Source organism: Streptomyces sp. NPDC057950 (assembly GCF_042887295.1).
Classification (GTDB): domain Bacteria; phylum Actinomycetota; class Actinomycetes; order Streptomycetales; family Streptomycetaceae; genus Streptomyces; species Streptomyces kaempferi.
This window is the reverse complement of the sequence record NZ_JBHVPP010000022.1, coordinates 56,787-162,057: the sequence shown is the minus strand read 5'-3', so window position 1 is coordinate 162,057 and position 105,271 is coordinate 56,787. Positions and strand designations below refer to the sequence as shown.

Sequence of the window (105,271 nt, the reverse complement as noted above, 5' to 3'; positions counted from 1 at the left end):
CCCGCCCCGGCCGTCCGGCCCACCGAAGGTGCCACACCCGTACCGAACACCGCAGGTCCCGGACTCGGACCCGACATCCCACCCCAGCCGACACCTCAGCCGAGCAGCGCGGGTCCCCGGTTCGGGCCGGTCGTCAGACCCGCTCGTCGGCCAGGTCCCGCAGGGGCCAGGTGCCGTCGACCACCGCGTCCGCGTCGCCCTTGCGGCGCAGGAAGCTCTGGAAGTCCGCCGCCCACTCGGCGTACCACTCGATCTGACGGCGGTGCAGCTCGGCCGGGCCGAGTGCCGCGACCTTCGGGTGCCGGCCGGCTATCGCCCCGGCGAGCCGGGCCGCGGCGAGGGCGTCGGCCGAGGCGTCGTGGGCCGCGCGCAGCTCCACCCCGTACTCCGTGCAGACCGCTTCGAGGTTGCGCTTGCCGCGGCGGTAGCGGTCGACGGAGCGGTCGATCGTGTACGGGTCGATGACCGGGGCGGGGTCGCTCCCGCCGAGCCGCTCGCGCAGCGAGGGCAGCCCGTGCCTGCGCAGCTCGGCGGAGAGCAGGGTCAGGTCGAAGGCGGCGTTGTACGCGACCACCGGGACGCCCGTCTTCCAGTACCCGGCGAGGACCTCGGCGATCGCGTCGGCGACCTGGTCGGCGGGGCGGCCCTCCGCGGTCGCACGCTCGTTCGAGATCCCGTGCACCGCCACCGCGTCCGCCGGGATCGTCACGCCCGGATCGGCCAGCCACTCCCGGCGCCCCAGCGGTTCTCCGCCCTTGACCTCGATCACCGCGCCCGTGACGATGCGTGCCTCGCGCGGATCGGTCCCGGTCGTCTCCAGGTCGAAGCCGATCAGCAGCTCCTGGTGCCAGCCCATCGGCGGCCCCCCTTCTTCGTGGTGCTTTCCCCCAGTGGTCCCCACGATCGCACGAGCCACTGACAACCCGAGGACCGCGTTCCGCTTCCACCGGAGGGCGACACTTCAGGACACCGGTCGCGAATCAGCCCAAGCCACCTCGAACTCCTCGCGGTATGTCTGGAAGAGTCCCTCTTCGCCGATCTCATCCGGTTTGACCACGCGGCCACCGCCACGCAGCACCAGCACCGGCGCCTCCATGCCGCGCGCGCGACGCAGATACGACTGCACGACCGCGATGCCGTCGGAGCCGTCCCCGTCGACGAGATACGCGGTGAAGCGCGGTGTCTCGTCGTAGACCTGGATCTCGAACGCGCCCGGATCGCGCAGTCGGGCCCGGACCCTGCGCATGTGCAGGATGTTCATCTCGACGGCCCGGCTCAGCTCGCCCCGCTTGATGCCGAGTTCGCGCTCGCGGCGCTTGACCGCGCTGGAGGCCGGGTTGAGGAACAGCAGCCTGACCCGGCAGCCGGACTCGGCGAGCCGCACCAGCCGCCGCCCGGAGAAGTTCTGCACCAGCAGGTTCAGGCCGATACCGATGGCGTCGAGGCGACGGGCTCCGCCGAAGAGGTCCTCCGCGGGGAACTGCCGCAGCAGCCGCACCCGGTCGGAGTGGACCCCGACCACGTCCGCGTACCGGTCTCCGACCAGGTCCTCGACGGCGTCGACGGGCAGCCGCCGCGCGGAGGGGGTGTCGCTGCCCGCGCCGAGTATCGCCAGCAGCTTCGCGGCGGCCCGCTCGGCCTGGCTCAGCACCGCCTCGGACAGGGCCCGGTTGCGCGAGACCACGTTCCGGGTGACTTCCAGCTCGTCCAGCGCGAGTTCGACGTCCCGGCGCTCGTCGAAGTAGGGCTCGAAGCACGGCCAGTGCTGCACCATCAACTCGCGCAGCTGCGGCAGGGTGAGGAAGCTGAGCACGTTGTCGTCGGCGGGGTCGAGCAGATAGCCCTTGCGCCGGCTGACCTCGCGTACGGCGACCGCGCGCTGCACCCACTCCTGCCCGGCGGGACCGGCCGCCGCGACCACCCAGTCGTCACCGTGGACGGGTTCGTAGATGGGGCGCAGAACAGCGGCCACGACCGCGCGCAGCCGCTGTTCGACCAGGTTCAGCCAGATGTAGGCGCGCCCGGCCCGCTGGGCGCGCGTACGCACCTCGCGCCAGGCGTCGGCGCCCCAGTCCAGTTCCGGTCCGATGGATCCCATCTCCATCGGCCGTGCCAGGGACACCGCGCCGGGTGGGACATCTGTGGAGTTCCCCTCGTGACCCTCGTCACCAGGAGGCAACTCCAGCCCTCCCGAGCCCACCCGCGCACCGCCTTCCGCTCCCCCGAGCTCTCCCGTGGGGCCAGCCCCACTCAACGATCAAGGAAGGGTACTCCGGGAGCGGCGGGCGGTGCAGCCCGATGGACAGGCTGTTTCTCAACTACCGTTTTCGACATGCCCGTTCTGGTCGGCCAGTTCCGGCGGAGTGAGCGGATTCATAGCCGTGACGTCACGTGGGGCGATGGAGAATCCCTGCCAGTGGACCGGCATGGGCTGCTGGTCCTCGTCGCGCGCGATGTGGTGGAAGCCCACGTTGACCCAGACGATGGGGTGGGTGAGGGTCTGTCCGTTGACGTACTTGTCGACGGACTTGCCCGCTCCCGCTCCGCAGTTGAGCAGGTTGTTGCTGGCGAACTGCTCGCACTTCTTGTACTCGGTGAAGTACAGGTCGTGCTTGGTGAAGCCGCGGCCGAGGTACTTGGTGGTGGCACCGGGGACGATCTCGTAGGAGCGCGAGTGGTTGTCCTTGTTCTTGCCGGTGGCGCTGACCACGCGCCACCAGCGCATGTTCTTGGCGTCGCCCGCGAGCTCCTTGGTGATCTTGGTGCGGGTGGTCTTGTTGGTCGGGCCCTCGTTGCCGTTGCGGGGCGGGCTGACCACGGAGTCGTACTGCTCGATCTTGTTCTTGGAGGAGCCGTCCAGGCCGAAGTCGAGCCGCCAGAAGACGTTGTGGCTGTGGCTGGTGGCGTACGCCTTCGCACCCTTGCCGATGGGCCAGCCGCGGCCGTCGCCCGCGTCGTAGTCGCCGGGCGAGAGGCTGCCGGTGGCGCCGATGTTCATGCTGACGGCGCCGTCGTCCTGGAATCGCCATTCGGTGATGTACTCGTACCAGCCGACCTTGTTGACGGTGTAGATCAACAGGTCCTTGCCCTGGGTCTGGTAGACCTTGTTTCCCGAGTCGGCCTCCATGCGGTAGGCGTGACCACGCGAACGGGTCGTGGTGCACAGGCCGTTGACGTTCGGGTGTTGCGGGTCCCAGGCGTTGGGGATCTTCACGTTCTTGATGGTGCCGCCGGGGCACTCGCCCGGCGCCATCTTCATCAGGCCCTGGCCGAAGCCCGCGCCCGTGAGGTCGTCGTACTCGGCCTTGCCGTCGTCGTAGGGGACGTGGATCTGGCCGAGCTTGGCACTGGTGAGGACCTTGATCGGCTGGGCCTCGCCCTTGGGCTGGTACGAGATGTTCTCCAGGACGAGCCCGGCCTCGCTCTCGTAGTGCCAGCACATCCGCCAGGTGGTGCCGGTGGAGAGTTTCTGCTCGATCTTGTAGGCCGTGCTGCAACTGGCCGCCGCCGGGGCGGACTTCGGCTGAGCGACCGCCGGACCCGCGGCCGTCGTCGCGCCGACGGCCAGCGCGGCCACCGACAGGCCCACCGCCGTCCGGCTGCGGGCACGGCTGTTTCTGTTCACGCGCATGACGAAGGGACTCCTCGCGAAAGCATGCGGAAGAAGGGAGTTGGAGAGGGTGAAGGTGAGGTCGGCGCCGCTTCGAAGCGGCGGACGCGGACGTCAGCCGAGTGTGCCGACCTTGCGGGCGCTCAGGTCGATCACCAGGTCGCGGCTGTCGATCCAGGACCCGTTCCTGACCTTCGGGAAGAGCCTCACGCAGCGGTGCTCGCCGCACTTCGCGAGGAGACCGGGCTGGGCGCCCGGGGCCGCCCGGTAGACCATGCTGTTCAGCGTGAGCTGGTCGGGCGAGGTGAGTTCCTTGCCGGTGGCGTCCTTGTAGTCGGCCCGCAGTCCCGCGCCGAGCGGGTCGGCGATGAGCAGCCTGGCCGCCTCGGTCATCTCGTCACGGCCCAGCGGCGGCTGGGTCCCGTGCTGGGTGTCCGTCCTCTCCACCTTCCCGGTGTCGAGGTTGACGGTCCTGGTGACGAGCGTGTCGTTCCGGTAGTCGTAGAGCGTGACGTCCGCCCGGCGCGGCGCCGCCGGGTCGTCGAGCTCGTTCTCCTCCCGCTCGGCGAGGTCGACACCGATGCGCTGCGGGCCCCGGTCCCCTTCGACGTTCTCGCTGGAGGCGAACAACTGCCGGTTCACCGCGATCCGTTCGACGCGTGCCGTCTCGTCGTCGGTCAGCGGGTCACGGCCGGTGCCCTTGGCACCCTGCGCCGGAGCCTGTTCCACGACGCCGGGCCGTACGGCCGCCTGCCCCTGTTCCTGCCCCTGTCCCGATCCCGCCTGCCGCGGGCCGGCGCCGGCCGCGCCCCGGCCCGATTCGTCGGCCCCCGCCGAGCCCGGCAGGGTGATCCCGACCATCACGGCCGTCCCGGCCACCGCGATGGCCGCACCCGCCACCACTTTTCCCAGATGGCGGTGCACTATCTTGCGCACATTTCCCCCTACTCCCCCTGATTCCCTAGGAGCGACTTGAGTACCTCTGGTTCGGCATACGACGTATGCCTGGTCAGCGGGTAAGAGGGACGTAAGTCATAGGAGGTTCCATCACTTTCGGGGAGACTCGCTTCGGAGTCGCCCCCCGGGGCGCGGCACTACTGGGAGAGTCGTATCCATGCAGGTCTGGCCTGGTGAGGCATATCCACTCGGTGCCACGTACGACGGCGCCGGTACCAATTTCGCGGTCTTCTCGGAGGCCGCCGACCGGATCGAGCTGTGTCTGCTGCACGACGACGGCTCGGAGACGGCGGTGGAACTGCGCGAGAGCGACGCGTTCGTACGGCACGCGTACCTGCCCGGGATCATGCCCGGACAGCGGTACGGGTTCCGGGTGCACGGGCCGTACGCGCCCGAGCGCGGACAGCGCGTCAACTCCGCCAAGCTGCTGCTTGATCCGTACGCGCGTGCGATAAGTGGCTCGATCACCTGGGGCGAGGAGGTGTACGGCTATCCCTTCGGGTCTCCTGACAAGCGCAACGACCTGGACTCGGCGCCGCACACCATGACGTCCGTCGTGGTCAACCCGTACTTCGACTGGGGGGACGACCGGCGCCCGCGCACCGAGTACCACCACACCGTGATCTACGAGGCCCATGTGAAGGGCCTCACGATGCGGCATCCGGCGCTGCCCGACGAACTGCGCGGCACGTACGCGGCACTCGCACACCCCGCGATCATCGAACACCTGACGGAACTGGGGGTGACCGCACTGGAGCTGATGCCGGTGCACCAGTTCGTGAACGACCACCGTCTGGTGGAGATGGGGCTCAACAACTACTGGGGCTACAACACCATCGGCTTCTTCGCCCCGCACAACACGTACGCCTCCTGGGGCGACCGCGGCCAGCAGGTCCTGGAGTTCAAGTCGGCGGTCCGGGCGCTGCACGAGGCCGGGATCGAGGTCATCCTGGACGTGGTCTACAACCACACGGCCGAGGGCAACCACCTGGGCCCGACGCTGTCCTTCAGGGGTCTCGACAACGCCTCGTACTACCGTCTGGCGGACGATCCCCGCTACTACATGGACACCACGGGGACCGGCAACTCCCTCCTGATGCGCTCCCCGCACGTGCTCCAGCTGATCATGGACTCGTTGCGCTACTGGGTCACCGAGATGCATGTCGACGGTTTCCGCTTCGACCTCGCGGCCACCCTGGCCCGGCAGTTCCACGAGGTGGACCGGCTGTCGTCCTTCTTCGACCTGGTGCAGCAGGACCCGGTGGTCTCCCAGGTGAAGCTGATCGCCGAGCCCTGGGACGTCGGCGAGGGCGGCTATCAGGTGGGCAACTTCCCGCCGCTGTGGACGGAGTGGAACGGCAAGTACCGCGACACCGTGCGCGACCTGTGGCGCGGCGAGCCCCGCACGCTGGCCGAGTTCGCCTCCCGGCTGACGGGTTCGTCGGACCTCTACCAGGACGACGGGCGCCGCCCGCTCGCCTCCATCAACTTCGTCACCTGCCACGACGGGTTCACGCTCAACGACCTCGTCTCCTACAACAACAAGCGCAACCACGCCAACGGGGAGGACAACCGCGACGGCGAGAGCCACAACCGCTCCTGGAACTGCGGGGCCGAGGGCGAGACCGACGACGAGACCGTGCTCGCCCTGCGGGCCCGCCAGAAGCGCAACTTCATCGCGACGCTGATGCTCTCCCAGGGTGTTCCGATGCTCAGCCACGGCGACGAGTTCGCCCGCACCCAGGGCGGCAACAACAACGCGTACTGCCAGGACAGCGAGCTCGCCTGGGTGCCGTGGCCCGAGGACGGCGGCGAACTGCTCGACTTCACGCGCGCGATGGTGTGGCTGCGCCGCGACCACCCGGTCTTCCGGCGCCGCCGCTTCTTCCACGGCCGTCCCGTCCAGGGCACGCACGACGAACTGTCCGACATCGCGTGGTTCACCCCGTCGGGCGCCGAGATGACCCAGCAGGACTGGGGGGCGACCCAGACGCACGCCCTGTCCGTCTTCCTCAACGGTAACGCGATCTCCGAGCCGGGCCCGCGCGGGGAGCACATCGCCGACGATTCCTTCCTGCTCATGTTCAACGCCTCGCCGAGGACGCTGGAGTTCGTGGTGCCCGTCGACCACGGACGGCAGTGGCAGGTGGTGGTCGACACCGCCCTCCCGGAGGGGCCGGTGCCGGGCACCGGCGCCAAGGTCCAGGCCGGGGACCGGCTCACGCTGATCGACCGGAGCGTGACGGTGCTGCAGAGGCCCGCCCAGGACCTCTGACCGTCCGTTCGCGTCGCGCCGGCTGACGCCGGGGCGGGCCGGGGCGGCGCGGCGCGGCCGTCCCCGGGCCTCGGCGCGGCCCGCCCCGGCCCGGGGACCGTACCCGGCGACCGTCCCGCCGATCCCGACCGTCCGGCCGCGCCGGCCGGACGGTCCCCCGGCGGCTCCCCCGGGCACGCGGGACACGCGAGGCACGCGGGGCACGAGCCGGGGCCGCCCGGCTCCCGGACCCGGCACCACAGGGACCCGTATGCGGGCGTCGATGTCACGAAACCGGGCGAGAGGGGTACGTAGGTTCCCATGACACCTGAGCGTCCCGAACGGGAGATCCCGGACTCGATGGTTCCCGCCACGCCGACCGCCACGTACCGGCTCCAGCTGCAACCGGAGTTCCCCTTCGCGGCCGCCGAGGCCGCCGTGCCGTACCTGGCCTCGCTCGGGGTCTCCCATCTGCACCTGTCCCCCGTCCTGGAGGCCGTACCCGGCTCGGGGCACGGCTACGACGTGGTGGACCACTCGCGCGTACGCGAGGAACTGGGCGGCGAGGCCGGACTGCGCTCCCTGGCCCGCACGGCGCGCGCGCACGGGCTCGGTCTGGTCGTGGACATCGTGCCGAACCACATGGCCATGGCCCCACGTCACAACCGCCCGCTGTGGGAGGTGCTGCGCGAGGGGCCCGAGTCACCGTACGCGCGCTGGTTCGACATCGACTGGGACGCGCAGAACGGCCGGCTGCTGCTGCCGGTGCTCGGGGGCCGCCTCGGCACGGAGATCGACCGGTTCAAGGTGGACGGCGACGTACTGCGCTACTACGACCACGAGTTCCCGCTGCGCGAGGGTACGCGGGAGCTGCCGCTGCCCGAGCTCCTGGACGCGCAGTGGTACCGCCCGACCTGGTGGCGACTGGCCCGCACCGAGCTGAACTACCGTCGTTTCTTCAGCATTTCGGAACTCATCGGGGTGCGTGTCGAGGACCCGGAGGTGTTCGCGGCGACCCACGGCAAGATCCTGGAGCTGCTGGCCGACGGTGTGCTCGAGGGGCTGCGCGTCGACCATCCGGACGGCCTGGCCGACCCGGACGCGTATCTGCGCCGCCTGCACGAGGCGACCGGCGGACGCTGGACGGTCGTGGAGAAGATCCTCGCCGACGGTGAGCCGCTGCCCGCCGCCTGGCCCGTCGCCGGCACCACCGGCTACGACGCGCTGCGGCACGTCGACGGCCTCTTCACGGACCCGGCGGGAGCAGATGAACTGTTGCTCGGGTACCGGCGGTTCGCGGCCCCGCAGGACGACCTGGGCGGCTCCTGGGAGGCGACGGTGCGCCGGGCGGCGTACAAGGTGATCACCCACGAGCTGGCCACCGAGTTCGACCGCCTCACCCGTGTGGCGGAGCGCCTGTGCGACCGCTCCGCGGACCCCGGACTGCGCGACCACGCTCCCTGGGCCCTGGGCGCCGCGCTGCGCGAGCTTCTCGTCCGGGTCGACGTGTACCGGCCGTATCCCTCCACGGACGCCTCCGCGGTCGTCACCGCGGAGGCCGCCGCCGAGGCCCGTGCGGTCTTCACCGTTCCGGAGGAGGCGCACGCGGTCGACGTCGTACGGAACCTGGTGCTCGGGCGCGGCGCGGACGGCCCCGAACACGCGGAGTTCCGGGCGCGGTTCGCGCAGACCTCGTCCGCGCTACGGGCCAAGTCCGTGGAGGACACCGCGTTCTACCGCTACGTGCCCCTGCTGTCGGCCAACGAGGTGGGCTGCGATCCGGAGGCTCCGGCCGTGTCCCCGACGGACTTCCACGCCTACTGCGCGCGCGTGCAGCGCGACTGGCCCGGCACCGGTACGGCCCTGTCCACCCACGACACGAAACGCAGTGCCGACGTCCGCGCGGCCCTGTCCGTACTCACGCAGTGCCCGCGCCGGTGGGGCGACCTCCTGGCCGAGCTGACGCCGCAGGGGGCGGCGGGCGTACCCGACCCCCAGACGGCGTGGGCGGCGTGGCAGACGGTCTTCGGGCTGGGCCCCGCCGACGCCGACCGCGTCCAGGGCGCGCTGCTGAAGCACGTCCGCGAGGCCGGCCTGCACACCGCCTGGACCGAGCAGGACCCCGCGTACGAGGCGGCGGTCGCGGCGTTCGTCGCGGCGGGCCCCTGCGGGGTGCCCGGACGGCACGTCGCCGCCCTGCGGGCCGCGCTCGCGCCGCACGTCCGGGCGAACGTCCTGGGGGCCGCCCTGGTGCAGCTGACCATGCCCGGGGTGCCGGACGTGTACCAGGGCACCGAGGCCGAGTACCTGGCGCTGGTGGACCCGGACAACCGGAAGCCGTTCGCGCCGCCGCGGCCTTCGGCCCGGGACGCCGCGGCGGTCTCCGAGAGAGTCTGCGAAGAGGTGTCCGAGAAGGCCGCGCTCACCACGGCGGCGCTCCGGCTGCGCGGGCGGCGCCCCGACGTCTTCGGCGACAGGGCGACGTACGCGCCGCTGACGGCGGTGGGGCCGGGTGCCGCGCACTGTGTGGCGTTCGTACGCTCCGGGGAGGTGGTCTCGGCCGTCACCCGGCTGTCGCTGCGGCTGGCGGACGAGGGCGGCTGGCGCGACACGCGCCTCGCGCTGCCCGCGGGACGCTGGGCGGACCTGCTCGCTCCGGGACGGGAGTTCACGGGGCAGGCGCGCGTGGCGGAGCTCTTCGAGGGGTTGCCGGTGGCCCTGCTGGAACGCGTCGGGGAAGACGGACCCGCGGCCTCCGTGGACCCCGTGGACCCCGCGGCGAGCGGCTGATCAGGGCCGCCGCACAGGGCCGAGCGTCCAGGGCCGGGCACACAGGGCGACCCCCGTACGCTCATACGGGTGACGCCGGGGGCCCCGCCGGGCCCCGGTCCGCGCGCGAGGCCGACGAACGCCCCGTCGGACCTCCTGCTTTCGGTGGTGCGCGCGCCGGCCGCCGACGGTGGACGCCGCCTGGCGGGCCGGGCACCGCTCCGCATCCGCTTGACAGTTACCGCAGTCCGTGGAGTACTGCGGAAGGCGATGCAGGGCGGACAAGTCGGGGGGTGAGTCTCCTGCAGGAGCTGCGCTACCCCAGCGTGACCGAAATCGTCGCGTCCGCACGGGCGTTGGCGGGTCACCGGCCCGAGCTGTGCACGCTCAGACAGGTCGGTGCCTCCCGCGCGGGCAGGCCGCTCCACCTGCTGTCCGTCGGTCACGCGCGGCGCGCGGTCCTCGTCGTCGCGGGCGCCCACGCCAACGAGCCCGCCGGTGGTTCGACGCTGCTGTCCCTGGCCGAACGCGTGCTCCACGAGGTGGAGTTGCGGGCCGACACCTCCTGGCACTTCCTGCTCTGCGCGGACCCGGACGGGGCGAGCCTGCATGTGACACCGGCGCCGCGCACCCTGCTCGACTACCACCTCGGTTTCTTCCGTCCGGCCGGACCCGAGCAGCCGGAGTGGTCGCCGTCCGTACTGCCGCCCGACCGACTGCCACCGGAGACCCGCGCCCTGATCCGGGTCATCGACGAGCTGCGGCCCTACCTCCAGGCGACCCTGCACGGCACGGATCTCGGCGGCAGCTGGGTGCAGTTGACCAAGGACATCCCGGGTCTCGCCGAGCCGTTCGCCAAGTCCGCCGCGGAGCTGCACATCCCGGTGGAGACGGGCGCGTCGGACGCCGCGGGCTGGCCGGCCTCCGGACCCGGCGTGCATGTGATGCCGGCCCCCGGCTCGGACGCGGCCTATCCGAGCATGCCCGACGACGCGCGGCACAGCACCTGGTACCACGCGCACCGGTACGGGGGACTGACCGCGGTCGTAGAGGTCCCGATGTGGGCCAGCGATCTGGTGGCCGACCCCGCGCCGCACCCGGCACCGGCGGAGGCGATGCGGGGTCTGGCGGGCCGGCTGCGGCGGGACGCGCGTCGGGTGGAGACGGTGCTGACGGAGGCCGCGCCGCGGCTGCCCGGCCCCGACGGGCCGCTCCTGCGGGCCGCCAAATGGGCGCTGGAGCTGGTGCCGGGGCTGGCCGACGACTGGGTCCGGACGCCGCCGGCGGACACCACGAGGGCGTACGTCGGCAGCGTGGACGCGTTCGGGCGCCGGCTGCCGCTGCGGGCCGCGGCGATGCTGTTGCGCGTCCTCCAGGAGGCCGACGACCGCGCGGCGCCGCGCCTCGAACACCTCGTCTCCTCCTGGAGCGACGCCTTCGCCGAAGGCTTCGGCGCCCGCTGGGTGCCCCTGGAGCATCAGGTCGAGCACCAGTCCCGCACGGTGGTCGCGGCGGCCCTGCACGCACGCGACAACGCGGCCTGAGCTACTCCCCCAGGGCGAACACCGCGCCCGTGGCGGCGCCCATCACGCAGGAGTTCGCGAAGGTGTGCGTGTAGCTGACCGGGCGGCCGTTCCACTCGCCCCGCGCGGCTGCGGTGACCGGTGCGTAGATCATGGGACACAGCGCGCCGGGCGTGGCCGGGATCCGGCCGATGTCCCCCTCGGCCGCGGTGAGTTCCGCGCATGCCTGCGACGCGTGGGGGTGGCCCTGGGGCGGGTCGCAGAGCAGCACGGCGCCGCGGGTGTCGGTGGCGGGGGTGCCAGGGGTGACGGTGCCAGGGGTGACGGTGCCGGGGGTGCCAGGGGTGTCGGTGCCGGGGGTGCCAGGGGTGACGGTGCCAGGGGTGACGGTGCCGGGGGTGACCTCCGCTCGGAAGGCTCCTCGTCGGGGTGCCCGGGGAGAGGGCTCCGGAGGAGAGGGCTCCCGAGGCGCACGCGAGGACGCGCCCGGGGAGACTTCCCGGACGCCTCGGGCCGGGTCACGGAGGGGCCCACGGACGGGTGAGAGGGCTCGGGGCGAGGCCTCGCCCCGGGTGACCGTGAGATGGAGCCAGTTGCCGGGGGCGGCCCGCCGGGACATCGCCGGGGGCGGCGCCGGTACGGAGACCGGTACAGGGGCCGGTGCGAGGGCCGCGGTCAGGGCAGGGGCGGACGTCGTGGTCAGGGCAGGGGCGGACGTCGCGGCAGGGGCCGAGGCCGACACACGGACCGGTGCGGAGGCCGAGGTCTGGGCCGGTGCCGCGGCGGCTGTGAGCAGGGCCGCCGCGACCAGCACGGCGCCGCGCGACGCTTCGGAGGTTCTCGTCATTCCCGGTGCATCGGCAGCGCGGCCTGTGAACTCCACCCCGTCTCACCCGAAGGGGAGCCCACCGGCGCGTACCGCCCGGCGAGTTCGAACGCGGCGATCACCACCCGCGCCTGGTACTCGACCTGGCGTGCGACCGGGATCCAGCGCGCCCCGCAGCCGTCGCGGTAGTCGGCGCACCAGGCGTCGATCAGCCCGTCCAGTTCCGGCAGGGCCTCGCGCGGGTCGCGCCCGGAACGGGTGACGAGCTGGTGCAGCAGCCCGGCCGTGCGCAGGGCGACCCGGCGCCCGGCGAGGCGCAGGGACGTCAGCCGGGCGGTGCCGAGCGACGGTAGGGGCCGTGAACCGGAGTCCCGCAGATCGGGGTCCCAGGAGTCCGCGAGGCCGGGGCCGACCAGTAAATAGTCGTCGACGGGCGCGAGGAGGCGGGCCGTGTCCGGAGCGGTGCCGAGACCGGGGCGCACGCGCTCGAGGATGCCCTCGAGAACGCGTGTGTCGTCGCGCAGCGTGTGGCTGACGGACCGCAGCACCGCGTCGGCGTCGGCGGGCCGGGCGGCGTCCTCCACGGCCGCCACGCCCCACATGGGTGCCTCGACGACCGCCGTGACGGTTCCGTGGCGGTGCGGATGGAACCAGGTGGACTCCACCGCGGCCTCGGTGATCGCGGCAGCCAGGTCGCCGCGGTGCGGCGGTGGGATGCGGTAGACGGCGGGCCCGAGCGTCGGCCAGTAGAGCGTGTCGTACGGTCCGAGCTCGCGCGGGATGCCGAGCCGCGCGGCGGTGTGGGCGACGCGCTGGGCGAGGCCGGGCAGCTCGCGGGTCAGTTCGACGAAGGCGCCGCCGACGTCGACGCCGTGCAGCGAGCACTGGAAGAACGGCCGCAGTTCGTCCTGGAGGTCGAGGAGGGCGCGGGTCTCGGGCAGGGTCGCGCCGTCCGCGCCCTCGGGCAGCCACTCGGGCTGTTCGAGGAAGCCGGGGCGGAAGAAGTGCCGGAAGTAGCGGCCGAGGGTGTACGGGCCGGACAGCCATGCCTCGTTGCGGCGGGAGCCGTCGGGGTCGAGGCAGAGCAGCAGGTTCCAGGTGGCGTCCGCGCCGTCACGCAGCCGGGGATCGGCGAGCACCCGCTCCGCGAGGCGCAGGACCGTGGCGCCGCCCACCGGCTCGTTGGCGTGCGGTCCGGCGACGACGAGGGCCTGTCGGCGGCCGTGCCCGACGGACAGGAGCCAGAGGGGTGTGCCGGCGCGTGAGGTGCCGACGCGGCGCAGCCGGGCGTCCCTCGGACGGCGGGCGACGAGCGCGGCGGCACGGGCACCGAGTTCGTCGACGGTCGGGTAGCGGAGGAGTGGCGGCAGGGCGCACCTCCACACATATGGTGCCGTCGCTTCACCTGATGTACACGGTGTACGCACAGTCAGTCACGACTGTGAAGGTACGTCAACACCGCGGAACGTAAGGGACAGCGAGGAAATCGCTGAGTGAAACCCAGGCCAGAGCTCGGTCCGGGCGGGCCGGAGACACGGGTTTCCGGTCGGCAAGGGGCATCGGGCGGGCCGGACGGGCCGGACGGATCAGGAGGACGACAGCCGGAAGAACATCCGTCCGAAACCGATCTGGTCGCCGTCCTTGACGACGGCGGCGCCGATCACCCGCCGTCCGTTGACCGTCGTCCCGTTGGTCGACCCCAGGTCGCGCAGCACCCACAGGCCGCCCTGGCGGCTCAGTTCGGCGTGGATCCGCGACACCGTCTCGTGGTTGAGCCGCAGCCCGCTGGCGGGGTCGCGCCCGATCCGCAACGGGTAGCCGTTGCCCGGGTGGGGCAGCAGCAGCTTCGGGAGCCGCTCGGCCTGCCAGGCCCTGCGCACCCGTACGGTGAATCCGGAGACCGCCTCGACGGTGCCGAACACCAGCTTCGACCAGCGGCCCTCGGTGGTCAGGTCGGCGGTGAGCGCGGCGAGTTCGTCGGACCGGCGGGCGGAGAGCGCCAGCTCCATGCGGCGGATGAACGTGTCGTGCGAGAGACGTCCGAGAGCGACGCCGTCACGGAGGGCCTTCAGCGCCCGGTCGCGTTCCGCGTCGGACAACCGCGCGGGGTACGTGTGGAACTCGAAAGACGACGTCACGCAGGTGATTGTCGGTCAGGAGGAGCGGGGTGTCCAGAAGACCCGGAAACGGCCGCCGCCACCGGCATGTTCCCGCCGCGCGTCCATCACGTGGCGAACGCGCGGCAAATGGGTGGAGAGGAGCGCGAATCGATCTCGCGTGGCGCACCATGGACGGGCGACGTCACGCAGAGCGGACAAGGGGGAACCGTCAGTGCGGTTCGAGGTGTGGGCACCGCAGGCCGGCCGGGTGGCACTCCACTGCGAGGGCGCCACGAGCGCGCTGGCGCGTGATCCGGAGCGCGCCGGGTGGTGGACGGGAGACGCGGACGCACGGGACGGGACGCGCTACGGGTTCGCGGTGGACGACGGTCCCGTACTGCCCGATCCACGCTCGCGGCGGCAGCCGGACGGTCCCGACGGGCTGAGCGCCGTGGTCACCCAGGACCGGTACGCCTGGCGCGCCGAGTGGGCCGGGCGTCCGCTGCAGGGCGCGGTCCTGTACGAGCTGCACGTCGGCACGTACACCGCCGGGGGCACCCTGGACTCAGCCGCCGAGCGGCTCGGGCACCTCGCGGAACTGGGCGTCACACACGTCGAGTTGATGCCGCTGTGCCCGTTCCCCGGGCGGCACGGCTGGGGCTACGAGGGTGTCTCGCTGTGGGCGGTCCACGAGCCGTACGGCGGCCCCGAGGCGCTCAAGCGCTTCGTCGACCGGGCGCACGAGCTGGGCCTCGGCGTCGTCCTCGACGTGGTGCACAACCACCTCGGGCCGTCCGGGAACCACCTGCCCGCGTTCGGGCCGTACTTCACGGACACCCATCAGACACCCTGGGGCTCGGCCGTGAACCTGGACGCGCCCGGTTCGGACGAGGTCCGGGCGTATCTCGTCGGCAGCGCGCTGGCGTGGCTGCGGGACTACCGGCTGGACGGGCTGCGGCTGGACGCGGTGCACGCGCTGCGGGACACCCGCGCGCTGCACTTCCTGGAGGAGCTGTCCACGGCCGTGGACACGCTCGCCGCCGACCTGGGCCGGCCGCTCTTCCTGATCGCCGAGTCCGACCTGAACGACCCTCGGCTGATCTCCTCCCGCGAGGAGGGCGGTCTCGGGCTGCACGCCCAGTGGAACGACGACTTCCACCACGCGCTGCACACCACTCTGACCGGTGAGGCACAGGGCTACTACGCGGACTTCGCGCGGGCCCCGTTCGCGGCTCTCGCCAAGACGCTGACATCGGGCTTCTTCCACGACGGCACGTATTCGAGCTTCCGCGGGCGACGCCACGGCCGGCCGCTCGACCGTACCCGCGTCCCGGCGCACCGGCTGCTCGGCTACTCCCAGACCCACGACCAGATCGGCAACCGTGCCCAGGGCGACCGCCTTTCGGCGTCCCTCTCCCCCGGGCAACTGGCCTGCGCGGCCGCGCTGACGCTCACCGGGCCCTTCACGCCGATGCTGTTCATGGGCGAGGAGTGGGCCGCGGGCACGCCCTGGCAGTTCTTCACCGACCACACCGATCCCGGACTGGCGGAGGCCGTACGGCGGGGCAGACGCCGGGAGTTCGCCGCGCACGGCTGGGCAGAGGAGGACGTCCCCGACCCGCAGGACCCGGCGACGCGGGAGCGTTCCTGTCTGGACTGGTCGGAGCCCGACAAGGCGCTCCACGCGCGCGTGCTGGCCTGGTACCGCGACCTGATCACCCTGCGCCGGAATCACCCCGACCTCTCGGACCCCGACCTCGCCGCCGTCAGGATCGTCCACGACGAGGGGGCCCGCTGGCTGGCCCTGCGGCGCGGGGACGTCCGGGTGGCGGTGAACCTCGGCAAGGAGGCGGCCGAGATCCCCCTCGGCCTCAGCCGGGCGCGTGTGCTGGCCGCCTGGGAGCCGGTGCGGACACCGGACGCGGACGGGCTGCTGAGCGTGCCCGGCGAGTCGTGCGTGGTACTGACGCAGGAGTGAGGACACCGACCGCGGGGACCGCGGACCGCGGGGACGGCGCACCGCGGGGACCGCGGACCGCGCACGGAGGCGTGAGCGTGCCCTCACCGGTGTACGGGTGCCTCCGACGGCACGGGTCCGGCGTCTCGCTCGCGGGCTCGACGGTGCACGGGGCGGCGTACGGGGTGCCGGGGGGGGCTCAGTCGTCGCCCGGCAGTTCCGTGACCCGTTCCAGCAGGATCGACTCCCAGGCGTGGCGGAGTTGGGTCCGCAGCGGCGCCAGGGGGCCCTCGTCCCGGCCCGCGAGCCGGTCGGCGAGCCGGATCACCGTGTCGCAGCGGGACAGCCACAGGCCGCGCAGGCAGGGCCGGGCACCGTACCCGGCGAGGGTGGCGGCGCGTACCGCGGCGGGAGCGCCCACAGCCGTGGCGAGCCCGGCGATGTCCTCGGCGGGATCCCCGAGGACCGCGCCGGTCCAGTCGAGGACGCCCCGCACCCGCCCGTCCGCGCTCACCACCAGGTGTTCACCCCTCAGATCGTGGTGCACGAGGACGGCGGCCGCGGTCTGGGCGGCTAGCTGTCCGACGGCGGCCGCGGTGAGCTGCGCGAGGTTCCCGGGGTCGAACTCGTCCTCGGCGGCCAGCCGCTCGGCGGCCCGCTCGGCCGCCGCCCGCAGTTCCTCCAGGGAGCGCGGCTCGGCGCGGGGCACGCCGAGCGCCTCCGCCTGCCGTACGGGCACCTCGCGCAGCCCGGTGAGCAGACCGGCCAGGTCCGCCTCCCCGACGGCAGAGACGTCCCGCACGTCGCCGGAGCACCCGGGCAGTCTGGTGTCCAGGGTGCAGGCCAGTCCGACCGCCCAGTCCCCGTGCGCGACGCTCTTCGGCACGGCGACCCCGACCAGCGGACGGACCAGGTCGCGCACCCTCAGTTCCCGGCGTCCGCGCGTCGCGGCCTCGCGGTCCCGGGTGAGCCGCAGCACATGCCGGCGGCCGACCCACCAGGTGGAGTGCCCGCCGCCCTCGGTCACCGGCCGCACCTCGGGCCCCTCGTCGGCCGGCTCGCCGCCGGCGATCAGTGAACGGACGAGTCGGCGGACGGTGTCCGCGTCCGGTGCCGGTGCCTGGGTCATGGTCGCGCCATGGTGCTCCCGGTGGCCGCTCAGTCGACGATCGCCATCTCGCGGGACGTGGTGTTGAGGCGCCATCCGCCCTCCTCGGTCACCGTCACGATGTCCTCGATGCGCACCCCGAAGCGGCCGGGCAGATAGATGCCGGGCTCCACCGAGAAGCACATCCCCGGTACGAGGGGCTGCTCCTCGCCCTCGATCATGTAGGGCGGTTCGTGCGTGGTGACGCCGATGCCGTGCCCGGTGCGGTGGATGAAGCGGTCTCCGTATCCCGCCCCGGCGACGACCGCGCGGGCCGCCCGGTCGACGTCCTGGCAGGCGGCTCCCGGCCTGACCGCCGCGACGCCCGCCTCCTGGGCCGCGCGCACCACGTCGTGGACCTCGCGCTCCTCGGCGTCCGGTTCGCCGACGTGGACCGTGCGGGAGGTGTCGGAGCCGTAGCCGTGCTTGAGGCCGCCGAAGTCGAGGACGACCATGTCGCCGCGCTCGATGACACGGTCGCCCGCCTCGTGGTGCGGGTTGGCACCGTTGGGCCCCGAGGCGACGATCGTGAAGTCGACCTGGGAGTGCCCGAACTGCCGGAGCAGATCGGCGATGTCGGCGGCGACATCGGTCTCCCGGCGTCCGCCGAAGGGAACCTTCCGGATTTCCTCGTACGTCGCGTCGGCGGCCTCGCCCGCGGCCGCCAGCCGCTCCAGTTCCGCAGCGTCCTTGACGGCGCGGAGCATCGGGAGGGCGTCGGTGAGGGCGACGTAGCGGGAGTCCGGCAGCCGCTTCTGGAGACCGAGCAGGTGCAGTGCCCAGCCGTTGTCGCTGACGCCGAAGCGGCCGCCGGCGTCGACGAGCGACGCGGTGGCCTCGTACGGGTCCTTGCCGTCGGTCCAGTCACGAAGGGTCAGCGTGGGGGCCGCGGCCGCCGCGTCCGGGGCCTCCAGGGTGGGCACCACCAGCACGGGGTCCTGTCCGGCCCGCAGCACCAGCAGGGTGAGCCGCTCGGTCTCCACCGGCCGGTAGCCGCTCAGCCACACCAGGTCGGGCCCGGGGGCGACCAGGAGACCGTCGAGTCCGGCCGCCGCGGCGGCCTCGGCCGCGCGCCGCATACGGGCCTCGTAGTCACCGGCGGTGAAGGGCGTGGGCGTGCCGGTCATCCATGCCTCCGCATGTCCGAGTTCCTCCCTGGGGCTACGGGCAGCATCCTGCCCCTTCGCCCCGGCCCTCGCGAGCCGCTCGCGACGGCCACGGAGCCGATCCGGGGGTCTTATGGACGATGGTATGCCCCTGTGGCCCGAGATCCGCCGGTTCGCGACCGCGCCCGACGCCCTGTCCCCGGGCCGGGCCGCACACCGGGGACGAGCCAGGCGCCGCCGCCCGCTCAGGTCACGATGCCCGGGACGGCGGTCAGCCGCTGACGGCCGCCGCCGGCGTGGCGCACACCGAGCGTCACGGCGCTCCCCGGGTCCGCCGCGGCGACGGCCCGCGCCAGCTCGGCGGCCGAGCCGAGGCGGGTCCCGTCGAAGGCGTCGAGCACGTCTCCGCGGACCAGACCGGCCGTGTAGCCCGGACCGGGATCGTGGACACCCGTGATCAGCGCGCCGGCGCCCTTGGGAGCGTCGACGGCCTCGACCCCGAGCGTCGCGGTGACCGCCCCGACACCTCCACGCGTGGACCCGGACGGGGGCGCCACGCTCGCGCCGCCCGCCCCGGGCCCGGGGCTCCGCCCCTGCCCCTTCCCCGCCTCCTGCGCCCGCCCGTGCCCCTGTCGTCGTCCCTGCCCGGTGGTGGCGTCGCCGGCCTGCTTCTCCAGGTCCGCCAGCCTGCTCATGCCGATCACCGTGGCGCCCACGGTGCCGAGGCCGACGCCCGACAGGACCAGGACGGTCCCGACGAAGAGACCGAAGAGCAGGGACATCAGCCGCCTGCCACGGCGCCGCACGGCGTGCGGGCGCCGGACGGCGGGCGCCGGACGGCCGTCACCGCCCGGCTCCTGACCGGGCATCGGCTTGGGACGCAACGCGGTCTGTTCCATGGATCGCCTCCGGCAGCTGCTCTACGGACCGCCCCCGGTTGTTGCTCTACCCCGCGCCCCGGCGCACCACGATTCACGAACGAGTGAGACTGACACCCGCGTTCGAACCACTCGCGCGCCCCCGCCCGAACCGCACCACGGGCGAAGCCGGAAGTCCCGTTGTCGGTGGCGGCTGTTACGTTCGGTGACATGACGGATCACGCTCTGCGTCTGCTGCGGAAGAACCCCCGCCTGGCCGAACTGGCCGCGTTCCCCTTCTCCTTCGACCTCGACCGCGCGGAGCACGGCGAGGACGTACGGCTCGCCTCCGGCGGTCCACTGGAGCCGATAGCGGGTGACGACACGGGCGGAACGTACTTCGTGTGCGGGGACGGCTCCGTGCTGTACGCGGATTCCGAGGGTTCGGCCGGAATCATCGGCGACAGCGTGGACGAGGCGCTGGAGGTGCTGGTCGGCCTGCCCGGGTGGCACGACCACCTGGGGCTCGCGCCGGCCGACGGGGAGGAGAGGATCCTCGCGGCGGTCGCCGAGACGGAGGAGGAGATCCGGGAGTCCTACGGGATCGACGCCGAGCGGGAGGAGTTGCGGGCCGGGCTCGGCCTGCCCGAGCGCTCTCCCGTGGAGCTCGTCGGCCTGCTGCACACCGCCCTGTCACGGACCGAGCCCGACTTTCTGCTGCTCGGCGCCGAGGAGGGCGGTGCCCACGACCTCCTGGACCCGCACCCCCGTCCGCCGCTGTGGGAGACGGTCCTCGCGCGGGGCCGCGCCGACCTGGCGCTGCTGCGGGCGGGCGCCGCGTGGGACGAGGTGGCCGGGGACCGGGCGCGGCGCGCGCTCGCGCTGCGTGCGGCCCAGTTCGACCGGCGCGAGGGCGACCTGCCGCTGCTGAGGCACCTGCTGAGGCACGAGGCCGAGGCGTCCATGACCGATGAACTGCGCCTCGCCGCCGTCCTGGTGGGCCTGCGCGGCCTCCCGGAGGACCTGCCGCTGCTGCTGGAGGTGCGCGAGTCGGACTTCGACACCTGGTGCGGACTGGGCGGCATGCCCGAGCCGGGCGCGGAACCGGCCGAGCTGCTGAGGTGGGCACGCGATCTCGACGACTCGTCCTTCGGCGCCGATCCGGCGGACGAGCCGCTGTGCACCTGGACCGGCCTCGCCCGCGAGCAGGGCCTGGCGGAAGTCGCCCGCGTCGCACTGATCCGGGCGCTGGACGACTTCGACCTTCGCGTGTACGCGGCCGGGCGCGACGGCAGGACCCCGGACCGCCGGCCGGCGGACCCGCTGGGTTCCCTCGTCCACGAGTTCGAGCAGTTGGGTGACACCTTCCGCCCTGCGCGCCCAGCGCCTGCGCCTGCCGCTTCTCACCACGGCCCGCGACCGTGTCTCGGCCCTCCTCGGACTCGCCCGGCTGGAGCGGGAGGAGGGCCGCTTCGCGGAGGCCACCCGTACGTTGACGTCGCTGCGCGACACCCTGGCGAACCCCGGCGACGACACGACGGCGTGGTGGCGAGAGACCAACCTGGGCGCGTACGTCGTCCAGGAGCATCACGCGCTCGCCCGCGCCGCCGCCGTCGACACGACGTTCGCGAAGGAGGTCGGTGAGGTCACCGCGGCCGCCGCGGAGCTGCTCGCGGGCCTGTCCGGGGCGGCCAGGGCGTCCGCCGGGCGGAGCCGCGCCGAGGAGACCGCCGACGTCACCTCGGCCGCGGCACGGCCGGAGCGGTCGGTGCCCGCCGGTCCGTCGCCCGACCCGTCGAACCCCCCGCACTCGCCGACTCCGTCGAGCCCGTCGGGTCCTCGGGATCCCACGGCAGGGTGAACTCGGCGGCCGCTCCCGCGCCCCGGGGAAGCCTGAATGCCTTCGCGTCACCGACTCCCCCGGCCCCCACCCCGGCGGCCGGACGGAACGCGGGCGCGGCCTCGGCCGCCGGTGCCGGTGCCGAGGCCGCGGGAGCGGGAGCGGGAGCGGACCGATCGAGGGAGGCGAGGAAGTCGGAGGGAACGGCCGGAACCGGCGGGGGGCCGTTTCCCGGACCGCCGAAGGGAACCCCGGGCACGCGGTCCGGTACGAAGCCGTGGGCGCGGCGGGCGAGGTCCTCGGCGCCGTAACGGCGGCACTCCTGGTGCCACTTGAGGATTCCGGCCAGCCAGTTGCGCAGCTCCCCGACATAGCCGTCCATGATCTCGCGCACCTCCCTCGACAGCTTGAAGTCCTCGTACAGAAGGGGGAGTTCATGGGCGGCGACATGCTGGAACTGCTGCATGCGCTGGGTCATCAGGTCGTGGATGACGCCGAGTGCGGTCGGGTAGTCGCAGCCGAAGAAGTTCTGGACGACGAGGATGCCGTTGTGGATCTCGCCCTCGTACTCGATCTCCTTCTGGTACGAGAAGACGTCGTTCAGGAGCATCGCGTAGTCCATCGCCGCGTTCTCCAGCGACCGGACGGGACCGCTGCGGTAGACCTCCGGCGGGACCTTCCGGCCGTGGCCGAGCCGGCACAGGCTCATGGTGAGCTCCGAGCCGAAGGTGGCCCTGCGCATCTCCAGGTAGTCGACCGGATCGGGGATGCGGTGCTGGATCTGGTTGGACAGCTCCCACGCCCAGCTCTCCGTCATCACGTCGATCGTGGACCGGAACTGCCGCCGCTCGTCGGTGTTCATGTCCGCGGTGGTGCGCCGCCAGAGGTCGATGAGGCCGCGCTCCATGCCGTTGGCGGGGACGGGGACCTCCTCGCCGTCGACGGGCATGCAGGCCGACAGACGCGCGGTGACCAGTTTGGCCGCGGCCAGGTCGCGGCGGTTGCCGAAGACGAGCGGGTAGTAGTCGTCGCCGTACGTGCCCCAGGCCAGCCACCGCGAGCTGATGTCGAGGGCGTCCCGGGTGGCGTCCGGATGGATGCCGGCCGCGCACAGCGGGAGGTCGTACGCGTCCAGCTTGTCCTCGTCCCAGACGCCCTCCTGGAGCATGCCCATGGCGTGCATCCAGTCGGTGAGGCGGTGCCGGGCCCCGTCGAGATGGGGGCTGAGCGTCACCTCGAACGGCATCAGGAAGCCGGGCAGTCGCGACGGACCGACCTTCTGGAACGGGACATGGGTGTACGCGCGCTGCCGCTCGGCCCCGGCGGCGGAGAGCAGGGCGCCGACGTCCAGGGCGGAGGTGCCGAGCACACCGGCGCCGAACGGCCGGTTCTCCTCCAGGGCGCCTTGGTTCATGTACCGGCTGGACCGCATGTGCCACTCGTGGCCGCCCGACTGCCAGTCCTGGAGCCCCTGGGTGTACGCGGCGACCGCCGCGACCTGGTCCGGGGTGAGCCCGTTCTCCACGGCGAGCGCGGGGACCTCGGTCAGGGCCGTGTGCTCGAACTGGTGCAGGCGTGAGGTGAGGATGTCGTTGACGGTCTCGGCGGCCTGCTGGGTGGTGCAGCCGAAGAAGGTCTCCAGGACGAGGACGCCGTTGCTGAGTTCGCCCTCCTCCTCGACCTCCCGCTGGTAGGAGAACAGGTCGTTGCGCAGGTGCACGCTGTCCGAGAACGTCTCCATGAGCACCCGGAGCGGCCTCGACCCGGCCACCGGGGCGGGCACCTCGGCCGTCGCGTACTCGACGAGCCCGGCCGACCAGGGGGCTCCGCCCACCTTGCGGCGCATCTCGATGTACTCGACGGGGTTGGCGATCCGCCCCTCGTTGATGTTGGACAGCTCCCACATCGACTCGTTCAGCAGATGCTCGGTGGAGACCGCGAAGCGCTCGCGCCACCCGAGCGACATCGAGGGCACCGTACGCGCCCAGAGGTCGGCCAGCCCCGCCTCGACCGGGTTCCGCGGCTCCGGCACGGGGGTCGAGAGGTCCGGCGGCATGAAGAGGGGCAGCCGGTCCAGGTAGTCCTTGCCGCCCTGGCGGTCCTGGGTGCGCTTGAAGATCTCCAGGAAGTGGTCGTCGAAGAAGAAGACCCACACGTACCAGTCGGTGATGAGCGAGAGGGCCGGCCCGTCGCAGTCGGGGTGCGTGTACGCGCACAGCAGCCCGTAGTCGTGCGCGTCGAGGTCGGACTGCTCCCAGATGCCGGAGCCCTCCAGCATGCCCATCCCCCGGGCCCAATCGACCGTGTGGGCGCGGGCCTCGTCGAGATGGGGGTTCAGCCGCGCGGGATGCGGCATGTAGAAGTGCGGGAGTTCGAACGGCTGCGTCATGGCCGGGCCCTACCCAGGGCCCTCCGAGCACATCCACCCACCGGGACATGATCACACCATCGCGTGAATCCGTACGAAACAGCCTGTTCGGCCCGGCCTGTTCAGCTCGCTCGGGGCGGTCGCGCCGGTTCGGGCCGATCGGCGACGACACCCACCCCGCGGGAGCACGGTCGCAATCGGTCCCTTCGCGCGTCGGGGGCTCCCCGGCGGTCAGCCGGTCGTCCGCGGGCGCTCTTGCCGACGCGGGCGCCCGGCGTCACCGTGGGCGCATGACCTCCTTCGTGCTTCCTCATGAAGTGCACGGCGACGGCGCCCACAAGGTGATCGCCGTGCACGGCTGGTTCGCCGACCGGTCCGCGTACGCGGCCGTGCTTCCCGACCTCGACCGCGCCGCGTTCCAGTACGCGCTGGTCGACCTGCGCGGCTACGGGGAAGCGAGGGACGTCGCGGGCGCGTACACGACCTCCGAGGCGGCCGCCGATGTCGTCGAACTGGCCGACCGGCTGGGGTGGGCGCGGTTCTCGGTGATCGGCCACTCGATGGGGGGCGCCGTCGCGCAGCGCGTGCTGACGCTCGCCCCGGGCCGGCTGCGCCGGCTGGTCGGGGTCTCGCCGGTGCCCGCGTCGGGGCTGCCCCTGCCGGAGGACCAGTGGGAGCTGTTCGCGGACGCGGCGCACCGGCCGGAGAACCGGCGGACCATCATGGACGTCACGACCGGTGGCCGGCTGCCCGCGGCCTGGCTGGACCGGATGGTGACACGGTCGCTGGCGCTCAGCGACCCGAAGGCGTTCCGCGCCTACCTGGACTCGTGGGCCGGCGCGGACTTCCACGCCGAGGTCGAGGGCGCACGGGTGCCGGCACTGGCCGTGACGGGCGCGCTGGACCCCGCCCTGTCGGCGGCCCTGATGCGGGAGACCTGGATGCGCTGGTACCCGGACGCCGAACTCCATGAACTGGCCCGGACCGGGCACTACGCGATGGACGAGAGTCCGCTCGACCTGATCGGCGTGGTGGAGTCCTTCCTGCGCGCGGAGGAAGCCGACGCGGACAGGGCCGGGGGCGAGGCGTGAGCGTACGGGAGGCCGCGCCGCCCGTCCCCGACGTCTTCGACCCCCGGCGGTACGCCGACGGGGTCCCGCACTCCGCCTACCGCACGCTGCGCGACCATCATCCCGTGGCCTGGCAGGACGAACCCGAGGTGCTCGGCTGGCCCGCCGGAACCGGGTTCTGGGCGGTGACCCGGCACGCGGACGTGGTCCGGGTCCTCAAGGACGCGGCGACGTACTCCTCGCGTCTGGGAGCGACCCAGATCCGGGACCCCGATCCGGACGATCTGCCGTTCATCCGGCGGATGATGCTCAATCAGGACCCTCCGGACCACGGCCGGATGAGGCGTCTTGTCAGCCGCGCGTTCACACCCCGCCGGATCGAGCACTTCACCTCGGCCGTCCGCGGACGGGCCCGCGCCCTGCTCGAGGGCGCGGTCCGCGAGGCCCGCGCGGGTGACGGCCGCTGCGACCTCGTCGCCTCCGTCACCGACGACTACGCCCTGCTCAACCTCGCGGACCTGCTCGGCGTGCCGGAGAGCGACCGCGGCCTGCTGCTGCACTGGACGCGTCGGGTGATCGGCTACCAGGACCCCGACGAGGCGGGCGAGCCCGTCCATGACGCGCGGGGCAGGCCCGTCGATCCGCGCTCCCCGGCCCTGCTGCGGGACATGTTCGCCTACGCGCACCAACTGGCGCTCCACAAGAGGACCCATCCGGGCGACGACGTGCTGACCACTCTCGCCACCGACCCCGAACTCGCCCCGGCGGAACTGGAGATGTTCTTCTTCCTGCTCACGGTCGCGGGCAACGACACCGTGCGCGGCGCGGCTCCGGGCGGCCTTCTGACGCTCGCCCGGCATCCGGACGCGTATGCCGCCCTGCGCTCCGGGAAGGTCGGGCTCGGCACCGCGGTGGACGAGTTGCTGCGTCTGCACCCGCCCGTCCTCACCTTCCGCCGTACGGCGGTCGTCGACACCGAGCTGGCGGGGCGGCGCATCCGCGCGGGCGACAAGGTGGTCGTCTTCCACGCCTCGGCCAACCACGACGAGCGCGTCTTCACCGACCCGCACCGGGTCGACCTGGCCCGCTCCCCCAACCCCCATGTCTCCTTCGGCGACGGGCCGCACGTCTGCCTGGGCGCGCACTTCGCGCGGCTGCAACTGCGTGTGCTCTACGAGGAGTCGCTGCGCGCCCTGCCGTCACTGACCACGGCCGGAGCCCCGCGCCGTCTCGTCTCGAACTTCATCAACGGCCTCAAGTCACTTCCCGTGCACGTGGGATGAGCCCGCGGTCTCAGCACCGCACCTGGATCAGCGCGTGGGTGCCGCCGGTGCGCCAGCGCTGGTCCTCGGCCGCGACGAGCGCGGTCTCGGTGCGGGGGGCGAGACCGACGACCACGTCGGACTTGAGCGTGCGCAGGGCGGCCACCGGGCCCGGGAAGTAGGCGGTCACCGTGGCGAAGGGGGTGGTGGCCGGATAGCGCCGGTCGCCCACGAGACGGCGGTAGTTCAGGTCGCCCTTCATGAGGGTGACGTCGGCCTCCGCGAAGTCCCGGCGCAGGTCGTCGGGCATGTCGGCGTAGGGCAGCGGGGCGCAGGAGAAGGGGTGGGCCCGGACCGTGAGACGCCCGTCGGTCATCGCCGACCACAGGCGGTGCCCGGACGCTCCGGCCGCCCCGGGCGCGGCCGTGAGACGGCGCAGGGCGTCGATCACGTCGGCGGTGGTGGCGTCGGAGACGTAGTACGGGTACGGCTTCACGTGCAGGACGGCCCGCTCGACGCGACGACCACGCAGAAGGTGGTCGATGAGCAGCAGATCGGGGACGAGTTCCCGGCCGGAGTTGTCCGCGACCACGCAGAGGGTGCCGCCGGCGAACAGGCTTCGCAGCATCTCACCCTCGTTCGCAACCAGTTGGGAGTCGGCGGCTGTCTCGTCACCCGCGGCCGCGAGGCGGAACCCGAGGTCCGCGCGGTTGCCCCACAGCGACCCGAGCAGCAGCGCCTCCTCCTGTTCCGCCACCGGACGGCCGGCCAGCCCGTCGAGCGCGGCCAGCTCCTCGTCGGCCTCAGGGGTGTCGAGCTCGGCGAGCTTGAACGGCCGGAAGGGGTCGATGCCCTGCCACGGACCCGGGTCGAAGTAGCCGACCGCGTCCAGGAGTTGGCGGTAGAAGTAGCTCTCGGACCAGAGGAAGGGCACGTCGAACCAGGGCCGGCCGAAGTACTCCCGGCCGCCCCAGGTCTCCCACCGCTCGCGGTCCCGCGCCGGCTCGCCGAGCGGTTCGATGACACCCTCGGCGGAGTTCTTCAGCAGGGCGTCGAGCGCGCGCCGCTGTTCGGGGCCGTACGGGAAGGCGTCCCGCACCTTCCGGATGAGCGCCGGGTGCCGTTCGGCCAGCACGCTCCGGGGGAACGAGCCCGGTACGTTGCCGAGGATCACGGGCGCGCCGGCGGGAGCGGGGGGTTCGGCGGAAGCGACGGGCTCAGGCATGCGGCTCACCGTACCGGCCGCGGCCGCGGTACCGGCCGAGCCGGCGGCGGGCCGCGGCAGCGCGTCGGCACCCCGCCCGGCGGTGGCCCCCGGTCCGCTGGAGACCCTCCTTCACACACCCGGCGGCACGCCCCCGCACCCCGGACGCGGACGCGTGGCGAACCGCCCCGCGTCCCCGATCCGGACACACCGCCGCACGCCCCCCTGCACCGGCGCACTCCGGATCTGAACACACGGCCGCGCGCCCCCGTACTTCCCCTTGCAGTGCAGCCCTGCGGCCGTCACGCAGTGCGGCCCTGCGGCCGTCGCCGCGAGACGCGGTACGGCAGCGCCCGCATCCCCAGCCGTCGAGGAGACCCACCGGATGACCGCACACCGCACCGCCACCGCGGCCGCTGTCGCCGCGGCGGCACCGCTGCTCCTGCTGACGTGGGCCGCGGGACCGGCCCAGGCGCACGGGGCGCCCACGGATCCGGTCAGCCGGGTCGTGGCCTGCTCCCCCGAGGGCGGCAGCAACAACCGCACCGCGGCCTGCGGGGCGGCGATCGCGGCGAACGGCGCGCCCTTCACCGCGTGGGACAACCTCCGGGTCGCCGGCGTCAACGGCAGGGACCGGCAGGTGATCCCCGACGGGAAGCTGTGCAGCGGGAACCTGCCCGCGTACAAGGGCCTCGACCTCGCCCGCGCCGACTGGCCCTCGACCAGGATGACCCCGGGCGCGACCTTCACGCTCTCCTACAGTTCGACGATTCCGCACACCGGGACCTTCAAGCTGTATCTGAGCAAACCGGGTTACGACCCGTCCAAGCCTCTGACCTGGTCCGACCTGCCGACCAAGCCGTTCGCCACGGCCACCGACCCGGCGCTGGTGAACGGCGCTTACCGGATCAGGGCCACGCTCCCGTCCGACCGCACCGGCCGTCAGATGCTCTACACCATCTGGCAGAACACGAGCACGACGGACACCTACTACTCGTGCTCCGACGTGGTCTTCCCCGCCACCGCCCGTGGCGCGGGCAGCGGTGGCAAGGCGGCGTCGACGACGGCACCGGCGCGGCGGACGACCGCACCGACCCGCACGGCGGGCAAGACCGCGGAGCCGACGAAGTCCCCGGCCGAGGGGTCCCCGACGCCCTCGCGGTCGGCCGCGCCGTCCGCGGCGCAGGTGTCCGCGCCCGACCACCTCACTCCGGCCGCCGACACCTCGTCCGGCGGCAGCGGCTCGCTCCCCCTCGTCGCGGGGGCGGGGGGAGCGGCGGCCCTCCTGCTCACCGCGGGCGTCGCGCTCACGCTGCGACGCCGGCGGTGACCGTGGTCCGGTGGTCGGTCAGTTGACGGTCACCACCGGGCTGCCCGGCTGGGTGGTGTCGGTGACGGGTGCGTACTTGGCGGTGAAGTAGCCGTTGCTGAAGCACAGGGACGAGCCCGACGCCTTCGCGAACTGCTGGTTGGTGAAGGTGATGCTGTTGTCGGTGTTGCTCGCCGTGCCGGTCAGGCCGGGGGCCCGGTAGACGCAGGTGATGCTGCCGAGAAGGGTGCGCAGCACGACGGTGGTCTGGATGGTCGAGCCGGCCGCCGGGGTGACGGTGACCGTGCCGTCGGAGGCGACGGTGGTGGTGTACGGGAGGTTGTTGACCGTGACGCCGGTGACGCCGAGTACGCCGATGACGTTGCTGGTGCAACTGCCGAAGGTGTGGCCGGTGAGCGACTCGGTGGCGGCGCCGGGGGCCGTCGGGTTGTCGGTGGCCGTGGCGGTGAAGGCGGACGCGGCGCAGGAGACACCGCTCGTGCCGGTGCTGCTGGAGTAGAGGGTGGCCTTGGTGCCGCTCGCCAGCGAGGCGGTGAGCACATCGCCGGTGGCGACGGCGGCACCGCCCGCGGTGAGCACCGGGGTGTCGTCGGCGGAGGCGGGGGAGATCGCGGAGACCGAGAGAGCCGCGGCGACGCCGACGAGGGCGAACAGGGATCGCGTACGCATGGGGGAGCCTCTTTCTGATCTGACGGGGGTGCGGGGCCTGGTTCGGAGAGAGGTGCGGTCCCGGGTTCACCGGGGGGCATGGTCCTGGCCGTCCCGGTGGACACGGAGCTTGCGGCCGCTGCCGGCCCGTGACGTCTTCTCCGTACGCGACGGACCGGCAGCGGCGAGGGGCCACCGGGCGCGGCCCCGAGGAGGGAAGGCGGCCGTGCCGGTGCCGTGGGGGGTGAGAACGGTGACGAGGACGCGCACGGGACGTTCAGAGGTGTCACGCACGCCCCGCCGCAGGGGGCGGGGGCCGGGAGGGTGACATGCGCCGTGCTGACGGACCCGGCGCCACGGATCCATCGGAAACAAGGCTGAGTTGTAGACCTGATGGACAGTCAACGTCAAGGCACTGTAGGGAAGTTGGAGGTCAGAGGATCGTCGGCGGCGGGCCGTGCACACAGATGCCACACAATCGACATCCGCTTGCCACAAGTCCCTTGACCCGCGAATGTAACCCCCGGTAACTTCCAGGAAGGCTACTGCCGCGTAACGAGAAAGCCCTTGCGACCGCCGGGAGTCGCGAGGAGGCGTTCGCGGCAGCCCTGTCCGCGCCAGGACACGTGCCGCTCAAGCCGCACCTGCGTTGACTATGTCCAGGGAGCAGAACATGGCCTCGTCCTCGGACGCCACGGCGTCCACCGGTCCCACCCCCGTGAACCCCGAAAGCGGTTCCGACCGACGCGGGCGGGTCCGTCTGCGCCGCTCCGCGGTGATGGCGGTGCCCGCCACCGCGATCGCCGCGGGACTGATGATCCTCACCGCCCAGGGTGCCCTGGGCGTGCAGTTCGCCATCTCCGGCATGCCGTTCGTCGTGACGGCCACGGAGCTGAACGGCACCGGCTTCGAGCAGTTCGGGAACCTCGACAACATGGCCGAGGACAGCCCGAACGCCGGCGACACCGGCGGCCAGGTCCTCGTCGTCACCTCCGCCATCAAGAACGCGACGCTCACCAAGCTGTGCCAGAGCGTCGACCTGGGCGGCACCAACCTGGTCATCACCGCGGGCGGCGGCTCGGACAAGGTGCAGGCGACCGACCTGACCACCGACTCGACCGAGCTGTCGGGCGACGCGTCCTTCGGGAACATCGAGATCGGCAACGACGCGAGCACGCTCGACAAGGCCGGCGTCCAGGGGAACAAGGGCGTCTTCAGCCAGCAGGCCGACACCGTCCACATCGGCAACCTGCGGCAGACCAACTACGCCACCACTGCAGCCGTGTTCAAGCTTCCGGGCCTCAAGCTCCGCTTCAGCGGCACGGGTTGCTGATGTCCCGGCTCCGGGATCCGAGGTCGGACTTCCGGCGGTGGCGCGCGCGCCGCCCCTTCTGGGGCGGGCTGCTGCTCACCCTGGGCGGGGCGGAGATCCTCCTGACCGAGAAGGCGTCCCTCAAGGTCGTCATGCACATCGGCATGCAGGGTGTGGCGGGCTATCTGCTGCCGACGGTCATGCTCGTGTGCGGTCTGCTGATCCTCTTCAACCCCGCGCAGCGGCTGTTCTACTCGCTGCTCGGCATCCTTCTGTCGCTCGGCACCTGGCTCACCTCCAACCTCGGCGGCTTCTTCCTCGGCCTGCTCCTCGGCGCGGTCGGCAGTTGCATGGCCTTCGGCTGGCTTCCCGACCAGGAGCCGCGCAGGCGTCTGCTGCGCGGGCGCCGGCAGCGGCAGACCACGGCGACGAAGGCGTAACCCAAGAGGCTCGGAAGGGCCCGGCGAAAGAGCCCGCCCCGGCCGGGCACAGGACGGTGGACGGCCGGGGCGCGAGCCGCGGACGCCCGGGTCGCGACCGCCCCGGACCGACGTGCCGCACGGACAGCTCCCGCTGTCCATCGTGGTTCACCGTGCGCGAAGCACCCGGACGCGCCCCGCGTCCGCTCCGACCCCTGAGTTGATGCGACTGCCCGATCACCGCATGCTTGTACATATGGTGATATTGCCGGGCGACGTGGGGCGCGCGGCCGCGAGAGGCGACGCCATGGTGGTGGTCGACGCCCACGGTGTCGTCAGGGGGTGGAGCGAGGGCGCTCGCCTGCTGACCGGCTACGCGGCCGCGGAGATCGCCGGACGTCCGGTGTCGGCCCTGGTGGACGGGGACGCCGCCGCTGCCTGGCGGATCCTGCGTACGAGCCACGGCGCGATCGTCGCCGTACGGCACTGGGACGGTCGGCGCAGCGAACTGGCCCTGCGGGTCTGCCCCCTCCAGGGCGAGCACGGCGAACAACGGGGATACGTGATCACCGCGGCGCCGGACGAGCGCGGCCGGATGCTGGGCGAGCTGGCCTTCACCCAGTCGTCGACGCCGATGTCGGTCTTCGACACCGAACAGCGGTATCTGCGGGTCAACGACACGGCGTGCCGGATCCTGGGGGTCCAGGAGGCCGAGGTGCGCCACCGCTTCTTTCCCGACACCGTGGAGAACGCGGAACTCAGCCGCGGGTTCCTGCACCATCTGCGCAAGGTGGTCGAGACCGGACGGCCGGTCCGCTACGAGAGCTGCACCCGCTCCCCCTCCGGACTGCGCACGCACGCCTGGAACATCGAGATGTGGCCGCTGCGTGAGCGGGCCGGGGAGCTGCTCGGGGTCGGCCTTGCCGCGTTCGACAGCACCGAGGAGTACGGGACACGGCAGCGGCTCGCCCTGCTGAACAGGGCCGCCACCTGCATCGGCACCAAGCTGGACGTGATCCACACCGCCCGGGAACTGGCCGAGCTGACGGTGCCCAAGCTGGCGGACTTCGCGAGCGTGGACCTGCTGGACTCGGTGCTCCGGGGCGACGAACCCGCCGTGGGGCCGGTCGACGCCGAGGTGGAACTGCGCCGCGTCGCCCACCACTCCCGCACCGCCGGAGTGCCGGAGGCCGCGGTCGACCTGGGCGCGGTGGACGTCCATCCGCCCTCCTCCCCACCGGCCCGCGCCCTGGCCACCGGCCGTGCGGTGCTCGCCGGGACCGGTGATCCGGGGGTCGAGACCTGGCTCGCGCAGTACGGCTCCCGGTCCGCCCGGCCGCACCGGGCGAACCGCCCCACCCTCTCGCTGATGGCCGTACCGCTGGTGGCGCGGGGCACCACCCTGGGGGTGGCGGTCTTCGCCCGGCTGCTCACCGCCGACCACTCCGACCCCTTCGACCGGGACGACGCGACGCTGGCGCAGGAGCTGGCCGGCCGGGCGGCCGTCTGTGTGGACAACGCCCGCAGGTACACCAAGGAGCGCACCACCGCGCTGGCCCTGCAGCGCAGTCTGCTGCCGCAGGCGATGGCGGGCCAGGCGGCGGTCGAGTTCGCCTCCCGGTATCTTCCGGCGCTGTCCCGGGCGGGTGTCGGCGGCGACTGGTTCGACGTGATCCCGCTGTCCGGGACCCGGGTGGCACTCGTCGTCGGCGACGTCGTCGGACATGGCATCCACGCCTCCGTGACGATGGGCCGGCTGCGCACGGCCGTGTGGACGCTGGCCGACGTCGATCTGCCCCCGGACGAGCTGCTCACCCACCTCGACGACCTGGTCGGACACCTCGCGGGCGACGACGGAGCGACGGGCGGCGAGATCGGCGCCACCTGTCTGTACGCGGTCTACGACCCGGTCTCCCGGCACTGCACGATCGCCGCCGCCGGGCACCCGCCGCCCGTCGCCCTGTTCCCCGACGGGACCGTCCGGGCCGTCGAGGTCAGCGCCGGACCGATGCTCGGGGTCGGCGGCCTCCCGTTCGAGTCCACCGAGCTGGACCTGCCGGAGGGAACCGTGCTCGCCCTGTTCACCGACGGTCTCGTCGAGGCCCGCGACCTCGACATGGACGCGGGCACCACCCTCCTGGGCGAGGCGCTGGCGACCCCCGCCGGGAACCTGGAGGACGTCTGCGACAACGTACTCAAGGCCCTGCTCCCCCGGCGCCACGCCGACGACGTGGCCCTGCTGCTGGCCCGTACCCGCGCCCTGGACGCCGAACAGGTGGCTCGGTGGGACCTGCCGGCCGATCCGGCGGTGGTCGCCGACGCCCGGCGGTACGCGACCGAGCGGCTGGCCCGCTGGGGACTCGGCGAGATCGCCACTGTGACGGAACTGGTCGTCAGCGAACTGGTCACCAACGCCATCCGTTACGGCGGCACGCCGATCCAGCTCAGGCTCATCCGCGACCGCGCCCTGATCTGCGAGGTCTCCGACGCCAGCAGCACCTCTCCCCATCTGCGCAGGGCCCGCAGCTACGACGAGGGCGGCCGCGGCCTGCTCCTCGTCGCCCAGCTCACCGACCGCTGGGGCACCCGCACGACCTGCGCCGGGAAGACGATCTGGGCCGAGCAGGCACTGCCGGTCCCCTGACCGCGACGGAAGGGTTTCGGATGGTCGACCGACGGAGCTTCGGCAAGATCATGGGCGTCGGCGCCGCTGGGGCGTCGCTCACCGGGTGGTCCGGCAACGCCGCCGCGGACGGGGCGGGCGAGAAGCGCACGGCGAGGGCCTCGCCGACGCTCTCACCGGGGCGCGCGTCGTTCGGCCGTCTCCGCCGTATCGACGCCGGTGAACTGAGCATCGGCTACGCGGAGGCCGGCCCCGCCCACGGACCCGCGGTCGTCCTGCTGCACGGCTGGCCCTACGACATCCACAGCTTCGTCGAGGTCGCGCCGCTGCTGGCGGCGCGCGGCCACCGGGTGGTCGTCCCGTATCTGCGCGGCCACGGCACCACGCGCTTCCGCTCCGCCAAGACCTTCCGCAACGCCCAGCAGTCCGTGGTCGCGCTGGACATCATCGCGATGCTGGACGCGCTCAAGATCGAGAAGGCGGTGCTGGCCGGTTTCGACTGGGGGGCGCGGACCGCCGACATCATCGCCGTGCTCCGGCCCGAGCGGTGCAGGGCCCTCGTCTCCGTGGGCGGCTATCTGATCACCGACCGTGAGCGCAACAAGCAGCCGTTGCCGCCGAAGGCCGAGTGGGCGTGGTGGTACCAGTACTACTTCGCCACGGAGCGCGGACTGCTCGGTCTCGAGAGGAACAGGGCCGACCTGGCACGCCTGGTCTGGACGTTCAACTCCCCGACGTGGCGCTACGACGACGCCACGTTCGACCGCACGGCGAGGGCCTTCGAGAATCCGGACTACGTCGCCATCGTGATCCACAACTACCGGTGGCGGCTCGGCCTGGCGCAGGGGGATCCGCGCTACGACCGGCTGGAGCGGCAGCTCGCCGCGGGGCCCGTCGTCACGGTGCCCACCGTCACGCTCGACGGCCGGAAGGACCCCTTCACCCCGGCCGGCGACGGGTCGTCGTACCGCGACCGGTTCTCGGGCCCGTACGCGCACCGGTCGCTGGCGGACATCGGTCACAACGTGCCGCAGGAAGCGCCCGAGGCCTTCGCGCGGGCGGTCATGGAGGCGGACGGGCTCGCCGGGCGCTGACCGCCCGGCGGCGTCAGAAGGAGGGGCGCCGGAAGGCGGCGCCAGGAGGCGGCCGTCAGGAGCAGGCGTCAGGAGGAGGCGTCAGGAGGAGGCGGCCGCGCCCTGCTCGTGCTGCTTCTTGCGGGCGCGGTAGGCCGCCGCCTTGAGCTTGTTCCCGCAGGACTCCATGCCGCACCACTGGCGGCGCGTGCCGCGTGACCGGTCGATGTACACCCGGGTGCATTCGGGGTTGCCGCACTCCTTGAGCAGCGGGACGTCCGGGCCGCCCAGGAGTTCCACGGCCTGCCGGGCCACACTGGACAGCGCCTCGGCGGGCGTCGCCTCCGCCCGTCGCCCCGCGGCCGACAGCTGCGGTGTCACGGAGGGCCCGCGAGCGGTGCCGTTCACGACGCCGAGGGCCGTGTCGTCGTACGCCTCCCCCGCGGCCCGCGCGGTGACCAGCTCGTAGACGGCCTCCCGTACGACCACGGCCTCCTGCACGTCGGACTCCAGGGCCCCGACCGTGAGGGCGTCGACGATCCCGGACCCCAGGTACCAGGCGTCCAGCCGCTGCGGCGACACGAACATCTCGAAGCGCAGGGTCCGCCGGGCCCTGAGGGTGGCGGCGAAGTCGAGGGCCGGGTTTCCGCACAGAAAGACGTGTTCCAGATTCACATCACCATCTTGACAGGTGACGGCCGGGACAGGCAACGACCGGCCCCTCCCGCCGCGAACCCCCTCAGCCCCGCGCGGAGCGCCGCCCACAGGGGGTGACGTCCGCGCCCGGCCGGAAACGCGTGCTCACAGGCACGTACGGACGAGCCACTCGTCCTCGTTGTACGCGTCCCTCGCCGGGTCCGGCACCGTGGCCGGCCGCTCCTCGACCGTGTCCTCCAGGCGGATCCGCTCCGGAAGCGCGCCGAACCGAGCCCTCCGGACCGCCGCCTCGGCCATGCCCGGCCTCTGCCCCTCACCCGTCATCGCGACCTCCCCGTCATGAACGTTGCGACTGATCGTCGCAAGCCATGCGTCACCTGTCAAGGCAGTGACGGACAAGATGCCGACAAGGCCGGGACTCGACCGTGCGCAGTCCCCGCCCATGGCCGCTCACTTGACGACCGCGCGTCACACACGATTGGCTCCGGCCCAACGAAAGTCCGACACGCGGCGCACAACAGCCCGATGACCGCGCCGACTTCCCCCTCCCCCGTCCTTCTGCTGGGCCGCACAGCGAGGTGCCGCACTCCGATGAACACGTCCCCCACACCTCACCACTCCCCCAGACCCGCGCACGGCACCGTCCTCGTCCTCGCCGTCACCCTGCTTCTGGCCGGCTGCTCCGGCGGATCGGACTCCGCCGCGGACACCGGAGCGGCGGGGAAGTCGGGCACCGGCCACATCAAGGTCGCCCTGATCACCCACGGCGCCGACGGAGACGCCTTCTGGGAAATGGTGCGGAGGGGCGCGCAGGCGGCCGCCGCCAAGGACGACGTCGACCTCACCTACGCGAGCGACTCCGACCCCGCGGGGCAGGCGAGCCTGGTGCGGGACGCGGTCCGCGACCGGGTCGACGGCATCGCGGTGACCCTCGCCAAGCCGGAGGCGATGAAGAGCGCCGTCACCGAGGCCAAGGGCGCGGGCATACCGGTGGTCGGCCTCAACTCCGGTATCGACGCCTGGCGGTCCGAAGGTCTGCTGGAGTACTTCGGCCAGGACGAGAGCGTCGCGGGCCGGGCACTCGGCGACAAGCTGGACGAACTCAAGGCCGAGCACGCTCTCTGCGTCATCCACGAGCAGGGCAACGTCGCCCTGGAGGCGCGCTGCGCCGGGGTGAAGAAGGCGTTCGCCGGCGACACCGACCTGCTCTATGTCAACGGCACCGACATGAAAGCCGTCACCGCCGCCGTCGCCGCCAGACTTCGGCAGGACCCGAGCATCGACGAAGTCGTCATGATGGGTGCGCAGTTCGCGCTCGGTGCGGTGAAGTCGGTGAAGGAGGCGGGCAGCAGGGCGGCGGTCGCCACCTTCGACCTCAACAGCAGCCTGGTGAAGGCGGTGCGGAGCGGGGACGTGCAGTTCGCGGTGGACCAACAGCCCTACCTGCAGGGCTATCTCGCCGTCGACTCGCTCTGGCTCTACAGGTCCAACGGCAACTTCAGCGGCGGCGGAACCGCGCCCGTGCTCACCGGACCGGCGTTCGTCACCAAGGAGAACGTCGCCTCGGTCGCCAGGTTCGCCGCCGACGGGACCCGTTGAGCCGCTCCCGCCGCTCGTCCGCGGCCGCACGAGCGGCACCACGCGCCCCAAGGGTTTTCGGACACTCACGGTGCGTACGGACACTTGTACGGATAGCATCCTGCGCACCCCCAGTGCCGTACCGGACACGCGGTCACCCCCCGCCCGTTCCGCCGAACCGCTCCTCCCCTCGCTGATCGCATTAGGACGACGATGTCTCCACGGACAGGTGCCCGGCGCCGTCTCGGCTCCATACGTCTCTCCCTGATCCTGCTGGCGCTGGTGCCCAGCGTCACCCTCGGCGCCATGTGGGGTGTGACGACCACGCAGATCTTCTCGGAGGGACTGCGGCTGCGGTCACAGACCCAACTGAGCAGGTCCACCGGCGCCATGGGCACCGACGCGACGCTCGCGCTGCAACTGGAGCGCAGTCTGTCGGCGGCGTGGCTGGCCTCTCCGCACGGCTCGCGGACCGCGCTGGACCAGCAGCGCGGGAGGACGGACGAGGCCGTCGCGAAACTGGTGCGCCGCTCGGACGACATCAAGAACGCGCCCGCCCGGATCGGGGACCGGCTGTACTCGGTCCTGGCGTCCGTGGGCAGCCTGGAGTACTACCGGGGCCAGGTGGACCACCCCACCGACATCACCGCCCAGCAGTCGCTGGACCAGTACACCGCGATCATCGACGACCAGATCCACGCCTTCCAGGAGCTCTCCCAGGTCGACGACGGCGACCTCACCTCCCAGGCGGGCCCGCTGATCACCCTGGGAAGCGGCGCGGAACTGGTCGCCCAGGAGGACGCCGAACTCGCGCTCGCCTGGCCCTCGGGGAAGCTCGACGAGAAGGCGTGGACCCGGTTCGCGCAACTCGTCGACGTACGGCGCTGGGTCTTCCGGAGCCAGGCACTCTCCTCCCTGGACGGCGCCGTCAAGGCGCGGGTCGAACGGGTACTGCAGAGCCAGGACTGGAAGACGCTGGAGTCCGTCGAGGACCAGGTGATCGCGGCCCGGACGGCGCACGGCGCGGTGGCCCGGACGGTCGTGCTGCCGGACGCGGGCCGGCGCTGGAACGCCGCTCTCACCAGGATCTCCGGCCAGTACTCGGACCTGATCCGGCAGCAGACCGCGGGGCTCCTCGACCGCAGCGCCGACAACGCCCACGGGCTGCTGGTCAAGGCGGCCGCGCTGAGCGCGGGCGGACTCGTCGCCCTGCTGCTGTGCGTCGTGATGTCGTGGCGCATCACGCGCTCCCTGTCCCGGCGGCTGCGCGGTCTGCGGCTGGCCACGCTCAGCCTGGCCCAGGAACGGCTGCCCGACGTGGTCGCCAGACTGGACCGGGGCGAGAAGGTGGACGTGGACCTCGCCACCCCGCCGCTGGACTACGGCGGGGACGAACTCGGGCAGGTGGCACAGGCGTTCAACACCGCACAGCGCACGGCGGTGCACACCGCGGTGGAACTCGCCGACACCAGACGCGGCTTCCAGAAGGTGATCCTGGGCATCGCCCGGCAGAGCCAGAACCTGGTCAACCTGCAGCTCAGCAAGCTCGACGCGATGGAACGCGAACACCAGGACCCGCGGTTCCTCAAGGGCCTGTACGAACTCGACTCCACGGCGAGCCAGTTGAGGCGCTACGAGGAGAACCTCGTCATCATCAGCGGAGAGCAGCCCCGGCGCAGCTGGACCGAGCCGGTCGCACTGGTCGACATCCTGCGCAGCGCCGTCGGCGAGGTCGCCCAGTACCAGCGGGTGGAGGTGCACGCCGACGACGAGGTGTACCTCACCCCGCCCGCGGTGGCCGACGTCATCCACCTGCTGGCGGAGCTCATCGACAACGCCACCGCCTACTCCCCCGCGCCCGGCCCGGTGGGCGTGCGCGCCTCGATGGTGGCCAAGGGGCTGGCCGTGGAGATCGAGGACCGCGGCCTGGGCCTGTCCGAGGAGGACTACGCGGCGTTCAACTCCCAGTTGGCGGTGGCTCCGCAGTTCGACGTGGTGGCGCTCGCCGACGACCTGCGGCTCGGCATGTTCGTGATCGCCCGGCTCGCCACCCGGCACGGCATCGCCGTCACCCTGCGGTCCTCGCCGTACGGCGGGACCACCGCGATCGTGCTGATCCCGCACGAGATCGTGGTGCGCGAGACACCGGACACGTCCGCACCGGACACGGACCCCACCGGCCCTGCGGACACCGGCGTTCCCGAGCCGGCCGCGTCCGCGACGCGTCCGGGCACCGCTCCCGCCGAGGGCCCGCCGTCGCACGAGCGCACGGGAGATGCGCGGGCCGCCGCCCGGACGCGCACGGGCGACCGGGCCGCCTCCCGGTCCGGCGCCGCCCCGGCCGCGACCGCCGTCCGGCGGGACGGACTCACCCCGCTGCCGCGCCGGGTGCCGCAGACCAGTCTGGCCACCGAACTGCGGGAGGACGCCGGGCCGGCGGACACCGGCGGCCACGACGCGGACGGCGACGTCACGGACTTCACCGCGGAACGGGCGGCCTCCTCACTCGCCGGCTTCCAGCGCGGCACGCTCCGGGCCCTTGACACCGACGGTGACGGATCGGCGTACGACCGAGGAGAACCAGGCGAACCAGAGGAACCAGGAGAACCAGGAGAAGAGGGGGAGCAGAGAGAGCAGGGAGAACAGGGAGGGCGGGAGAACACACCCGAAGAGCCGGGTGACCGGGTCCCCGCCGCAGGCCGCTCGTCGACTCCGCCCGCAGACCGCACGTGAAGGACTGAGAAATGACACGCCCCAGCCCCGCCACACACAGCCAGCTCGACCAGCTGCTCACCGGACTGGTGGAACGGGTGGCGGACGTGAACCACGCCGTCGTGCTGTCCGAGGACGGACTGGTCGTCAGCAAGTCCACGGCGTTCGTCCGCGACGACGCCGAGCGGCTGGCGGCGACCGCGTCCGGCCTGATGAGCCTGAGCAAGGGGGTCAGCCTGGACTTCCGCGGCGGACCCGTACGGCAGGCGCTCATCGAGATGCGCGACTGCTATCTGATCCTCACCGCCGCGGGACCCGGCGCCCATCTCGCCGTGCTCACCAACAAGGGCGCGGACGTCGGCGTGGTCGCCTACCAGATGAACATGCTGGTGAAGAAGATCGGCGAGCACCTCAGGGCAGCGCCGCGTGCGGGCGGCACCGCCGACAACGGCGAGTGACGTGAGCGAAGGCGACGCGGCCGGCCGTCTGGTGAGGCCGTTCACCCTGACCGGAGGCCGAACCCGGCCCAGCCGCGCCGACTTCACCCTCATCACGTCGGTGACCGCCGTGGACCCGCCGCCCGACGGGTCCGACCGGTCACAGCCCGAGCACCAGCGCATCGTGCGGCTGTGCGCGCGGCCGGTCGTGGTCGCGGAACTCGCCGCCCAGCTCGACCTCCCGGTGAGCGTCGTCGTCATCCTGCTCTGCGATCTGCTGGAGGCGGGCCGGATCACGGTCCAAGCGCCGCGTCCGGTCTCCCGCGCCGCGGATCCGGACCTGCTGCAGAAAGTGAGGGACGGCCTTGGCCGGCTCTGACCCCGCCACCCGAGGGACTTCGGCACCCGGGACACCGGATGCACCGCACGCACCACAGACACCACACACACCGCAAGCAGCCGAAGCGCCCGAAGCGGTCAAGATCCTGATCGCCGGGGGATTCGGTGTCGGCAAGACCACCATGGTCGGATCGGTCAGCGAGATCGTCCCGCTGCGCACCGAGGAACCCCTCACCTCCGCCGGTCTGGACGTCGACGACCTCGACGGGATCGAGGAGAAACGGGCGACCACCGTGGCCCTGGACTTCGGCCGCATCACCCTCAGCCCCGAACTGGTCCTGTATCTCTTCGGAACCCCTGGACAGCAGCGGTTCTGGTTCATGTGGAACGACCTCGCCATCGGTGCCCTCGGGGCCGTGGTCCTCATCGACGTGCGCCGGCCCGAGTCCAGCTTCGCCGCCGTCGACTTCTTCGAGCGCCGCGGTATCCCGTTCGTCGTGGGCGTCAACGGCTTCCACGGACGGCATCCGTACACACCCGAGGAGATCCGGGACGCCCTGGCCCTGCCGGAGCGGACCCCCGTGCTCCTCTGCGACGCGCGGGAGCGGGGGTCGTGCCGGGACGTGCTCATCACCCTCATCGACGAGTTGATCGCCTCCTCCGCGCGGGACCGGCGGTAGCGGCGCGTCGCTCAGTACGTCGCGAACGTCACCTCCGCCGTGTCCACGGTCCCTCCGCGACGGCCGGGCGCGCTCTCCTCGCGCCAGTAGAGGTTGGTGTGCGCGATCACCTGGTCCGGGGGCGGCGCGCCGTACGCCGTGAGGTCCTCCGTGGTGTGCGCGTCCCCGACCAGCGTCACGTCGTACCCGCGGACCAGACCCCCGTGCAGGGTCCCGCGGATGCACGCGTCGGTCTGCGCGCCCGTGACCACGATCCGGCCCACGCCGCGCTCGGCGAGCAGTTCCTCCAGCTCGGTGTTCTCGAAGGAGTCGCCGTAGGTCTTGTGGACGAGCGGCTCCCCCTCCCGCCGGACCAGCTCCGGCACGTACCGCCAGCTCTCGCTGCCCAGCACGAGGTTGTCGTCGGAGTGCTGCACCCAGACCACGGGCACATCCTCCGCACGGGCCTTGCCCACCAGGGTGTTGATGTTCGCGATCACCTCGTCGCGCCCGTGCGTACCCGCCATCGCCCCGTTCTGGACGTCGATGACGAGCAGCGCGGTGTGCGGCCGATCGGGCAGGTTCGTCATGGGAACCTCCTGTCTCTCGCGTGGATCTCCTGCCGCACCACACTAGAACGCGCCACTGACAACGGCCCGGCTGCCGTCGCCCCGGCACCGGGCACCGGGCACCGGGCACCGGGCACCGGGCACCGGGCACCGGGCACCGGGCACCAGGCACCAGGCACCAGGCACCAGGCACCAGGCACCAGGCACCAGGCACCAGGCACCAGGCACCAGGCACCAGGCCCATGCTTCCCCTGACTCCCCCGACTTCCCTTTGCGTACGGGGCGTTGGGCTACCGTTGCTGCACCACCGGACCTGGGGGGCAGTGGGGTTGGAAGCGCCGGGGAACCGTCATGTGTGCGTGGCGTACGACGTGGAGGGATACAGCGGGCTCGGCCAGGAGGCGCAGTTCGACGTGCAGCGCCGGCTGCGGGCGCTCCTCGACGGCGCCTGTGCCCGCGCGGGGCTGTCGCCGGGCGAGTACGAGATGCAACCACAGGGGGACGGCGGGCTCGCGCTGCTGCCGACCGGCGGCAAGGTGGACGAGCCGCGCCTGATCGCCGGCTTCCTGCGGGCGGTGACGGCCGGACTGGGCGGCGTGAACGGTCCGCGGGACGCGCGAAGCCGGATCAGACTGCGGATGGCCCTGCACGAAGGAGTGGTCTACCGCGCGGACCACGGCTACGTGGGCGACGCCGTCGTGGAGGCGTTCCGGATGTGCGACGCCGGCCCGGTCCGGGACGCGCTGCGCCGCAATCCCGCGGCGGACCTGGTCCTCGTGGCAGCCGACCGGCTGTACCAGGACGTGCTGCGCCACGGCCATCACGGCATTCCCGGTGACTCATTCGTACGGCATCTGCTCCGCGTGAAGCTCTTCGCGGCCCACGGCTGGCTCTTCGTGCCGGGCGGCGACAACGGTCCGGCCGCCGCGGCCGAGCGGGGTCCTGACACCTCCTCCACGACGTCGGTCGCCGACACGCTCGACGGCGACCGGCCCTACGACCTGTGGTGAAGCGGCACGGAGACGGGACGGCCGGTGACGAGGTGTCGTACACGGTCCTGATCCGGCCGGAGCTGGACGGGGCGGCGCTGCCGGAGCTCCCCGGCACGCTGATTCTGGGAGAGGTGTTCGCTCTCGCCGCGGAGGGTGAGGCCCGCCCCGGGGCACCGTTCTGGATGGTGGCGGGGACCGGCGACGGGGAGGTGCGGTACACGCCCGGCGCGGTCGGTGTCCGGGCCGGCCCCGAGCACCGCGACGGTGTGCCGCCGCACTGGTTGATGTGGCCCGAGGCCGAGGCGTGGCCCGGACCGGACCCCCTGCCGCGCCTGCTGCTGCCCCGCGAGGCGGACGCGGGCACCGCCGAGTTCCGGCTCCACGGCGACTGCGTGACCGGGACCGTACGGCTGTGGGCTGGCCCGAAGGCGGGGTGGCCACGACCGCGGCGGTACACGGCGACGGTCACCGGGAGCCGTGCACCGTCGGACCGCACTCCGCCGAGCGTCACGGCTCCGCCCCTCGCTCCGGCCGTCCCCGCCGTCCCCGGCGCCGCCCCGCACGTTGCCGCCGACGACCTCGTGGAGTCGCGTTCGACGGCCCAGTCGCTGGTCCTGGAGCGCCGGTACGCCGAGGCGCGGCCCCTGCTGGCACGCTCGGCCGCCTTGTACGCGGCGTCCGCGAGCCACCCGGGCGCGTGGTCGGGAAGGGTCGTCTCCGACCTGACGAGCCTGGCCTTCATGACCCCGTACCAGGCCCTGTGCGCCCTCGAACTCGGCGACTACCACGGCCTTTTGGACTGCCTTCTCGCGGCCGTGGAGGTGCGCCGGGCCCTGACGGCGGCGGCGGAGGCCTCCGGGTACGGCCCGGAGTACGAGGAGGAGGTGCGTGCCGGTGCCCGGATCCTGCCCGGGTTCGTGGAGACCTGGCGTTCCCGGCTGGCGGAGGACACCGCCCGGATCGACGCCGTCGACGCGAGCCGTCCGTTCTACGCGGCCCTCACCCTGTACCTCTTCGGCCAGGGCGCGTACGAGGACGCCCTGGTCGCCTCCGAGGCCGGCCGGGCCCGTGCCTTCGCCGACCTGCTCGGCGCGTCCGGCGCGCGATGGCCGTCGCGGGCCGGGGCGTCCGCCGCGCCGCGGCTGACCCGGGCGGCGCTGCGGTCGGTACCGGCCGACCACGGCCGCACGGTCGTCGAGTACGCCGTGCACGGCGACCTCCTGCTGATCTGGGTCGCCCGGCCCGACGGCACCCTGCACACCCTCGGGCCGCTGCCCGCCGCGGGACTCGGGGCACTCGCGGCGCGCTGGCTCGCTCTCGCGCCGGGCGAGGTCGACGACGATTCCGTCCGCGAGCTGGACGAGGTGCTGCGCGGCCTCGGCGCACTGCTGTGGGACCCCATCCCCGGCGACTGGCTGCCGTCCGACCCCGACGAGACGGTGACCGTGGTGCCGCACGAGGATCTCCTGCGCGTGCCGTTCCCGGCGTTGCGGACGGCGGACGGACGGTATCTGGTGGAGCGGCACCCGGTCGCCCTGCTCCCCGCGCTGGCGCTGCTCCCGGCGCTGCGCGAGCGACGGGCCCGCGGACCGCGGCCGTCGCCACGGCTGCTCGCGCTGGTCGACCCGGAACCGCTGCCGGCACCGCCCGGCGGCGGTCCCCCCTTCGAGCCGCTGAGCTGGACACGGCGCCGCTTCCCCGCGATCGCCGGCCTGTATCCGCGGGCCGAGGTGCACGCCGGGGAGGCGGCCGTGGTCACGGCGCTCGACGGTCGCCGTCCGCCGCCGTCCGTCGTGCACTTCGCCACCCACGCGGTGACCCTCGACGACGACGCCCTCGACTCCTTCGTGGCGCTCGCCGCGACCGGCGGGCACGACGGCAGACTGCGCGCCCGGGACGTGCTGGACCTGCGGGTCCCGGGGGACGTCGCCGTCCTGTCCGCGTGCCGGACCGGCGCCGGACGGATCAGCGCGGACGGCGTGATCGGGCTGTCCCGGTCCTTCCTCGCGGCCGGGCCGACGACCCTCGTCCTCACCCTGTGCGAGGTGGAGGAGGCGGCCGGTTTCGAGATCTCCTACGGGTTCCACCGCCTTCTCGCGGCCGGTGGCTGCCCTCCGGCGCTCGCCCTGTGCCGGGTGCAGCGGGAGCTGGCCGCCGAGGGGTACCGGCCGCACGAGTGGGCGCCGTTCCTGCTGTACGGACTGGGGTGAGCACGATGACCGAGGACGGCTCCACGGGGGCGGACTCCCCTGAGTGGCTGCGGTTCCTGCGCGAGGGGTCCCCGGTGTCCGGGCACCGCGGATCCGCCGGGCCCTCCGCGGACGGTGTGGCGGTCGCCGTCCGGGACCTGTTCGTCGGCGAGTCCCTGCTCGGCGACCGCAGCCGTTTCGTCCAGGAGGGCGGGGTGATGCTGCTGAAGGTGGACAACTACCGTGTCACCGCGGCCGACTTCCCCGGAATGGCGGCCAGACGGGCCGGCTCCGAGCGGCGACGGCTCGAACTGCTCAAGTTCACCTTCATGTTGCGCGAACTGCCCGCGGGGCGCCGCTACGAGACGGCCCGGGTACGGATCGTGCTGCGACCGCAGCCGCCCCTGATGCTGCTGCGTCCGCATCTGACGTACACCGATCCCCGTGCGGCGCGGGGCTTCGGCTCGGAGTTCCGGCCCGCGCTGACCAGGCTTCTGGGGATGGGCGACAAGCACACCCGTTCCGGCGGCGTCGGCCGTGTCGACCGGCTCCCCGTCGTGACGGGCGTCGACGAGGGCCCGGCGGGCTTCGGCTGGACCTTCCAGGCCCAGGACGGCGCTCCGCTCGTACCGCAGCGGGCTCAGACCGTCGTGGTCGCCGAACTCCCCCTGGACGCCCTCGGTTTGGCCGGCACCTTCGACGCGGAGGCGTTCGTGGCGCGCCGGGTGGCGGGAATCCACGAGTCACGCAGGGCACTGCCACGGACCCCGCCGGCCACGTTCACCGTCGCCCTGCCGACGGTCGGCTGAAGCGGGCGCGGGCACTCGCGGGCGCAGCGGCTTCGTCAGGTCACCGGCATCCTGATGTCACCGGCCTCACGCCGCGCTGACGCCGGTCGCCCCCGCGGCACGACGACGGGGCCGGCCCTTGGGCCGGCCCCGTGCCGCGGGAAGAGCGGGGCTCAGCCCTCGTCCTCCGTCAGCCGCAGCGAGATGCTGTTGATGCAGTACCGCTGATCGGTGGGGGTCGCGTACCCCTCACCCTCGAAGACGTGCCCGAGATGCGATCCGCAGCGGGAGCACCGCACCTCGGTCCGTACCATCCCGTGCGTGCGGTCCTCGATCAGCTCGACCGACTCGGAGTCCTTCGGGTCGTAGAAGGACGGCCAGCCGCAGTGCGACTCGAACTTCTCGTGCGAGGTGAACAGCTCGGCACCGCAGGCGCGACAGGAGTACACGCCCTTGGCCTTGGTGTCGGTGTACTCCCCGGTGAACGCCGGCTCCGTGCCCGCACGGCGCAGAACGGTGTACTCGGCCGGGGTCAGCTCCGCGCGCCACTGCTCGTCCGGCTTTTCGATGTCGTACGACATGAAGCTCAACCCCTTACAAACGCTGTGACTACTTCGACAGACGGGCCAGGATCCCGGGTCCGAGATCGGTCACGTCACCCGCGCCCATGGTGAGAACGAGATCACCCGGCCTCGCCATTCCCGCGACGACCGAAGGGGCCTCCGCTTTGTCGTGGACCGGCGTCACGTCCGCGCCCGCCGCCCGCGCCGCGTCGACGATCAGCTCACTGGTGACGCCCGGGATCGGGTCCTCGCGAGCCGGATAGATGTCGAGGACCACGGAGGCGTCCGCCAGCGACAGGGCCTCGCCCATCTCCTTGGCCAGCTCCTGCGTGCGGGAGAACAGGTGCGGCTGGAACAGGACCAGGATCCGGCCGGAGACGCTCGCGCGCATCGCCTCCAGGTCCGCCGTCATCTCCGTCGGGTGGTGCGCGTACGAGTCGACGACCTGCACACCGGCCTCCTCGCCCTTCAGCTGGAGGCGGCGCTTCACCCCGGTGTAGGAGGCGAGCGCCGGGGCCAGCTCGGCCGCCGGGACGCCCAGCGCCGCACCGGCCGCCAGCGCGGCCACCGCGTTGTGCGCGTAGTGGCGGCCGGGGACGGAGACCGTGAAGGTCAGCCGCGCGCCGTCGAGGTCCACCGTCACCTCGCTCTTCAGGCCCTGGGGGACGACGGACAGGACCCGGACGTCGGCGTCCGCCGACTCGCCGTACGTCACCACGCGCACGCCGGCCGGCAGCCGCCGCGTCAGCTCGCGCGCACCCTCGTTGTCCGCGGAGATCACCAGCGTGCCGCCGGGGACGATCCGGCCCGCGAACGTCTCGAAGGACTCGTAGATCTCGTCCATGGACGCGTAGTTGGCGTGGTGGTCCAGCTCCACGTTGAGGACGATCGCCACCTCGGGCGCGTACTTGTGGAAGCTGCGGTCCGACTCGTCGGCCTCGGCGACGAAGATCTCGCCCTCGCCGTGCAGCGCGTTCGAGCCCGGTTCGTCCAGGTCGCCGCCGATCGCGTACGAGGGCCGCAGCCCCAGTTCCGAGAGCGACACCGCCAGCATCGACGTCGTCGTGGTCTTGCCGTGCGTGCCCGCGACCGCGATCGGGCGCAGCCCGTCCATCAGCCGGGCGAGGGCGTCCGAACGGTGGACGACCGGGACACCCAGCTCGGCGGCGCGGGCCAGCTCCGGGTTGTCGGGGCGGATCGCGGACGAGACGACCACGCAGGTGGCGTCGGAGGCCAGGTGGTCCGCGGCGTGCCCGATGTGCACCGTCGCGCCCAGCGCGCGCAGGGCCTCGGCGGTCGCGGACTCCTTCGCGTCGCTGCCCGCCACCTTCGCCCCGCGCTGCGCCAGGATCTTCGCGATGCCCGACATCCCGGCTCCGCCGATCCCGATGAAGTGCGGTCGGTCCATGGCGGTAGGAAGGCCGGGTGCCATGCGTGTCTCTCCCCAGGTGGTGCGACAAGAAATGCGACAGGAAACAGGAAATACGAAGCGGTGCGGCGGGTCGTACGACCGCCGCCGCGGTGCGTCCGGCGTCTTACGCCGGACGGGCCCAGCCTATGCCTTGCTGTGCGAGAACAGTTTCAGCACCGGCACACCGACCTTGTGGCGGGCGCGCGAGGCCCAGTCCCGGTGGAAGAACTCCTCCACGTAGTGCGGGTCGGTCAGCACGATGACCTCGTCCGCGTCGATCTCGTCGACCAGGCCCTTCAGCGCGTCCAGCGGGTGGTCCTCGATGAGCCGGCCCTCGGCCTCGCTGCCGGTCGCGCGCAGTGCCACCAGGGACACTTCCAGCGCCCGCTGTCCCTGGCCGGCCGCCTCCTCGCCCTCCGGGGTCTCACGCTCGTGGGCCGCCTCGTCCAGCTCGCCCAGCGCCACGTCGTCGATGGCCCGCAGCAGCCGGTCCGCCTGGTCGCCCCGTGGCTGGAGCAGCACATGAAAGGCGACCGTCTCGTCACCGTGCAAGGTGGTGACGAACTCGATATCGGCGGACGTCAGGGCCTTCTCGATCATCAATACGCTTGTGAACACGTCAGACGCCCTTCTCCTCCGTGGGACTCGCTGGCCCCCTGCGGAAACCATCCTGCCCCGTGATCGCACGGGGTCTGCGCGATTTCGTGTGCCCAGCGGAAGATAAACGGAACTGGATCTTCCGACGACCGGTCAGGATCGACGGTAGCGGGTGAACAGAAACCCGGCCTCTTCCAGCAAGGACGCCAGTTCGAACCGCTTCGGGACCTCCGTCGAGGGCCCGCCGGCGATCCGCTGCGCGCCACCGGCGGTGAGGGTCGGCGACATCGTCAGGCACAGTTCGTCGAGCACCCCGGCCGCCACCAGCTGGCCCAGCAGCCGCGGACCACCCTCCGTGAGCAGCCGGGTCGGCCCGCGGTCGGCGAGGACCCGTACGGCACGGGCCGGGTCCACTCCGGTGCCCTCCCCGGCGAACACCACCTCGGCGCCCGACCTCCGCGCGGCCGCGACCCGGTCCGGTGCCGCCGCGGCCCCCGTCAGGACCAGCGTGGGCACCAGGGGCGAGGTGAAGAGAGGGAGCGAGAAGTCCAGGTCCAGGCCCGCCGTGACGACGGCGATCGCGGGCGCGGGACCCTGCCCGGACGCCTCCCGTGACGCCGCGAACTCGGCCCGCGCGCGTGCCGGGCGGTACCCCTCCTGGCGGACCGTTTCCGCACCGACGAGCACGACGTCCGCGAGCGCCCTGAGCACCCCGAAGATCCGCATGTCGGCGGCGCTGGAGATGCCCTGGGACTTCCCCTCGTGCTCGGCGGCGCCGTCGAGCGTGGAGACCATGTTGGCCCGCAGCCAGGGCGTACGCACGCCGTCGGCAGGGGCGTCCGGGTAGGCGTAGACCTCCGCCAGCTCCAGGAGCCCCCACTCGCGGTCCGCCGCATCCGCACCGCGCACACCGGGCGCATCAGGGGCGCCGGCGGCCCCGGCCGCGCCCTGGGCTGCTGTTTCGTAGGTCACAGGGAACAGGCGTCGCATGTCGTGCAGTGTGGCACGGCGCTTAGAGTGGTTAACCGTGTCGTCCTCCACCGCCGCCTCCGGGATCGATCCGATACCCGAAGCAGCCCCCCTGTCCCTGTGCGCCCGCGAGCCGCACGTGCCCGCGGACCGGCTCGTCGCCGAGATGGTGCCGCCGCCGCGCTTCGACTCGGTGCGCTTCGATACGTACATCCCGGACCCGAACCAGCCGAGCCAGACCGAGGCCGTACGCGTCCTCGCGGACTTCGCGGCCGGGCTCGGCGGGGCGCACGCCGTGGGGGGAGCGAAACGGGGCCTCTTCGGCTTCGGCAGGGGCAGGGCGCAGAGAACCCCCGCCGGCCCCCGCGGCGTCTACCTCGACGGCGGCTACGGAGTCGGCAAGACCCATCTGCTCGCCTCGCTGTGGCACGCGACGCCGGCGGAGCCCCCGCTCAAGGCCTTCGGCACCTTCGTGGAGCTGACGAACCTGGTCGGCGCGCTCGGCTTCCAGAAGACCGTACAGACGCTCTCCGGCCACCGGCTCCTGTGCATCGACGAATTCGAACTCGACGACCCGGGCGACACCGTCCTCGTCTCCACGCTGCTCGGCAAGCTGGTCGACGCGGGGGTCGCGCTCGCGGCCACGTCGAACACCCTGCCCGGAAAGCTCGGCGAGGGCCGGTTCGCGGCGGCCGACTTCCTGCGAGAGATCCAGGGCCTGTCCGCGCACTTCCGTCCGCTGCGCATCGACGGCGAGGACTACCGCCACCGCGGGCTGCCCGAGGCCCCCGCGCCGTTCACCGACGAGCAGGTCACGAAGGCCGCCTACGCCACCGGGGGCGCGTCCCTCGACGACTTCCCGCATCTGCTCGACCACCTCGCACGCGTGCACCCCAGCCGCTACGGGGCGCTCACGGACGACCTCAAGGCCGTCTGCCTCACGGACGTCCAGCCGGTCGAGGACCAGTCGACGGCGCTGCGGCTGGTGGTGCTCGCCGACCGGCTCTACGACCGTGAGGTGCCCGTCCTCGCCTCCGGCAGGCCCTTCGACACGCTCTTCAGCGAGGAGATGCTGAACGGCGGCTACCGCAAGAAGTACTTCCGCGCGATATCCCGGCTGACCGCCCTCGCGCGGGACGCCAAGAAGCTCGTGGAGGCGTAGTTCCCGGCGCCCTGCGGGCGGGTCGCGGAGGAGCCCACCCCGCTCGGGGCCGCGGCGGTCACGGGGGACGCACGGCGTGATCGCTCCCGGCCCGACCGGCGTAAAATTCGCATATCGGGCTTGGTGCGCTCAGGCGCAGCGGGCGACTCGAAAGGGGGTCGTCATGCTCCAGGAAATCCTGGTGACCGGTGTGGCGATCGGTTCCGCGGGGCTGGTCTACGTCGCGGCGGCGGCCCGGGTCGTCAAGCAGTACGAACGAGGCGTGGTCCTGCGGCTCGGGCGGCTCAGGGGTGGGGTACGGCCACCAGGGTTCACCCTGGTCGTCCCGGGCGTGGACAGGCTGCGCAAGGTCAACATGCAGATCGTCACGATGCCGGTGCCCGCGCAGGACGGCATCACCCGGGACAACGTCACGGTGCGCGTGGACGCGGTCATCTACTTCAAGGTGGTGGACGCGGCCGACGCGGTCATCCAGGTCGAGGACTACCGCTTCGCGGTCTCGCAGATGGCGCAGACGTCGCTGCGGTCGATCATCGGCAAGAGCGACCTCGACGACCTGCTGTCCAACCGCGAGAAGCTCAACCAGGGCCTGGAGCTGATGATCGACAGCCCGGCCATGGGCTGGGGCGTGCAGATCGACCGGGTGGAGATCAAGGACGTCTCACTGCCGGAGACCATGAAGCGGTCGATGGCCCGGCAGGCCGAGGCCGACCGTGAGCGGCGGGCCCGGATCATCAACGCGGACGCGGAACTGCAGGCGTCGAAGAAGCTGGCGGAGGCCGCCGGGGTGATGTCCGAGCAGCCGGCCGCGTTGCAGCTGAGGCTGCTGCAGACGGTGGTGGCGGTGGCGGCGGAGAAGAACTCCACGCTCGTCCTGCCCTTCCCCGTCGAACTGCTGCGGTTCCTGGAACGGGCCCAGCAGCCGGCCGCGCCGACACCCGAACCCGCGGAACCGCCGCCGCCCCCCGATCCCAACTCCGGCACCAGCAGCTGAACTTCGGGATCAGCCCGGTGAGCTCCGCGATGGTGAGCTCCGCGACGAACCCGGCGACGAGTCCCGGGACGGGGCGTGACCACGCGCAGGAGCCGGAGTCGTCACCGACTCCGGCTCCCGTTGGTGCCGTTCTCTCAGGTGTCAGCAGCCGCCGCCACCCCAGCCGCCGCCGCCGTGGCCGCCGCCACCCCAGCCGCCACCGCCCCAGCCGCCGCCCCAGCCGCCACCGCCGTAGCCGCCTCCCCAGCCGCCGCCGCCGTAGCCGCCGCCGCCCCAGCCGCCGCCACCGTGGCCGCCCCAGTTGTAGTCGGATGCCACTGCTTGGGTGTGGCTGGTGGTGGTGGCGGCACTCGCTATGCCCGCTCCACCGATAGCCAGGGCCAGAGTGGCGAACAGGCCCGCGAGCAGCCTGAAGATCATTACTTTCTTTACCCGCATGGTGCTTTCCCTTCCAGGGGGCGTTGACGGGTCCATGTCCTGGTGACCGCGTTGACGCTCAGCGCCGGTGAGGCACTGACGCGTCTGCGAGAGGGCCCGGTACATCGGCCGTGGAATGAACGGGAGTTGCCGTCGTCGACTCACACGCGACAAGCGTGGCATCGGGCCCACCGAGGCCGCTGCGTTCAGCGGTCCTCGCGGCGGGACACCCGTTCCGTCGAACAGTTCGGCGACCATCTGGCCGTCGATCAGGAGAGGAAATTGTCCGCCCTATACCAGGTAACAGGCGGCTATCTCGTTTGATCTCCATCTAACCTAGACATACGGGAGATGGAAGTCAAACCGAGCGAAAAGGTCTCCGCCGTCGTGAATCCGGACGGGCACACCTCATCCAATTCACCCGCCCCGTCGTGTAATTGAGGGGCGCCCGGACCGGCCCCGACGGCTCCGGCCGCCTCGCCCGCAGGGACGCGTCCCCTGCCGCCGACGCGCGCGTGCGGCGTACGGCCGAAGGGGCGACGACACCGGGGAGTGTCCCGGCGCGCCGACGGCCGGTCCCTGGCGTCGTCACCGGTCCCGCCCGCACAGCTACCGCGAACTTACGCTGCGTGTGGCCGAGTTGGACACCGCGTACCGCTCAGAAGCCGTCCGCCGGCGGCCAGGTCGCCACATCAGGAGCCCGAGCCGTGAGTAGCGGGGCCCGTGCTCCCGACGCACCATCGAGGGACACGGCCGGAAGGGGTACGCGGTGGGCGAGAAGGACGGCACACGGGGCAGCGGGCCGACGAAGGCCGACGGGCGGGACGAGGCCGAGGGGTCCGGCCACGTCAGCGCGCTGCTGCGCCTCCCGGACGGCGACGGCGTGGACCTGACCTCGTACGACGCCCGGGACACCCCCGCCTGGCGGGGCGGCAAGGCCGCCGGTCTGGCGGCTACCGGGGACATGCGCCAGGGCCTCGCCGACCTGCAGGAACGCCTGTGGGCGGCGAGCACGGCGGGCGACCGGCGGCGGGTGCTGTTGATCCTGCAGGGCATGGACACCAGCGGTAAGGGCGGCACCGTGAAGCACGTCGTCGGGATGTTCAACCCGGCCGGCTGCCGCATCCGCGCCTTCAAGGCACCGACTCCCGAGGAACGCAAGCACTCCTTCCTGTGGCGGATCAGGCGGGCGCTGCCCGAAGCGGGTGAGATCGGCATCTTCGACCGTTCGCACTACGAGGACGTCCTGGCCGCCCGGGTCCGCGGGCTGGCTCCGCACAAGGAGATCGCCCGCCGCTACCGGGAGATCAACCGTTTCGAGGAGTCCCTCGCCGACGACGGCGTCACCGTCGTGAAGTGCTTTCTGCACATCTCCTACGACCAGCAGCGCCGCCGCCTGCTGCGTCGCCTCGACGATCCGGCCAAGCACTGGAAGTTCAGCCCGGGCGACATCGAGGACCGCGCGCTGTGGCCCGAGTACCGCAAGGCGTACGAGATCGCGCTCGACCGCTGCTCCACGCCCCGGGCTCCGTGGTTCGTGGTTCCCGCCGACCGCAAGTGGTACCGGAACTGGGCGATCGGCACGCTGCTCCTGGAGCACCTCGAAGCGCTGGACCCGCGGTACCCGAAGGCCGACTTCGACGTGACGGAGTACCGGAAACAGCTGCTGAAGAGCGTTTGACCCTCATCCGCGGCGGCCGCTCGGCGCTTTCCGGAGCAGCCGCCGCGGATGACGTTGCCATGGAGCGCACTCCAAGGTGTTCGCTGGCGCGGGAAGCACCACGGCGTCTCGACGGAGTGGGCGCCGGGTTTCACGAGGAGCACACCATGACACAGAAGACCTGGTTCATCACCGGTGCCTCACGGGGCTTCGGCCGGGAGTGGGCGATCGCGGCGCTGGAACGCGGCGACTCGGTGGCCGCCACGGCCCGCGACCTGTCCACCCTGGACGATCTCTCCGCGACGTACGGCGAGCGGTTCCTGCCCCTGCGGCTCGACGTCACGGACCGGGACGCCGACTTCGCCGCCGTGCGCCAGGCGCACGAGCGGTTCGGACGCCTCGACGTGGTGGTCAACAACGCCGGATACGGCCACTTCGGGATGGTCGAGGAGATCACCGAGGCGGAAGCCCGCGCGCAGCTGGAGACGAACCTGTTCGGGGCGCTGTGGGTCACCCAGGCGGCGCTGCCCTTCCTGCGCGAGCAGGGCAGTGGTCACATCCTGCAGGTCTCCTCCATCGGCGGCATCAGCGCGTTCCCGCTGGTCGGCATCTACCACGCGTCGAAGTGGGCGCTCGAAGGGATCAGCCAGTCGCTGGCCCAGGAGGTGGCGCCGTTCGGCATCAAGGTCACCCTGATCGAGCCCGGCGGGTTCGCCACCGACTGGGCCGGCTCCTCGTCGAGCACGTCGCAGCAGTTGCCGGTGTACGCCGAGTACCACGAGCAGGTGCAGGCACAGCGCCGCGAGCGTGTGGGCACTCCGGGGGACCCGCAGGCGTCCGCCGCGGCCGTGCTGGAACTCGTGGACGCCGCCGAGCCGCCCCTGCGCTGCTTCTTCGGCACGGCCCCGCTGGGCATCGCGAAGGCCGACTACGAGCAGCGTCTGGCGACGTGGGAGAAGTGGCAGCCGGTGGCGGAGCTGGCCCAGGGCTGAGCGGCACCCGGACAGCCGAGGCGCCCGGACGGCCGAGGCGCCCGGACGGCCGACGTGGCCGGACGGCCGAGGCGCCCGGACGGCCGACGTGGCCGGACGGCCGACGTGGCCGGACGGTCCGAGGCGGCCGGACGGTCCGAGGCGGCCGGACGGTCCGAGGCGGCCGGACGGTCCGAGGCGGCCGGACGGTCCGAGGCGGCCGGACGAGTGGCTTCCGCGTCGTGGTCGTCCGACTCCACAACCGGCGACCCGATAGTCACATTTGCCTAGATATCTTCGTCTCGTGATGATTCCCGTACGACGCGTCGTCGCGACCTGTGCCTCCGGGGCCCTGGGAGTCGCCCTCGCCGCCTGCGGGGCAAAGGCCCCCGGGACCCCGACGCCGGCCCCGCCGGGTCCCCCGGCGTCGGCCTCCGGCAACGCCGTGCCCTCACGGCCGCCCACGCTGGCCCCGGGCCCCAGCGGGCTGACCCCTGTCTTCGCGAACGGCCCGCGCACCCGGGGCAGGACCGTCGCCCTGACCTTCGATGCGGACATGACGGCCGACCAGGGGCCCCGGGCGGCCGGCGGGGAGCATTTCGACAATCCGCAGCTGATCAACACGCTCCGCACGTTCAAGGTGCCGGCGACCGTGTTCATGACGGGGCGCTGGGCCGACCAGTACCCGGCGGAGGCGAGGGCCATCGGACGGGACCCCCTCTTCGAGGTCGCGAACCACTCGTACAGCCACCACGCCTTCACCAAGGACTGCTACGGGCTGCCGACCGTCTCCGAGGACAGGATGCGGGCGGACGTGGAAAGGGCGTACGCCGCGTTCAGGAGGGCGGGCGTGCCCCACCCCATGCCGTACTTCCGCTTCCCCGGAGGGTGCTACGACCAGCGGGCGCTGCGGACCCTGAGCGCGGTCGGGGTGACCGCGGTGCAGTGGGACGTGGTGAGCGGGGACGCGTTCGCCACCGACTCCGACGCCGTGGCACGGCAGGTGCTGCAAGGTGTGAAGCCCGGGTCCGTCGTCGTCATGCACTGCACACGCAGTGCGGCTCCGGCGACCGAGCGGGCTCTGCGGACGATCGTCCCCGAACTGCGGAAGAAGGGCTACCGCTTCGTCAAGGTGTCCGAACTGATCGGGGCGGCGAACCGGCACCCGTAAGTGCCCCGGACTCCCGCCGTACGCTGGGGCCATGAGCGAGGAGTACCGCACCACCACCCCGGGCCCGCCGGCCACCCCCGCCGTGGCCGGCCCGCCGTTCGCCGAGTGTGTGCTGTGCCGGAAGCCGACGGAGTACCCGCAGTCGTACAAGGGGATCACGCTGTGCCCCGTCTGCGAGTGGCAGGAGGCACAGCGGACGGCCTGCTCCGGGTGACCGGCGGTTCCGCGTGACCGTCCGCTCCCGGGCGCCGTCTGGTACCGCGTGAGCGCCGGACCCGGAGCCCCTCCGCGGCCGCAGGCCCCGCGGTCGCGGTGACCCCCGGTCGTGGGCACTCCTCACGGTGACCGGCGTGAGGTGAGCGCGCAAGCCGCCGCGAGCGCCGCCGCCGTGAGCAGCACGGCGCCCGCCAGCGGCAGCAGCGGAGCGGGAACCGTACCCGTCCGCGAGCCGCTGACCAGGTCCGTCAGCGCCGCCCGCGCGGGTGAGCCCGGCGCCACCAGGGCGAGCAGCACCACCAGCAGCATCGCCGGAACGGCGCGCCCCGGTGTGCGCAGGAGCGGCCAGGTCGTGAGCGCGCCGACCGCCGTACCGAGCAGGGCGCACACCAGCGCGGCGAGCAGTCCGGCGCCGGCCGCCGCGAGCACCGGCACCCGCTTCTGGTGGTCCGTGCTCGCCGGGTCGCTGATCAGCGTGACGACCAGGGTGGCCGCGACGCCGATGAGTACGGCCGCGGCCAGCGCGACGAGCAGGCAGGCGAGGTGCGCCCGGCCGGGGCCGGCCGGGCGCTCGCGCAACCGCGGGCCGCCGGCGGCTCGTTGGTGGCGCAGACCCGGACCAGCCAGGCGGCGACGGGCAGCACCGCGGCGGCCGCGTAGCCGAGCGAGTCGAGCACCGGCTGGCCGCTCTGGACGCCGATCCCGAGGAAGGCCGCGTACAGGACGAACGGCGGCAGCCAGCGCTGGGAGCGCAGGAGGAGGGCTGTCTGGTAGCGCAGGAGGGCGGTCATCGGCGGCTTCCCTTTCCGAGCGGCGGTACGTCGTCCCGCTCGGCGCCGGGGACGGATCCCGGCCCCGCGTGTCCCGGCTCGGGGCTTTCGGGCTCCGCCGGCTCCACGCTTTCAGGCTTCACCGGCACCACGCTCACCACGTGCCACGGCGGGTGTGCCGTCAGCAGGGCGCGCAGCAGGACGTCCGAGCGGGACGCCGGGACGGTCAGCCGTACGGTGCCCGGTGCCGTCTCGTCGACCGATGCGGCGAGGCGTACCGCGTCGGCCGGCGGTGCGGTGTCCGGCGGCCCCTGGACCTCGACGAGGACGTGCGGTCCCTCCGGCGTCGGGGCGGCCGTCCGCGGACGGTGACCGAGGGCCCCGCCGGCCACCGTGTACGTCGCGTCCGCCGCCCCGGCGAGCCGTCGTGGGTCGTGGTCGACGAACACCACCGCTCCCCCGGCCGCGGTGCGTTCGGCGACGGCGCGTTCGAGTTCGGCGCGGGCGGCGGCGTCCAGGCCGGTCCATGCCTCGTCGAGGACGAGGAGGTCCGGCGCGGCGAGCAGGGCCTGCGCGACGGCGACCTTCTGGCTGCTGCCCTTGGACAGCTCCGCCATCGGCGTACCGGCGTACGCGGCGGCGCCCAGCCGCTCCAGCCACGCCCCGGCGGCGCGGGCGGCGGCCGGGCGGGCCAGGCCGTGGACGGCGCCGAGGTGGGTGAGATAGCCGGACGCGGTGAAGGGGAGCGCCGCGGGGAACCGCTCGGGGACGTAGGCCGTGCGCGGACGCCCGGTGATCCGGCCCTCGGTGGGTGCGTCGATCCCGGCGAGGAGACGCAGGAGGGTGGACTTGCCGGTGCCGTTGGCGCCCTCGACGCGGATCAGCGTGCCGGGGGTGACGTCGAGATCGACGCCGCGCAGGATCCAGGAGCCCCGGAGCCCGTAGCGGCGCCCGACGCCCTCCAGTCGTAGAGCGTTGTTCATGCGGTCATCCTCGCGCAGCACGCGCCGAGGAACAGATCTTCCGCCTGGCACACTGGGGAGGTGAGCAGCGACCCCACCACATCCGGCGACAGTCCCTTCCGCAACGAGCGCATCGCGCGCGACGAGGCACCGCAGTTCGTGCTGCCCATGGTCGTGCGTATCGAGAAGACCGCTCCCCCGGCGCGGACGGACGCGCTGGAGACCGCGGCCCGCGCGGTGCTGACGATCCTCGGCGACGAGCGGTCGCTGGGGGACGGCGAGTGGGCGCAAGCCATGCGCGACTGGCAGGACGCCCGGATCCGCAAGGTCGTACGGCGGGCGCGCGGTGCGGAATGGCGGCGGGCCGAGGCGCTGCCCGGCATCACGGTGACCGGGAAGTCGGCCGAGGTACGGGTCTTCCCGCCGGTCCCGCTGGACGGCTGGCCGAAGGATCTCGCCCGGCTCCAGGTGTCCGGTACGGATCTCGACGATCCGGAGCCACCGGCGGACGCCGACACCACCGCACCGACGCTGTGGCTCAACCCCCATCTCGACATGTCCGCCGGCAAGACGATGGCGCAGGCCGGGCACGGCGCCCAACTGGCCTGGTGGGAGCTGTCGGACGAGGAGCGGGCGGCCTGGCGCGACGCCGGTCTCCCGCTCGCGGTCCGCACCGCGGACAAGGACCGCTGGGGTGAACTCGTCCTCTCCGGGATGCCGTTGGTCCGCGACGCGGGCTTCACGGAGATCGCGCCCGGGGAGACCGTGGTGGTCGAAGGGGTGGACCGCGTCGGGTCGCTCCCGCGCTGACGACGGTACGGAGATCGCGCCCGGGGAGACCGTGGTGGTCGAAGGGGTGGACCGCGTCGGGTCGCTCCCGCGCTGACGACGGTCACGGGCGGACCGCTCCCCCCTCGCCGCGCTCTTCCCTCGTGTCGCGTCCGTCGCGCGCCGATGCCCCCCGGGCCCGGCGGAGCCGGAGGACGTGGGCGTCGCTTCCCGGACGGTGTGTCAGGTGGTGATGGTGGCGACCGGGTCGAGGCCGTAGGTCCGGGCGTAGCCGTTCTCGGTGCCGACGAGGAGGTCCACGATCTCGAAGTAGCGGTCCCAGAACGGGGTTTCGCGCAGCGCGTCGACGAGGAGGTGGTAAGCCGCGTGGTGGTCGGCCTCCCAGACCCAGACGTCGGTGACGCGGGTGGAGTAGAACTCCGTGTCGTAGAAGCGTGACCGGACGCCGTTGGTCCTGGCCCTGATCGCGGGGACGACCTGGGTGGCGAAGGCGTTCACCCGTTCCTGCGGGGTCATGGCGAGCCACTCGGGTGTGGTCTTGATGAGCATGAACGCGGTGACCGGTGGCGCGGTTTCCTCGGCGGGCATGACGGGCGGCTCCGAACTGGCGGACGGTTTCGGTGCGGTGGGCATCTCGGCTCCTGGTGAGCGGGTGGGCGCGTCCTCAGGAGAGGACGGCGGGCTCGAGGGTCTGGGCGCACCACTGCGCGCGAAGGTGGTCGCGGAGGCGGTGTCCAGGGTGCGGACGACGCCCTCGTCGAGGCCCTCGTCCTTGGCCCGCTTCATGTCGACGATGCCCTGGACGAACGCCTCGTCGAGGCCGTGACCGACGAGGGTGGTGTACAGCTCGCCGAGCGGCCGGCGTTCGCAGCGGACGGGACGGCCGAGCCGCTGGCTGATGATCCGGGCCAGGTCGTCGGGGGACAGATCCTGCGGCCCCAGGACCGGGACGCTGTCGCTGCCGGTCCACGAGCGGTCGAGCAACAGCCCGGCCGCGGCGGCCGCGATGTCGGCGACGGCGACGAGGGGGGCCTTGCGTCCGGCCTCGACGACGTCGGTGAAGACGCCCTTCTCTCCCGGATCGATTCGGCCTCCTCCAAGAGGTTCTCGAAGAAGGAGGGGTTCGCCAGGGCCCGGTACGCGACGCCGGTGCCGGCGATGAGGTCGTCCATGGCGAGGGACGCGACGGAGGCCACCACTGGCTCCGCGGCGCCGTCCGCAGGACCCTCCACGCATCCGGCGGCCCGACCGGCTGAAGCCGCCGGTCCGACCGGGCCCGCAGCACCGGCCGCAGGTGCGGTCGGTGCCGCCGGTGCGGCCGGTGCCGCCGGTGCCGCCGGTGCCGCCGATGCGGCCGATGCGGCCGATGCGGCCGATGCGGCCGATGCGGCCGATGCGGCCGAACGACGGTGTCACCACCTCGTCGAGCCCGTCGCCCGCGGCGCCGGGCCAGGTCGGCACCGTCCGGCCGGAGCCTTCCGACCCGGACGACCTGCCGCGCTGGCCACGACGGGTCCACGGGGGCCCGTCCCGCGGCGGCCCCGGTGGAACCTCAAATGTTGCTCTGAACGTCCGCCTTGTTGGATTGCGCCCGCGGTCCCGGGGCCATGACCCCGTCACACCGCGGGACGGGTCCGTCGTGGGGAGACGACGGGCAGGCCGGGCAGGGCGTGACGGAGGAGGGGACATGACGCAACTGGGGCGGCTGGGAACGGGAATCGGGTGGCGGCCGGAGATCGCCGAGGCCGTGGAGCACATGCCCGGCATCGACTGGGTCGAGGCCGTGTCGGAGAACCTGTGCCCCGGGCACCTTCCCGAGTCGCTGCGGCGGCTGCGCGAACGGGGCGTCACGGTGGTGCCGCACGGCGTCTCGCTCGGCCTCGGCGGCGCGGACCGCCCCGACGAGTCGCGCCTCGCCGCCCTCGCCGAGCGCGCCGCCATGCTGGGCGCGCCACTGGTCACGGAACACATCGCGTTCGTACGGGCCGGGGGCGCCCTCACCGCGTCGCCGTCGCTGGAGGCGGGGCATCTGCTGCCGGTTCCGCGCACCCGGGACGCGCTGGACGTGCTGTGCGAGAACGTCCGGATCGCGCAGGCCGCGCTTCCCGTCCCGCTGGCCGTGGAGAACATCGCCGCGCTGCTGTGCTGGCCGGGCGAGGAGATGACCGAGGGGCAGTTCCTGTACGACCTGGCGGACCGCACCGGCGTACGGCTGCTCATCGATGTCGCCAACCTCCACACCAACCACGTCAACCGCGGCGAGGACCCGGCCAAGGCCCTGGACGAACTCCCCGTCGAGGCCATCGCGTACGTGCATGTCGCCGGCGGCTTCGAGCGCGACGGCGTCTGGCACGACAGCCACGCCCATCCCGTGCCCCGCCCGGTCCTCGACATCCTGGCCGATCTGGCGTCCCGGGTGATCCCGCCGGGGGTCCTCCTGGAACGCGACGAGAACTTTCCCGAGCCGGCGGAGCTGGAGAGGGAACTGGCGGCGATCAGGGGGACGTTGGAGGAGGCAGGGGCGACGGCGGGGGTGAGGGGTGGCGGCACGGCGGGGAGCGAGCCGTCGCCCGTGCCGGCCGCGTCCGACACGACCGTCCCCGCTCTCACGCCCCCTCCCGCCGCGGCTCCCGGCCTCGCTTCCACACCCGGCCCCGGCCCCGACCTCGGCCTCGCTTCCACGCCGGACCCCGATCCCGACCTCGCCTCCGCACCCGGCCCCGGCCCGGCGCCGGCCCGTCAGCGTCTCGCCCTCGCGCAGGCCGCCCTGCTCTCCGCGCTCGTCGCGGGTACCCCGGTGCCCGAGGGGTTCGACCGGGTGCGGACGGGAGTGCAGGCGCGGGCCCTCGCGGCCAAGCGCGCGGACGTCGTCGCGAAGGTGGCGGCGGAGCTGCCCGAGCTGCTCGGTGACGGCTACCGGGCCGCCTTCCTCGGGTACGCGCAGGGCCGTCCGATGACCGGCGGCTACCGGCGCGACGCGCTGGACTTCGCCGAGCACCTGCTGCTCGCCGGGCATCCGCGTGACGCACGGACACGGCAGCGGTTGCGCGACTGGTGGCTGGAGCGCTCCGGTCCGGCACCGCGATCACAGCGGCCGACGGCCCGGCTGGCCCGCGCCACCCGCCGCGTGCTGCTGGGCCACTGAGCGGACCCTTCCCACCCCGGCGCGGTGGGGTGCGGTGTCAACCCCGGCGCGCTCCGGCTCCGCCGGGCCCCGCGGACTCTCCGGGCACGCCCGTCCCCGTCACCTCGTCGGCGGTCTGTCCCTCCCCCGGCCGCCACCCGCGCCGGGAGCTGACCCTCCGCCGCCGCGCAGCGAGCCGAGGCCCCATCGCGACACGCGGCCGCACCCGAACGTCACAGACCCACAACGCTCCGTCCACATCGTGAACAGACCGTGGCGCCGGACTGCCCGGGTCGCATAGAAACACGCCATGTTCTGGGTCCTTCTCCTGCTCCTGGCCTGGGCCGCGGCCGGCACGTCCTGCGTCCGGCTGTGCCTGGCCGCCGTACGGGCCGCGGCGGTCGACGCCGACGCGGCGCGCGGACACCACCTCACGCTCTACGAGGCGGCGTTCCTGTCCGGCGGCCCGGACCGGGTCGCCGATCTGACCCTGGTCTCCATGGCCCGTCAGCGCCGCCTGCTGCTCGCGCACACCGGCTGGGCGACGGTCGTGGACCCCCGCGGGCGCGACGACATGGAGCGTTCGGTGATCGGGGCCATAGGCCCGGAGGGACAGTCCCGGATAGCGCCCGTACGGGCGACGACCGCCGCCGCGGACTCGGTGCGCCGCCTCGCCGACCGTCTCGTCGCCGCCGGCCTCGCCGTGCCCGACGGCGCCCGCACCACCGTCGCGGGCGCCGTCCGCCAGGTCCAGGCCGCCTCGGCGGCCGTCCTCGCGCTCGGTGCCGTGGCCGTCCTGATGCCCTCTCAGCCGCGCGCCGACGACGTGCCGGTCGCCGTCTGGTTCGCCCTCCCGCTCATCCTGACGCTGAGCTGCCTCGCCATCGCCCGCATCGAGGTCCACCCCTACACGCGCTGGGCCTCCCCGGCCGGGCAGCGACTGCTCGGCACCCTCGCCCGGCACACCGACGTCACCGCGGACGACCGCACGTACCTCACCTCGGTCGCCGTACGGGGCATCCGCGCGGTCGGCGAGCCCGGTCTGCGCGCTGCCTTCGCGCACCGCGACCGGACGGCCGGCCGGCAGCGCTGACCGGCGCTCCAGGGGGCGCATAGGAGTCATTGCGGCCGACACCGGCACCCGGTGCTTTACTTCACCCACCGCCGAACGAAACATCCCCTTTGTCGCTGCCGTGCGCTGAAGGGATACGCGATGAGAGCTGCCGTCCTCTGCGGAACCGCCGGGTCCTTGCTCCTGACCGCCCTCACCGGCGCTCCCGCGGGCGGCGCGCCGGCCCTGCCGGACCCCACGGGCCTCACGGCGTCGGCCCTGGCGCACGGTACGGCCGTCGCCGCCGCGCGCGCGACGGCCGCCGGAATCCGCTTCGGAGCCTGTTCCAAGGAGACGGGACTCCCCGCCGGCCTGCGCTGCGGCACGGTCGAGGTGCCGCTCGACTACACGCACCCCGACGGCAAGCAGATCAGACTGACCGTCAGCCGGGCGGGGGCCACCGGCAAGGACACGCGGAACGCGAAGCACAAGGTGCCGCGGCAGGGCGCCCTGGTCTACAACCCCGGCGGTCCGGGCGCCTCCGGCATGTACTTCCCGCTGTTCGGCTCCCTGCCCGAGTGGAAGCGGATCGCGGCGGCGTACGACCTGGTGGGCTACGCCCCGCGTGGGGTCGACCGCTCGGCCCCGCTGTCCTGCAAGGACCCGAAGCGCTCCGTGAAGGGGCCCTCGCCGTCACCGACGTATCCCTCGGAGTCGTACAAGAAGGAGCGCATCGCGGAGGCGCAGGCGTACGCGCGCGGCTGCCTGGAGCGCTCCGGCCAGGCGATCCGGCACTACAACTCGCTCAACAACGCTCGTGACCTCGACGTGCTGCGCGCCGCGCTCGGCGAGCGGAGGCTGACCTTCATGGGGGCGTCGTACGGCACCTACTTCGGCGCCCTCTACGCGACGCTCTTCCCCTCGCACGTGCGCCGGATGGTCTTCGACTCGGCGGTGAACCCCGCCCCCGGCCAGATCTGGTACGAGAACAACCTCGACCAGTCGGCGGCCTTCGAGGGCCGCTGGGCCGACTTCCGGGCGTGGACCGCCCGGCACGACGAGGTGTACGGGCTCGGCACCACCGCCGAGGAGGTACTGCACAGCTACGAGAAGGCGCGGGCGCAGCTCGCCGCGTCGCCCGCGGGCGGCAAGGTGGGGCCGGCGCAGTTGCAGGGCGCGTTCCTGGAGGCGGGGTACTACGACGGTTACTGGCCGCGGCGCGCCCTGGCGCTCTCCGCCTATCTGAAGGGTGACCCGAAGCCGCTGATCGAGCAGGCCGCGCATACGGAGGCGTCGGTCGGGGCGGAGAACGCGGGTGCCGTCTACACGGCGGTCGAGTGCAACGACGCGCCCTGGCCGACCCAGTGGCGCACCTGGGACCGCGACAACACCCGGCTGGCGCGCAGGGCGCCGTTCGAGACCTGGGACAACGTGTGGATGAACCTGCCCTGCGCGTACTGGCCGGTGCCCCGGCAGCGGCCCCTCGACGTACGGACGCTGCCCGGGGTGCTCGCGCCGACCCTGATCCTGGCGGCCGAGCGGGACGCGGCCACGCCGTACGAGGGAGCGCTCGAGTTGCAGCGGCGGCTGTCCGGTTCCGTGCTGGTGACCGAGAGCGGGGCCGGGACGCACGGGATCGGCGGCGGCCCCAACAAGTGCGTCAACGCCTATCTTGACGCGTATCTGCTGACGGGACGGCTGCCGGGGTTCCGCGCGCAGTGCGCGCCGCGCGCGGAACCGGAGCCGGCGGGGCCGAAGCCGGCGGCGCCGGGCGGCCGCGCGCCGCACGCCAAGGACGCGCGGGCCTCGTAGGCCGCGCGGCCCCGCGCCGGACAGCGGTCAGGCGAGACCGGCGACCAGTTCGGCGACGTCCTTGCGGCGGCCCGTGTAGAACGGGACCTCCTCGCGGACGTGCAGCCGGGCCTCGGAGGCGCGCAGGTGACGCATGAGGTCGACGATGCGGTACAGCTCGTCGGCCTCGAAGGCGAGGATCCACTCGTAGTCGCCGAGGGAGAACGAGGCGACCGTGTTGGCGCGCACGTCCGGGTAGCCGCGGGCCATCTTGCCGTGGTCCGCGAGCATCCGCCGGCGGTCCTCGTCGGGCAGCAGGTACCAGTCGTAGGAGCGTACGAACGGGTAGACGCTGATGTAGTCGCGGGGCGTCTCGTCGGCGAGGAACGCCGGGATGTGCGAGCGGTTGAACTCGGCCGGGCGGTGCAGCGCCATGTTCGACCAGACCGGCTCGAGGGCGCGGCCGAGCCGGGTGCGGCGGAAGAGGTTGTACGCCTCCTGGAGCTGGTCGGCGGTCTCGGCGTGCCACCAGATCATCAGGTCCGCGTCGGCGCGCAGCCCCGACACGTCGTACGTGCCGCGGACGGTGACGTCCTTCGCGGCGAGCTGGTCGAAGAGCTCCTGGACCTCGTCGGCGTATCCGGCACGGTTCTCGGGAAGCACGTCGCGCAGCCTGAAGACGGACCACAGGGTGTAGCGGATGACCTCGTTGAGGTCCTTGGCCTTCTTGCCGATGTTCGGGATCTTGGCGGGGGCGTCGTCACTCATGGGCCTATTCTCCCGCGCCGCCGTGCAGGCTCTGCACCGGGTTCCTGATCAGCGTGTCCAGTCCGGCGCGGTCGCCGCCGAGCTGGTCCACGGCGGCGTACGCGCTCGCGATGCAGGCGGGGATGCCGACCCCGTCGTACGCGGCGCCGCAGACCGCGAGGCCGGGGAGCCCGGCGACGTGCGCGCGGATCCGGGCCACCCGGGTGTGGTGTCCGACCGGGTACTGCGGGAGGCCGTCGTCCCAGCGGGTGACGCGGGTGGCGACGGGCTCGGCGCTCAGGCCGGTGGCCTCGCGCAGGTCGTGGCGGGACACGTCGACGAGGCCGGCGTCGTCGCGGCCCAGCACCTCGCTGTCGCCGTACCGGCCCACGGAGGTGCGCAGGACGAGCAGTCCGGGGTTCTCCTCGTCGATCCAGCCCCACTTGCGGGAGGCGAAGGTGGACGCCTTGATGGTGTGACCGTCGACGGGCGGGACCAGGAAGCCGCTCCCCTCGGGGAGGTTGCCGTCCGCGCGCCGGTAGGCGAGGGTGACCAGCGCCATGGAGGCGTACTCGACGGCGGCGAGCTCGCCGGCCGCGGCGGGCGCCTCGGCCCGCAGCAGGGTGGCGGCGGCCGGGGCGGGCAGGGCGAGGACGACGGCGTCGGTGTGCAGCACACGGTCTCCGGCCACGACGCGCCAGCCGGACTCGGTGCCCCGCGTCCGGCGCAGCTCCGTGACCGGGGCGCCGGTGACGATCTCGCCGCCCCGCGCGCGCACCGACTCCGCGACCGCGAGCGGGAGTCGGCCGACACCGCCTTCGATGCCCATGAACACCGGGCCGGTCTGCTGGTGTGCGGCGGCCTTGGCCTGGATCGCGCGCACCGCCTGGGTCAGGGAGGCGTGGGTGCGCGCCGCCTCGAAGAGCTGGGGGACGGCGGCGCGCAGGGAGATGCGATAGGCGTCACCCGCGTAGACACCGCCGAGCAGGGGTTCGACCAGCCGGTCGACGACCTCGCGGCCGAGGCGCGCCGCCACGTACTCCCCCACCGCGACGTCGTCACCGATCTCCGTGCGGGGCAGTTCGGTGTCGCGCCCGATGCGGCGCAGGCCCTCGTCGGACAGGACTCCGTGGAGGGCGGCCGCGGTGCCGGGGACGCCCATGACGTGTCCCTTGGGCATGGGCCGCAGGGCGCCGCGGGTCCACAGGGAGGCGGTCGCGGTGGCGGGCGGCTGAAGGCGGTCGGCGAGCCCCACCTCGCGGGCGAGCGCGACCGCCTCGGGGCGCCGGGCGAGCATCGACTCGGCTCCGAGGTCGACGCGGGCGCCCGCGATCTCGCCGGGCAGCAGCTTGCCGCCGACGCGGCCGGATGCCTCCAGGACGGTCACCCGGGCACCGCGGTCGAGGAGACGGTGGGCGGCGGCCAGACCGGCGATCCCGCCCCCGATGACGACGACATGCCCCGTACCCGTACGACTGTCCTGTGCGTGCATGTCTCCACTTTCTCAGAACCCGCCGGGGCGTCCGCCGGGCCCCGGTGTCCGGCGCGAGTCCCGACCGTGACCTCATCGGGACCGGAACACCCCAACGTCCTGCCGGGTCCGGGCGTCGAAGAGTCAGCATCCGTCGCGAGACCCGGGGGTACGCCCACATGCACACACCACGTTCGGTACGCCGCGCACGAACCGGCCGGGCCCTGGCCGGGGTCCTGCTCGTCTCCTCCCTGGCGCTGGCGGGCTGCGGCGCCTCCGGTGACGGTGGCTCGAGCAGCGACAAGGCGGCCTCGGGGGACCAGAAGGCAGGCCCGGCTGCCAAGGAGGCGGTTTCCGGAGCCGCGGACGGTGCCGCCCCGGACAGTGCCGCCTCGGGCGCGGGCGGCTCCCGTTCCGCCGGCGCGCCCAGGCTGGAGACGAGCGGCATCATCCGTACCGCGTTCCTGACCGTGCAGGTCAAAGACGTCCCCAAAGCCCTGGACGAGGCCCGGGTCACGGCCACCGGCGCGGGCGGTTTCGTCGGTGACGAGACGACCACCCGGGACGGCGGGGGCCACGAACGCACCCGTGTCGTGCTGCGGGTGCCCACGGACCGCTACGACCAGGTGCTCGCCGATCTGGGCGGTGCGGGGAAGATCCTGGAACGGACGGCCAAGGCGCAGGACGTCACCGACCAGGTCGTCGACGTGGAGAGCCGTATCAAGTCGCAGCGCGCGAGTGTGGCCCGGGTCCGCGGGCTGATGGACCGGGCGGCCAAGCTCAGCGACGTGGTCGCCCTGGAAGGGGAGTTGAGCAGCCGCGAGTCCGACCTGGAGGCACTGCTCGCCCGGCAGTCGTCGCTGAAGGACCGCACCGCCCTGGCCACCATCACGCTGTCGCTCTCCGAGACGCCGGTGCGCAAGGCGGCGGTCAAGGCCGGGGAGCCCGGCTTCGTGGACGCCCTCGCGGGTGGCTGGGACGCGTTCGTCACGACGCTGCGCTGGATCGCGATGGTGTTGGGCGCGGTGCTCCCGTTCGCCGTCTGCGCGGCGGTGCTCGTGGCGCTGTGGCTGCGGTTCGGACGTTCCCGGCTGCCGCGCCGCCAGGCGGCGGCACCGGCCGCGTCGGGCGCGGGTTCGCTTCCGGCGGCGCCGCCGGTGCGCGGGGAGGGTGGCAAGGACGCCTGAAATGGCGGGCCCCCGTAGCGTGTTCGCATGAGCATGAACCGTACGAACGCGACGGACGTCACCGGCAGCACAGGCGGGACCGGTGGGGCGGCGGAACGGCTGGTCGTCATCGGCGGCGACGCGGCGGGCATGTCCGCCGCGTCGCAGGCGCGCCGGTTGCGGGGCCCGGACGAGCTGGAGATCGTGGCGTTCGAGCGCGGCCACTTCACCTCCTACTCGGCCTGCGGCATCCCGTACTGGGTGGGCGGCGACGTCTCCGGGCCGGACCGGCTGATCGCGCGCTCGCCGCAGGAGCACCGGGAGCGGGGCATCGACCTGCGGATGCGCACCGAGGTCACGGAGATCGATGTCGCGGGCGCCCGGGTGCGCTCGCGGGACCTGGAGTCCGGGGCGGAGGCGTGGACGTCGTACGACAAGCTCGTGATCGCGACCGGCGCCCGTCCGGTCCGCCCCGACCTGCCGGGGATGGACGCTCCCGGTGTGCACGGGGTGCAGACCCTCGACGACGGCCAGGCGCTCCTGGACACGCTGGCCGCGAGGCGGGGCCGGCGCGCGGTGGTCGTCGGCGCCGGCTACATCGGCGTGGAGATGGCCGAGGCCCTCATCAACCGCGGATACGAGGTGACGGTCGTCAACCGTGGCGCCGAGCCGATGGCCACGCTCGACCCGGACATGGGCCGGCTGGTGCGGCGGGCCATGTCGGGCCTGGGCATCACCATGGTCGACGGCGCCGCGGTGACCGGGATCGTCACCGGCGCCGACGGGGTCCGGGCGGTCGCCACCCAGGACGCGGAGTACCCGGCGGACGTGGTCGTGCTCGGCATCGGCGTGCGTCCCGAGACCACGCTCGCCAGGGCGGCCGGGCTGCCGCTGGGCGACCACGGCGGGCTGCTCACCGATCTGGCGATGCGGGTGCGCGGACACGAGAACATCTGGGCGGGCGGTGACTGCGTCGAGGTCCTCGACCTGGTCTCGGGCAGCGAGCGGCACATCGCGCTGGGCACCCACGCCAACAAGCACGGGCAGGTCATCGGCAGCAACGTGGGCGGCGGATACGCCACCTTCCCCGGTGTGGTGGGCACCGCGGTGAGCAAGGTCTGCGACCTGGAGATCGCGCGTACGGGGCTGCGCGAGAAGGACGCGCGCCGGGCGGGCCTGCAGTTCGAGACCGTCACCATCGAGTCGACCAGCCGCGCGGGCTACTACCCGAACGCGGCCCTGATGACGGTGAAGATGCTCGCGGAGCGCCGCACCGGACGGCTGCTCGGCGTGCAGATCGTCGGCCGCGAGGGTGCCGCGAAGCGCGTCGACGTCGCCGCGGTGGCGCTGACCGCGCGCATGACCGTGGAACAGATGACGGCCCTGGACCTGGGCTACGCCCCGCCGTTCTCACCGGTGTGGGACCCGGTCCTGGTGGCGGCGCGCAAGGCCGTCACGGCGGTACGGCGCAGCACCGCATAAGGACGCGGGAACCGCGCGACCGGCCACGCGCGACCGGCGGACCGGCGGCGCGCTCGGCGATCAGCCGTCGCCCCCGCCCCCGTCGCGGGGCTACGCGGACTCGTGACCGGCGTTCTGGTTGATGCGGTCTATCGCCTGCCGGGCCTGTTCGGCCGGCGGTCGCGCGGGCAGCGAGGAGACGGAGCCCGAGGCGGTGACGGCCGCGGGCGGCGCGGTGGGCGGCTTCGCGTGCGCGGCCGACCGTACGGAGCGCAGCCGGTGGCTCACGGCCTCGTCGAGGGTCACCGGACGCTGCAGGCGCGCCGCGAGCCGTCCGGCCTCCTGGCCGAGCGCGGCCACGTCCTCCCAGGGGAGGTGCACCACCAGGGCGATCTCCGCCTCGCCGTCGGGCAGGGCGTGCATCGGAGGAGTAACTCGGTCGTTCATCGCCTGTGTCCTCACGTCTTCCTCGCGTCACGTCTGCGTCGCGGCGCGGGCGGTTGAGGAGACATACGCACAGGGGCGCGACAGCGTTCAGTGGCACGGGGAGGAGCGCGAGCCGGGGCACGCGCCCCGCAGGTGACGGCGTGCGTGCCCCCTGGGGGGTGCGGATACCCGCGGCGCATCCAGGGCACTACTTCCTTGTGGTCATACCCGTCCATGACGTGAACCCGGTGCGCAGCACGCCCTACGTGACGTATGCCCTGATCGCCGCCAATGTCCTGGTGTTCCTCTACACCCCCGGTCTCGCCGGGTCGGTGGCGGGTGACAGCGGACTGTCCCAGCTGTGCCATCTACAGGCGTTCCTGGACCACTACGCCGCGGTGCCACAGGAGTTGATCCACCACCAGATGCCCCCGCTCGCGCCCACCGGTGAGGTCGGGGCCGGCGTACACGGGCCCGGCTGCCTGGTGAGCGCGCCGGACTACGACAAGTCGCCGCCGCTCTCCGTGCTCACCGCGATGTTCCTGCACGGCAGTTGGCTGCACCTGCTCGGCAACATGCTCTTCCTGCTGATCTTCGGCAACAACATCGAGGACCGCCTGGGGCACGTGCGCTTCGCGCTGTTCTACGTGGCGTGCGGGTACGCGGCCGGATACGGCTTCGCGCTCCTCAACGACAGCTCGGCGGACCCGCTGCTCGGTGCCTCAGGGGCGATCGCCGGGGTGCTCGGCGCCTACCTGGTGCTCTATCCGAGGGCCAGGGTGTGGGTCCTGGTGCCGTTCCTGGTCTTCCTGCCGCTGCGCCTGCCCGCCTGGCTCGTGCTCGGCTTCTGGTTCGCGCTGCAGGCGGTGTACTCGTCGGGCGGCGGCGTCTCCACCGCCGGGACCGTCGCGTACGAGGCCCATGTGGCCGGTTTCCTCGCGGGCATGCTGCTGGCCTGGCCGCTGCGCCGGGGCACCCCGCCACCGCCGGAGCCGCGCAGCCTGCTGTGGGGCAGACAGGCGCGGCACGGCTGGTGAGACGTCAGCGCGCCGTCAGGGTGTGGACGTCCTCCACGAGCCGGGTCAGCGCGTCCGGGTCCATGCTCGGCAGGACGCCGTGGCCGAGGTTGAAGATGTGGCCCTCCAGACCGGCGGCGGCGTCGAGCACCTCGCGGGTCTTGGCCTCCACGGCCTCGGTGGACGAGAAGAGGACGGCCGGGTCCAGGTTGCCCTGGAGCGCCTTGCCGGGGCCGACCCGGCGTGCGGCCTCGTCGAGCGGCACGCGCCAGTCGACGCCGACCACGTCCGCGCCCGCCTCCCCCATCAGACCGAGGAGTTCGCCGGTGCCGACGCCGAAGTGGATGCGCGGGACGCCGTACCCGGCCACGGACTCGAACACCTTGGCGGACGCGGGCATCACCGAGCGGCGGTAGTCGGCGGGCGCCAGGGCGCCGACCCAGGAGTCGAAGAGCTGCACGGCGCTCGCGCCCGCCTCGATCTGCACCTTGAGGAAGGCGGAGGTGATCTCGGCGAGGCGGTCGAGCAGGTCGGCCCACAGCTGCGGGTCGCCGTACATCAGCGACTTGGTGTGCTCGTGGTTCTTGGACGGACCGCCCTCCACGAGGTAGCTCGCGAGAGTGAAGGGCGCGCCCGCGAAGCCGATGAGGGGCGTCTCACCCAGCTCGGCCGTCAGGAGCTTGATCGCGTCGGTGACGTACGAGACGTCGTCGGGGGTCAGATCACGCAGCTGCGCCAGATCGGCGCGGGTGCGGATCGGCTTCTCGACGACCGGGCCGACGCCCGGCTTGATGTCGAGGTCGACGCCGATGGCCTTCAGCGGGACGACGATGTCGCTGAAGTAGATCGCCGCGTCCACGTCGTGCCGACGCACCGGCTGCATGGTGATCTCGGCGACCAGCTCCGGCCGCATGCAGGACTCCAGCATCGGAATGCCTTCGCGCACCTTGAGGTACTCGGGCAGCGAGCGACCCGCCTGCCGCATGAACCACACCGGGGTGTGCGGCACGGGCTCGCGCCTGCACGCCTTGAGGAAGGCGGACTCGTACGTGGCTGTCGGCGGCTGGCCCGCGGCGGGGCGGTCATTGGCACTCACGACGGAAAGTCTCCCACGCCCCGGGTGCCCCCAGGTGCCGGGCTCCGCGGCGCACGCGCACCCCGGCCCCGGCGCCCGGACCGGCTCGTTCGCGCGGTACGAACCGGACAGTGGTCCCACGCACGGGTGTCTCTCCCTGCGCGCGGGCCCAGTTCCCCTTAATCTTCCCCGCATGGCTGCGGCTCAGGGACGACTGTCGGACGGCACTGGGGGAATGGACGATGCCAAGGAGGGGGACCAAGATGCGAAGGAGACTGCTCCGTTGCCGTTCCGGGCCGCCGTCGACGCGCTGAAGGGGGCACGGCTGCGTCCGGAGATCGAGATCGACCCGACGCGTCCGCCACAGCGTCTGGCCCCGTACTCGTACGCGCTGGAGGCCGCGGTCGTCGACGAGGACGAGGATCTCGCGGACGGCCGGCTTGTCCTGCTGCACGATCCGGCGGGACACGAGGCATGGCAAGGCGCCTTCCGTCTGGTGACACTGATCCGCGCCGAGCTGGAGCCGGAGATGGCCACCGACCCGCTGCTCCCCGACGTCTCCTGGTCGTGGCTGACCGGCGCGCTGCAGGCCCGCGGGCTGTCGTACGGGGAACCGAGCGGCACCGTCACCCGGGCGAGCTCGCACTACTTCGGGGGGCTGTCCGAGCGTCCGTCCGCGTCCCAGATCGAGATCCGCGCCTCGTGGACGCCACGCGAGGGACTGGGCGGCGTACCGGACACGGCCGCGCATCTCGCCGCCTGGTGCGATCTGCTCTGCCAGATCGCGGGCCTGCCGCCGGCCGGACCGGGCGACGCCTCGGTGGTGACACTCCCGCAGCGCCGGGACCCCCACGCGCGCTGAACACGCGGCGGTGAACACTCGCCGGGGCACTCGCCGAGCCGCTCACCGCACCCCGGCCGTCCCGCCGCCCCCTCGCCGCACCGTTCCCCCTCACCCCGCACCGCCCGCCACGCCGTCCCCGCACCGCTCAGCTCCGGGCAGCCAAGCACTCACCGCCCCCATGCAGGGCGGCACTTTCTTGTGCGCGGACTGATGGGCGGACCGTGGGCGGGTCGTGGGTGGAATGCGAGCGGACTGTGAGTGTGCTGCGGATGTGCTGTGGGTGTGCTGTTCGCCGACTGGGCGAGGAAGGGACACGGACAGGTGCGCGAGCGCCACACTCCTTGCCGAACTCCTTGCCGAGGCTTTGTCGATACGGCCACTTTCAGCCGTGTCGTGACACGGAACGACTCGGTTCGATCTTCGGATGATCGATCGCGTGTCCGAATTGCACGGATTGTTACTCACCAAATCGTGATCATTCTCTAAAGGAGAACGGGTTTGGTGCCGAAGACGTCTGTGACCTTGAAAGCACGGTTCGTCCCGGCTTCATCCCCAGAGCCGGTCCCGTCCCGCACCCCAGGAGGCCTGGTGTCCGTTCTCCTCGAGCAGCCCGCAAGCCTGGTCGCCTACCGCCCGAACAAGCCGACCGCCATGGTGGTCGTGGCCGACCCACGGGTCCGTTCCACCGTCACACGCCACCTCTGGGCGCTCGGAGTGCGCGACGTCATCGAGGCGTCGTCCGTCGCGGAGGCCCGCCCCCGAATCGGCAACCCGCGCGACATCTGTGTCGCCGACGTCCACCTTCCCGACGGCAGCGGGCTCACCCTGCTGTCCGAGACCCGGGCGGCCGGCTGGCCCAACGGCCTCGCCCTCTCCGCCGCCGACGACATCGGCGCCGTACGCAATGCCCTCGCGGGCGGCGTCAAGGGCTATGTCGTCACCGGCACCCGCACCAACGTCGGGCTCCCCACCCGGCCGGGCGCCGCGCCCATCGGCTCGGCCGCCGCCCGCATGCACCGCCGCCCCCCGGGTGCCCCGAGCCACCCGGGCGGCTACCGCGAGCTCTCCGGCCGTGAGGTCGAGGTGCTCCGGCTGGTCGCGGAGGGCCAGTCGAACAAGGCCATCGGCGTCTCCATGGGCCTGTCCGCCCTGACCGTCAAGAGCCACCTCGCCCGCATCGCCCGCAAGCTCGGCACGGGTGACCGCGCCGGCATGGTGGCGGTGGCCCTGCGGACGGGGATCATCCACTGACCCGCGTACGAGAACACCCGACCGCACCCCGTCCACCCGTTCGTGAACGCGATCTTTCACCGACCTGACTGGTTTACGACCCTCATACGCCCGTCGACGGAACGTTCCGTCGGCGGGCGTAGTCCATACACGGATACCCTTGACAGGTGACCGACGCCCAAGAGACCGCAGCAGACAGCTCACTGCGAACCACCGGAGGCGGCCCTCCGGACGACGTCGAATCGGCGCCGATCCCTTTGCTCGAGCCGCGAGAGGGCATTCCGCCCGTCGTGGCCGACGAGACCTCGCTCGCCGAGGTGATCGCCGCGTTCGCCGCCGGATCCGGCCCTGTGGCCGTCGACGCCGAACGCGCGTCCGGCTACCGGTACGGCCAGCGCGCGTACCTGGTGCAGTTGCGCCGTGAGGGCGCGGGCAGCGCCCTGATCGATCCCGTCGCCTGCCCCGACCTGTCGGGGCTCGGCGAGGCGATCTCCGGAGCGGAGTGGGTGCTGCACGCCGCCACCCAGGACCTGCCCTGCCTCCGCGAGATAGGCATGGTGCCGACACGGCTGTTCGACACCGAGCTGGCCGGCCGTCTCGCCGGGTTCCCCCGGGTGGGCCTCGGCGCGATGGTCGAGGGCGTCCTCGGCTTCGTCCTGGAGAAGGGGCACTCCGCGGTCGACTGGTCCACGCGTCCCCTCCCGGAGCCGTGGCTGCGCTATGCCGCGCTCGACGTGGAACTGCTCGTCGACCTGCGCGACGCCCTGGAGAAGGAGCTCGACCGACAGGGCAAGCTGGACTGGGCCCAGCAGGAGTTCGACGCGATCGCGCAGGCCGAGCCCGCGCCGCCGCGCAAGGACCCCTGGCGCCGTACGTCCGGGATGCACAAGGTCCGCCGCCGCCGTCAGATGGCGGTCGTACGGGAGCTGTGGGAGACCCGGGACCGGGTCGCCCAGCGCCGCGACGTCTCGCCGGGCAAGGTCCTCGGTGACGCGGCGATCGTCGAGGCCGCGCTCTCCCTGCCGCCCAACGTGCAGGCCCTGTCCGCGCTGAACGGCTACGGCCACCGCATGGGGCGGCGCCAGCTGGAGCAGTGGCAGGCCGCGGTCGACCGCGCCAAGGCGCTGCCCGACGCCGAGCTGCCGCAGCCGGGGCAGCCGGTGACCGGCCCGCCGCCGCCCCGCGCCTGGGCCGACAAGGACCCGGCCGCCGCCGCCCGGCTCTCCGCCGCGCGCGCCGCCGTGTCGGCGCTGGCCGAAGAGCTCAACATGCCGCAGGAGAACCTGATCACCCCGGACACCGTGCGGCGGGTGTGCTGGGAGCCGCCGACGGCGCCGGACGCGGAGTCCGTGGCCGCCGCGCTCGCCGGGTACGGTGCCCGGCTCTGGCAGGTCGAACAGGTGACGCCGGTCCTGGTGACCTCGCTGTCCACCGGGGACTGACGGGCCAGGACACTGACGGGCCAGGGCCGCACGGGAGACCGGCCCGCGCTCCTCCGGGGCGCGGGGCCGCCCTCCACCCCGTCGCGCGCGCCGTTCCCCCACGTGGCCCCGAGCGTGCCGGGATCACCCCGAGACGGGTCCCGGCCGGCCCGGCGAACCGGAACAGCGACGTCGATATCACGCCAAGATCTCCGGACGGCGCTCGGACGAAGAGGGACGAGTCGCCCGTCGTGGCGAGCGGTCCCTGCACTGGAGCGACGGTCCCGGGCGCGAGTCCTGGCCCCCACGCGGCGCTCCCGCACGGCCTCGCCCCCGTGTGACGTTCGCCGCTCCCGGCGCCGGGACTGGGCAGGGTGGTTACTCGTAAGTAGCATGGGGAGGTGAGCGCGCGCTCAGGCGTGTGCGCCGCGCAGCAGTGCCATCCCGCATCTGGAGGAGAGCCATCGTGCCTCGTACCGTCAGGGACGTCGTCTTCGTCGACGGCGTCCGCACCCCGTTCGGCAAGGCGGGCCCGAAGGGCATCTACCACGAGACCCGCGCCGACGACCTCGTCGTGAAGGCCATCCGGGAGCTGCTGCGCCGCAACCCGGGGCTCGACCCGAAGAAGATCGACGAGGTCGCCATCGCCGCGACCACGCAGATCGGTGACCAGGGTCTGACGCTGGGCCGCACGGCCGGCATCCTCGCCGGGCTCCCCCAGTCGGTGCCCGGCTACTCCATCGACCGCATGTGCGCGGGCGCGCTGACCGCCGTCACCAGCACCGCGGGCTCCATCGCCTTCGGCGCGTACGACGCCGTCATCGCCGGCGGTGTGGAGCACATGGGCCGTCACCCCATGGGCGAGGGCGTGGACCCGAACCCGCGGTTCGTCAGCGAGAAGCTGGTCGACGAGTCCGCCCTCTTCATGGGCATGACCGCCGAGAACCTGCACGACCGCTACCCCACGATCACCAAGCGGCGTGCCGACGAGTACGCGGTGCGCTCGCAGGAGAAGGCCGCCAAGGCGTACGCCAACGGCAAGATCCAGCAGGACCTGGTGCCGGTCTCGGTGCGCAACACCAACGCGGAGGTCGGTGAGACGGGCTGGGGCCTGGTCACCGCCGACGAGCCGATGCGCCCTGGGACGACGCTGGAGAACCTGGCGGGCCTCAAGACGCCCTTCCGCGTCCACGGCCGGGTCACCGCGGGCAACGCGGCCGGTCTCAACGACGGTGCCACCGCGTCGATCATCGCCTCCGAGGACTTCGCCCGCGAGCACGACCTGCCGGTGCGGATGCGCCTGGTCTCGTACGCCTTCGCGGGCGTCGAGCCGGAGGTCATGGGTTACGGCCCGATCCCCGCGACCGAGAAGGCCCTCGCCCAGGCCGGCCTGACGATCGAGGACATCAACCTCTTCGAGATCAACGAGGCCTTCGCCGTCCAGGTCCTCGCCTTCCTGGAGCACTACGGCATCGCCGACGACGACGCCCGCGTCAACCAGTACGGCGGCGCCATCGCGTACGGCCACCCGCTCGCCTCCTCCGGCGTGCGTCTGATGACGCAGCTGGCCCGCCAGTTCGAGGAGCAGCCGGAGGTCCGTTACGGCCTCACCACCATGTGCGTCGGCTTCGGCATGGGCGCCACGGTGATCTGGGAGAACCCGCACCACAAGGACGCCGGAGGCGACAAGTGAGCACCACCGAACTCCTCAAGGGCGCGGCCGAGCTGTTCCCCGACGAGGTCGTGACGTCCGCGCACGTACGTCACCTGGACCTGCCGTTCGGTGCGGGCCGTTTCGCGCTCATCACCCTCGACAACGGCTTCGACCACACCAAGCCGACCACCTTCGGCCCGGCTTCGCTGGCGAACCTGAACGCCGCGATCGACCAGGTCGAGAAGGAGGCGGCGGCCGGCGAGATCATCGGTGCCGGCGTCACCGGCAAGCCGTTCATCTTCGCGGTCGGCGCCGACCTCAAGGGCGTCGAGCTGCTGAAGAGGCACGAGGACGCGCTCGCCATCGGCAAGGGCGGCCACGAGGTCTTCAAGCGGCTGTCCGCGCTGGCGGTGCCGACCTTCGCGTACTACAACGGCGCGGCGATGGGCGGTGGCGTCGAGGTCGGTCTGCACTGCACCTACCGGACCGTCTCCGCGGCCCTGCCGGCCTTCTCGCTGCCCGAGGTCTTCCTCGGTCTGGTCCCCGGCTGGGGCGGCTGCACGGTCCTGCCGAACCTGATCGGCGCCGACAAGGCCGTCTCGGTCATCATCGAGAACTCGCTCAACCAGAACAAGCAGCTCAAGGGCGGCCAGGTCTACGACCTCGGCATCGCCGACGCGCTGTTCGAGGGCGCGGACTTCCTGGAGCAGTCGCTCCTGTGGACGGCCGCCGTCCTCAAGGGCGAGATCGCCGTCGAGCGCCCGGCGATCGACCGCGGCGAGGCCTGGGACCAGGCCGTCGCCCGCGGCCGGTCCATCGCCGACAGCAAGGTGCACGGAGCCGCCCCGGCCGCCTACCGCGCGCTGGACATCATCGCCGCGGCCAAGGACGGGGACCTGCAGAAGGGCTTCGACGCCGAGGACACGGCGCTCGCCGACCTGATCATGGGTGGCGAACTGCGTTCCGGCATCTACGCCTTCAACCTGGTCCAGAAGCGCGGCAAGCGTCCGGCCGGCGCGCCGGACAAGTCCCTCGCGCGCCCGGTCACCAAGGTAGGCGTCGTCGGCGCGGGCCTGATGGCCTCGCAGCTCGCCCTGCTCTTCCTGCGCCGCCTCGAAGTACCCGTCGTCCTGACGGACATCGACCAGGAGCGCGTGGACAAGGGTGTGGGCTACGTCCACGCCGAGATCGACAAGCTGCTGCTCAAGGGCCGTGTCAACAAGGACAAGGCCAACCGCCTCAAGGCCCTGGTCTCCGGTGTGCTGGACAAGGCCGAGGGCTTCTCCGACGCCGACTTCATCATCGAGGCCGTCTTCGAGGAGATCGGCGTCAAGCAGCAGGTGTTCGCGGAGGTCGAGGCGGTCGCCCCGGCGCACGCGATCCTCGCCACCAACACCTCCTCGCTGTCGGTGACCGAGATGGCGTCGAAGCTGAAGAACCCCGAGCGGGTCGTCGGCTTCCACTTCTTCAACCCCGTCGCGATCCTCCCGCTCCTGGAGATCGTGCGCGGCGAGCAGACCGACGACGCCTCCCTGGCCACGGCGTTCGCCGTCGCCAAGAAGCTGAAGAAGACCGCGGTCCTGGTGAAGGACGCCCCGGCGTTCGTCGTCAACCGCATCCTCACCCGCTTCATGGGCGAGATCCAGAACGTCATCGACGAGGGCACCCCGGTCGCGGTCGCGGAGAAGGCGGTGGAGCCCCTGGGCCTGCCGATGTCCCCGCTGGTCCTTCTCGAACTGGTCGGCCCCGCGATCGGCCTGCACGTCTCGGAGACCCTCAACCGGGCCTTCCCGGACCGTTTCACGGTCTCCGCGAACCTCGCGGCCGTGGTCAAGGCGGGCAAGCGCGGCTTCTACGTCTACTCCGCCGAGAACGGCTTCAAGCCGGAGCTGGACCCCGAGGTCGCCGCGCTCCTCCAGCAGGGCGACTCCGTCCTCGGCGAGGAGCAGGTCCGTGACCGCGTCCTGGACGCCGTCGCCCAGGAGATCGGGCTCATGCTGGACGAGGGTGTCGTCGCCGAGGCGCAGGACATCGACCTCTGCCTGATCACCGGCGCGGGCTGGCCCTTCCACCTGGGCGGTATCACTCCGTACCTGGACCGTGAGGGCGTCTCCGAGCGCGTGAACGGGAAGCGGTTCCTGGAGACGGGCGTGGCCTCCGTCCCCGCGTAGGCGCTCCGCTGCTCTTCCGGGTGCCCCGTACGCCTTCCTGGTGTGCGGGGCGCCCGTGCGTTCGCGCTCCCCGGCCGCCCGGTCCGCCCGGTCCGCTTCTTCGGGTGCGGGTGGTGGGGGCCGGGCGCGGCGTTCCCCGGGCCCCTGAGGGGCGCTCCTGGCGGCCGGCGTTCGAGGACCGGGCGGTCAGACCGGGCGCCATGCCTCCAGGGCCAATCCCGGCTCGTCCTTGCGGCGGGTCAGCAGCAGTTCGTCCGCGCCCGGCGTGAGGGCTGCCGCGACCACCCGGCCGTCCTCGTCCTGCGCCATCGACACCGTCGCGCCGGCGGGCAGCCGGGGACCCGACTCGGTCCACCAGGCCCCCGCCGACTCCTGCTCGGTCGGGTACGCGGCGAACGCGATCCGTCCGCTCGTGGAGCACTGCGCGAGCAACGTGCAGTCGAAGCCGTCGAGTTCGCAGCGGATGACGGACACGGGACCGGGCCCGACGGACGGCAGCAGCCGTACGGGCTTGGCACCCGGCCGCCAGGCGCACAGGTCACCCGCCTCGTCGGTGTAGAAGAGCGTGCTGGACCCGGACGACGTCGCGAGCGCCCGCAGGGTGCCGGGGCGTATCGACGCCTCCAGGGCCTCCTCCATGACCGGTCGCGCGCCCGGCTCCTCCTGGCGCCAGTGCAGGATCCCGTCCGGGACCGCCGCGAACAGCTCGACGAGTCCGGACTCCCCCGTCACGGCCGCGAGATCGTCCCGTACGGCGCTTCCCTTGAGGTCGCGCCACGGATCCCAGCCGCCCTTCTCCTTCTGGGCGACCATGCTCACCCCGCCGCCGCTGTTGCGCACGAAGACATGGGCGCGGCCCCGGCCGTCGACCGTCACGGCCGGGTCGCCGGTCCGGTCACCCTTCTTGTTGGGGTGTCCGATCGGGGTCCAGTCGAGGGCGGACAGCCGCGGCCGGAAGTGCGTGGAGTGGACGAGCCCCGACTCCCCGGTCACCGTGGGGCGCCAGGAGACGAGGTGGGTATAACCGTCCGCGCCCTGGCCGACCGCGAGCACGGGGTGCAGGCGCTGGTCGCCGCCCACGGTGCGCGCGGGGTCCCAGGAACCGCCGGGCCCGCGCTCCGCCCGGCAGAGGACGGCGGCTTGCGACAGCAGGTAGACACTGAGCCTGCCGTCGCGACCGCGTATGAGCCATTCGCCGTTCACCGGTTCACTCTAAGCCGGGGCCCTGTGACCCTCACCAGGGGCCCGGCAGCCATCGGTGAGCGGCGGCGGCGCGTGCGACCCTGGCCCCATGGACGACCCCCTGCTCGTGATCATCGACGGTGCCAATGTCGTCGGCTCCGTGCCCGACGGCTGGTGGCGCGACCGCCGGGGCGCCGCGGAGCGGCTGCGGGACCGGCTCGCCGGGGAGGGGCTGCCGGGCCACGAAGGACCGGTGGAACTCGTCCTCGTGGTCGAGGGCGCGGCCAGGGGCGTGGAGTCGGTGGCGGGCGTGCGGGTCGAGGCGGCTCCCGGCAGCGGGGACGACCACATCGTGGCGCTGGTGTCGGAGGCCCGTGACCGCCCGCGCCTGGTCGTCACGGCGGACCGTGAACTGCGACGCAGGGTCACCGCGGCGGGCGCCGGGGTGACGGGGCCGCGGGCGGTACGGGGCGGATCCTGAACCGTACGGCCGCGCCCGGGACGCGAGCCGTACGGGTCGGTACGGGGGCGGCACGGGGTCGGTACGTGACGTCGGTGCTCAGGACGGCCGGCCCGCGGCCCGATGACGTCCTGCCGTCCGCACGGGTCCCTCGCGCCCGGTCGTCCCACCCGCGTGGTCTGATGGCGCCCTGGCGCCCGCACACGGCCCGTACGCGGCCCGTACGCGGTCCCGCCCGCCGCGGGTGCGGCGGGGCCCCGACGACGCCTCCGCGCGCCATCTGGTCAGTCCTGGGCGCCCGTACGCGTGTACAGCACCGCCCCGTCCACGGTGCCCGCCTCCTCGTACCCCGCGGCCAGCAGCCGGCGCAGCGACGGCACCCGGTCCGGCGCGTACGGGCCGCCGCGGGAGTCGTCGACGACGAGGACCGGCGGGCGGGCCGTCAACTCCGCCCGGAACACCGGCCAGGCGCCCTCGACGGCGTACTTCTCGCCGACTTCCGGTCCCTCGCGGCCCCCGCTGTAGTTGGTGAGCAGACCCGCGGTCAGATAGCGGGTGGCGGGGGTGCGGTCCGCCAGCCAGTAGGTCTCCGGGTGTATGCCCCACACGAGCACGCGGTCCCCGGGCCGGGTGCGTTGGGCGACGGCGGCGGCGAGGCGCTGGGAGTGGGCGAGTTCGGGGCGCGGCGCGAGCAGACCCCAGGCGAGGAACAGCGCACAGCAGCAGACCGAGGTCAAGACCGCGGCCGGCAGGCGCTCGCGGGGCAGGATCTGCAGCGCGGCGGTCGCCAACAGCACTGCGGGCGGGAGGAGTTGCAGGTAGTAGTGGCCGAAGAAGTGGAAGCCGGCCAGGACGGCCGCCGCCGACGAGCCGAGCCACAGCCACAGGTCGGCCGAGCCCGTACGGGCGACCCGCAGCATCCGCAGGACCGGCGGGATCAGCCCCGCGCAGGCCACCGCCAGGATCGCCGCGTTGACCAGCCCCCGGCCCAGGACGTGGAGTTCGGAACCGGTGAAGGAGGCGTAGGCCCCCGAGCCGGTGACGGTCCAGAACAGCAGGCCCGCAGGGTCGGTGAGCAGTGCCGCGGCCGCCACCGGGGCGAGGACCCCGGCTCCCGCGCGCAGCAGTCCTCTTCGGGGGGACTCCGCGTGGCGCCACAGCAGCCAGAGCACCGGTACGAGTACGGCCAGGCCGGTCTGCTTGACCAGGAACGCGCAGGCGACGGCGGTTCCGGCCCCACCCCAGCGGCGCCGGTCGGCGCACCACATCGCGGCGGCCGTGCAGGGCAGTATGAACACCTCGAAGGTGGCGGCCTGCGCGTCCTCGGGGTTGAGTCCGATCGACACCAGCGCGTACAGCACGCCCGCCGTGCGCCCGGCCCGGTCGCCCCAGCGGCGCCGGGCCAGGGACGCCAGCAGCACGGCGGTCGACAGCTGGGCCACCAGCGCCAGCACCCTGACGGATGTCAGCGACCCGGAGCCGAACACCGCGAAGGCGCCTTCGTACAGCCACGGCACGAGCGGCGGCTTGCGGTCCACGACCGTCCGGTAGAGCTCTCCCCCGCCCGCCAGTATCCGGGCCTGCACGGCGAGATAGCCCTCGTCCGGGTTCCACAGGGGCCGTACGAAGGAAGGGATCCGGGTGAGGGCGACCAGCACCGCGAGGACGGGCAGCAGCCGCCTCCAGTAGCCGCCGCCCTGCATCCGGGACCCGGTGGCGGTGGGTGGTGTTTCCAGGAGCCCGGCGCGCATACGGTGCACGCTATCCGGCCCCGCACCCCCGACCGGAGCAAGCGCCACCCCTCGGCGGGCCGCTCACGCCCCGTTGGATCCCGGCGCCTTCCCCGCCCCGCCCTCCTCGGCCTTCAGCTGCAGCCCGAGACGGCTGTGCGAGCGTCCGTACAGGAAGTAGACGACGCAGCCGATCGCCATCCAGATCAGGAACCGCAGCCAGGTCTCCGTGGGCAGGTTCAGCATCAGCCACAGTGAGGCGAGCACCGACAGCGCCGGGACCAGCGGCACCAGCGGCGTGCGGAAGGCGCGGTGCAGGTCGGGGCGGGTGTGGCGGAGGATGATGACGCCCGTCGCGACGACGACGAAGGCGAAGAGCGTGCCGATGTTGACCAGTTCGGCCAGTTCGCTCAGGCTCGTGAAGCCCGCGAGGATCGCGATGATGACGCCCAGCAGGATGGTCGGCCGGTGCGGGGTGCGGAACCTCGGGTGGACGCGGGAGAAGAACCGCGGCAGCAGCCCGTCGCGGCTCATCGCGAAGAAGACCCGGGTCTGGCCGAGGAGCAGGATCATGCAGACCGTGGTCAGTCCGACGGCGGCTCCGAAGCTGATCACGCCCGCGTACCAGGGGTGCCCGGTCGCCTTGAAGGCGTCGGCGAGCGGGGCGTCGATCGACAGCCGGGTGTACTTCTGCATGCCAGTGACGACGATCGACACGGCGACGTAGAGCGCGGTGCAGATGAACAGGGAGCCGAGGATGCCGCGCGGCATGTCCCGCTGCGGGTTCTTGGTCTCCTCGGCGGCGGTGGCCACGACGTCGAAGCCGATGAAGGCGAAGAAGACGACGGAGGCGGCGGTGAAGATGCCCATCACGCCGAAGTTGGTGGGTGTGTAGCCGGACAGGAGCTGGATGAGCGGGGCGTTGAGGCTGCTGCCCGCCGCCTGCGCCTGCGCCTTGGGGATGAAGGGCTCGTAGTTGTCGCCGACGATAAAAAAGGCGCCGGCGACGATCACGATCAGCACCACGGTGACCTTGATCGCGACGACGACCGTGGTGACCCGGGCGGACAGCTTCACGCCGATGACCAGGATGGCCGTGAGCACCAGCACCAGCGCCGCGGCGAGGATGTCGAACCCGAACCCGCTGGCCCCGTCGCGCCCGCTGAGGTAGTCGGGCAGATGCCAGCCGGCGTTGTCCAGCAGTGAGCGCACGTACCCGGACCAGCCGACGGCGACCACCGCCGTGCCGAGCGCGAACTCCAGTACCAGGTCCCATCCGATGATCCAGGCGGGCAGCTCGCCGAGCGAGGCGTACGAGAAGGTGTAAGCGGACCCCGCCACCGGGACCGTGGACGCGAACTCCGCATAGCACAGCGCGGCCAGGCCGCAGACGACGCCCGCCACGACGAACGCGAGCGAGACCCCGGGACCCGCGTTCTCCTTGGCGACCTTGCCGGTCAGGACGAAGATGCCGGTGCCGATGATGACACCGACGCCGAAGACCGTGAGGTCCAGAGCGGACAGCGACTTCCTGAGTGCGTGCTCCGGCTCCTCGGTGTCCAGGATCGACTGTTCGATCCTCTTGGTCCTGAAGAGGTTGCTGCTCACGGGCCTACCTCCACGCTTGACGTCCTCGACATGATCGAGGGGGCGTGTACGGCGCATGCCCCGGCGCGGACGGATTCACGCGAACGGGCCGGTTCCACCACCCGTACAGGGTGCTGGAACCGGCCCGATGGGCCTGCGGCCCGGGTGTCAGTCGCGCGCGGGCTCCACCGAGTCCACGGCGTGCGCGGCGGTGCGCTCGAAGCGCCCGTCGAGCTTGGCGACGAGGCCGGTGACCTGGCGGGCGATGTCCGGGGCGGTCAGACCGATCTCCGTCATGACCTCGGCGCGGGAGGCGTGGTCGAGGAAGCGCGGCGGGATGCCGAAGTCGCGCAGCGGGACGTCGACCCCCGCGTCGCGCAGGGCCTGCGCGATCGACGAGCCGACACCGCCGACGCGCGAGTTGTCCTCGACGGTGACGACCACCCGGTGCTGCTCGGCGAGGGGCGCCATGGCCTCGTCGACCGGCTTGACCCAGCGCGGGTCGACGACGGTCGTGGTGATGCCCTGCTTGTCGAGGAGACCGGCGATCTCCAGGCACATCGGCGCGAGCGCGCCGACCGAGACGAGGAGGACGTCCGGGATGTCGGTACCGGCCTCGCGCAGGACGTCCATGCCGCCGATCCGGCCCACCGCGGGCACGGCCGGGCCGACCGCGCCCTTGGAGAAGCGGACCACCGTCGGCGCGTCGTCGACCTCGACGGCCTCGCGCAGCTGGGCGCGGACCTGCTCGGCGTCGCGCGGTGCGGCCAGCCGGAGGCCGGGGACGACCTGGAGGATCGACATGTCCCACATGCCGTTGTGCGAGGCGCCGTCGGTGCCGGTGACGCCCGCGCGGTCCAGGACGAAGGTGACACCGCACTTGTGCAGGGCCACGTCCATCAGGACCTGGTCGAAGGCGCGGTTGAGGAAGGTCGCGTAGACGGCGAAGACGGGGTGCAGGCCGCCGGTGGCGAGGCCGGCCGCGGAGACGGCGGCGTGCTGCTCGGCGATGCCGACGTCGTACACCCGCTTGGGGAAGGCCTTGGCGAACTTTTCGAGGCCGACCGGCTGGAGCATGGCGGCCGTGATGGCGACGATGTCCTTGCGCTCCTGGCCCAGCCTGACCATCTCCTCGCCGAAGACGGAGGTCCAGTCGGCACCGGAGGAGGCGATCGGCAGGCCCGTGTCGGGGTGGATCTTGCCGACGGCGTGGAAACGGTCCGCCTCGTCCTGCAGGGCGGGCTGGTAGCCGCGGCCCTTCTCGGTGAGGCAGTGCACGATGACCGGGCCGCCGAAGCGCTTGGCGCGGGCGAGCGCCGACTCCAGGGCCTCGATGTCGTGGCCGTCGATCGGGCCGACGTACTTCAGGCCGAGGTCCTCGAACATGCCCTGCGGGGCGATGAAGTCCTTGAGGCCCTTCTTGGCGCCGTGCAGGGTCTCGTAGAGCGGCTTGCCGACGACCGGTGTGCGCTCCAGGAGGTCCTTGCCGCGGGCGAGGAAGCGCTCGTAGCCGTCCGTGGTGCGCAGGGTCGCCAGGTGGTTCGCGAGGCCGCCGATCGTCGGGGCGTACGAACGCTCGTTGTCGTTGACGACGATCACCAGCGGGCGGTCCTTGGCGTCCGCGATGTTGTTCAGGGCCTCCCAGGCCATACCGCCGGTCAGCGCGCCGTCACCGATGACGGCGACCACGTGGTCGTTCCTGCCGAGGACCTCGTTGGCCTTCGCCAGGCCGTCCGCCCAGCCGAGGACCGTCGAGGCGTGCGAGTTCTCGATCACGTCGTGCTCGGACTCGCCCTGCGAGGGGTAGCCGGACAGGCCGCCCTTCATCTTCAGCTTCGAGAAGTCCTGACGGCCGGTGAGCAGCTTGTGGACGTAGGACTGGTGACCGGTGTCCCACAGCACCCTGTCCTTGGGCGACTCGAAGACGCGGTGCAGCGCGATGGTGAGCTCCACGACACCGAGGTTGGGGCCGAGGTGGCCGCCGGTCTTGGAGACCGCGTCGACGAGGAAGGTCCTGATCTCGCCGGCCAGCTGGTCCAGCTGCTCCAGGCTGAGCCGGTCCAGATCGCGCGGTCCCGTGATGCGGGTCAGCAGCGGCACCCGTGCCTCCTTGCAGGTAGAGCTGTTCGAGCTTTGCCGGGCTTGTCGAGTCTAATGTTCCGCCTTTTCGCCCGGCGCCCGGCCCCGGGGGTCCATGTCACCCGTTCGGAGTACCCGGGTGGGGACATGACTGTGCCCGGCACCAGTGGTGGTGCCGGGCACAGGTCCGGGAGGGCCGCGACGGCGGGCCCTGCCCGTCAGCCGCTACGCGCGCCCGGCCGACTTCTGGGTCTTGCGGGTCACCGCGTCGATGACGACGGTGGCGAGCAGCACACCACCGGTGATCATGTACTGGACCGGCGAGGCGATGCCCTGCAGGGCCAGGCCGTACTGGATCGAGACGATGACCAGCACACCGAGCAGCGCGTTCCAGGTGCGGCCACGGCCACCGAAGAGGCTGGTGCCACCGATGACGGCCGCCGCGATGGCGTTCATCAGCAGGTCACCGCCGCCCGCGCCCTGGTTGGCGGAGGCGATCTTCGAGGCGATGAACAGACCGCCGATGGCGGCGAAGGTACCGGAGATCGCGAAGACCGAGATCCGGACCATCTCGACATTGATACCGGCACGCCGGGAAGCCTCGACGCTGCCACCGAGCGCGAAGATCTTCCGGCCGTACGCGGTGCGGCGGAGCACGAAGTCCGTGACCAGGAGCACCGCGATGAAGATCACCACGGCCAGCGGGAGACCCTTGTACTGGTTGTAGGTGATCGCCACGGCGAAGGCGACGACCGCCAGCAGGGCGGTGCGCAGGATGATCTCGCTCAGCGGCTGGGACGGTACGCCCGCGGCCTCACGGCGCTTGTTGCTGAAGAACGAGGTGAGGAAGAACACCGCGGTGACGCCGATGGCGAGCACGTAGGCGGCGGCCACATCGGTGAAGTAGTAGCTGGTCAGCTTGGCCACGAGGCCCTCGCTGTCCAGGTTGATGGTGCCGCTGCTGCCGAGGATCTGGAGCATGAAGCCGTTCCAGAACAGCAGACCCGCCAGGGTGACGGCGAACGCCGGCACACCGATGCGCGCGAAGACGAAACCGTGGATCGCGCCGGCGACCGTGCCGGTGAGGATGGCGAGCACGAAGGCCAGCCACTCGTTCATGCCGTGCGTGACGTTCAGTACCGCGAAGGCGGCACCCGCCACACCGGAGACCGAGCCGACCGACAGGTCGATCTCGCCGAGCAGCAGGACGAAGACGATACCGACCGCGATCATGCCCGTGCCGACCATGGCCACGGAGATGTCGGACAGGTTGCCCGCGGTGAGGAAGTTGGAGTTCAGGCTCTGGAAGATGATCCAGATGATGATCAGGCCGATGACGACCGGCATCGAGCCGAGGTCGCCGGCCTTCATCTTGCGCTTGAACTCGGACACGTAGCCCGCGAGGCCCTGCTCGCGGACGAGGAGCCGGGGGTCGACCGCGGTGACCGCCGCGGCGGCCGCCTCGGGGTTCTCCACGGCGTGGTCCTCGGGGGTCTCAGAGGTCTTGTCGATGCTCACTTCTGAGCCTCCCCATTGCTGCGCGCCGCACGACGGGTCACGGCGTTCTCCGTGGCGCCCGTGATGGCGGAGATGATCTCTTCCTGCGAGGTCGACTTGACCTCGAAGATGCCGTTGTTGCGCCCGAGGCGCAGGACGGCGACCTTGTCGGCCACGGCCTTGACGTCCGCCATGTTGTGGCTGATGAGGATGACCGCGTGGCCGCGCTCGCGCAGCCGCTCGACCAGGTCGAGGACCTGGGCGGTCTGCTCGACACCGAGGGCCGCGGTGGGCTCGTCGAGGATGACGAGCTTGGGCTCGCCGAGCATCGAACGGGCGATCGCCACGGTCTGGCGCTGACCGCCGGAGAGCGAGGCGATCGGGATACGGACGCTGGGAATGCGGATGGACAGCGTGTCCAGCAGCTCGCGCGAGCGGCGCTCCATCTCGACCTCGTCCAGGATGCCGCGCTTCTTCAGCTCCCGGCCCAGGTAGAGGTTGCCGACGACGTCGATGTTGTCGCAGAGCGCGAGGTCCTGGTAGACGGTCGCGATCCCGAGGCCCTGGGCGTCCTGCGGCTTGTTGATGTGGACGGACTTGCCGTCCCACTCGATGGCGCCTTCATCGATGGGGTGCACACCGGCGATCGTCTTCACCAGTGTGGACTTTCCGGCACCGTTGTCGCCCACCAGGGCGACCACTTCGCCGGCGTGGACCTCAAGCTCGACATCGGTGAGCGCCTGGACGGCACCGAATCGCTTGGAGACCCCGCGCAACGCCAGAACAGGCGTAGCGGACACGTTAACCATCTCCTTCGCCGCCTGACCCGGCGGGAGGTTGTGCAGAAGTTTGTGGAGTGTTCCGTCCGGCGCCCCGCCCTAGCTTTGCGGGGCTGATGGATGCGGGGCGCCGGAGGGGCTTTGGATCACGCAGGTCCGGCAAGGGAATTCAGGTCCGAATTCCCTTGCACGGTCGAAGACCTGCGGCGGCTTACTTGATGCCGAGCGCGTCGCACTTGGCCTTGTAGGCGCCCGTGCAGATCTCGCTGATCGAGTAGACGCCGTCCTTGATGACGGTGTCCTTGATGTTGTCCTTGGTCAGCGAGGTGACCGGGACGAGCACCGAGGGGACGGCCTTCGTGGTGAGGCTGTCGACCTTGTCCTTGGCAATCGTGGAGAGCGACTTGCCCTGGGCGAGCGCGACGGCCATCTCGGCGGCGGCGTCGGCCTCGGGGGCGTACGGCTTGTAGACGCTCATGAACTGCTCACCCGTGAGGATGCGCTGCACACCCGCGAGCTCGGCGTCCTGGCCGGTGACCGGGACGGAGATGCCGGCCGCCTTGAGGGCGGTGATGATACCGCCGGCCATGCCGTCGTTGGCGGAGTAGACGCCGACGATGTTCTTCTTGCCGAGGGCGGTGATGGCGCCCTCCATGTTGGCGTTGGCGTTCTCCGGCTTCCAGTCCTTGGTGTCGTACTCCTTGCCGACGTTCACCTTGCCGTCGAGGACGGAGTGGGCTCCGGCCTTGAACTGGGCGGCGTTCGGGTCGGTGGACGAGCCGTTCATCATCACGATCTTGCCGGACTTGGCCTTGGCGCCGAGGGCGTCGAGAAGCGCCTGGCCCTGGGTCTTGCCGACCGTCGTGTTGTCGAACGAGGTGTAGCCGTCGATCGGGCCCTGCGCGAGGCGGTCGTAGGCCACGACCGGGATGCCGGCGTCCTTGGCCTTCTGGACCGAGCTCTTGATCGCAGCGGCGTCCACAGCATCGACGATCAGGACGTCCACCTTGTTGGTGACCATCGTGTCGACCTGCTGGTTCTGCGTGCTGGCGTCCTGCTTGGCGTTGGCGTAGACGACCTCGCCCTTGTTGTTCGTGAGCTCCTTGATCTTCTTCTCGATCAGGGGCTTGTCGAACTTCTCGTAACGCGCGGTCTGGTTCTCGGGAAGGAGCAGACCGACCTTGATCGCGTCGCCCTTCTTGGCGGAGCTAGAGCTGTCGCTCTTGTCGCTGGACTCCTTGGCACTGCCACAGGCGGCCAACGAGACGGCCATCGCACCAGCGGCAACGGCAACGGCGGCACGACGCATACGCGTGTTCACTTCAGAAACCTCCCTGACGAGGCCGCGTCGTTGCGGCCGAGGTGGCTGGAAGTCAACTCGGCCACACGTGCGACGTCAAGAAGTAAATACTTAACGAGATGGCAACGGTGCCATGCGTTCTCTAAGTGAAGGCAGGGGTAACTGCGGACAGCGATCCGTCCAAAAGGGTCGAATCGCCCATCTCGCTGAGAGCGAGCGCGAGCGCTCCGAGAACCTCCGCGCGACCGCCAAGTGCCCCTGGAAGTACCGACAGTTGACGTGCGGCACTTGGAATCGCGTAGCGCCCGACGGACTCCCTGATGGGCGCCAGGACGAGTTCCCCGGCCTCGGCGAGATCTCCGCCGAGCACCACTCTGCTCGGGTTGAGGAGATTGCAGAGATTCGCCACACCGCTCCCGATGTGACGTCCGACATCGGCGATCACCCGCCGGCAGCCCGGGTCACCGTCCCGCGCCAGCCTGACCACGCCCTCCATGGTGAGGTCGGTGCCGTGGCTGGACTGGAGGAGCGGCAGCACGTACCGGGCCGCCGTGAAGGTCTCCAGGCAGCCCCGGTTGCCGCAGCGGCAGACGGGGCCGGATTCGTCGAGGGTGATGTGCCCTATCTCACCCGCCGTGCCGCCCGGCCCGCGGTAGATCTTTCCACTGATCACCAGCCCCGCGCCGACACCGCTGGCGACCTTGATGTACGCCAGGTCCCTGACCCCGCGGCCACTGCCCCAGACCAGCTCCCCGAGCGCGCCCAGATTGGCGTCGTTGTCCACGTGCACGGGCACGCCGAGCCGCCCCCGCAGCTCCTCGGCGGGCCGCGCGCCGGTCCAGCCCGGCAGGATCGAGGTGGACCCCAGGGTCCCCGACTCGACGTCGATCGGGCCGGGCACCCCGAGCCCCACACCAGCGATCTTGGTACGGTCCACTCCGGTCACCGCGATCAGGCGGCTGACCAGCTCCTCCGCCCGGTCGAACCCCTGGGCGGCCGAGGCGTCCACGTCCAGCGGCTCGGACTCCTCGGCCAGCACCTGGTGGGCGAGGTTGCCGATCGCGACGCGTAGATGCGTATGCCCGAAGTCGACTCCGATGACGATGCCGGCGTCACCGCTCAGGGACACGCTGCGGGCCCTGCGGCCACCCGCCGAAGTAGGTGTGACCTCGACCGTTCCGCTGTCCTTCAGCTCCCGGACGATATTGGAAACGGTCGCGGCGGACAGGCCCGTCGTCCTCGCGATCTCCGCCTGCGTGAGCGATCCGGCAAGGCGCACCGCTCGCACGACGCGCTCCAGATTGGCTCGGTGCAGCGACGACTGCGACCCCGGAGTCTCCATCGACTCATCCACTCCTGCCCTCAGCCGGGCGGCCCCGATGCCGCCCGTGTGATCCGGGTCACAGCAGTGGAACCCGGGTCACTTACAAGTTGTGAACTCCAAGCTCCGCTGAACGGGTTACCGCAGTCAAGTCCTTGAGGGAAATCCGGGACGACAAGCCCCGTTCCGTTTCCGTTACCGCCCCGACACACGCCCGCCACCCCCGAGTCGGGGGTGGCGGGTACGCGAAAGGTACGGATCGTTACTTGAGCGTTGCCGAGGTGAGACCCGCCTGCACCTGCCGCTGGAAGGACAGGTACACGATCAGCATGGGCACCATCGCGATGGTCACGCCCGCGAAGAGCACGGGCAGGTCGGTCGCGTACCCCTGCTGCTGCTGGAGTTGGATGAGCCCCTGGGTCAGGACATATCGCTCCGGATCGGAACTGGTCTGCGGCTGCATCAGCACGGACGGCAGGATGTACTGGTTCCACTGGCCCAGCACGTTGAAGATGCCGACGCTCAGCAGGCCGGGCTTGGCCATCGGCAGCATGACCTGGAAGAACGCCCGGGAGTGCGACGCCCCGTCGAGCACCGCCGCCTCGAAGACCGCCGTCGGCAGTGTCCGGAAGAACGAGTGCATGAAGAAGACGGTGAACGGCATCGAGTAGGCGACGTACACCAGGATCAGCCCCTGGTACGTGTTCAACATGTCGAGACGCTTGACCATGAAGAACAGCGGAACCAGGGCGAGGAAGACGGGGAACATGGCCCCGCCGACGAAGAAGTAGTACACGATCCGGTTGCCCGGGAACTCGTAGCGGGCCAGGACGTACGCCGCCATGGAGCCCAGGAGCATGGTCAGCGGGACCGAGAACACCAGCACGATCAGGGTGTTCGCGAAGTAGTCTCCGATGCCCTTGTTCCAGGCCCGCCGGAAGACGTCGAGCTGCCAGTGCGAGGGCCAGCCCAGGGCCGAACCGCCGATCTGCGCGTCCGTCTTGAAGGAGCTCAGGACCAGCCAGAGCAGCGGCAGGATGATCAGCACGGCCCACAGGACGAGGAACCCGTGCGAGAAGACGTTGAGGGTCAGGCCCTCGCTGCGCCGGTCGCCCGGCCGCGGCGGTGTCTTCCCGACCGTCCGCTGCGGGGGTACGCCGGCGCCGCCGACCTTCGTCGGCTCGGTGATGGGTGCGCTCATAGTCGTCTGTCTCCCGCTCAGAACTCGATGCGCTCGCGGCGGGTGGCGCGCAGCGTGACCACGGACAGGACCAAGGTGAGAAGGAGCATGATGACGCCCATGGCGCAGGCGTAGCCGCTCCTCCCGTAGTAGAGGAAGTTGCGCATCATGACGTTCGCCATGACCTCGCTGTGGTGGTCGGGTCCGCCGCCGTACCCCGTGCCCTGGGTCATGGTCGAGACCAGGACGAACATGTCCATCGCGATGATGCCGAGATAGACCCAGGCGGTCTGGACGGTGTCCCACAGCAGCGGCAGGGTGACCCGGAAGAAGGTGTGCGTGCGGCTCGCCCCGTCGAGCAGCGCGGCCTCGTAGATGTCCCTCGGGATGGACTGCATGGCCGCGGAGAACAGCACCAGATAGAAGCCGACGCCGTGCCAGACGACGACCGCCATCAGGCACCAGAGCACCAGATCGGGCTCGTTCATCCACTCGATCGGGTTGTTCCCGTTCTCCAGACCGAGCTTGATCAGGATTCCGTTGAGCAGACCGCCGCTGTCACTGCGGTAGAGCGCCCCGAAGAGCACCGCGACGATGGCGAGGGACAGCACTTGCGGAAAGAAATAGACGATCTTGTAGAAGCCGGATCCCGCGACGCCCTGCACACCTCCGGCGCCGCCCCGGCCGCCGGCGTTCACCATGAAGGCGAAGAACAGGGCCAGCAGAATGGTGATCACCGGGATGAACACCAGGAACAGGATGTTGTGCCAGATGGCGCCCATGAACACGTCGTCCTGGAACAACGCCTTGTAATTGTCCAGGCCGACGAAACTGAACGTCTGGGACTGGCCCTTCCAGTCGGTGAAGGAGTAACCGATGGTCTGTACGTAAGGCCAGATCACGAAGATCAGATACAGCGCCAAAGGTGCGAGGAGAAACCCCGCGACGAACCGGTACTGCCCTTTTCGCATGGCATCCTGCCCCTGGTGTTCCGGGTGAGCGTGATCAGTCGCGGTGGTTCTTCTTGGACGCCGGGTCCTTGGCGGCCTTGTCGACGGCGGCCTGGGCGCGCTTCAGCCATTCCTTCGGCTGAATTCGCTTGGCCATCAGCTCGTTGGACGCGTTCTGGATGGAGACGTCCATCTCGCTGTACCAGTTGGGGTAGAGGTAGTTGAAGGTGTTGTCACCGGCCGCCTTCGATGCCTCGACGGTCGACTGCGTACCAGGACGCAGCGTGACGCCGGCGTTGACACCGTCCTTGACGATGGTGAGCGAGTTGGCCTTCTGCGCGAAGAGCGTCGACCACTCCTTGGAGAGCATGGACCGCATGAACTCCTGGGCGGCGGGCAGGTTTCCGGCCTTCGCGGGGATGATGAAGGGCTCGCCCGAGCCGGCCCGGATCGCCTCGAACGGCAGCTTGTCCCCCGAGAGGCTCGGCATCGGCATGAACTTCATGTCGAAGTCGGTGGGGGTCTGCTTGAGCTGCTCGTTCTCCAGCCAGGAACCACAGGTGATGAACGCGGCCTTGTACTGGTTCCAGCGGGTCTGGGACTCCGTGTGCGTCAGGGCGTTGGTGCCCGGCATGAGGTAGCCCTTCTCCACGACCTCGTAGATCGCGTCGATGGCCGCCGCCGCCGCGTCGCTGCCGACGAACGCCTTGGGGTCGAGGTTGTCGATCGCCTTCATGGCGTCCAGACCGCCCTGCTTGGCGATCAGGTCCATGATGGCGACGTTGATGTAGTACGGGAACTTGCCCTGGTGGGCCAGGCCGCCGATGCCCTGCGACTTGGCGTCCTTGCAGATGGCGAGGAAGTCGTCCCAGGTCTTCGGAGCCTCCCAGCCCTTCTCCTTGAAGAACTTGCCGGAGTACCACAGGCCCCACACCGTGTAGATGTAGTTGAGGGCCACGACCTTGCCGCCCTGCAGGCCCGGGTCGAGCGTGCCAGGGATGAGCGTGTCGCGGACCTTCTTGGCCGGGTCGTCGATCGACGGAGCGTCGAGGACCGCGGCCAGGTCGAGCAGGTTGCCGTTCTTGAAGAGCACGTCCAGCTTGATCTGCTGCGCGCCCGAGTCGTCGACGATGTCCGGCGGGTTGCCGCCGTTGAAGCGCGGCTGGAGCTTGCCAGTGATCTCCTGGGTGCCGGTGTGGGCGCTGGTGGTGCCCCACTTCTTGTCGAAGGCCGCTTCCCATGCCTTCGCGTAGTCGTCGCCGTAGCCGCCCTTGAAGACGACGACGTCGAGCTTTCCGCCCTTTTCCACGCCGAAGGGGTTGGTCTTGCTGGTCTTGCCCTTGCCCTTGTCCGTGCCCTTGTCGCCGGAGTTGTCGTCGCCTCCGCCGCTCGCACACGCGGACAGGAAGCTCATCGTGGGTACGGAGATCAGACCGAGTGCGGCCGACCGCTTGATCAGATCGCGCCGGCCGACACCTTCGGGGCTGCTGTTCTCGGCGGAAGTGGATCCCATGCTCAAGTCCTCGCCTTCTCCAGGACTCAGGCGGTGAACCGGATCCTCCCCGGCACCGCGGTTAGGTCAAGCTGGGGTCGTGCATGAGGGATTCAGTGGGTCAACGCGGCGATCCCTGCCCTTGTAAACGGCCGCCGACGCCCGATTCCCCCTGGTACATGCCTGTCCGCGGCCGTCGAACGACTGGGCGGATGCCGACAGGTATAGTCCACTTCCCGCCAGCGGAGCAAGATCGAATGCAGGTTTGCCCGCGGGTCTTTTCCGAGTTGAGACCTCCCGGAAATATCGGGCGACCGACCCCTCCCCGGCAGAAGATCGACACGGCGTCAATCTCCCCCCATGCGACTAATGCGCACCTCGTCACGCGACATTCTCCCCGGATGCCACATCCAACACCCTTGACACCGCTCACAACTTGACTCCCTACTGGTCCTTGCGCAGCAGAATTGACAACGTTGTCCACGCGCAAGCGGGTGAGTCGAAGGGACGCGCCGGTATCCGGAGAAAGAGTGCACGCGGGCCCGAAGTGCCTGGATCGGCCGCACTCCAATCCGGCTGGAGCGCCCCGGCGGTGAACGCGCCAAAACAGCAGGGAGGGTCCTCGCGGATGCAGCACGGTGCTCGATACAGACAAAGTTCCTCGGCCCGGCCGAGGTGGAGTTCCTCGACGACAATGGGGGTGGCAGCGCTTTCCCTGATCGTGGCCTCGCAGGGCACCGCGGTCGCCCTTCCGGCCCAAGCGGTCTCCGCCGACCGGCAGTTCGCCTCCTCATTCGAATCGGGCGATCCCGCACCGGACTGGATCAATACCGTAGACACGGGACCCGACGGAAAAAAGCGGTCGTCAGGTGTCGACGGCGGTTACAGCACGGGCATCCCCGGCAACGTCACCGACCACGTCACGGACGTTCGCGCCAGCGACGAGAACGCGGGCTCCGGCGAGGTCAAGGAGAACCTCGTCGACGGCGAGTCGAGCAGCAAGTGGCTGACCTTCGCGCCGACCGGCTGGGCGGAGTTCGACCTCGACGCCCCCGTGAAGGTGGTCACCTACGCGCTCACGTCCGCCAACGACCACGACGAGCGCGACCCGAGTGAGTGGACGCTGCAGGGCTCCACGGACGGCAAGGACTGGAAGACCCTCGACACCCGCTCGGACCAGTCGTTCGGCGAGCGCTTCCAGACCAAGTCGTACGACATCGCGAGCCCCGTGGAGTACCAGCACTTCCGGCTCGACATCACGAAGAACCACAGCGGGGACATCGTCCAGCTCGCCGACGTCCAGTTCTCCACCGGCGGCACCGACGACCCGACCCCCAAGGACATGCTCTCGCTGGTGGACCGCGGGCCGAGCGGCTCCCCCACCGCGAAGGCGGGCGCCGGCTTCACCGGCAAGCGGGCCCTGCGCTACGCGGGTACGCACCAGGCGGACGGCCGGGCGTACTCGTACAACAAGGTCTTCGACGTGAACGTGGCCGTCGGGCGCGACACCGAACTCGCGTACCGGATCTTCCCGTCGATGGCGGACGGTGACCGGGACTACGACGCCACGAACGTGTCGGTGGACCTGGCGTTCACGGACGGCACCCATCTGAGCGACCTGAACCCGGTCGACCAGCACGGGTTCGCGCTCACTCCGCAGGGGCAGGGCGCTGCCAAGATCCTTTACGTCAACCAGTGGAACAACGTCGCCTCGCGGATCGGTTCCGTCGCCGCCGGGAAGACGGTCGACCGGATCCTGCTCGCGTACGACTCCCCGAAGGGCCCGGCGAAGTTCCGGGGCTGGCTGGACGACGTCGCGCTGAAGACCGTCGCGCCCGAGAAGCCGAAGGCGCACCTGTCGGACTACGCGCTGACCACCCGCGGCACCAACTCCAGCGGCGGATTCTCGCGCGGCAACAACTTCCCGGCGACGGCCACGCCGCACGGCTTCAACTTCTGGACCCCGGTGACCAACGCGGGTTCGCTGAGCTGGCTGTACGACTACGCACGTGCGAACAACGCGGACAACCTGCCGACCATCCAGGCGTTCAGCGCCAGCCATGAGCCGAGCCCGTGGATGGGCGACCGGCAGACCTTCCAGGTGATGCCCTCGGCCGCGTCCGGCACCCCGGACACCTCGCGCACCGCCCGCGCGCTGGCCTTCAAGCACGAGAACGAGACCGCGCGCCCGTACTACTACGGGGTGACGTTCGAGAACGGGCTCAAGGCGGAGATGGCCCCGACGGACCACGCGGCGGCTCTGCGCTTCACCTACCCGGGCGCGGACGCGAGCGTGGTCTTCGACAACGTGACGGAACAGGCGGGGCTGACCCTCGACAAGGACAACGGGGTGGTCACCGGCTACTCCGACGTGAAGTCGGGGCTGTCGACGGGCGCGACACGGCTCTTCGTGTACGGCGTCTTCGACGCGCCGGTGACGGACGGCGCGTCGTCCGGGGTCAAGGGCTACCTGAAGTTCAAGCCCGGCGCCGACCACAGTGTCACGCTGCGTCTGGCCACCTCGCTCATCAGCGTCGACCAGGCCAAGGACAACCTGCGCCAGGAGATCCCCGACGGCACGCCCTTCGGCACCGTCAAGGCACGGGCCCAGAAGCAGTGGGACAAGCTGCTGGGCAAGGTCGAGGTCCAGGGCGCCACGCCGGACCAGCTCACGACGCTGTACTCCAGCATGTACCGGCTCTACCTGTACCCCAACTCCGGTTTCGAGAAGGTCGGTTCGAAGTACCAGTACGCGTCGCCGTTCTCCGCGATGCCGGGCCCGGACACCCCGACCCACACCGGCGCGAAGATCGTGGACGGCAAGGTGTACGTCAACAACGGCTTCTGGGACACCTATCGGACGACCTGGCCGGCGTACTCGCTTCTGACGCCTTCTCAGGCTGGCGAGATGGTCGACGGGTTCGTGCAGCAGTACAAGGACGGCGGCTGGACCTCACGCTGGTCCTCCCCCGGTTACGCGGACCTGATGACCGGCACCTCCTCCGACGTGGCGTTCGCGGACGCGTACGTGAAGGGTGTGCACTTCGACGCGGCGGCGGCCTACGACGCGGCCGTGAAGAACGCGACAGTCGTCCCGCCGGCCTCCGGTGTGGGCCGCAAGGGCATGACGACCTCCCCCTTCCTCGGCTACACGTCCACCGCGACGGGCGAGGGCTTCTCCTGGGCCATGGAGGGCTACGTCAACGACTACGGCATCGCCAAGATGGGCGAGGCCCTCTACAAGAAGACCGGCAAGAAGCGCTACAAGGAGGAGTCCGCGTACTTCCTCAACCGCGCCCAGGACTACGTGAACCTCTTCGACAAGAAGGCCGGGTTCTTCCAGGGCCGTGACGCGCAGGGCGACTGGCGCGTCGACTCGGCGAAGTACGACCCGCGCGTGTGGGGGTACGACTACACCGAGACGAACGGCTGGGGGTACGCGTTCACCGCGCCCCAGGACTCGCGGGGCCTGGCCAATCTGTACGGCGGCCAGGACGCGCTGGGCCAGAAGCTCGACACGTACTTCGCCACTCCCGAGACGGCCTCGCAGGACGTCGTGGGGTCCTACGGCGGGGTCATCCACGAGATGACCGAGGCCCGCGACGTACGGATGGGCATGTACGGGCACTCCAACCAGGTGGCACACCACGTCACCTACATGTACGACGCGGCCGGCCAGCCGTGGAAGACGCAGAAGGACGTCCGGGAGGTCCTCTCCCGGCTCTACAGCGGCAGTGAGATAGGGCAGGGTTACCACGGAGACGAGGACAACGGCGAGCAGTCCGCCTGGTACCTCTTCTCCTCGCTCGGCTTCTATCCGCTGGTGATGGGCAGTGGCGAATACGCCATCGGCTCACCCCTGTTCACCAAGGCGACGGTCCACCTGGAGAACGGCCGGGATCTGGTCGTCAAGGCGCCCAGGAACAGCGCGAAGAACGTGTACGTCCAGGGTGTGCGGTTCAACGGCAAGAAGTGGGACTCCACTTCGCTCCCGCACTCGCTCATCTCCCGTGGCGGCGTGCTGGAGTTCGACATGGGCTCCAAGCCGTCCTCGTGGGGCAGCGGCAGGAACGCGGCGCCCGTGTCGATCACGAAGGACGACAAGGTGCCCGCGCCGCGGGCGGACGTCCTGAAGGGCGAGGGCGCGCTCTTCGACAACACCTCGGCGACGGACGCCACCGTCACGACGGTGGACCTGCCGACGGCCGCCTCCGCCAAGGGCGTCCAGTACACCCTGACGTCGTCCGGGGACCACACGAAGGCACCGGCCGGCTGGGTCCTGCAGGGCTCGTCCGACGGCACCAAGTGGACCGACCTCGACCGGCGTTCCGGCGAGTCCTTCGCGTGGGACAAGCAGACCCGCGCGTTCTCGGTGGCGCACCCGGGCTCGTACGCGCACTACCGTCTGGTCCTCGACGGCGCGGCGACGCTCGCGGAGGTGGAGCTGCTGGCCTGACGCGGCATCCCACAGGAGCGGGCGCGGAGATCACTCTCCGCGCCCGCTCCGCTGTGTCCGGACCGGTCCCCCTGCCCTCAGTTCACGGCGAGGGTGAAGACGTGCAGATCCGCGTTGTCGGGCAGTTTCACGCTCTTGACGGTCTTGCCGGCCGGAGCCGCGAAGGGCTTCGTCGCGAAGACATAGGTGGCGACGGGGTCCTTGTCCGCGCCCGCGACGTTGCGGTAAGCGGTCCTGGCCACGGTCTCGTTGCCGTACTGGACGGTGCCGCCCCCGCCGCCGACCGTCCAGTCGGTGAAGGAGAGGTCGACCTGGTCGGTGCTGCCGTCGGTGTAGGTGACGGTGGCCGTGGTCCGCTGGTCTCCGTTCACCGCGCTGCCGATGAACGACAACTGTGTGGCCGGATGCGCGAGTTCGATGATCTGACCGGTCGCAGCGGCATTGTCGGGGCGGCCCGCGGGCGAGTCGGGCCAGGTGTAGGTGAGACCGTCCACGGTGCCCTGGCCGCCCGGGGTCAGGCCCGCGTCCGCCAGGGCCTGCCGGGAGTAGCTCCAGCCACCGCCGTCGTAGTCGGCCTCGTCGTGGTCGCCGGTGTCGTCCGAGACCCCGGTGTTGTTGTAGGCGGCCAGGAGGGACCCGGGAGCCGCGACGGTCAGCGCCACCGGCTGCCGGTACGAGGTGCCGCCGGACGTCACGGTGACCTTGACGTCGTAGAAGCCCTGCCGGGCCGCGTCGCCCGCGGTCAGGGTGATCGAGCGGGAGCCCTCCGTCACCGTTCCGTCCGCGGGGATCGCGGTCACTCCGTCCGGTGTGTCCACGTGGAAGCGGACCTCGGGGCCCGTGCCACCGCTCAGCGCCAGCGCGCGGATGTCGATCCGCGTACTGCCGCCGGGCGCGAGTGTCGCCGCGGTCGGGCCGACGCCGATCTGGTACGGCTGCTCACCGTCGCGGAAGGACGGCGGAGCGGCGGCCGGGTCGCTGCCCCAGCTGCGGTTCGGGGTGCCGGAGAGCGTGTAGTCGAGGGTGCCTCCGTCACGGACGAACGAGGCGGGCAGCCAGGGGCGGCCGCTGGAACGGCCGTCGACCTTCAGCGACTGCACGTACGGGGCGTCCGCCGCCGCGCCGGCCGCCCGGATCTCGATGTCGTTGCCGCCCGGACGCTCGATCCTGACCCGGCTGAACAGGGGCGAGGACAGCACGAGTTCGGCACGGGAGGGAACCTGCGGATACATGCCGAGCGCGGAGAAGACGTACCAGGACGACATCTCGCCGAGGTCGTCGTTGCCGGGGATGCCGCCGGGCTGCGTCGACCACAGCTTGCCCATCGCCGCGCGGACGGTCTCCTGCGCCTTGTAGGGGGCGCCCGCGTAGTCGTACAGGTAGGGGACGTTGATCGACGGCTCGTTGTCCAGTTCCGACTTGTCGCCGCCGCTGCCCGTGAACGCCCAGCCGCCGTCGGCGTTGTGGAAGAACGTGTCGAGGCGGTCGAGCGCCTCGTCACGGCCGCCCATGGCCGCGAAGAGCCCGGCCGGGTTGTGCTGGACCATCCAGGTGTACTGGGCCGCCGTGCCCTCCACGAAGCCGTTGCCGGTGGCGGGGGTGAAGCCGGTGACCCAGCTGCCGTCGGCCTTGCGGTTGGCGATGTAGCCGCCGGTCCGGTCGGCCGCGATGTTGAAGTTGTTCTGCCACCACTGGGAGCGCTCGGCGAAGTCCGCCGCCGTTCGCTTCTCCCCTGCGGCGGTGGCCAGTTGGGAGAGCGCGAAGTCCGCGCCGGACATCTCCAGGGTCTCTGCGGCGCCGCCCCAGGCGTTGGACACGGACGGCATGTAGTGCTGCTGGAGGTACTTGTCGAGCGACGGCCGCTGCCCCACGGACAGGACGGGCTTGCCCGACGAGGACAGGTCCTGCTCGGTCGGCACGGTCGCCGCCTTCACCAGCGACTCAAGCGCCCCCCGCAGATCGAATCCGGTGCCGCCGAAGGCCCGGATGCCCGCGAGCGCGGCCGGTGAGGGGTCGCCGTTCATGACATGGGTGCCGCTCGCGCCGTGCAGCCAGCGGTCCCAGACTCCCCCGTTCTGCCGGGCCAGTTCGAGCAGCGACTGGGCGATGTCGGAGCCGGTGTCCGGGCTGAGGAGGGTGAGCAGCTGGACCTGGGAGCGGTAGACGTCCCAGCCGGAGAACGTGCCGTACTGCGCCTGGTGGCCGCGGCCGACGACATGGACCTTGTCGTCGCTTCCCCGGTATCTGCGGTCGGCGTCACTGATGACGTTGGGATGCAGGAGGGCGTGGTAGAGCGCGGTGTAGAAGGTGGTGCGGTCGGTGTCGCTGCCGCCGCCGACCCGGATCGCGCCGAGCCGGTCGCGCCAGGCGCGGTGCGCGGCGGACCGGACCGAGTCGAAGGACCGGGACGGCGGGTTCTCGGCCTTGAGGTTGGCGGCGGCGCCCGCCGGGCTGACGTACGAGACACCGACCTTGACGTTCACCGGGCCGGTTCCGGGGGCGAACTCCACGTAACCGCCGGCTCCCTTGCCCGCGGCGGGACGCCCGCCGTCCGAGAAGCCGCCGGTACCGCCGCTCGCCCGGGTGGATCCCGGGCTCAGCCGGTCGTCCTGCCAGGTGCCGGTGGTCTTGAAGGTCCGGTCGAAGCGGGCCGTGAAGTACAGGGTGTAGTAGTCGCGTCGGCCCTCGGGGTCGAGGTAGCCGCAGAAGTTCCCGGAGGTGACGGAGCCCGAGACCGTCCGGGTCGCCGGGTCGATGCGCACGTCCGAGGCCGTCGAGCCCACCTCGGAGTTGGCGGTGCGGATCAGCAGCGAGGCCGGCTTGTCCGCCGGGAAGGTGAAGCGGCCCGAGCCGGTGCGCGCGGTCGCCGTGAGGTCCGCGGTGACACCGGAGGAGAGACCGACCTTGTAGTGGCCGGGCTCGGCGGTCTCGTCCGCGTGCGCGAAGTCGGCGGCGTACACCGCGTCCTTGGTGTCGCTCGCCGGGGAGGAGGTGACCTCGCCCGCGTACGGGAAGAACGGGATGTCGCCGCTGCCGCCCGCGCAGCCCGTGCCGGACATGTGGGTGAGGCTGAAGCCCCGGACGCGGGTGGCGTCGTACTGGTAGCCACCGGGCGCTGCCGTGCGGGTGGCGTCCCCGCGGGTGTTCTCCGGGCTCCACGAGAGCATCCCGAAGGGCACGACGGCGCCGGGGAAGACGTTGCCGCCGTTCTTGGTGCCGATGAGCGGATCGACGTAGGTGGTGGGGTCCCGGACGAGGTCGGGCGGCGCGGCGGTGGCGGCCACCGCGGGGGTGATCCCACCGGCCGCGAGGGCGACGGCGAGCAGGACGGTTGACGGACGGAAACGCATGACGCGGCCCCTCCTCCTTCGGACGGGTCGCGCACCACGGGTCGCACAAGCCGCAGGGACAGTAACGTGCGCCACCCGTACCACGGAAGACCGCGTCCGACGCGTCGGACGCGCACGGCTCCCACCCCGCCGGCCCAGCCCGGTACTCGCTCCTCCGCGTCAACATGCTTGACATCGTTGTCTGTTGAGGCGGTAGAGTCATATACAGACCATCAGACAACGTTGTCGCACGCCATGGTCGTCACAAGCCACGCACCATCCCGGGCCGGCACTCCCCCCGCCGGTCCGGGCTCGCGGACCGGGTGAGTCTCCCAGCAGCCACCCGGTCCGCCCCGAGCTGATCGGCCTGCCCGGCGGGCGGACCTGGTGGAGGGGTCACCGCTCGGTACCGGGACGCGGTGCCGGGAGGTCGCCGCCGGACGCGGTCCCGGACGTCGCGCGGCGCCCTGCGTACGTATGCGCGTGGCGCCCTGTGTGCGTAGGGGCGTGGCGACCTGCGTGCGGACGGGCATGGCGACCTGCTTGCGTGCGGACCCCGCGGCGGACGGCCCTGCCGTACGGGGGCGCCCTCTCCGCCGCCCCTTCCCCCTCGGTTCGCTCCGTCTCCCTTGCCCTCAGGGCGCGTTGACCGGGACGGCCGCGAAGGGTCACCTCGACACCGCCCGAAAAGACGGAGGGCCGCACTCCTCATGATGAGGAGTGCGGCCCGACCGGTGCTCCGGATCGCCTGCCGCGGGGACTACTTGGCGATCAGGTTGCGCAGCACGTACTGCATGATGCCGCCGTTGCGGTAGTAGTCCGCCTCGCCGGGGGTGTCGATGCGGACGACCGCGTCGAACTCGACGCCGCTGTCCGTGGTGACCTTCACCGTGCGCGGGGTGGTGCCGTTGTTGAGCTCCTCGACACCCGTGAAGGAGAACGTCTCCTCGCCGGTCAGGCCGAGGGACTCGGCGGTCGCGCCCTCCGGGAACTGGAGGGGCAGGACGCCCATGCCGATGAGGTTGGAGCGGTGGATGCGCTCGTAGGACTCGGCGATGACGGCCTTGACGCCGAGCAGCGCGGTGCCCTTGGCGGCCCAGTCGCGGGACGAGCCGGAGCCGTACTCCTTGCCGGCCAGGATGACCAGCGGGATGCCCTGCTCGATGTAGTTGCGCGAGGCGTCGTAGATGAACGCGACCGGCGCGTCCGCCTGGGTGAAGTCCCGGGTGAAGCCGCCCTCGGTGCCCGGCGCGATCTGGTTGCGCAGGCGGATGTTGGCGAACGTACCGCGGATCATGACCTCGTGGTTGCCGCGGCGGGAGCCGTAGCTGTTGAAGTCACGACGCTCGACACCGTGCTCCGTGAGGTACTTGCCTCCGGGGGTGTCGGCCTTGATGGCGCCGGCCGGGGAGATGTGGTCGGTGGTGACCGAGTCGCCCAGCTTCGCCAGCACGCGGGCACCGGCGATATCGGTGACCGGGGACGGCTCGTGCGCCATGCCCTCGAAGTACGGGGGCTTGCGGACGTAGGTCGACTGCGGGTCCCACTCGAAGGTGTTGCCCTCGGGGATCGGCAGCGCCTGCCACTGGGCGTCACCCGCGAAGACGTCCTGGTAGGACTTGTTGAACATGTCCTCGCCGATGGCGTTCGCCACGACGTCGTTGACCTCAGCCTCGGAGGGCCAGATGTCGGCCAGGTAGACCGGCTTGCCCTCGGTGTCGGTGCCGAGCGCGTCGCGGGTGATGTCCACCTTCATGGAGCCCGCGAGCGCGTAGGCGACGACCAGCGGCGGGGACGCCAGGTAGTTCATCTTCACGTCGGGGTTGATACGGCCCTCGAAGTTCCGGTTGCCGGAGAGGACCGAGGTGACGGCGAGGTCGTGGTCGTTGACGGCCTTGGAGACCTCGTCCGGCAGCGGGCCGGAGTTGCCGATGCAGGTGGTGCAGCCGTAACCGACCAGGTTGAAGCCGACCTTGTCGAGGTAGGGGGTGAGCCCGGCCTTGTCGAAGTAGTCGGTGACGACCTTGGAGCCCGGGGCGAGGGTGGTCTTGACCCACGGCTTGCGGGTCAGGCCCTTCTCCACGGCCTTCTTCGCGACGAGCGCGGCGGCGACCATGACGTACGGGTTCGAGGTGTTGGTGCAGGAGGTGATGGCCGCGACCGTCACCGCACCGTGGTCGATCTCGTAGGTCGAGCCGTCGGGGGCCGTGACCGTGACCGGGTTGGAGGGGACGCCGTTGGCGGCGGCCGGGGAGTCGGAGGCCGGGAAGGACTCCTTGCCCGCCTCGTCGTCGTCGGCGACGTAGTTGCGCACGTCGCTCTTGAACTGCTCGGCGGCGTTCGCGAGGACGATGCGGTCCTGCGGGCGCTTCGGACCGGCGATCGAGGGGACGACCGTGGAGAGGTCGAGCTCCAGCTTCTCGGAGAAGTCGGGCTCGGCGGCCGGGTCGAGCCAGAGGCCCTGCTGCTTGGCGTACGCCTCGACGAGCGCGAGCTGCTGCTCGGAACGGCCGGTCAGCTTCAGGTACTTGATGGTCTCGCCGTCGATCGGGAAGATCGCGGCGGTGGAGCCGAACTCCGGCGACATGTTGCCGATGGTGGCGCGGTTGGCCAGCGAGGTGGCGGCCACACCCTCACCGTAGAACTCGACGAACTTGCCGACGACGCCGTGCTTGCGCAGCATCTCGGTGATCGTGAGCACCAGGTCGGTGGCGGTCGTACCGGGCGTGAGCTCACCGGTGAGCTTGAAGCCGACGACGCGCGGGATGAGCATCGAGACCGGCTGGCCGAGCATCGCGGCCTCGGCCTCGATGCCGCCGACGCCCCAGCCGAGGACGCCCAGACCGTTGACCATCGTGGTGTGGGAGTCCGTACCGACGAGGGTGTCGGGGTAGGCCTGGCCGTTGCGGACCATGACCGTGCGCGCCAGGTGCTCGATGTTCACCTGGTGGACGATGCCGGTGCCCGGCGGGACGACCTTGAACTCGTCGAACGCGGTCTGGCCCCAGCGCAGGAACTGGTAGCGCTCCTTGTTGCGGCCGTACTCCAGCTCGACGTTCTGCGCGAAGGCGTCGTGGGTGCCGAACTTGTCGGCGATGACGGAGTGGTCGATGACCAGCTCGGCCGGGGCCAGCGGGTTGATCTTCGCCGGGTCACCGCCGAGCTCCTTGACGGCCTCGCGCATGGTGGCGAGGTCGACGACGCAGGGCACGCCGGTGAAGTCCTGCATGATCACGCGCGCCGGCGTGAACTGGATCTCCTGGCTGGGCTGGGCCTGGGAGTCCCAGCCGCCGAGGGCCCGGATGTGGTCGGCGGTGATGTTCGCGCCGTCCTCGGTGCGGAGCAGGTTCTCCAGCAGCACCTTCAGGCTGTACGGAAGGCGAGCCGAGCCTTCCACCTTGTCCAGCCGGAAGATCTCGTACGACTCGTCGCCCACCTGCAGCGTGCTGCGGGCG

At 71.7% G+C, this 105,271-nt stretch carries 80 protein-coding genes and 2 pseudogenes (1 of these 82 running past the window's edge); 40 read left to right on the top strand and 42 right to left on the bottom strand.

Annotation, left to right across the window (positions count from 1 at the left end; genetic code table 11):
• Window positions 1–133: 133 nt before the first annotated feature.
• From ACFVTC_RS32145 to ACFVTC_RS32130, 4 genes are all read right to left on the bottom strand, one after another.
• Complete coding sequence (locus ACFVTC_RS32145; RefSeq protein WP_390131978.1) at window positions 134–856, bottom strand: 3'-5' exonuclease; 723 nt, start codon at window positions 854–856, stop codon at window positions 134–136.
• Between the two features lie 105 nt (window positions 857–961).
• Window positions 962–2,200, bottom strand: a complete 1,239-nt coding sequence (locus tag ACFVTC_RS32140) for an SAV2148 family HEPN domain-containing protein (protein ID WP_390131977.1) — start codon at window positions 2,198–2,200, stop codon at window positions 962–964.
• Between the two features lie 114 nt (window positions 2,201–2,314).
• On the bottom strand, window positions 2,315–3,631 hold the full coding sequence (locus ACFVTC_RS32135) for a copper amine oxidase (RefSeq protein WP_390131976.1): 1,317 nt from the start codon (window positions 3,629–3,631) through the stop codon (window positions 2,315–2,317).
• 93 nt (window positions 3,632–3,724) lie between these two features.
• Window positions 3,725–4,546 carry a Tat pathway signal sequence domain protein gene (locus ACFVTC_RS32130; RefSeq protein WP_390131975.1) on the bottom strand — a complete coding sequence of 274 codons (822 nt, stop codon included), beginning with the start codon at window positions 4,544–4,546 and terminating at the stop codon, window positions 3,725–3,727.
• A 178-nt stretch (window positions 4,547–4,724) separates the two neighbouring features.
• Here ACFVTC_RS32130 and glgX point away from each other — a divergent pair, with 178 nt between their 5' ends.
• From glgX to ACFVTC_RS32115, 3 genes are all read left to right on the top strand, one after another.
• Window positions 4,725–6,842 (top strand): glycogen debranching protein GlgX, encoded by a 2,118-nt coding sequence (gene glgX, locus ACFVTC_RS32125; protein ID WP_390131974.1) that lies wholly within the window; start codon window positions 4,725–4,727, stop codon window positions 6,840–6,842.
• A gap of 300 nt (window positions 6,843–7,142) precedes the next feature.
• Complete coding sequence (gene treY / locus ACFVTC_RS32120) at window positions 7,143–9,611, top strand: malto-oligosyltrehalose synthase (protein WP_390131972.1); 2,469 nt, start codon at window positions 7,143–7,145, stop codon at window positions 9,609–9,611.
• A gap of 272 nt (window positions 9,612–9,883) precedes the next feature.
• A complete protein-coding gene (locus ACFVTC_RS32115) occupies window positions 9,884–11,134 on the top strand; it encodes a M14 family zinc carboxypeptidase (RefSeq protein WP_390131971.1) in 1,251 nt (416 codons plus the stop codon).
• A 1-nt stretch (window position 11,135) separates the two neighbouring features.
• Here ACFVTC_RS32115 and ACFVTC_RS32110 read toward each other — a convergent pair whose 3' ends face one another.
• The 3 genes from ACFVTC_RS32110 to ACFVTC_RS32100 all read right to left on the bottom strand — a co-directional run bounded on the left by ACFVTC_RS32110 (window position 11,136) and on the right by ACFVTC_RS32100 (window position 14,077).
• Window positions 11,136–11,960, bottom strand: a complete 825-nt coding sequence (locus tag ACFVTC_RS32110) for an SSI family serine proteinase inhibitor (RefSeq protein ID WP_390131970.1) — start codon at window positions 11,958–11,960, stop codon at window positions 11,136–11,138.
• The gene (locus ACFVTC_RS32105; RefSeq protein ID WP_390131968.1) at window positions 11,957–13,324 is read right to left on the bottom strand and encodes a M14 family zinc carboxypeptidase; all 1,368 of its coding nucleotides are present in this window, start codon (window positions 13,322–13,324) and stop codon (window positions 11,957–11,959) included. The genes ACFVTC_RS32110 and ACFVTC_RS32105 overlap by 4 nt, the downstream gene beginning before the upstream one ends.
• Before the next feature lie 201 nt (window positions 13,325–13,525).
• Window positions 13,526–14,077, bottom strand: a complete 552-nt coding sequence (locus ACFVTC_RS32100; RefSeq protein WP_168530704.1) for a DUF1707 and FHA domain-containing protein — start codon at window positions 14,075–14,077, stop codon at window positions 13,526–13,528.
• Between the two features lie 193 nt (window positions 14,078–14,270).
• On the opposite strand from ACFVTC_RS32100, the gene treZ reads away from it, so the two are divergent.
• Entirely contained in the window at window positions 14,271–16,016 is a 1,746-nt protein-coding gene (gene treZ, locus ACFVTC_RS32095) for a malto-oligosyltrehalose trehalohydrolase (protein ID WP_390131967.1), read from the top strand.
• Window positions 16,017–16,194: 178 nt separating this feature from the next.
• Here the strand turns inward: treZ and ACFVTC_RS32090 are convergent, their stop codons facing one another.
• The 3 genes from ACFVTC_RS32090 to ACFVTC_RS32080 all read right to left on the bottom strand — a co-directional run bounded on the left by ACFVTC_RS32090 (window position 16,195) and on the right by ACFVTC_RS32080 (window position 19,147).
• Window positions 16,195–17,124, bottom strand: coding sequence for an aminoglycoside phosphotransferase family protein (locus ACFVTC_RS32090; protein ID WP_390131966.1), 930 nt, complete (start codon window positions 17,122–17,124; stop codon window positions 16,195–16,197).
• 29 nt (window positions 17,125–17,153) lie between these two features.
• The gene (locus ACFVTC_RS32085; RefSeq protein ID WP_390131965.1) at window positions 17,154–18,269 is read right to left on the bottom strand and encodes an aminopeptidase P family protein; all 1,116 of its coding nucleotides are present in this window, start codon (window positions 18,267–18,269) and stop codon (window positions 17,154–17,156) included.
• A gap of 224 nt (window positions 18,270–18,493) precedes the next feature.
• Entirely contained in the window at window positions 18,494–19,147 is a 654-nt protein-coding gene (locus ACFVTC_RS32080) for a PDZ domain-containing protein (protein ID WP_390131964.1), read from the bottom strand.
• Between the two features lie 189 nt (window positions 19,148–19,336).
• On the opposite strand from ACFVTC_RS32080, the gene ACFVTC_RS32075 reads away from it, so the two are divergent.
• Window positions 19,337–20,749 (top strand): hypothetical protein, encoded by a 1,413-nt coding sequence (locus ACFVTC_RS32075; RefSeq protein ID WP_390131963.1) that lies wholly within the window; start codon window positions 19,337–19,339, stop codon window positions 20,747–20,749.
• Between the two features lie 92 nt (window positions 20,750–20,841).
• On the opposite strand, the gene ACFVTC_RS32070 is transcribed toward ACFVTC_RS32075, so the two are convergent.
• Complete coding sequence (locus tag ACFVTC_RS32070) at window positions 20,842–23,334, bottom strand: germacradienol/geosmin synthase (RefSeq protein ID WP_390131962.1); 2,493 nt, start codon at window positions 23,332–23,334, stop codon at window positions 20,842–20,844.
• Window positions 23,335–23,603: 269 nt separating this feature from the next.
• Here ACFVTC_RS32070 and ACFVTC_RS32065 point away from each other — a divergent pair, with 269 nt between their 5' ends.
• Both ACFVTC_RS32065 and ACFVTC_RS32060 read left to right on the top strand, forming a co-directional pair.
• Window positions 23,604–24,404: an alpha/beta fold hydrolase gene (locus tag ACFVTC_RS32065; protein ID WP_390131961.1), complete on the top strand. Its 801-nt coding sequence runs from the start codon at window positions 23,604–23,606 to the stop codon at window positions 24,402–24,404.
• Window positions 24,401–25,666, top strand: coding sequence for a cytochrome P450 (locus ACFVTC_RS32060; protein ID WP_390131960.1), 1,266 nt, complete (start codon window positions 24,401–24,403; stop codon window positions 25,664–25,666). The genes ACFVTC_RS32065 and ACFVTC_RS32060 overlap by 4 nt, the downstream gene beginning before the upstream one ends.
• Before the next feature lie 10 nt (window positions 25,667–25,676).
• Here the strand turns inward: ACFVTC_RS32060 and ACFVTC_RS32055 are convergent, their stop codons facing one another.
• Entirely contained in the window at window positions 25,677–26,870 is a 1,194-nt protein-coding gene (locus ACFVTC_RS32055) for a damage-control phosphatase ARMT1 family protein (RefSeq protein ID WP_390131959.1), read from the bottom strand.
• Window positions 26,871–27,234: 364 nt separating this feature from the next.
• Between ACFVTC_RS32055 and ACFVTC_RS32050 the strand changes: the two genes are divergently transcribed.
• Window positions 27,235–28,179 carry a lytic polysaccharide monooxygenase gene (locus tag ACFVTC_RS32050; RefSeq protein ID WP_390131958.1) on the top strand — a complete coding sequence of 315 codons (945 nt, stop codon included), beginning with the start codon at window positions 27,235–27,237 and terminating at the stop codon, window positions 28,177–28,179.
• Between the two features lie 18 nt (window positions 28,180–28,197).
• Here ACFVTC_RS32050 and ACFVTC_RS32045 read toward each other — a convergent pair whose 3' ends face one another.
• On the bottom strand, window positions 28,198–28,848 hold the full coding sequence (locus tag ACFVTC_RS32045; RefSeq protein ID WP_390131957.1) for a Tat pathway signal sequence domain protein: 651 nt from the start codon (window positions 28,846–28,848) through the stop codon (window positions 28,198–28,200).
• A 652-nt stretch (window positions 28,849–29,500) separates the two neighbouring features.
• Here ACFVTC_RS32045 and ACFVTC_RS32040 point away from each other — a divergent pair.
• The 4 genes from ACFVTC_RS32040 (at window position 29,501) to ACFVTC_RS32025 (ending at window position 34,275) form a co-directional block, all read left to right on the top strand.
• A complete protein-coding gene (locus ACFVTC_RS32040; RefSeq protein WP_329291119.1) occupies window positions 29,501–30,160 on the top strand; it encodes a DUF6230 family protein in 660 nt (219 codons plus the stop codon).
• The gene (locus ACFVTC_RS32035; protein WP_390131956.1) at window positions 30,160–30,579 is read left to right on the top strand and encodes a DUF6114 domain-containing protein; all 420 of its coding nucleotides are present in this window, start codon (window positions 30,160–30,162) and stop codon (window positions 30,577–30,579) included. The genes ACFVTC_RS32040 and ACFVTC_RS32035 overlap by 1 nt, the downstream gene beginning before the upstream one ends.
• 235 nt (window positions 30,580–30,814) lie before the next feature.
• Window positions 30,815–33,202 carry a SpoIIE family protein phosphatase gene (locus ACFVTC_RS32030; protein ID WP_390131955.1) on the top strand — a complete coding sequence of 796 codons (2,388 nt, stop codon included), beginning with the start codon at window positions 30,815–30,817 and terminating at the stop codon, window positions 33,200–33,202.
• A gap of 20 nt (window positions 33,203–33,222) precedes the next feature.
• The gene (locus ACFVTC_RS32025) at window positions 33,223–34,275 is read left to right on the top strand and encodes an alpha/beta fold hydrolase (protein ID WP_390131954.1); all 1,053 of its coding nucleotides are present in this window, start codon (window positions 33,223–33,225) and stop codon (window positions 34,273–34,275) included.
• Between the two features lie 81 nt (window positions 34,276–34,356).
• Here the strand turns inward: ACFVTC_RS32025 and ACFVTC_RS32020 are convergent, their stop codons facing one another.
• Both ACFVTC_RS32020 and ACFVTC_RS32015 read right to left on the bottom strand, forming a co-directional pair.
• The gene (locus tag ACFVTC_RS32020; protein WP_390131953.1) at window positions 34,357–34,929 is read right to left on the bottom strand and encodes a CGNR zinc finger domain-containing protein; all 573 of its coding nucleotides are present in this window, start codon (window positions 34,927–34,929) and stop codon (window positions 34,357–34,359) included.
• Between the two features lie 126 nt (window positions 34,930–35,055).
• Window positions 35,056–35,235: a hypothetical protein gene (locus tag ACFVTC_RS32015; RefSeq protein ID WP_390131952.1), complete on the bottom strand. Its 180-nt coding sequence runs from the start codon at window positions 35,233–35,235 to the stop codon at window positions 35,056–35,058.
• A 267-nt stretch (window positions 35,236–35,502) separates the two neighbouring features.
• Here ACFVTC_RS32015 and ACFVTC_RS32010 point away from each other — a divergent pair, with 267 nt between their 5' ends.
• The 5 genes from ACFVTC_RS32010 (at window position 35,503) to ACFVTC_RS31990 (ending at window position 40,657) form a co-directional block, all read left to right on the top strand.
• Window positions 35,503–36,510: a substrate-binding domain-containing protein gene (locus ACFVTC_RS32010; protein ID WP_390131951.1), complete on the top strand. Its 1,008-nt coding sequence runs from the start codon at window positions 35,503–35,505 to the stop codon at window positions 36,508–36,510.
• A 192-nt stretch (window positions 36,511–36,702) separates the two neighbouring features.
• Window positions 36,703–39,222, top strand: a complete 2,520-nt coding sequence (locus tag ACFVTC_RS32005; RefSeq protein ID WP_390131949.1) for a nitrate- and nitrite sensing domain-containing protein — start codon at window positions 36,703–36,705, stop codon at window positions 39,220–39,222.
• 11 nt (window positions 39,223–39,233) lie between these two features.
• The gene (locus tag ACFVTC_RS32000; protein WP_390131947.1) at window positions 39,234–39,659 is read left to right on the top strand and encodes a roadblock/LC7 domain-containing protein; all 426 of its coding nucleotides are present in this window, start codon (window positions 39,234–39,236) and stop codon (window positions 39,657–39,659) included.
• Window position 39,660: 1 nt separating this feature from the next.
• Window positions 39,661–40,017, top strand: coding sequence for a DUF742 domain-containing protein (locus tag ACFVTC_RS31995; RefSeq protein ID WP_390131946.1), 357 nt, complete (start codon window positions 39,661–39,663; stop codon window positions 40,015–40,017).
• Window positions 40,004–40,657, top strand: a complete 654-nt coding sequence (locus ACFVTC_RS31990) for an ATP/GTP-binding protein (RefSeq protein ID WP_390131945.1) — start codon at window positions 40,004–40,006, stop codon at window positions 40,655–40,657. The genes ACFVTC_RS31995 and ACFVTC_RS31990 overlap by 14 nt, the downstream gene beginning before the upstream one ends.
• A gap of 11 nt (window positions 40,658–40,668) precedes the next feature.
• On the opposite strand, the gene ACFVTC_RS31985 is transcribed toward ACFVTC_RS31990, so the two are convergent.
• Window positions 40,669–41,226, bottom strand: a complete 558-nt coding sequence (locus ACFVTC_RS31985; protein ID WP_390131944.1) for a cysteine hydrolase family protein — start codon at window positions 41,224–41,226, stop codon at window positions 40,669–40,671.
• Between the two features lie 338 nt (window positions 41,227–41,564).
• Between ACFVTC_RS31985 and ACFVTC_RS31980 the strand changes: the two genes are divergently transcribed.
• Genes ACFVTC_RS31980 through ACFVTC_RS31970 form a run of 3 tightly spaced genes read left to right on the top strand, consistent with a single transcriptional unit; the run spans window position 41,565 to window position 45,195 of the window.
• The gene (locus ACFVTC_RS31980) at window positions 41,565–42,215 is read left to right on the top strand and encodes a hypothetical protein (protein WP_390131943.1); all 651 of its coding nucleotides are present in this window, start codon (window positions 41,565–41,567) and stop codon (window positions 42,213–42,215) included.
• Window positions 42,212–44,407, top strand: coding sequence for a CHAT domain-containing protein (locus ACFVTC_RS31975; RefSeq protein ID WP_390131942.1), 2,196 nt, complete (start codon window positions 42,212–42,214; stop codon window positions 44,405–44,407). Before ACFVTC_RS31980 ends, ACFVTC_RS31975 begins: the two co-directional genes overlap by 4 nt.
• On the top strand, window positions 44,404–45,195 hold the full coding sequence (locus tag ACFVTC_RS31970) for a hypothetical protein (protein WP_390131941.1): 792 nt from the start codon (window positions 44,404–44,406) through the stop codon (window positions 45,193–45,195). The genes ACFVTC_RS31975 and ACFVTC_RS31970 overlap by 4 nt, the downstream gene beginning before the upstream one ends.
• 152 nt (window positions 45,196–45,347) lie before the next feature.
• Here the strand turns inward: ACFVTC_RS31970 and msrB are convergent, their stop codons facing one another.
• The 4 genes from msrB to ACFVTC_RS31950 all read right to left on the bottom strand — a co-directional run bounded on the left by msrB (window position 45,348) and on the right by ACFVTC_RS31950 (window position 48,735).
• Window positions 45,348–45,755, bottom strand: coding sequence for a peptide-methionine (R)-S-oxide reductase MsrB (gene msrB, locus ACFVTC_RS31965; RefSeq protein ID WP_365767779.1), 408 nt, complete (start codon window positions 45,753–45,755; stop codon window positions 45,348–45,350).
• 28 nt (window positions 45,756–45,783) lie between these two features.
• On the bottom strand, window positions 45,784–47,169 hold the full coding sequence (murC, locus tag ACFVTC_RS31960; RefSeq protein ID WP_390131940.1) for a UDP-N-acetylmuramate--L-alanine ligase: 1,386 nt from the start codon (window positions 47,167–47,169) through the stop codon (window positions 45,784–45,786).
• 123 nt (window positions 47,170–47,292) lie between these two features.
• Window positions 47,293–47,766: an indole-3-glycerol phosphate synthase gene (locus tag ACFVTC_RS31955; RefSeq protein WP_390131939.1), complete on the bottom strand. Its 474-nt coding sequence runs from the start codon at window positions 47,764–47,766 to the stop codon at window positions 47,293–47,295.
• Between the two features lie 132 nt (window positions 47,767–47,898).
• Window positions 47,899–48,735 carry a pyrimidine reductase family protein gene (locus ACFVTC_RS31950; RefSeq protein WP_390131938.1) on the bottom strand — a complete coding sequence of 279 codons (837 nt, stop codon included), beginning with the start codon at window positions 48,733–48,735 and terminating at the stop codon, window positions 47,899–47,901.
• On the opposite strand from ACFVTC_RS31950, the gene zapE reads away from it, so the two are divergent.
• Together zapE and ACFVTC_RS31940 are read left to right on the top strand one after the other, a co-directional pair.
• Complete coding sequence (gene zapE / locus ACFVTC_RS31945; protein ID WP_390131936.1) at window positions 48,734–49,876, top strand: cell division protein ZapE; 1,143 nt, start codon at window positions 48,734–48,736, stop codon at window positions 49,874–49,876. The genes ACFVTC_RS31950 and zapE overlap by 2 nt on opposite strands.
• Before the next feature lie 163 nt (window positions 49,877–50,039).
• Complete coding sequence (locus ACFVTC_RS31940) at window positions 50,040–50,870, top strand: slipin family protein (RefSeq protein ID WP_390131935.1); 831 nt, start codon at window positions 50,040–50,042, stop codon at window positions 50,868–50,870.
• Between the two features lie 141 nt (window positions 50,871–51,011).
• Here ACFVTC_RS31940 and ACFVTC_RS31935 read toward each other — a convergent pair whose 3' ends face one another.
• A complete protein-coding gene (locus ACFVTC_RS31935) occupies window positions 51,012–51,308 on the bottom strand; it encodes a hypothetical protein (protein WP_390131934.1) in 297 nt (98 codons plus the stop codon).
• 748 nt (window positions 51,309–52,056) lie between these two features.
• Between ACFVTC_RS31935 and ACFVTC_RS31930 the strand changes: the two genes are divergently transcribed.
• The 4 genes from ACFVTC_RS31930 to ACFVTC_RS31915 all read left to right on the top strand — a co-directional run bounded on the left by ACFVTC_RS31930 (window position 52,057) and on the right by ACFVTC_RS31915 (window position 55,303).
• Window positions 52,057–52,968, top strand: a complete 912-nt coding sequence (locus ACFVTC_RS31930; protein WP_390131933.1) for a PPK2 family polyphosphate kinase — start codon at window positions 52,057–52,059, stop codon at window positions 52,966–52,968.
• A gap of 146 nt (window positions 52,969–53,114) precedes the next feature.
• Window positions 53,115–53,939 carry an SDR family oxidoreductase gene (locus ACFVTC_RS31925; protein WP_390131932.1) on the top strand — a complete coding sequence of 275 codons (825 nt, stop codon included), beginning with the start codon at window positions 53,115–53,117 and terminating at the stop codon, window positions 53,937–53,939.
• A gap of 286 nt (window positions 53,940–54,225) precedes the next feature.
• Entirely contained in the window at window positions 54,226–55,089 is an 864-nt protein-coding gene (locus tag ACFVTC_RS31920) for a polysaccharide deacetylase family protein (RefSeq protein ID WP_390132039.1), read from the top strand.
• A gap of 31 nt (window positions 55,090–55,120) precedes the next feature.
• Window positions 55,121–55,303 carry a hypothetical protein gene (locus ACFVTC_RS31915; RefSeq protein WP_390131931.1) on the top strand — a complete coding sequence of 61 codons (183 nt, stop codon included), beginning with the start codon at window positions 55,121–55,123 and terminating at the stop codon, window positions 55,301–55,303.
• Window positions 55,304–55,425: 122 nt separating this feature from the next.
• Here the strand turns inward: ACFVTC_RS31915 and ACFVTC_RS31910 are convergent.
• Window positions 55,426–56,096, bottom strand: a pseudogene (locus tag ACFVTC_RS31910) (ABC transporter).
• The gene (locus tag ACFVTC_RS31905; RefSeq protein WP_390131930.1) at window positions 56,093–57,058 is read right to left on the bottom strand and encodes an ATP-binding cassette domain-containing protein; all 966 of its coding nucleotides are present in this window, start codon (window positions 57,056–57,058) and stop codon (window positions 56,093–56,095) included. Before ACFVTC_RS31905 ends, ACFVTC_RS31910 begins: the two are co-directional and overlap by 4 nt.
• Window positions 57,059–57,118: 60 nt before the next feature.
• On the opposite strand from ACFVTC_RS31905, the gene ACFVTC_RS31900 reads away from it, so the two are divergent.
• Window positions 57,119–57,847 carry a peptidyl-tRNA hydrolase gene (locus ACFVTC_RS31900; protein WP_390131929.1) on the top strand — a complete coding sequence of 243 codons (729 nt, stop codon included), beginning with the start codon at window positions 57,119–57,121 and terminating at the stop codon, window positions 57,845–57,847.
• A 201-nt stretch (window positions 57,848–58,048) separates the two neighbouring features.
• Here ACFVTC_RS31900 and ACFVTC_RS31895 read toward each other — a convergent pair whose 3' ends face one another.
• Window positions 58,049–58,414 (bottom strand): darcynin family protein, encoded by a 366-nt coding sequence (locus ACFVTC_RS31895; RefSeq protein ID WP_390132038.1) that lies wholly within the window; start codon window positions 58,412–58,414, stop codon window positions 58,049–58,051.
• 76 nt (window positions 58,415–58,490) lie between these two features.
• Window positions 58,491–59,013, bottom strand: a pseudogene (locus tag ACFVTC_RS31890) (NmrA family transcriptional regulator); the annotation flags it as partial.
• A gap of 500 nt (window positions 59,014–59,513) precedes the next feature.
• On the opposite strand from ACFVTC_RS31890, the gene ACFVTC_RS31885 reads away from it, so the two are divergent.
• The 3 genes from ACFVTC_RS31885 (at window position 59,514) to ACFVTC_RS31875 (ending at window position 63,813) form a co-directional block, all read left to right on the top strand.
• Entirely contained in the window at window positions 59,514–60,971 is a 1,458-nt protein-coding gene (locus ACFVTC_RS31885) for a DUF692 domain-containing protein (RefSeq protein WP_390131928.1), read from the top strand.
• A 289-nt stretch (window positions 60,972–61,260) separates the two neighbouring features.
• Window positions 61,261–62,043: a TIGR04222 domain-containing membrane protein gene (locus ACFVTC_RS31880; protein ID WP_390131927.1), complete on the top strand. Its 783-nt coding sequence runs from the start codon at window positions 61,261–61,263 to the stop codon at window positions 62,041–62,043.
• 120 nt (window positions 62,044–62,163) lie between these two features.
• Entirely contained in the window at window positions 62,164–63,813 is a 1,650-nt protein-coding gene (locus ACFVTC_RS31875) for an alpha/beta hydrolase (RefSeq protein ID WP_390131926.1), read from the top strand.
• Window positions 63,814–63,840: 27 nt separating this feature from the next.
• Here the strand turns inward: ACFVTC_RS31875 and hemQ are convergent, their stop codons facing one another.
• Both hemQ and hemG read right to left on the bottom strand, forming a co-directional pair.
• Window positions 63,841–64,560, bottom strand: a complete 720-nt coding sequence (gene hemQ, locus ACFVTC_RS31870; protein ID WP_390131924.1) for a hydrogen peroxide-dependent heme synthase — start codon at window positions 64,558–64,560, stop codon at window positions 63,841–63,843.
• Between the two features lie 4 nt (window positions 64,561–64,564).
• Entirely contained in the window at window positions 64,565–66,031 is a 1,467-nt protein-coding gene (gene hemG / locus ACFVTC_RS31865; protein WP_390131923.1) for a protoporphyrinogen oxidase, read from the bottom strand.
• A 158-nt stretch (window positions 66,032–66,189) separates the two neighbouring features.
• Here hemG and ACFVTC_RS31860 point away from each other — a divergent pair, with 158 nt between their 5' ends.
• Entirely contained in the window at window positions 66,190–67,197 is a 1,008-nt protein-coding gene (locus tag ACFVTC_RS31860; protein WP_390131922.1) for a DUF4349 domain-containing protein, read from the top strand.
• A 27-nt stretch (window positions 67,198–67,224) separates the two neighbouring features.
• Entirely contained in the window at window positions 67,225–68,658 is a 1,434-nt protein-coding gene (locus tag ACFVTC_RS31855; protein WP_390131921.1) for an FAD-dependent oxidoreductase, read from the top strand.
• Window positions 68,659–68,748: 90 nt separating this feature from the next.
• On the opposite strand, the gene ACFVTC_RS31850 is transcribed toward ACFVTC_RS31855, so the two are convergent.
• A complete protein-coding gene (locus ACFVTC_RS31850; RefSeq protein WP_356280861.1) occupies window positions 68,749–69,084 on the bottom strand; it encodes a hypothetical protein in 336 nt (111 codons plus the stop codon).
• A gap of 197 nt (window positions 69,085–69,281) precedes the next feature.
• On the opposite strand from ACFVTC_RS31850, the gene ACFVTC_RS31845 reads away from it, so the two are divergent.
• Complete coding sequence (locus ACFVTC_RS31845) at window positions 69,282–70,100, top strand: rhomboid family intramembrane serine protease (RefSeq protein WP_390132037.1); 819 nt, start codon at window positions 69,282–69,284, stop codon at window positions 70,098–70,100.
• A gap of 4 nt (window positions 70,101–70,104) precedes the next feature.
• Here the strand turns inward: ACFVTC_RS31845 and hemE are convergent, their stop codons facing one another.
• The gene (gene hemE / locus ACFVTC_RS31840; RefSeq protein WP_390131919.1) at window positions 70,105–71,175 is read right to left on the bottom strand and encodes a uroporphyrinogen decarboxylase; all 1,071 of its coding nucleotides are present in this window, start codon (window positions 71,173–71,175) and stop codon (window positions 70,105–70,107) included.
• A gap of 214 nt (window positions 71,176–71,389) precedes the next feature.
• Between hemE and ACFVTC_RS31835 the strand changes: the two genes are divergently transcribed.
• The 5 genes from ACFVTC_RS31835 (at window position 71,390) to ACFVTC_RS31815 (ending at window position 78,474) form a co-directional block, all read left to right on the top strand.
• Complete coding sequence (locus ACFVTC_RS31835; RefSeq protein ID WP_390132035.1) at window positions 71,390–72,016, top strand: DUF3000 domain-containing protein; 627 nt, start codon at window positions 71,390–71,392, stop codon at window positions 72,014–72,016.
• Window positions 72,017–72,586: 570 nt separating this feature from the next.
• Window positions 72,587–73,249, top strand: coding sequence for a response regulator transcription factor (locus ACFVTC_RS31830; protein WP_019073943.1), 663 nt, complete (start codon window positions 72,587–72,589; stop codon window positions 73,247–73,249).
• A 146-nt stretch (window positions 73,250–73,395) separates the two neighbouring features.
• Entirely contained in the window at window positions 73,396–74,670 is a 1,275-nt protein-coding gene (locus ACFVTC_RS31825) for an HRDC domain-containing protein (protein ID WP_390131918.1), read from the top strand.
• A 445-nt stretch (window positions 74,671–75,115) separates the two neighbouring features.
• Window positions 75,116–76,342, top strand: a complete 1,227-nt coding sequence (locus ACFVTC_RS31820) for a thiolase family protein (protein ID WP_390131916.1) — start codon at window positions 75,116–75,118, stop codon at window positions 76,340–76,342.
• A complete protein-coding gene (locus ACFVTC_RS31815; protein WP_390131915.1) occupies window positions 76,339–78,474 on the top strand; it encodes a 3-hydroxyacyl-CoA dehydrogenase NAD-binding domain-containing protein in 2,136 nt (711 codons plus the stop codon). The genes ACFVTC_RS31820 and ACFVTC_RS31815 overlap by 4 nt, the downstream gene beginning before the upstream one ends.
• Before the next feature lie 186 nt (window positions 78,475–78,660).
• Here ACFVTC_RS31815 and ACFVTC_RS31810 read toward each other — a convergent pair whose 3' ends face one another.
• Window positions 78,661–79,677, bottom strand: coding sequence for a hypothetical protein (locus tag ACFVTC_RS31810; RefSeq protein WP_390131913.1), 1,017 nt, complete (start codon window positions 79,675–79,677; stop codon window positions 78,661–78,663).
• Window positions 79,678–79,765: 88 nt separating this feature from the next.
• Here ACFVTC_RS31810 and ACFVTC_RS31805 point away from each other — a divergent pair, with 88 nt between their 5' ends.
• Window positions 79,766–80,137, top strand: a complete 372-nt coding sequence (locus ACFVTC_RS31805) for an NTP pyrophosphohydrolase (protein ID WP_390131912.1) — start codon at window positions 79,766–79,768, stop codon at window positions 80,135–80,137.
• A 263-nt stretch (window positions 80,138–80,400) separates the two neighbouring features.
• Here ACFVTC_RS31805 and ACFVTC_RS31800 read toward each other — a convergent pair whose 3' ends face one another.
• From ACFVTC_RS31800 to ngcE, 10 genes are all read right to left on the bottom strand, one after another.
• Window positions 80,401–81,867, bottom strand: a complete 1,467-nt coding sequence (locus ACFVTC_RS31800) for an ArnT family glycosyltransferase (RefSeq protein WP_390131911.1) — start codon at window positions 81,865–81,867, stop codon at window positions 80,401–80,403.
• A 63-nt stretch (window positions 81,868–81,930) separates the two neighbouring features.
• Window positions 81,931–83,454 carry an amino acid permease gene (locus ACFVTC_RS31795; RefSeq protein WP_390131910.1) on the bottom strand — a complete coding sequence of 508 codons (1,524 nt, stop codon included), beginning with the start codon at window positions 83,452–83,454 and terminating at the stop codon, window positions 81,931–81,933.
• 147 nt (window positions 83,455–83,601) lie between these two features.
• Window positions 83,602–85,533, bottom strand: coding sequence for a 1-deoxy-D-xylulose-5-phosphate synthase (gene dxs / locus ACFVTC_RS31790; RefSeq protein ID WP_390131909.1), 1,932 nt, complete (start codon window positions 85,531–85,533; stop codon window positions 83,602–83,604).
• A 204-nt stretch (window positions 85,534–85,737) separates the two neighbouring features.
• Window positions 85,738–87,030, bottom strand: coding sequence for a sugar ABC transporter permease (locus ACFVTC_RS31785; protein ID WP_390131908.1), 1,293 nt, complete (start codon window positions 87,028–87,030; stop codon window positions 85,738–85,740).
• Entirely contained in the window at window positions 87,027–87,818 is a 792-nt protein-coding gene (locus ACFVTC_RS31780) for an ATP-binding cassette domain-containing protein (protein ID WP_168530652.1), read from the bottom strand. The genes ACFVTC_RS31785 and ACFVTC_RS31780 overlap by 4 nt, the downstream gene beginning before the upstream one ends.
• A gap of 181 nt (window positions 87,819–87,999) precedes the next feature.
• Window positions 88,000–89,097 (bottom strand): substrate-binding domain-containing protein, encoded by a 1,098-nt coding sequence (locus tag ACFVTC_RS31775; RefSeq protein ID WP_390132034.1) that lies wholly within the window; start codon window positions 89,095–89,097, stop codon window positions 88,000–88,002.
• A gap of 133 nt (window positions 89,098–89,230) precedes the next feature.
• Complete coding sequence (locus tag ACFVTC_RS31770; RefSeq protein WP_390131907.1) at window positions 89,231–90,430, bottom strand: ROK family protein; 1,200 nt, start codon at window positions 90,428–90,430, stop codon at window positions 89,231–89,233.
• 241 nt (window positions 90,431–90,671) lie between these two features.
• Complete coding sequence (locus ACFVTC_RS31765; protein WP_390131906.1) at window positions 90,672–91,610, bottom strand: carbohydrate ABC transporter permease; 939 nt, start codon at window positions 91,608–91,610, stop codon at window positions 90,672–90,674.
• A gap of 17 nt (window positions 91,611–91,627) precedes the next feature.
• Window positions 91,628–92,560, bottom strand: a complete 933-nt coding sequence (locus ACFVTC_RS31760; RefSeq protein ID WP_329527621.1) for a sugar ABC transporter permease — start codon at window positions 92,558–92,560, stop codon at window positions 91,628–91,630.
• 34 nt (window positions 92,561–92,594) lie between these two features.
• Entirely contained in the window at window positions 92,595–94,052 is a 1,458-nt protein-coding gene (ngcE, locus tag ACFVTC_RS31755) for an N-acetylglucosamine/diacetylchitobiose ABC transporter substrate-binding protein (protein WP_390131905.1), read from the bottom strand.
• A 673-nt stretch (window positions 94,053–94,725) separates the two neighbouring features.
• Here ngcE and ACFVTC_RS31750 point away from each other — a divergent pair.
• Window positions 94,726–98,487, top strand: a complete 3,762-nt coding sequence (locus ACFVTC_RS31750) for a GH92 family glycosyl hydrolase (RefSeq protein ID WP_390131904.1) — start codon at window positions 94,726–94,728, stop codon at window positions 98,485–98,487.
• Window positions 98,488–98,564: 77 nt separating this feature from the next.
• Here the strand turns inward: ACFVTC_RS31750 and ACFVTC_RS31745 are convergent, their stop codons facing one another.
• Both ACFVTC_RS31745 and acnA read right to left on the bottom strand, forming a co-directional pair.
• Window positions 98,565–101,837, bottom strand: a complete 3,273-nt coding sequence (locus tag ACFVTC_RS31745; RefSeq protein ID WP_390131903.1) for a GH92 family glycosyl hydrolase — start codon at window positions 101,835–101,837, stop codon at window positions 98,565–98,567.
• A 739-nt stretch (window positions 101,838–102,576) separates the two neighbouring features.
• Window positions 102,577–105,271 carry the 3' portion of an aconitate hydratase AcnA gene (gene acnA, locus ACFVTC_RS31740; RefSeq protein ID WP_390131902.1) on the bottom strand. The gene runs 20 nt beyond the window's last position, so 2,695 of the gene's 2,715 nt are visible here — the last part of the coding sequence; its start codon lies off the right edge, out of view — the gene reads right to left on this strand; the stop codon is at window positions 102,577–102,579.

Coding starts and splice junctions, on each gene's coding strand:
- ACFVTC_RS32145 (WP_390131978.1), bottom strand. CDS start 856: ATGGGCTGGCACCAGGAGCTGCTGATCGGCTTCGACCTGGAGACGACC.
- ACFVTC_RS32135 (WP_390131976.1), bottom strand. CDS start 3,631: ATGCGCGTGAACAGAAACAGCCGTGCCCGCAGCCGGACGGCGGTGGGC.
- glgX (WP_390131974.1), top strand. CDS start 4,725: ATGCAGGTCTGGCCTGGTGAGGCATATCCACTCGGTGCCACGTACGAC.
- treY (WP_390131972.1), top strand. CDS start 7,143: ATGACACCTGAGCGTCCCGAACGGGAGATCCCGGACTCGATGGTTCCC.
- ACFVTC_RS32110 (WP_390131970.1), bottom strand. CDS start 11,960: ATGACGAGAACCTCCGAAGCGTCGCGCGGCGCCGTGCTGGTCGCGGCG.
- ACFVTC_RS32090 (WP_390131966.1), bottom strand. CDS start 17,124: ATGACCCAGGCACCGGCACCGGACGCGGACACCGTCCGCCGACTCGTC.
- ACFVTC_RS32085 (WP_390131965.1), bottom strand. CDS start 18,269: ATGACCGGCACGCCCACGCCCTTCACCGCCGGTGACTACGAGGCCCGT.
- ACFVTC_RS32080 (WP_390131964.1), bottom strand. CDS start 19,147: ATGGAACAGACCGCGTTGCGTCCCAAGCCGATGCCCGGTCAGGAGCCG.
- ACFVTC_RS32075 (WP_390131963.1), top strand. CDS start 19,337: ATGACGGATCACGCTCTGCGTCTGCTGCGGAAGAACCCCCGCCTGGCC.
- ACFVTC_RS32070 (WP_390131962.1), bottom strand. CDS start 23,334: ATGACGCAGCCGTTCGAACTCCCGCACTTCTACATGCCGCATCCCGCG.
- ACFVTC_RS32065 (WP_390131961.1), top strand. CDS start 23,604: ATGACCTCCTTCGTGCTTCCTCATGAAGTGCACGGCGACGGCGCCCAC.
- ACFVTC_RS32055 (WP_390131959.1), bottom strand. CDS start 26,870: ATGCCTGAGCCCGTCGCTTCCGCCGAACCCCCCGCTCCCGCCGGCGCG.
- ACFVTC_RS32050 (WP_390131958.1), top strand. CDS start 27,235: ATGACCGCACACCGCACCGCCACCGCGGCCGCTGTCGCCGCGGCGGCA.
- ACFVTC_RS32045 (WP_390131957.1), bottom strand. CDS start 28,848: ATGCGTACGCGATCCCTGTTCGCCCTCGTCGGCGTCGCCGCGGCTCTC.
- ACFVTC_RS32040 (WP_329291119.1), top strand. CDS start 29,501: ATGGCCTCGTCCTCGGACGCCACGGCGTCCACCGGTCCCACCCCCGTG.
- ACFVTC_RS32035 (WP_390131956.1), top strand. CDS start 30,160: ATGTCCCGGCTCCGGGATCCGAGGTCGGACTTCCGGCGGTGGCGCGCG.
- ACFVTC_RS32030 (WP_390131955.1), top strand. CDS start 30,815: ATGGTGATATTGCCGGGCGACGTGGGGCGCGCGGCCGCGAGAGGCGAC.
- ACFVTC_RS32025 (WP_390131954.1), top strand. CDS start 33,223: ATGGTCGACCGACGGAGCTTCGGCAAGATCATGGGCGTCGGCGCCGCT.
- ACFVTC_RS32015 (WP_390131952.1), bottom strand. CDS start 35,235: ATGACGGGTGAGGGGCAGAGGCCGGGCATGGCCGAGGCGGCGGTCCGG.
- ACFVTC_RS32010 (WP_390131951.1), top strand. CDS start 35,503: ATGAACACGTCCCCCACACCTCACCACTCCCCCAGACCCGCGCACGGC.
- ACFVTC_RS32005 (WP_390131949.1), top strand. CDS start 36,703: ATGTCTCCACGGACAGGTGCCCGGCGCCGTCTCGGCTCCATACGTCTC.
- ACFVTC_RS32000 (WP_390131947.1), top strand. CDS start 39,234: ATGACACGCCCCAGCCCCGCCACACACAGCCAGCTCGACCAGCTGCTC.
- ACFVTC_RS31985 (WP_390131944.1), bottom strand. CDS start 41,226: ATGACGAACCTGCCCGATCGGCCGCACACCGCGCTGCTCGTCATCGAC.
- msrB (WP_365767779.1), bottom strand. CDS start 45,755: ATGTCGTACGACATCGAAAAGCCGGACGAGCAGTGGCGCGCGGAGCTG.
- murC (WP_390131940.1), bottom strand. CDS start 47,169: ATGGCACCCGGCCTTCCTACCGCCATGGACCGACCGCACTTCATCGGG.
- zapE (WP_390131936.1), top strand. CDS start 48,734: ATGTCGTGCAGTGTGGCACGGCGCTTAGAGTGGTTAACCGTGTCGTCC.
- ACFVTC_RS31950 (WP_390131938.1), bottom strand. CDS start 48,735: ATGCGACGCCTGTTCCCTGTGACCTACGAAACAGCAGCCCAGGGCGCG.
- ACFVTC_RS31940 (WP_390131935.1), top strand. CDS start 50,040: ATGCTCCAGGAAATCCTGGTGACCGGTGTGGCGATCGGTTCCGCGGGG.
- ACFVTC_RS31935 (WP_390131934.1), bottom strand. CDS start 51,308: ATGCGGGTAAAGAAAGTAATGATCTTCAGGCTGCTCGCGGGCCTGTTC.
- ACFVTC_RS31925 (WP_390131932.1), top strand. CDS start 53,115: ATGACACAGAAGACCTGGTTCATCACCGGTGCCTCACGGGGCTTCGGC.
- ACFVTC_RS31920 (WP_390132039.1), top strand. CDS start 54,226: ATGATTCCCGTACGACGCGTCGTCGCGACCTGTGCCTCCGGGGCCCTG.
- ACFVTC_RS31915 (WP_390131931.1), top strand. CDS start 55,121: ATGAGCGAGGAGTACCGCACCACCACCCCGGGCCCGCCGGCCACCCCC.
- ACFVTC_RS31905 (WP_390131930.1), bottom strand. CDS start 57,058: ATGAACAACGCTCTACGACTGGAGGGCGTCGGGCGCCGCTACGGGCTC.
- ACFVTC_RS31895 (WP_390132038.1), bottom strand. CDS start 58,414: ATGCCCGCCGAGGAAACCGCGCCACCGGTCACCGCGTTCATGCTCATC.
- ACFVTC_RS31885 (WP_390131928.1), top strand. CDS start 59,514: ATGACGCAACTGGGGCGGCTGGGAACGGGAATCGGGTGGCGGCCGGAG.
- ACFVTC_RS31880 (WP_390131927.1), top strand. CDS start 61,261: ATGTTCTGGGTCCTTCTCCTGCTCCTGGCCTGGGCCGCGGCCGGCACG.
- ACFVTC_RS31875 (WP_390131926.1), top strand. CDS start 62,164: ATGAGAGCTGCCGTCCTCTGCGGAACCGCCGGGTCCTTGCTCCTGACC.
- hemQ (WP_390131924.1), bottom strand. CDS start 64,560: ATGAGTGACGACGCCCCCGCCAAGATCCCGAACATCGGCAAGAAGGCC.
- hemG (WP_390131923.1), bottom strand. CDS start 66,031: ATGCACGCACAGGACAGTCGTACGGGTACGGGGCATGTCGTCGTCATC.
- ACFVTC_RS31860 (WP_390131922.1), top strand. CDS start 66,190: ATGCACACACCACGTTCGGTACGCCGCGCACGAACCGGCCGGGCCCTG.
- ACFVTC_RS31855 (WP_390131921.1), top strand. CDS start 67,225: ATGAGCATGAACCGTACGAACGCGACGGACGTCACCGGCAGCACAGGC.
- ACFVTC_RS31850 (WP_356280861.1), bottom strand. CDS start 69,084: ATGAACGACCGAGTTACTCCTCCGATGCACGCCCTGCCCGACGGCGAG.
- ACFVTC_RS31835 (WP_390132035.1), top strand. CDS start 71,390: ATGGACGATGCCAAGGAGGGGGACCAAGATGCGAAGGAGACTGCTCCG.
- ACFVTC_RS31805 (WP_390131912.1), top strand. CDS start 79,766: ATGGACGACCCCCTGCTCGTGATCATCGACGGTGCCAATGTCGTCGGC.
- ACFVTC_RS31800 (WP_390131911.1), bottom strand. CDS start 81,867: ATGCGCGCCGGGCTCCTGGAAACACCACCCACCGCCACCGGGTCCCGG.
- ACFVTC_RS31780 (WP_168530652.1), bottom strand. CDS start 87,818: ATGGTTAACGTGTCCGCTACGCCTGTTCTGGCGTTGCGCGGGGTCTCC.
- ACFVTC_RS31775 (WP_390132034.1), bottom strand. CDS start 89,097: ATGCGTCGTGCCGCCGTTGCCGTTGCCGCTGGTGCGATGGCCGTCTCG.
- ACFVTC_RS31770 (WP_390131907.1), bottom strand. CDS start 90,430: ATGGAGACTCCGGGGTCGCAGTCGTCGCTGCACCGAGCCAATCTGGAG.
- ACFVTC_RS31765 (WP_390131906.1), bottom strand. CDS start 91,610: ATGAGCGCACCCATCACCGAGCCGACGAAGGTCGGCGGCGCCGGCGTA.
- ACFVTC_RS31760 (WP_329527621.1), bottom strand. CDS start 92,560: ATGCGAAAAGGGCAGTACCGGTTCGTCGCGGGGTTTCTCCTCGCACCT.
- ngcE (WP_390131905.1), bottom strand. CDS start 94,052: ATGGGATCCACTTCCGCCGAGAACAGCAGCCCCGAAGGTGTCGGCCGG.
- ACFVTC_RS31750 (WP_390131904.1), top strand. CDS start 94,726: ATGGGGGTGGCAGCGCTTTCCCTGATCGTGGCCTCGCAGGGCACCGCG.
- ACFVTC_RS31745 (WP_390131903.1), bottom strand. CDS start 101,837: ATGCGTTTCCGTCCGTCAACCGTCCTGCTCGCCGTCGCCCTCGCGGCC.